This is a genomic window from Rahnella sp. CG8, assembly GCF_023701875.1.
GTDB lineage: Bacteria > Pseudomonadota > Gammaproteobacteria > Enterobacterales > Enterobacteriaceae > Rahnella > Rahnella aceris.
Map to the genome: position 1 here is coordinate 242,812 of NZ_JABAED010000001.1, position 113,779 is coordinate 356,590.

General features: G+C 53.0%; 114 protein-coding genes and 1 tRNA gene (2 of these 115 running past the window's edge). 68 read left to right on the top strand and 47 right to left on the bottom strand.

Features of this window, described 5'->3' with window-relative positions; genetic code table 11:
* Positions 1–597, bottom strand: partial view of a LysR family transcriptional regulator gene (locus HGO41_RS01190; RefSeq protein WP_250980692.1) — the 5' portion only. It extends 291 nt beyond the left edge of the window; the window shows 597 of its 888 coding nt (coding positions 1–597); it begins with the start codon at positions 595–597; its stop codon lies off the left edge, out of view.
* 132 nt (positions 598–729) lie between these two features.
* Between HGO41_RS01190 and HGO41_RS01195 the strand changes: the two genes are divergently transcribed.
* Complete coding sequence (locus HGO41_RS01195) at positions 730–1,203, top strand: multidrug/biocide efflux PACE transporter (protein WP_013574455.1); 474 nt, start codon at positions 730–732, stop codon at positions 1,201–1,203.
* Between the two features lie 102 nt (positions 1,204–1,305).
* Positions 1,306–2,004: an aspartate/glutamate racemase family protein gene (locus tag HGO41_RS01200; protein WP_250980693.1), complete on the top strand. Its 699-nt coding sequence runs from the start codon at positions 1,306–1,308 to the stop codon at positions 2,002–2,004.
* On the opposite strand, the gene HGO41_RS01205 is transcribed toward HGO41_RS01200, so the two are convergent.
* Positions 2,001–3,263 carry an ion channel protein gene (locus tag HGO41_RS01205; RefSeq protein ID WP_013574457.1) on the bottom strand — a complete coding sequence of 421 codons (1,263 nt, stop codon included), beginning with the start codon at positions 3,261–3,263 and terminating at the stop codon, positions 2,001–2,003. The genes HGO41_RS01200 and HGO41_RS01205 overlap by 4 nt on opposite strands.
* Positions 3,264–3,481: 218 nt before the next feature.
* Between HGO41_RS01205 and glk the strand changes: the two genes are divergently transcribed.
* Entirely contained in the window at positions 3,482–4,453 is a 972-nt protein-coding gene (gene glk, locus HGO41_RS01210) for a glucokinase (RefSeq protein WP_013574458.1), read from the top strand.
* A 137-nt stretch (positions 4,454–4,590) separates the two neighbouring features.
* Here glk and HGO41_RS01215 read toward each other — a convergent pair whose 3' ends face one another.
* The gene (locus HGO41_RS01215; protein ID WP_013574459.1) at positions 4,591–5,361 is read right to left on the bottom strand and encodes a LytR/AlgR family response regulator transcription factor; all 771 of its coding nucleotides are present in this window, start codon (positions 5,359–5,361) and stop codon (positions 4,591–4,593) included.
* A 64-nt stretch (positions 5,362–5,425) separates the two neighbouring features.
* Complete coding sequence (locus HGO41_RS01220) at positions 5,426–7,159, bottom strand: sensor histidine kinase (RefSeq protein WP_112151254.1); 1,734 nt, start codon at positions 7,157–7,159, stop codon at positions 5,426–5,428.
* Positions 7,160–7,273: 114 nt separating this feature from the next.
* On the opposite strand from HGO41_RS01220, the gene HGO41_RS01225 reads away from it, so the two are divergent.
* Both HGO41_RS01225 and alaC read left to right on the top strand, forming a co-directional pair.
* Entirely contained in the window at positions 7,274–7,813 is a 540-nt protein-coding gene (locus HGO41_RS01225) for a GNAT family N-acetyltransferase (protein WP_250980694.1), read from the top strand.
* A 116-nt stretch (positions 7,814–7,929) separates the two neighbouring features.
* On the top strand, positions 7,930–9,189 hold the full coding sequence (gene alaC, locus HGO41_RS01230) for an alanine transaminase (protein ID WP_112151252.1): 1,260 nt from the start codon (positions 7,930–7,932) through the stop codon (positions 9,187–9,189).
* Between the two features lie 80 nt (positions 9,190–9,269).
* Here the strand turns inward: alaC and HGO41_RS01235 are convergent, their stop codons facing one another.
* Together HGO41_RS01235 and HGO41_RS01240 are read right to left on the bottom strand one after the other, a co-directional pair.
* A complete protein-coding gene (locus HGO41_RS01235; protein WP_013574463.1) occupies positions 9,270–10,112 on the bottom strand; it encodes a helix-turn-helix transcriptional regulator in 843 nt (280 codons plus the stop codon).
* A gap of 21 nt (positions 10,113–10,133) precedes the next feature.
* A complete protein-coding gene (locus tag HGO41_RS01240) occupies positions 10,134–10,760 on the bottom strand; it encodes a YbhB/YbcL family Raf kinase inhibitor-like protein (protein WP_013574464.1) in 627 nt (208 codons plus the stop codon).
* Positions 10,761–11,001: 241 nt separating this feature from the next.
* On the opposite strand from HGO41_RS01240, the gene HGO41_RS01245 reads away from it, so the two are divergent.
* On the top strand, positions 11,002–11,526 hold the full coding sequence (locus tag HGO41_RS01245; protein ID WP_250980695.1) for a cytochrome b: 525 nt from the start codon (positions 11,002–11,004) through the stop codon (positions 11,524–11,526).
* A 43-nt stretch (positions 11,527–11,569) separates the two neighbouring features.
* On the opposite strand, the gene HGO41_RS01250 is transcribed toward HGO41_RS01245, so the two are convergent.
* Positions 11,570–13,375 (bottom strand): DUF4153 domain-containing protein, encoded by a 1,806-nt coding sequence (locus HGO41_RS01250; RefSeq protein WP_250980696.1) that lies wholly within the window; start codon positions 13,373–13,375, stop codon positions 11,570–11,572.
* Between the two features lie 188 nt (positions 13,376–13,563).
* Between HGO41_RS01250 and HGO41_RS01255 the strand changes: the two genes are divergently transcribed.
* Entirely contained in the window at positions 13,564–14,022 is a 459-nt protein-coding gene (locus tag HGO41_RS01255; RefSeq protein WP_013574467.1) for a nuclear transport factor 2 family protein, read from the top strand.
* A 67-nt stretch (positions 14,023–14,089) separates the two neighbouring features.
* On the opposite strand, the gene csgG is transcribed toward HGO41_RS01255, so the two are convergent.
* The 4 genes from csgG to csgD are packed head-to-tail and all read right to left on the bottom strand — an operon-like array spanning position 14,090 to position 16,457.
* On the bottom strand, positions 14,090–14,923 hold the full coding sequence (csgG, locus tag HGO41_RS01260; RefSeq protein WP_250980697.1) for a curli production assembly/transport protein CsgG: 834 nt from the start codon (positions 14,921–14,923) through the stop codon (positions 14,090–14,092).
* 32 nt (positions 14,924–14,955) lie between these two features.
* A complete protein-coding gene (gene csgF, locus HGO41_RS01265) occupies positions 14,956–15,348 on the bottom strand; it encodes a curli production assembly/transport protein CsgF (protein ID WP_369794818.1) in 393 nt (130 codons plus the stop codon).
* A gap of 58 nt (positions 15,349–15,406) precedes the next feature.
* Entirely contained in the window at positions 15,407–15,826 is a 420-nt protein-coding gene (gene csgE / locus HGO41_RS01270; RefSeq protein ID WP_013574470.1) for a curli production assembly/transport protein CsgE, read from the bottom strand.
* Positions 15,807–16,457: a biofilm master transcriptional regulator CsgD gene (csgD, locus tag HGO41_RS01275; RefSeq protein WP_013574471.1), complete on the bottom strand. Its 651-nt coding sequence runs from the start codon at positions 16,455–16,457 to the stop codon at positions 15,807–15,809. The genes csgE and csgD overlap by 20 nt, the downstream gene beginning before the upstream one ends.
* A gap of 871 nt (positions 16,458–17,328) precedes the next feature.
* On the opposite strand from csgD, the gene HGO41_RS01280 reads away from it, so the two are divergent.
* The 3 genes from HGO41_RS01280 (at position 17,329) to csgC (ending at position 18,753) form a co-directional block, all read left to right on the top strand.
* On the top strand, positions 17,329–17,817 hold the full coding sequence (locus HGO41_RS01280; RefSeq protein WP_112151248.1) for a curlin: 489 nt from the start codon (positions 17,329–17,331) through the stop codon (positions 17,815–17,817).
* Positions 17,818–17,856: 39 nt separating this feature from the next.
* Positions 17,857–18,333 (top strand): curli major subunit CsgA, encoded by a 477-nt coding sequence (gene csgA, locus HGO41_RS01285; RefSeq protein WP_013574473.1) that lies wholly within the window; start codon positions 17,857–17,859, stop codon positions 18,331–18,333.
* A 90-nt stretch (positions 18,334–18,423) separates the two neighbouring features.
* Positions 18,424–18,753, top strand: a complete 330-nt coding sequence (gene csgC / locus HGO41_RS01290; protein WP_013574474.1) for a curli assembly chaperone CsgC — start codon at positions 18,424–18,426, stop codon at positions 18,751–18,753.
* An 11-nt stretch (positions 18,754–18,764) separates the two neighbouring features.
* On the opposite strand, the gene HGO41_RS01295 is transcribed toward csgC, so the two are convergent.
* The 13 genes from HGO41_RS01295 to hycA form a co-directional block, all read right to left on the bottom strand.
* A complete protein-coding gene (locus HGO41_RS01295; RefSeq protein ID WP_112151246.1) occupies positions 18,765–19,790 on the bottom strand; it encodes a HoxN/HupN/NixA family nickel/cobalt transporter in 1,026 nt (341 codons plus the stop codon).
* The gene (gene hypF, locus HGO41_RS01300) at positions 19,783–22,110 is read right to left on the bottom strand and encodes a carbamoyltransferase HypF (protein ID WP_250980698.1); all 2,328 of its coding nucleotides are present in this window, start codon (positions 22,108–22,110) and stop codon (positions 19,783–19,785) included. The genes HGO41_RS01295 and hypF overlap by 8 nt, the downstream gene beginning before the upstream one ends.
* Positions 22,111–22,174: 64 nt before the next feature.
* The gene (gene fdhF, locus HGO41_RS01305; RefSeq protein WP_015689505.1) at positions 22,175–24,346 is read right to left on the bottom strand and encodes a formate dehydrogenase subunit alpha; all 2,172 of its coding nucleotides are present in this window, start codon (positions 24,344–24,346) and stop codon (positions 22,175–22,177) included.
* A 23-nt stretch (positions 24,347–24,369) separates the two neighbouring features.
* A complete protein-coding gene (gene hydN / locus HGO41_RS01310) occupies positions 24,370–24,915 on the bottom strand; it encodes an electron transport protein HydN (RefSeq protein ID WP_013574478.1) in 546 nt (181 codons plus the stop codon).
* Between the two features lie 329 nt (positions 24,916–25,244).
* The gene (gene hycI / locus HGO41_RS01315) at positions 25,245–25,730 is read right to left on the bottom strand and encodes a hydrogenase maturation peptidase HycI (RefSeq protein ID WP_121019561.1); all 486 of its coding nucleotides are present in this window, start codon (positions 25,728–25,730) and stop codon (positions 25,245–25,247) included.
* The gene (hycH, locus tag HGO41_RS01320; RefSeq protein WP_013574480.1) at positions 25,723–26,202 is read right to left on the bottom strand and encodes a formate hydrogenlyase maturation protein HycH; all 480 of its coding nucleotides are present in this window, start codon (positions 26,200–26,202) and stop codon (positions 25,723–25,725) included. Before hycH ends, hycI begins: the two co-directional genes overlap by 8 nt.
* On the bottom strand, positions 26,202–26,999 hold the full coding sequence (locus tag HGO41_RS01325) for an NADH-quinone oxidoreductase subunit B family protein (RefSeq protein WP_013574481.1): 798 nt from the start codon (positions 26,997–26,999) through the stop codon (positions 26,202–26,204). Before HGO41_RS01325 ends, hycH begins: the two co-directional genes overlap by 1 nt.
* Positions 26,996–27,553, bottom strand: coding sequence for a formate hydrogenlyase complex iron-sulfur subunit (locus HGO41_RS01330; protein WP_013574482.1), 558 nt, complete (start codon positions 27,551–27,553; stop codon positions 26,996–26,998). The genes HGO41_RS01325 and HGO41_RS01330 overlap by 4 nt, the downstream gene beginning before the upstream one ends.
* Positions 27,554–27,568: 15 nt before the next feature.
* The gene (locus HGO41_RS01335; protein ID WP_015689510.1) at positions 27,569–29,293 is read right to left on the bottom strand and encodes a hydrogenase large subunit; all 1,725 of its coding nucleotides are present in this window, start codon (positions 29,291–29,293) and stop codon (positions 27,569–27,571) included.
* 44 nt (positions 29,294–29,337) lie between these two features.
* The gene (locus HGO41_RS01340; RefSeq protein WP_112151242.1) at positions 29,338–30,291 is read right to left on the bottom strand and encodes a respiratory chain complex I subunit 1 family protein; all 954 of its coding nucleotides are present in this window, start codon (positions 30,289–30,291) and stop codon (positions 29,338–29,340) included.
* A gap of 10 nt (positions 30,292–30,301) precedes the next feature.
* Positions 30,302–32,206 carry a proton-conducting transporter transmembrane domain-containing protein gene (locus HGO41_RS01345; protein WP_112151241.1) on the bottom strand — a complete coding sequence of 635 codons (1,905 nt, stop codon included), beginning with the start codon at positions 32,204–32,206 and terminating at the stop codon, positions 30,302–30,304.
* Positions 32,203–32,814: a 4Fe-4S dicluster domain-containing protein gene (locus tag HGO41_RS01350; protein WP_183065344.1), complete on the bottom strand. Its 612-nt coding sequence runs from the start codon at positions 32,812–32,814 to the stop codon at positions 32,203–32,205. Before HGO41_RS01350 ends, HGO41_RS01345 begins: the two co-directional genes overlap by 4 nt.
* 165 nt (positions 32,815–32,979) lie before the next feature.
* Positions 32,980–33,447 carry a formate hydrogenlyase regulator HycA gene (hycA, locus tag HGO41_RS01355; RefSeq protein WP_013574487.1) on the bottom strand — a complete coding sequence of 156 codons (468 nt, stop codon included), beginning with the start codon at positions 33,445–33,447 and terminating at the stop codon, positions 32,980–32,982.
* 361 nt (positions 33,448–33,808) lie between these two features.
* Here hycA and hypA point away from each other — a divergent pair, with 361 nt between their 5' ends.
* The 6 genes from hypA (at position 33,809) to flhA (ending at position 39,612) form a co-directional block, all read left to right on the top strand.
* Entirely contained in the window at positions 33,809–34,153 is a 345-nt protein-coding gene (gene hypA / locus HGO41_RS01360) for a hydrogenase maturation nickel metallochaperone HypA (RefSeq protein ID WP_013574488.1), read from the top strand.
* Between the two features lie 30 nt (positions 34,154–34,183).
* Complete coding sequence (gene hypB / locus HGO41_RS01365) at positions 34,184–34,963, top strand: hydrogenase nickel incorporation protein HypB (protein ID WP_015689514.1); 780 nt, start codon at positions 34,184–34,186, stop codon at positions 34,961–34,963.
* A complete protein-coding gene (hypC, locus tag HGO41_RS01370) occupies positions 34,954–35,232 on the top strand; it encodes a HypC/HybG/HupF family hydrogenase formation chaperone (RefSeq protein WP_013574490.1) in 279 nt (92 codons plus the stop codon). The genes hypB and hypC overlap by 10 nt, the downstream gene beginning before the upstream one ends.
* Positions 35,232–36,404: a hydrogenase formation protein HypD gene (hypD, locus tag HGO41_RS01375; RefSeq protein ID WP_013574491.1), complete on the top strand. Its 1,173-nt coding sequence runs from the start codon at positions 35,232–35,234 to the stop codon at positions 36,402–36,404. The genes hypC and hypD overlap by 1 nt, the downstream gene beginning before the upstream one ends.
* Entirely contained in the window at positions 36,397–37,419 is a 1,023-nt protein-coding gene (hypE, locus tag HGO41_RS01380; RefSeq protein ID WP_013574492.1) for a hydrogenase expression/formation protein HypE, read from the top strand. Before hypD ends, hypE begins: the two co-directional genes overlap by 8 nt.
* A 105-nt stretch (positions 37,420–37,524) precedes the next feature.
* Complete coding sequence (gene flhA, locus HGO41_RS01385) at positions 37,525–39,612, top strand: formate hydrogenlyase transcriptional activator FlhA (RefSeq protein ID WP_015689516.1); 2,088 nt, start codon at positions 37,525–37,527, stop codon at positions 39,610–39,612.
* A 5-nt stretch (positions 39,613–39,617) separates the two neighbouring features.
* Here flhA and HGO41_RS01390 read toward each other — a convergent pair whose 3' ends face one another.
* The 3 genes from HGO41_RS01390 to HGO41_RS01400 are packed head-to-tail and all read right to left on the bottom strand — an operon-like array spanning position 39,618 to position 40,917.
* Positions 39,618–40,160: a DUF4865 family protein gene (locus HGO41_RS01390; RefSeq protein ID WP_131638712.1), complete on the bottom strand. Its 543-nt coding sequence runs from the start codon at positions 40,158–40,160 to the stop codon at positions 39,618–39,620.
* Positions 40,157–40,564 carry a tautomerase family protein gene (locus tag HGO41_RS01395; protein WP_250980699.1) on the bottom strand — a complete coding sequence of 136 codons (408 nt, stop codon included), beginning with the start codon at positions 40,562–40,564 and terminating at the stop codon, positions 40,157–40,159. The genes HGO41_RS01390 and HGO41_RS01395 overlap by 4 nt, the downstream gene beginning before the upstream one ends.
* 29 nt (positions 40,565–40,593) lie before the next feature.
* The gene (locus tag HGO41_RS01400) at positions 40,594–40,917 is read right to left on the bottom strand and encodes a carboxymuconolactone decarboxylase family protein (protein WP_013574496.1); all 324 of its coding nucleotides are present in this window, start codon (positions 40,915–40,917) and stop codon (positions 40,594–40,596) included.
* Between the two features lie 105 nt (positions 40,918–41,022).
* On the opposite strand from HGO41_RS01400, the gene HGO41_RS01405 reads away from it, so the two are divergent.
* Positions 41,023–41,904, top strand: coding sequence for a LysR substrate-binding domain-containing protein (locus HGO41_RS01405; RefSeq protein WP_250980700.1), 882 nt, complete (start codon positions 41,023–41,025; stop codon positions 41,902–41,904).
* Between the two features lie 10 nt (positions 41,905–41,914).
* Here the strand turns inward: HGO41_RS01405 and HGO41_RS01410 are convergent, their stop codons facing one another.
* Positions 41,915–42,115: a DNA polymerase III subunit theta gene (locus HGO41_RS01410; RefSeq protein ID WP_013574498.1), complete on the bottom strand. Its 201-nt coding sequence runs from the start codon at positions 42,113–42,115 to the stop codon at positions 41,915–41,917.
* 44 nt (positions 42,116–42,159) lie between these two features.
* Complete coding sequence (locus tag HGO41_RS01415) at positions 42,160–43,164, bottom strand: WaaS/CpsH family glycosyltransferase (RefSeq protein WP_250980701.1); 1,005 nt, start codon at positions 43,162–43,164, stop codon at positions 42,160–42,162.
* A gap of 151 nt (positions 43,165–43,315) precedes the next feature.
* Between HGO41_RS01415 and yghX the strand changes: the two genes are divergently transcribed.
* Positions 43,316–44,221, top strand: a complete 906-nt coding sequence (gene yghX / locus HGO41_RS01420) for a YghX family hydrolase (RefSeq protein WP_250980702.1) — start codon at positions 43,316–43,318, stop codon at positions 44,219–44,221.
* A 54-nt stretch (positions 44,222–44,275) separates the two neighbouring features.
* Here yghX and yghU read toward each other — a convergent pair whose 3' ends face one another.
* From yghU to HGO41_RS01435, 3 genes are all read right to left on the bottom strand, one after another.
* A complete protein-coding gene (gene yghU / locus HGO41_RS01425) occupies positions 44,276–45,121 on the bottom strand; it encodes a glutathione-dependent disulfide-bond oxidoreductase (protein ID WP_013574501.1) in 846 nt (281 codons plus the stop codon).
* Positions 45,122–45,214: 93 nt separating this feature from the next.
* Entirely contained in the window at positions 45,215–46,276 is a 1,062-nt protein-coding gene (locus HGO41_RS01430; RefSeq protein ID WP_013574502.1) for a LacI family DNA-binding transcriptional regulator, read from the bottom strand.
* A 58-nt stretch (positions 46,277–46,334) separates the two neighbouring features.
* On the bottom strand, positions 46,335–46,577 hold the full coding sequence (locus HGO41_RS01435) for a hypothetical protein (RefSeq protein WP_015689520.1): 243 nt from the start codon (positions 46,575–46,577) through the stop codon (positions 46,335–46,337).
* On the opposite strand from HGO41_RS01435, the gene HGO41_RS01440 reads away from it, so the two are divergent.
* The 4 genes from HGO41_RS01440 to HGO41_RS01455 are packed head-to-tail and all read left to right on the top strand — an operon-like array spanning position 46,561 to position 51,422.
* Positions 46,561–47,736 (top strand): Gfo/Idh/MocA family protein, encoded by a 1,176-nt coding sequence (locus tag HGO41_RS01440; protein ID WP_013574503.1) that lies wholly within the window; start codon positions 46,561–46,563, stop codon positions 47,734–47,736. The genes HGO41_RS01435 and HGO41_RS01440 overlap by 17 nt on opposite strands.
* A 2-nt stretch (positions 47,737–47,738) precedes the next feature.
* On the top strand, positions 47,739–48,806 hold the full coding sequence (locus tag HGO41_RS01445) for a Gfo/Idh/MocA family protein (RefSeq protein WP_112151234.1): 1,068 nt from the start codon (positions 47,739–47,741) through the stop codon (positions 48,804–48,806).
* Positions 48,807–48,819: 13 nt separating this feature from the next.
* Positions 48,820–49,842 carry a Gfo/Idh/MocA family protein gene (locus HGO41_RS01450; RefSeq protein ID WP_131638960.1) on the top strand — a complete coding sequence of 341 codons (1,023 nt, stop codon included), beginning with the start codon at positions 48,820–48,822 and terminating at the stop codon, positions 49,840–49,842.
* A 41-nt stretch (positions 49,843–49,883) separates the two neighbouring features.
* A complete protein-coding gene (locus HGO41_RS01455; protein ID WP_013574506.1) occupies positions 49,884–51,422 on the top strand; it encodes an MFS transporter in 1,539 nt (512 codons plus the stop codon).
* A gap of 42 nt (positions 51,423–51,464) precedes the next feature.
* Here the strand turns inward: HGO41_RS01455 and HGO41_RS01460 are convergent, their stop codons facing one another.
* Entirely contained in the window at positions 51,465–51,992 is a 528-nt protein-coding gene (locus HGO41_RS01460) for a GNAT family N-acetyltransferase (protein WP_037036282.1), read from the bottom strand.
* A 250-nt stretch (positions 51,993–52,242) separates the two neighbouring features.
* Here HGO41_RS01460 and HGO41_RS01465 point away from each other — a divergent pair, with 250 nt between their 5' ends.
* On the top strand, positions 52,243–52,575 hold the full coding sequence (locus HGO41_RS01465; RefSeq protein WP_119261376.1) for a hypothetical protein: 333 nt from the start codon (positions 52,243–52,245) through the stop codon (positions 52,573–52,575).
* A 64-nt stretch (positions 52,576–52,639) separates the two neighbouring features.
* Here the strand turns inward: HGO41_RS01465 and HGO41_RS01470 are convergent, their stop codons facing one another.
* Positions 52,640–53,506: a DUF4225 domain-containing protein gene (locus tag HGO41_RS01470; protein WP_112151232.1), complete on the bottom strand. Its 867-nt coding sequence runs from the start codon at positions 53,504–53,506 to the stop codon at positions 52,640–52,642.
* Between the two features lie 262 nt (positions 53,507–53,768).
* Here HGO41_RS01470 and nlpA point away from each other — a divergent pair, with 262 nt between their 5' ends.
* Positions 53,769–54,587, top strand: coding sequence for a lipoprotein NlpA (gene nlpA, locus HGO41_RS01475; RefSeq protein WP_112198155.1), 819 nt, complete (start codon positions 53,769–53,771; stop codon positions 54,585–54,587).
* Positions 54,588–54,652: 65 nt separating this feature from the next.
* Here nlpA and HGO41_RS01480 read toward each other — a convergent pair whose 3' ends face one another.
* From HGO41_RS01480 to HGO41_RS01490, 3 genes are all read right to left on the bottom strand, one after another.
* A complete protein-coding gene (locus HGO41_RS01480; protein WP_250980703.1) occupies positions 54,653–57,439 on the bottom strand; it encodes an HD domain-containing protein in 2,787 nt (928 codons plus the stop codon).
* Between the two features lie 239 nt (positions 57,440–57,678).
* Positions 57,679–57,753 (bottom strand) — tRNA-Arg (locus HGO41_RS01485).
* A gap of 90 nt (positions 57,754–57,843) precedes the next feature.
* Positions 57,844–58,761 (bottom strand): formate/nitrite transporter family protein, encoded by a 918-nt coding sequence (locus HGO41_RS01490; protein WP_250980704.1) that lies wholly within the window; start codon positions 58,759–58,761, stop codon positions 57,844–57,846.
* Positions 58,762–59,009: 248 nt separating this feature from the next.
* Here HGO41_RS01490 and ccmA point away from each other — a divergent pair, with 248 nt between their 5' ends.
* The 10 genes from ccmA (at position 59,010) to mlaA (ending at position 67,048) form a co-directional block, all read left to right on the top strand.
* Positions 59,010–59,651 carry a cytochrome c biogenesis heme-transporting ATPase CcmA gene (gene ccmA, locus HGO41_RS01495; RefSeq protein ID WP_112151228.1) on the top strand — a complete coding sequence of 214 codons (642 nt, stop codon included), beginning with the start codon at positions 59,010–59,012 and terminating at the stop codon, positions 59,649–59,651.
* A 21-nt stretch (positions 59,652–59,672) separates the two neighbouring features.
* Complete coding sequence (gene ccmB, locus HGO41_RS01500; RefSeq protein WP_013574523.1) at positions 59,673–60,332, top strand: heme exporter protein CcmB; 660 nt, start codon at positions 59,673–59,675, stop codon at positions 60,330–60,332.
* Positions 60,333–60,549: 217 nt separating this feature from the next.
* On the top strand, positions 60,550–61,287 hold the full coding sequence (locus HGO41_RS01505; RefSeq protein ID WP_013574524.1) for a heme ABC transporter permease: 738 nt from the start codon (positions 60,550–60,552) through the stop codon (positions 61,285–61,287).
* Positions 61,284–61,544: a heme exporter protein CcmD gene (gene ccmD / locus HGO41_RS01510; protein ID WP_013574525.1), complete on the top strand. Its 261-nt coding sequence runs from the start codon at positions 61,284–61,286 to the stop codon at positions 61,542–61,544. The genes HGO41_RS01505 and ccmD overlap by 4 nt, the downstream gene beginning before the upstream one ends.
* Positions 61,541–62,035: a cytochrome c maturation protein CcmE gene (ccmE, locus tag HGO41_RS01515; protein WP_112151227.1), complete on the top strand. Its 495-nt coding sequence runs from the start codon at positions 61,541–61,543 to the stop codon at positions 62,033–62,035. Before ccmD ends, ccmE begins: the two co-directional genes overlap by 4 nt.
* Positions 62,032–64,005, top strand: a complete 1,974-nt coding sequence (locus tag HGO41_RS01520; RefSeq protein ID WP_126124690.1) for a heme lyase CcmF/NrfE family subunit — start codon at positions 62,032–62,034, stop codon at positions 64,003–64,005. Before ccmE ends, HGO41_RS01520 begins: the two co-directional genes overlap by 4 nt.
* A complete protein-coding gene (locus HGO41_RS01525; protein ID WP_013574528.1) occupies positions 64,002–64,553 on the top strand; it encodes a DsbE family thiol:disulfide interchange protein in 552 nt (183 codons plus the stop codon). Before HGO41_RS01520 ends, HGO41_RS01525 begins: the two co-directional genes overlap by 4 nt.
* Complete coding sequence (locus HGO41_RS01530) at positions 64,550–65,035, top strand: cytochrome c-type biogenesis protein (protein ID WP_013574529.1); 486 nt, start codon at positions 64,550–64,552, stop codon at positions 65,033–65,035. Before HGO41_RS01525 ends, HGO41_RS01530 begins: the two co-directional genes overlap by 4 nt.
* Positions 65,032–66,246, top strand: a complete 1,215-nt coding sequence (gene ccmI, locus HGO41_RS01535) for a c-type cytochrome biogenesis protein CcmI (RefSeq protein WP_112198153.1) — start codon at positions 65,032–65,034, stop codon at positions 66,244–66,246. Before HGO41_RS01530 ends, ccmI begins: the two co-directional genes overlap by 4 nt.
* A gap of 34 nt (positions 66,247–66,280) precedes the next feature.
* On the top strand, positions 66,281–67,048 hold the full coding sequence (mlaA, locus tag HGO41_RS01540) for a phospholipid-binding lipoprotein MlaA (RefSeq protein WP_013574531.1): 768 nt from the start codon (positions 66,281–66,283) through the stop codon (positions 67,046–67,048).
* A 67-nt stretch (positions 67,049–67,115) separates the two neighbouring features.
* On the opposite strand, the gene fadL is transcribed toward mlaA, so the two are convergent.
* Entirely contained in the window at positions 67,116–68,393 is a 1,278-nt protein-coding gene (gene fadL / locus HGO41_RS01545) for a long-chain fatty acid transporter FadL (protein WP_013574532.1), read from the bottom strand.
* 416 nt (positions 68,394–68,809) lie between these two features.
* Here fadL and HGO41_RS01550 point away from each other — a divergent pair, with 416 nt between their 5' ends.
* The 4 genes from HGO41_RS01550 to sixA all read left to right on the top strand — a co-directional run bounded on the left by HGO41_RS01550 (position 68,810) and on the right by sixA (position 73,883).
* Positions 68,810–69,142: a YfcZ/YiiS family protein gene (locus HGO41_RS01550; RefSeq protein ID WP_013574533.1), complete on the top strand. Its 333-nt coding sequence runs from the start codon at positions 68,810–68,812 to the stop codon at positions 69,140–69,142.
* Positions 69,143–69,461: 319 nt separating this feature from the next.
* The gene (gene fadI, locus HGO41_RS01555) at positions 69,462–70,775 is read left to right on the top strand and encodes an acetyl-CoA C-acyltransferase FadI (protein WP_013574534.1); all 1,314 of its coding nucleotides are present in this window, start codon (positions 69,462–69,464) and stop codon (positions 70,773–70,775) included.
* Positions 70,772–72,973, top strand: coding sequence for a fatty acid oxidation complex subunit alpha FadJ (fadJ, locus tag HGO41_RS01560; RefSeq protein WP_250980705.1), 2,202 nt, complete (start codon positions 70,772–70,774; stop codon positions 72,971–72,973). Before fadI ends, fadJ begins: the two co-directional genes overlap by 4 nt.
* A 421-nt stretch (positions 72,974–73,394) precedes the next feature.
* The gene (sixA, locus tag HGO41_RS01565) at positions 73,395–73,883 is read left to right on the top strand and encodes a phosphohistidine phosphatase SixA (RefSeq protein ID WP_013574536.1); all 489 of its coding nucleotides are present in this window, start codon (positions 73,395–73,397) and stop codon (positions 73,881–73,883) included.
* An 85-nt stretch (positions 73,884–73,968) separates the two neighbouring features.
* Here the strand turns inward: sixA and smrB are convergent, their stop codons facing one another.
* A complete protein-coding gene (smrB, locus tag HGO41_RS01570) occupies positions 73,969–74,508 on the bottom strand; it encodes an endonuclease SmrB (protein WP_250980706.1) in 540 nt (179 codons plus the stop codon).
* Between the two features lie 203 nt (positions 74,509–74,711).
* Here smrB and prmB point away from each other — a divergent pair, with 203 nt between their 5' ends.
* The 6 genes from prmB (at position 74,712) to HGO41_RS01600 (ending at position 79,481) form a co-directional block, all read left to right on the top strand.
* Complete coding sequence (gene prmB, locus HGO41_RS01575) at positions 74,712–75,644, top strand: 50S ribosomal protein L3 N(5)-glutamine methyltransferase (RefSeq protein ID WP_013574538.1); 933 nt, start codon at positions 74,712–74,714, stop codon at positions 75,642–75,644.
* Between the two features lie 82 nt (positions 75,645–75,726).
* On the top strand, positions 75,727–76,812 hold the full coding sequence (gene aroC, locus HGO41_RS01580) for a chorismate synthase (protein WP_013574539.1): 1,086 nt from the start codon (positions 75,727–75,729) through the stop codon (positions 76,810–76,812).
* Positions 76,813–76,820: 8 nt separating this feature from the next.
* A complete protein-coding gene (mepA, locus tag HGO41_RS01585; RefSeq protein ID WP_013574540.1) occupies positions 76,821–77,672 on the top strand; it encodes a penicillin-insensitive murein endopeptidase in 852 nt (283 codons plus the stop codon).
* 45 nt (positions 77,673–77,717) lie between these two features.
* Positions 77,718–78,518: a sulfite exporter TauE/SafE family protein gene (locus tag HGO41_RS01590; protein ID WP_013574541.1), complete on the top strand. Its 801-nt coding sequence runs from the start codon at positions 77,718–77,720 to the stop codon at positions 78,516–78,518.
* Between the two features lie 102 nt (positions 78,519–78,620).
* On the top strand, positions 78,621–79,178 hold the full coding sequence (locus HGO41_RS01595; protein WP_013574542.1) for an elongation factor P hydroxylase: 558 nt from the start codon (positions 78,621–78,623) through the stop codon (positions 79,176–79,178).
* Between the two features lie 24 nt (positions 79,179–79,202).
* On the top strand, positions 79,203–79,481 hold the full coding sequence (locus HGO41_RS01600) for a YfcL family protein (protein WP_013574543.1): 279 nt from the start codon (positions 79,203–79,205) through the stop codon (positions 79,479–79,481).
* A gap of 73 nt (positions 79,482–79,554) precedes the next feature.
* Here the strand turns inward: HGO41_RS01600 and mnmC are convergent, their stop codons facing one another.
* Positions 79,555–81,585 (bottom strand): bifunctional tRNA (5-methylaminomethyl-2-thiouridine)(34)-methyltransferase MnmC2/FAD-dependent 5-carboxymethylaminomethyl-2-thiouridine(34) oxidoreductase MnmC1, encoded by a 2,031-nt coding sequence (mnmC, locus tag HGO41_RS01605; protein ID WP_166859994.1) that lies wholly within the window; start codon positions 81,583–81,585, stop codon positions 79,555–79,557.
* A gap of 169 nt (positions 81,586–81,754) precedes the next feature.
* Here mnmC and fabB point away from each other — a divergent pair, with 169 nt between their 5' ends.
* The 4 genes from fabB to HGO41_RS01625 all read left to right on the top strand — a co-directional run bounded on the left by fabB (position 81,755) and on the right by HGO41_RS01625 (position 86,395).
* Entirely contained in the window at positions 81,755–82,975 is a 1,221-nt protein-coding gene (gene fabB, locus HGO41_RS01610) for a beta-ketoacyl-ACP synthase I (protein ID WP_013574545.1), read from the top strand.
* Between the two features lie 231 nt (positions 82,976–83,206).
* Complete coding sequence (locus HGO41_RS01615) at positions 83,207–83,692, top strand: DUF2946 domain-containing protein (RefSeq protein ID WP_112151220.1); 486 nt, start codon at positions 83,207–83,209, stop codon at positions 83,690–83,692.
* Positions 83,693–83,777: 85 nt separating this feature from the next.
* A complete protein-coding gene (locus HGO41_RS01620; RefSeq protein WP_250980707.1) occupies positions 83,778–85,250 on the top strand; it encodes a PepSY-associated TM helix domain-containing protein in 1,473 nt (490 codons plus the stop codon).
* A 17-nt stretch (positions 85,251–85,267) separates the two neighbouring features.
* On the top strand, positions 85,268–86,395 hold the full coding sequence (locus tag HGO41_RS01625) for an SLC13 family permease (RefSeq protein ID WP_217244226.1): 1,128 nt from the start codon (positions 85,268–85,270) through the stop codon (positions 86,393–86,395).
* Here the strand turns inward: HGO41_RS01625 and pdxR are convergent.
* Positions 86,388–87,875 carry a MocR-like pyridoxine biosynthesis transcription factor PdxR gene (gene pdxR, locus HGO41_RS01630; RefSeq protein ID WP_250980708.1) on the bottom strand — a complete coding sequence of 496 codons (1,488 nt, stop codon included), beginning with the start codon at positions 87,873–87,875 and terminating at the stop codon, positions 86,388–86,390. The two genes, HGO41_RS01625 and pdxR, sit on opposite strands and share 8 nt — an antisense overlap.
* Before the next feature lie 100 nt (positions 87,876–87,975).
* Between pdxR and HGO41_RS01635 the strand changes: the two genes are divergently transcribed.
* Positions 87,976–88,428: a rhodanese-like domain-containing protein gene (locus HGO41_RS01635; RefSeq protein WP_013574550.1), complete on the top strand. Its 453-nt coding sequence runs from the start codon at positions 87,976–87,978 to the stop codon at positions 88,426–88,428.
* Positions 88,429–88,446: 18 nt separating this feature from the next.
* Here the strand turns inward: HGO41_RS01635 and flk are convergent, their stop codons facing one another.
* Together flk and HGO41_RS01645 are read right to left on the bottom strand one after the other, a co-directional pair.
* Complete coding sequence (gene flk / locus HGO41_RS01640; protein WP_013574551.1) at positions 88,447–89,496, bottom strand: flagella biosynthesis regulator Flk; 1,050 nt, start codon at positions 89,494–89,496, stop codon at positions 88,447–88,449.
* A gap of 254 nt (positions 89,497–89,750) precedes the next feature.
* Positions 89,751–90,647 carry a DMT family transporter gene (locus HGO41_RS01645; protein WP_013574552.1) on the bottom strand — a complete coding sequence of 299 codons (897 nt, stop codon included), beginning with the start codon at positions 90,645–90,647 and terminating at the stop codon, positions 89,751–89,753.
* A gap of 128 nt (positions 90,648–90,775) precedes the next feature.
* Here HGO41_RS01645 and HGO41_RS01650 point away from each other — a divergent pair, with 128 nt between their 5' ends.
* From HGO41_RS01650 to hisP, 15 genes are all read left to right on the top strand, one after another.
* Positions 90,776–91,567 (top strand): AraC family transcriptional regulator, encoded by a 792-nt coding sequence (locus tag HGO41_RS01650; protein WP_013574553.1) that lies wholly within the window; start codon positions 90,776–90,778, stop codon positions 91,565–91,567.
* A 100-nt stretch (positions 91,568–91,667) separates the two neighbouring features.
* Entirely contained in the window at positions 91,668–92,801 is a 1,134-nt protein-coding gene (gene pdxB, locus HGO41_RS01655; protein WP_112151215.1) for a 4-phosphoerythronate dehydrogenase PdxB, read from the top strand.
* A gap of 111 nt (positions 92,802–92,912) precedes the next feature.
* Positions 92,913–93,923 (top strand): aspartate-semialdehyde dehydrogenase, encoded by a 1,011-nt coding sequence (locus HGO41_RS01660; RefSeq protein ID WP_013574555.1) that lies wholly within the window; start codon positions 92,913–92,915, stop codon positions 93,921–93,923.
* Positions 93,924–93,925: 2 nt separating this feature from the next.
* Positions 93,926–94,756: a tRNA pseudouridine(38-40) synthase TruA gene (gene truA / locus HGO41_RS01665; protein WP_013574556.1), complete on the top strand. Its 831-nt coding sequence runs from the start codon at positions 93,926–93,928 to the stop codon at positions 94,754–94,756.
* Positions 94,757–94,815: 59 nt separating this feature from the next.
* The gene (locus HGO41_RS01670) at positions 94,816–95,484 is read left to right on the top strand and encodes a DedA family protein (RefSeq protein WP_013574557.1); all 669 of its coding nucleotides are present in this window, start codon (positions 94,816–94,818) and stop codon (positions 95,482–95,484) included.
* A 262-nt stretch (positions 95,485–95,746) separates the two neighbouring features.
* Positions 95,747–96,661, top strand: coding sequence for an acetyl-CoA carboxylase, carboxyltransferase subunit beta (gene accD / locus HGO41_RS01675; protein ID WP_250980709.1), 915 nt, complete (start codon positions 95,747–95,749; stop codon positions 96,659–96,661).
* A 188-nt stretch (positions 96,662–96,849) separates the two neighbouring features.
* The gene (gene folC / locus HGO41_RS01680) at positions 96,850–98,136 is read left to right on the top strand and encodes a bifunctional tetrahydrofolate synthase/dihydrofolate synthase (RefSeq protein ID WP_013574559.1); all 1,287 of its coding nucleotides are present in this window, start codon (positions 96,850–96,852) and stop codon (positions 98,134–98,136) included.
* On the top strand, positions 98,126–98,899 hold the full coding sequence (dedD, locus tag HGO41_RS01685) for a cell division protein DedD (protein ID WP_013574560.1): 774 nt from the start codon (positions 98,126–98,128) through the stop codon (positions 98,897–98,899). The genes folC and dedD overlap by 11 nt, the downstream gene beginning before the upstream one ends.
* Positions 98,900–99,246: 347 nt before the next feature.
* A complete protein-coding gene (cvpA, locus tag HGO41_RS01690) occupies positions 99,247–99,738 on the top strand; it encodes a colicin V production protein (RefSeq protein WP_013574561.1) in 492 nt (163 codons plus the stop codon).
* A 30-nt stretch (positions 99,739–99,768) separates the two neighbouring features.
* Complete coding sequence (gene purF / locus HGO41_RS01695; RefSeq protein WP_013574562.1) at positions 99,769–101,286, top strand: amidophosphoribosyltransferase; 1,518 nt, start codon at positions 99,769–99,771, stop codon at positions 101,284–101,286.
* A gap of 130 nt (positions 101,287–101,416) precedes the next feature.
* Positions 101,417–101,989 (top strand): UbiX family flavin prenyltransferase, encoded by a 573-nt coding sequence (locus HGO41_RS01700; protein ID WP_013574563.1) that lies wholly within the window; start codon positions 101,417–101,419, stop codon positions 101,987–101,989.
* Positions 101,990–102,311: 322 nt separating this feature from the next.
* Positions 102,312–103,094, top strand: a complete 783-nt coding sequence (gene argT / locus HGO41_RS01705) for a lysine/arginine/ornithine ABC transporter substrate-binding protein ArgT (RefSeq protein WP_013574564.1) — start codon at positions 102,312–102,314, stop codon at positions 103,092–103,094.
* Between the two features lie 106 nt (positions 103,095–103,200).
* Positions 103,201–103,887 carry a histidine ABC transporter permease HisQ gene (locus HGO41_RS01710; RefSeq protein ID WP_013574565.1) on the top strand — a complete coding sequence of 229 codons (687 nt, stop codon included), beginning with the start codon at positions 103,201–103,203 and terminating at the stop codon, positions 103,885–103,887.
* The gene (locus HGO41_RS01715; protein WP_013574566.1) at positions 103,884–104,597 is read left to right on the top strand and encodes an ABC transporter permease; all 714 of its coding nucleotides are present in this window, start codon (positions 103,884–103,886) and stop codon (positions 104,595–104,597) included. Before HGO41_RS01710 ends, HGO41_RS01715 begins: the two co-directional genes overlap by 4 nt.
* A 27-nt stretch (positions 104,598–104,624) precedes the next feature.
* On the top strand, positions 104,625–105,398 hold the full coding sequence (hisP, locus tag HGO41_RS01720; protein WP_013574567.1) for a histidine ABC transporter ATP-binding protein HisP: 774 nt from the start codon (positions 104,625–104,627) through the stop codon (positions 105,396–105,398).
* A gap of 47 nt (positions 105,399–105,445) precedes the next feature.
* Here the strand turns inward: hisP and pepT are convergent, their stop codons facing one another.
* Positions 105,446–106,678, bottom strand: a complete 1,233-nt coding sequence (gene pepT / locus HGO41_RS01725) for a peptidase T (protein WP_112151213.1) — start codon at positions 106,676–106,678, stop codon at positions 105,446–105,448.
* Positions 106,679–106,837: 159 nt separating this feature from the next.
* On the opposite strand from pepT, the gene HGO41_RS01730 reads away from it, so the two are divergent.
* Positions 106,838–108,433, top strand: a complete 1,596-nt coding sequence (locus tag HGO41_RS01730; protein WP_037036218.1) for an ABC transporter substrate-binding protein — start codon at positions 106,838–106,840, stop codon at positions 108,431–108,433.
* Positions 108,434–109,088: 655 nt separating this feature from the next.
* Here the strand turns inward: HGO41_RS01730 and HGO41_RS01735 are convergent.
* Both HGO41_RS01735 and yfcG read right to left on the bottom strand, forming a co-directional pair.
* Positions 109,089–109,985: a TIGR01777 family oxidoreductase gene (locus tag HGO41_RS01735; protein ID WP_013574570.1), complete on the bottom strand. Its 897-nt coding sequence runs from the start codon at positions 109,983–109,985 to the stop codon at positions 109,089–109,091.
* Positions 109,986–110,127: 142 nt separating this feature from the next.
* Positions 110,128–110,757: a GSH-dependent disulfide bond oxidoreductase gene (gene yfcG, locus HGO41_RS01740; protein ID WP_013574571.1), complete on the bottom strand. Its 630-nt coding sequence runs from the start codon at positions 110,755–110,757 to the stop codon at positions 110,128–110,130.
* 316 nt (positions 110,758–111,073) lie between these two features.
* Between yfcG and yfcD the strand changes: the two genes are divergently transcribed.
* On the top strand, positions 111,074–111,706 hold the full coding sequence (yfcD, locus tag HGO41_RS01745) for an NUDIX hydrolase YfcD (RefSeq protein WP_112151210.1): 633 nt from the start codon (positions 111,074–111,076) through the stop codon (positions 111,704–111,706).
* A gap of 38 nt (positions 111,707–111,744) precedes the next feature.
* Here yfcD and HGO41_RS01750 read toward each other — a convergent pair whose 3' ends face one another.
* Positions 111,745–112,761: a LacI family DNA-binding transcriptional regulator gene (locus tag HGO41_RS01750; RefSeq protein ID WP_013574573.1), complete on the bottom strand. Its 1,017-nt coding sequence runs from the start codon at positions 112,759–112,761 to the stop codon at positions 111,745–111,747.
* Between the two features lie 354 nt (positions 112,762–113,115).
* Here HGO41_RS01750 and HGO41_RS01755 point away from each other — a divergent pair, with 354 nt between their 5' ends.
* Entirely contained in the window at positions 113,116–113,559 is a 444-nt protein-coding gene (locus HGO41_RS01755) for a PTS sugar transporter subunit IIA (protein WP_013574574.1), read from the top strand.
* Positions 113,560–113,696: 137 nt separating this feature from the next.
* Positions 113,697–113,779, top strand: partial view of a PTS sugar transporter subunit IIB gene (locus HGO41_RS01760; protein WP_013574575.1) — the 5' end (the start) only. Its footprint extends 199 nt past the window's final position; the window shows 83 of its 282 coding nt (coding positions 1–83); the start codon lies at positions 113,697–113,699; the stop codon falls past the right edge of the window.

Sequence of the window (113,779 nt, forward strand, 5' to 3'; positions counted from 1 at the left end):
CTGCAGGCAAAGCTGGCGGAAGGTGTGCAACTGCTCCGGTTGCAGATTGGTGATTTTTGCCAGCGGATGTTCACAGCTGCAAAATACCGACATATCCGTTTGTTCCGGTAAACGCGCCACACCAATGTCCGGCGGATAACTCGCCTGTACTTCCACCATGCCGACATGGGCACGGCCAGACTGCAACAGGTCGATCACATCCTGATCTTCGGCGATCTGACATTCAAATTCGATATCCGGATACCGGCGTTCAAACCGGCGCAGCAGCGCCTCGTGGTGAGTCGGCTGGTAAGTGTCAGACAGCACAAACGTCAGGCGGGTTTCCACCTGCGTCGATAAACGCACCGCCAGTTCATCGAGGCGTTCGCTGGCCGCCAGAATCGCCTGAACGTGGCTGAGCACGCGTTGTCCGGCTGGTGTCAGCACCGGCTGGCGACTCTGGCGGTCAAACAGTGTTACGCCCAGATCCACTTCCAGATTGGCGATCGCCGTACTGACACTCGACTGACTCTTGCGCAGTTTACGCGCCGCTGCTGAAAACGATCCGGTATCGGCCGCTTCGACAAAAGCCATCAGGGCTTCCGGTGAATAGCGCATCAGGTACTCCTTCTGGTTCTGATCTATCTATTTTATCGATACTTTCTATCTTTTAACTATCTTATTTAGTGATGATAATGACTGCCTGTGACAGCCGTCACGTAACAATGATCAGGAATCAGGCAGGTTTTTATGTCTAAGCAAACACGGAATATCTCTCAGAAAACGTTCGGCGAACGCATTTTCCACGCGGTGGGTTTTGAAACAATCGCGGTACTGATTTCGGCACCGGCAGCAGCCTGGGCGCTGAACAAACCGGTCTGGGAAATGGGCGCGCTGGCGATCATGCTGTCGACGACAGCGATGGTCTGGAACATCGTTTATAACAGCCTGTTCGACAAATTCTGGCCGGTTTCCCGCGTGGTGCGGACATTTAAAATCCGCGTGGCGCACGCGCTGGGGTTCGAAGGTGGATTTATTATGATTGGTCTGCCGGTTGCCGCACTGTGGCTGGGGATCGGGCTGCTGGACGCCTTTATGCTGGAAGTCGGGTTCTTCCTGTTCTTCCTGCCGTATACCGTGGCCTACAACTGGGTTTACGACACGTTGCGCCAGCGCTGGATGGACCGCCGTCTGGCCGCAGAGGATTGCCCGGCCAAACATTAATCCGCATCGCTGAATGCACAAAAAAGCCCGCCGACATTTTCTTTGTCCGCGGGCTTTTTGTCGGTTATGGTTTTGCCATCCGCATAAACACAGGGTGTGCAAATGAAAACGTTAGGGTTGATTGGTGGCATGAGCTGGGAATCTACCGTGCCGTATTACCGCATGATTAACGAGCATGTGAAGCAGCAACTGGGGGGATTGCATTCTGCCAAACTGTTTCTCTACAGCGTCAATTTTTATGAAATCGAAAAGCTGCAAATGGCCGGTGACTGGCAGCAGGCAGGTGAAATTCTTGGTAACGCCGCGAATTCACTGGCGCGTGCAGGGGCGGAGGTCATCGTTGTGTGTACCAACACCATGCATAAAGTGGCAGACGATATCGAGCGGATCGGCGGCCTGCCGCTGTTGCATATCGCCGATGCGACGGCTGACAAAATCACCGGACAGGGGCTGCATAAAATCGGTCTGCTCGGCACGCGTTTCACCATGGAACAGGATTTCTATCGCGGACGTTTGCAGGAAAAACATCAGATTGACGTGGTGACGCCGGATGAAGCTGACCGCGCGATTGTTCATCGCATTATTTATGAAGAGCTGTGCCTGGGCAGGATTAAGGAGGATTCCCGCGCAGAATACCGGCGGATTATTGGCAAATTAGAACAGCAGGGCGTGGAAGGCATTATTCTCGGATGTACCGAAATCACCCTGCTGGTGGGCGCTGAAGACGCGAGCGTGCCGGTTTTTGACACCACCGCCATTCATGCGCTGGCGGCGGCGGAGTTTGCACTAAAGCAGGATTAATCTTCTTCCGGGACCGGCCGGTTGAGCCGCTGTTTTGCCACCTGCATCAGCGGTTTACCTGCCAGCATCAGCCAGGCTGGCAGCATCACGATGCACAGTAGCGGCAATAATTTCAGCCCCGGCACCACCGCTGCGGCCATAAACAAGCTGAGCCAGCCGTCGCGTGTCACCACCAGCACCATGCCCATGACGGCGCATGAAACGGTCACCGCCGCCGGCACATCCGGTGCGTACTGATGCAACATCAGGCCAAGCGATACCCCGACAAACACCGCCGGGAAAATGCGTCCGCCACGAAAACCGCAGGCTGCCGCCACCACTAACGCCGCCAGTTTGGTCAGGGTGATCGCCAGCAGCGGCCCCATCTCAAACAACGCATTGGAATGTGCCAGTTCCTTCATTTCATCCAGCCCTTTAAACAGGGTAATTTCCCCGCCTGTCAGCGCCAGTAAACCCAGCACAAACCCGCCAATACCCAGGCGCAATACCGGATTCTGAATATTGTTAAACATCCGGTGAACATGCGGGAACAACCAGACGGCAATCATCCCCAGCGCGATGGCAATCAGCACCACGACTGACCCGCTGAAAATATCCATCAGGCTGGCGGCGTCATACGACGGAATGCTGAGCGAAAAATCGGGCTGAAAAAACTGATCGGTGGTGATGGCGCCAGCGCCCGCGGCGAGCAATGGCGCAAAAAGGCGATCCCATAACTGCACATCTTTGCTGGTGCCGAGGGTTTGCGAAAAAATCAGCGCGGCTGCCACCGGCGTGCCGAACAACGCGCCGATAGTCCCGGCCGCCGCCAGGATCACCCAGTCCGTCGTTGGCACTGCGGGCAATAAACGGGATCCTATTGCCGCCACCAGCGCGATATTAATCACTGTAATCGGATGTTCCGGCCCCAGACTGACACCGCCTGCCAGTCCGACCATCAGCGCCAGCGCCAGCCCAGGTAAAGCGCTGACTGCCACCGGGGCGCCAATCAGAGATTCCGTGGCAGGATCCGGCCCGGCGTGGCCTGGCATATACTTAATGATGGCGCCGACGCCAATGCCGGTCAGTGTCAGCATAAACAGCGTCCAGCTGGCGGATTGTGTATTGATATTCAGCACGGCGGGAATGTTCTCCCACAGCAGATTTTGCAGCGCGCCAGAAATCATCATGACGAATACCAGAACCAGGCTGGACATCACGCCAATAATGATCGCGGGCAGGGCAAAAGCTAACATGACTCTGGTGCGGGGATGGAACATGCACGTATTTCCTTATTTATAATTTTGTTTGCTCTGATAGCTTAGATGAATCCCGGCAAAGTCGGTTTGCGGGCTGTCGACATTATTTTGTGTGGCATGCTGCATAAATGTGGGTTGCTTCAAAACTGCGTTGCAGCGTATAGCAATTACCGCTATTTTGCCCACACGAATTTGGCGCAAATGCGCAGCATAATGAATTTACTTTTGCGGAGAATAACATGACCAAATACTCCCTGGTGGGCGATGTCGGGGGCACCAACTGCCGCCTGGCGCTTTGCGCGTTGGACAGCGGCGATATTTCTCAGTCTAAGACTTTCTCCGGGCTGGATTACGACAGCCTCGAAGCCGTGGTGCGTGAGTACCTCGCGCAGCAGCATCAGGATGTTGAGGATGCATGTATTGCCATCGCCTGCCCGATCACTGGCGACTGGGTGGCCATGACCAACCATACGTGGGCCTTTTCCATTGCCGAAATGAAGAAAAACCTTGGCCTGCAACATCTGGAAGTGATCAATGACTTCACCGCCGTTTCGATGGCGATCCCGATGCTGAAAGAAGATGACCTGTTGCAGTTCGGCGGTAAAAAAGCGCAGGACGGCAAACCGGCAGTGATTTACGGTGCTGGCACGGGGCTGGGCGTCGCACACTTAATTCATGCCAATAACCAATGGTTGAGTCTGCCGGGCGAAGGCGGCCATGTTGATTTCGCGCCAAACAGCGAAGAAGAAGACATCATTCTTGAGCAGTTGCGTACCGAAATGGGGCACGTTTCTGCCGAGCGTATTCTCTCCGGTCCGGGGCTGGTGAATCTCTACCGTGCCATTGTTAAATCAGATAACCGCGTGCCGGAAAACTTCAAACCGAAAGACGTGACAGAACTGGCGCTGGCAGACGAAAATCTGGATTGTCGCCGCGCACTGTCGCTGTTCTGCGTCATCATGGGGCGTTTCGGTGGCAACCTGGCGCTGAACATGGGGACCTTCGGCGGCGTGTACATTGCCGGCGGCATTGTTCCGCGCTTCCTGGACTTCTTCAAAGCTTCCGGTTTTCGTGCCGCGTTTGAAGACAAAGGCCGCTTCAAAGATTACCTGATGGATATTCCGGTGTTCCTGATCACGCACGATCAGCCGGGGCTTGTGGGTGCCGGGGCGTACCTGCGTCAGTCTATCGGCCTTCCTCTTCGTCCTTGAAGTTGCAGCGGTGTTGGCTGCGCTCGAAGACCCGAATCACTGACATCAGTCAGCTCATCGGGATCTTCTCACTTGCCGCCTTGCTGCAACTCCAATGACTTAGCGGAAGAATCGGGCTTTCTATTTCAAAAGCCCGATCAAAACCGCATTAACTGCCTGAATTCTTTCACCTTGCTGCGACTTACCGGCACCTCGAAATCTAAATCACTTAACCGCAAAATGTAGGTGTTGTTAAACCACGGCACGATCTCGCGGATTTTCGACAGATTCACGCAGTACGAACGATGACAGCGGAAAAAATGCTCCTCCGGCAGGCGGTTGCATAATTCGGTGATGTTCATCGGCATGGTGAATTCTTCTTTGCGGGTATATACCTGCGTGACCTTTTCCTGCGCGGCGGCGTAATAAATATCGTTGATATCGGTAACGATAATCCGCTCATCTTTGATCAGATTGATGCTGTGACTGACACGCGGGGTGCTGCCCGCGACGGGGGCAACACCTTCCGGTTTATCGCCCGGTTCCTTCACTGTCAGCTCTTTATCCCGGCGAAAATGTGACTCCAGCTTTTGCAGCATGGTGACAATGCGTGACTCGTGATAAGGCTTAAGAATGTAATCAAATGCCTCGATTTCAAAGGCTTCTGCGGCATGCTCCTTATAGGCGGTGATAAACACGATATAAGGTTTATGCGCAAACTTACTGATGTTTTGCGCCAGTAATACGCCGTCAAGGGAAGGGATGCTGATATCGAGAAAAATCGCGTCCACTTCATGTGATTGCAGGTATTTAAGCACGTCCAGCCCGTCATCCAATATTGCTTCAATGCTGATGCTGCTGTGGGTATTAATCAGATAACTCAGCTCTTCCTGAGCCGGTACTTCATCTTCGACGATAATCGCTTTCACTGAATTATCTCCCGGTGCGATGGCCCGAAAGGCGGGCGGGTAAAATGAAAAAGCGTCCCTGTAGTCAGGCTATTTTGCTCTCAAGGGCTTGCGTGACTTTTGCAGGAGCGTGGGTAATAACAAACGAAATATCGGTGCCTGGCTCAAGACGGCGGATGCTCAGGCCCTGACCATACAGCAATGAAACGCGGTGATGCACATTGAGCAGGCCGATTTTGTTGCCGGGCATTTCATTGCGTGCCACACGTTCAATGGTTTCCTGATTAATACCGTGGCCGGTATCTTTTACTGACACCCTGATACCGTCAGCCTGATGCTTCACTGAAATCACCACCACGCCTTTTCCGCTGCATTTCTGGATGCCGTGCACAATGGCGTTTTCGACCAGCGGCTGGATCAGCAGGCTGGGGATTTTCACCGAAATGTCGTCATCAATGTCATAAATCACCGTCAGTTTGCTGCCGAACCGCGCCTGCTCAATGGCGATGTAATCCTGTACCTGATGAAGTTCTTTGCGCAGGTCGATCAGTTCATCGTTCAGTTCCAGGTTATAACGCAGATAACGGGAAAGGTTGATGATGAGCTGGCGCGCCACGTCGGGGCGGGCGCGGATAGACGACGAAATCGCATTCAGCGCGTTAAACAGAAAATGGGGATTTATCTTGCTCTGCAACGCCCGCATTTCGGCTTTATTGGCCATCTCGCGCAACTGTTCGGTGCGTGATACTTCCATCTGCGTCGACATAATTTGCGACAGCCCGATCGCCATCACTTTCAGCGAATAAGTGATGCGGTGCGGGTCGCAATAATAGATTTTCAGCGAGCCGGTGACTTCGCCTTTTTCCCACAGCGGAATAATAATCAGCGAGTGAATTTGCGGCGTACGGTGCATTTCATCGTTGTTTCTGACCGTGATTTCACCGCTTTCCAGCGTCGCTTTGGTCATCTCACTCAGCGTTTCATGGCCGATATTATACTCTTCAGCACCCACGCCGACGTACGCCAGAATGTTTTTGGTATCAGTGATCGCCACCGCATCGGCGTCGATATCATCACGAATAATGCTACAGATACTGGCCAGGGATTCGGCGTTGATATTCCTGCCTTCTATGTTACGGCCATCTATATTGCGAAAGTACGGCAGCGTTTTATTGGCAATATCCAGCGCCAGCCGCGCCTGCCGTGCGGCAATCACCTCTTTTTCATCCTCGACACTTTGCACCAGCAACACAATCAGGCCGATGGAACTGGCTCCGAGGATCAGCGGTGCAGCGATGTTCATGACGATATCCAGCCCGAGCGAAAACGGTCGCGCCATCAGTAAAATCAGGATCATGGTCAGCGTTTCGCACAGCATGCCGCCCAGAATGCCGACTTTCCAGTGCAGTGATTTTTTGACTTTCTTATTGATATAACCGGAAAGGAAACCTGCGGTAATACTGGTGATGAGGCACGGAACAGACGTTGGTCCGTGAATGTCGATCAGGAAACGGTGCGTGCCGGAAATCAGGCCGGTAATGATCCCGACCCACGGCCCGAACAGGATCCCGCCCGACATGATCGCGATCGTACGCACGTTGATCAGTGAGCCTTCGACGTTGATCCCTGAGAGCGTACCGAAAATGGCGAACAGCGAGAAAATGGCGGTGACCGCAGTCAGTTCCAGCGGCGTATGGGTTTCATTTTCTTTGTGCAGCAGTTTGCGGAACAGCGGGGTTCGCGTGAGGAAGAACAGACAGATGAGCATCAGCGCCGCACGGTCGAAGACCGCCAGCAGCATATCGAACATGTGAGGCATGGCAGATTAGGCTCTTTGCACGATTGAAAGATAAGCGTGCCAAATGGATTCAGCGGTTATTATATGTAAAAGGTCAGACTTTCACCATCGCCAGACACAGGAGCACATTCCGACATGATTTTGTTATCCACGCCGCGGCTGATCATGCAGCCCATCCAGGCTGACGACTGGGCATTTTTCTTGCGGCTGTATCAGACCCCGGACGTCATGCGTTTTATCGGCGATATCGAAACCCATGCACAGGTTCATAGCCGTTTTGAACAACGTCTTGGTCACTGGGATCGCTACAGTGATTTCTGGCTGTGCCTGCTGATCCGCGAAAAAGACACCGGCGCGGCGGTGGGACTGACCGGATTTTTCCCGGACTGGCGGCCCTATAAACAGGGCGAAGTCGGATTCATTCTGGCGCCTGAACATCAGCGCAAAGGTTATGCAGCGGAATCCCTGCGCGAAGTGCTGAACTTTGCGTTTGACCAGTGTGGTTTTCACCGTCTGCAGGCCAACGTGCTTGAAGGCAACGACGCTTCGCGCCGTGTGCTGGAAAAATGCGGATTCCTCATGGAAGGCCGTTTACGGGACAGCTACCGGATCGGCGACGAGTGGAAAAACGACTGGCTGCTGGGGCTGCTGGCGAGCGATCCGCGTCCGCAGTAAAAAAATAATGCGCAGTATCTCGACAGCCATTTTCCTCTGCGTTATGTTCGTAGAAGGCCGTTACGCGGCCAGCGTCGCTCGGACGGTCCGGGCGCTTACGTATCCCAGAGGAAATTATGGCTGATTCCAGTTCACCCCGTCGTTTTTCACGTATTGATCGTCTTCCCCCTTATGTTTTCAACATTACCGCTGAACTGAAAATGGCCGCACGCCATCGTGGCGAAGACATTATCGATTTTAGTATGGGTAACCCCGACGGCCCGACACCGCCGCACATTGTGGAAAAACTGGTGCAGGTTGCGCAGCGTGAAGACACGCACGGTTACTCGACCTCACGCGGCATTCCGCGTCTGCGTCGTGCGATTTCCCGCTGGTATGCCGATCGTTATCAGGTAGAGATCGACCCTGAAAGTGAAGCTATCGTCACTATCGGTTCGAAAGAAGGGCTGGCACATCTGATGCTGGCGACGCTCGATCACGGCGACACCGTTCTGGTGCCCAACCCAAGTTATCCGATCCACATTTATGGTGCCGTGATTGCCGGTGCGCAGGTGCGTTCTGTGCCGCTGGCTGAAGGTGTGGATTTCTTTGCCGAGCTGGAAAAAGCCATTCGCGAAACCATTCCGCGGCCGAAAATGATGATCCTCGGCTTCCCGTCCAACCCGACGGCGCAGTGCGTGGAGCTGGATTTCTTCGAGCGCGTGGTGGCACTGGCTAAGCAATACAACGTGCTGGTGATCCACGATCTGGCGTATGCCGACATCGTATACGACGGCTGGAAAGCGCCGTCAATCATGCAGGTGCCGGGTGCAAAAGACATTGCGGTGGAATTCTTCACGCTGTCGAAAAGTTACAACATGGCGGGCTGGCGCATCGGTTTTATGGTCGGTAATCCTGAACTGGTCAGCGCGCTGGCGCGTATCAAAAGTTATCACGATTACGGCACCTTCACGCCGTTGCAGGTGGCGGCCATCGCGGCGCTGGAAGGGGATCAGCAATGCGTGAAAGACATTGCCGAGCAATATCGCCAGCGCCGTAACGTGCTGGTACGCGGGCTGCATGAAGCGGGCTGGATGGTGGAAAATCCGAAAGCGTCGATGTATGTCTGGGCAAAAATTCCGCCTGCATATGCGCATTTAGGGTCACTGGAATTCGCCAAACGTCTGCTGGCCGACGCTAAAGTTTGTGTGTCGCCGGGCATTGGTTTTGGTGATTACGGCGATACCCATGTGCGTTTCGCCCTGATCGAGAATCAGGACAGGATCCGCCAGGCGGTGCGCGGCATCAAAGCGATGTTCCGGGCAGACGGTTTGCTGCCACCGAAAAAAACGGCGGGTGAACCGCCTGTGGAGCCGGAACAGGCCGTTAACGAATAATATTCTGATGCGCTAAAAGCGATAAATGAAAGCCAGTCATTCAGATGACTGGCTTTTTTGTTTTTATGCGGCCGGTTTGTTCAGCGAATATCGGCAGGCGAACAGCCAAAACGCTCTTTGAAGCGCAGGGAAAAACGCGAGCTGGCCCGATAACCGCAGGCATCCGCGATTTGCGAAAGATTCCAGCGCGTGGTTTGCAGCAGGGTGATCGCATGATGCATGCGGATATCCTGCAACAACGTGCGAAAACTGATTTGCTCTTCCACCAGACGCCTTCTCAGCGTGGCTTCGCTCATCGCCAGTTGCTGGCTGGCGCTGGCGGCCGTCCAGGCAAATTCCGGCGCGGCCGCCAGCAGGGCGGTAAGACGTGTACCGAGCGGTTCTGCGGCGCGCGGCATAAACAATATGCGGCGTTCTGCCAGCGCGATAAGTACGGCGGTAAGACGATTTCGCTGCACTGTATGACTGGCCGGATTGCCGATCCCGCGCAGGCAAAAATCGAGCGTATCGCGTAATTCGTCATCCAGCGGGAGAGTTTCAAACCCGTTCAGCGGCGACAGCGCAGTCAGAAGCCGGGCGTTATCGCGATAAAATTCCGCTACCAGCGCAGGTGAAAACCCCAGATACAGCGACGAGAAAAAACCGTTTGCCGCGTCCGGCGTTTTACTGACGTGCGCCAGCGTATGCTGCGACACCACGATCAGATGTTCCGAATTCCCAAGCTGCACCGACGTGCCGTTTTCATGGCGCAGCGCCAGCTGACCAGAATTTACCCGCAGCAGCGAAGGCTCAAAAAAACGAAAATTCGACACCTGATGAGGCTGTTGCAGATAAGGCTCGGCCCGTGAAAAAAGCCGGTCATGACTGACCGGCAATTTATTTGGCAAAAGACTCACGGCGTGACTGTGCTGCTCAGAGGACATGGTTTCTCCTGCCTGCGGACTTTAATCCAGATTGGGATTTAACGTGTAGGTGCCGGTCAGGCTGGCCTGCGCCAGAACGTGACCTTCGATGGCCTGCAACACATCCGGGCCAAAGAATTTATCCTGCAAATCCAGTTTTTCAATGTCCAGCGCATACAGCGTAAATACGTAGTCATGCACCCGTTCATCGTTCCACGGCGGGCACGCGCCGTCGTAACCGTAATAGTCGCCGCCCATGTTTTCATCATCGCCAAACCATGCGGTATAGCCGTTGATGCCATGACGCATTCCGGCACTGGCGGGCAGCGCGGGTTTGCCGTGCGGCGTCACGCTGTTGCTGTGACTGCCTGCGGCGATTTCGCGAGCATCTGCCGGAATATCCACCAGCAGCCAGTGGAATAAATCGATGCGCGGCAGCGAAGCTGGCACCACTTTGCCTTCCTGATTCACGTCGTCCGGGCGGCCTGGTACGTGCGGATCCACACACACCAGCACAAACGAACGGGTATTTTCCGGCACATCACTCCACGCCAGGTGCGGGTTCTTATTATCGGAAAGTGCAATGTGGTTTTGGGTATCTTTCACGGCAAATGAAAACTCACCCGGGATAGGTGCACCGTTCTCAAAACTCTGGCTAATCAATTTCATCGTAAACTCCGCATCAGACAATGCTATTTCAGTGTGCGTTGATTATAAAGAGCGGTGCGGACAGGCAGGGAACATCACCGGTCAAATTATTCACTTTTCCTGTCATTATGAGCGGAAAGGTGAATGTCTGCCGCGTTTAATCCCTGTTGCGGGTATATCCACAAAGTCTGCGCAATTCCTTTCTATACTAAGGGCAATATTCCTGTTTTCCACACGTTATCCTCCGGCGAGGAAATTACTCATGAAAACCCGTTATTCGCTGTCGCAGATCAGCCTGCACTGGGCAACGTTACTGATGATTATTCTGACCTACACGGCGATGCTGACCCGTGATTATTTCCCTGAAGATAATCAGCCGCTGGTGCGTTTGCTGCATTTTAATTTCGGGATTTGTGTCTGGTTGCTGATGTTTGTGCGCATTTTCCTGCGGACCCGCCATGCGACACCGGCGATCACGCCGCCCGTGCCGCGCTGGCAAAAAACCGCGTCCCATGCAGTGCATGGGGTGTTATATCTGCTGTTTCTGTCGTTGCCGGTGCTGGGGATTTTGACGCTGGAGTTTGGCGGGCGGGAGTGGTTTTTATTCGGCTGGCCGGTGCCACAGTTTGTGACGCCGGATCCCGATGTACGCCGCACGGTGAAAACGGCGCATGAATTCCTGGCAAACTGCGGTTATTACCTGATTGGCCTGCACGCGCTGGCAGCGATTTATCATCATTACTTGCGCAAAGATGACACCTTACTGCGCATGATGCCGGGAAAATAAAGCGGGATTCACCGGCAGAAATCTGCCGGTGAAGGGGAGGCGGTTATTCTTCGTCGTGTTTGTAATGAATGACCCGGCGTTTACCGTCAATCTGTACGTCAGCCCATTTACGCGTTACCGGTTTGACCTCGCCGTTGCGCAGGGCAGTGATCAGCGCAGGGTTATCCTTTTCTTCATACAGATAAAGTTCTCCCGTTTGCGCCCATTTCCCGGCCTGTCTGGCGTAAATACGGCAGTTGACGGAAGGCGTATCCAGCGTATTACAGAGGAAAACTTCTTTCTGCCGGTCGTTGTTTAAATCCAGCGTATTGACGATACACGCGCCCTGCAGGCTGTGACAGTCGCGCAGTGTGTTGCGGTATTCATCCAGCTGCGGCAGGTTTTTCCACCAGGTGTCGTCGGGGGATACCGCGCCTTTCGCGAGCTGAATCATCTTCTTAGCATCTTCCACGCGATAATTTTCCGCCAGTGCAGCATGCTCTTTATCATCGTAAGCGCCCCAGCGTGATGTCTGCGCGATCATATTTTTCAGTGTGACCTGCAGGCGCGGATCGGCAGTAAACGCGGGGTGTTGTTGCAGCGCTGTCAGCGCCTCGTTGCCACGGCGACCGGTATCGAAACGCAGCATCTTCAGATCGAAATCCTTCGCCTGCGTTTTGCCGCTGTCGAGTCGCGCAATCTGATTGTTGACGCTGATACGGTAAGGATCGAGCAGCGGGCTGTTGGCCGTCATCACCAGAATGACCACCAGCAGCGACAACGGCTTATTGAATTGGGTAATACGCGGCAGCCAGTCCGGGCGTTTATCGATCACCGAAAAACTGTAGCAAAGGGCGGCGATCAGCGTCACGCTGATCACCAGCACCGCCCACAGACGTTGCGGCGTCCAGCCGTATTGCGAAACGCGCAGGCCGGTGGAATACAGCGCCAGCACGGCATACACCGGCAGCAGTAAAATCGCCGCATTCACCAGCAAACGGATCGCCCGCGGATACGGTTTTTCAGCGTGATCGGTTTCGCGTACCACGTTAACCAGCAGCAGAATGCCGAGCGCCATGGTGGTCAGCAAACTGGCTGCGGACCAGGCTTGCGATAACACCGTCAGGCCGGTGAACGGCAGGGCGAACAGAAAAATCAGCGCAACGAACGCCACCAGCGGCAGCAGGCCTTTGAGAATAAAACGGATGATATTGCGGGTGGTATTCATCAGCGCCGGTTGCGTGCGGCAGGTGACGATACTGATGCCCAGCAGCAGGCCGAACACCAGATGCATAAACAGCGGCGTATCGAAAAACAGCTCATGGAAATATTCAATGCCGATCACCCGGAACAGCCCGGCACATAATGCCATCACGCCAACGGCCAGCAGCATCATCAGCAACGTCAGCATGGCGCACAGCGTATTCTGGCTGTAGCAGGCGGAAAGGTTGGCGTAACGGTAACGGCTTTCTGCCGGGAACGCCTGCACCTGTAGCCACGGCAAAACAAAAAAGACCAGCAGCGTCAGCGACAGGTTAAACGGCACCATCACGCTGTCCCCGGACGTTGCCGCGATATTGCTTTTCGCCCAGGCTGCCATGCCCGCCAGTAACAGGATGAGTAACCCCGTTCCGCCCCAGAACCGGCGATCACCAGGCTGTACTACTGACAGAGAAATCAGCACCGGTAATGTTAATGCCATAGTCTGGCCGTAAATATTATGAGAGAACCCGGCATATCTGATGGCCGCGTGATCTGAAAAGAAGTAATACAGCAGGAACCCCTGCAACAGGCAAATCGCAAGGATTAACCAGCGGGTGGGAACGGGCAGAGGCGGCATCGCGCGACCTGCTCTGTTGAACTGAGACATCCGTGACTCTCCGAAAGTGTAAGAGGACATGTTGTTAAAAACGCATGCCAGTGTAGAGGGTTCCGGCTTCCGGTGCAGAAAACTCTTCACCTGAGCGGCCTCAGCGTTTTGTGAGCGACCCTTCATAACTGGCAAAATCAGCGGCAGTCACTAGGCTTATGGACTGGATGGAGAATTTCGAGGTGAAAATGGCAGAACATGAACTGAAAGAAAAGCGCATTGAAATTGTTAAGAATTTCTACGCCAAACTGGATCAGGCAGATGCCTCTTTACTGGATCTCTTTGCTGAAGATGTGGTGCTGTTTTTTCCGAAATTTGGCACTGCGCAGGGAAAGTCTTCACTGGGGGAACTGGGTAAACGCTTTGCGCTTGAAATCGACAAGATCCAACATATTCAGAACGCTTTCCGCTTTCTGAGTGACGGAGATGCCATTGTGCTGGAAGGGCAGATGCGCGGCGTGATGCAAAACGGTGACCGCTGGCCGACGTCCGAAGTCGGCAGCCATCATTTCTGCACTGTCTTTGTCTTTGAAGATTTGCTGATCAAACGGCTGAGCATTTATCTCGATCCGGACTTTAATCTTGAGGATAAAAAGCGGGTGAATAATTACCGGCAGGTGATGAAAAGCGAGGAAAGCAAAACCTGAGATTGTCGGATAAAAAAAGAAGGGAAACCGTTTCAACCCACGGTTCCCCTTCGCCAACTGCCTCTCATCAGGATTCGGCAGGGACAATGTTGTTCTTATAGCGTTGCAGAATGGGTGAGTTGATCTCCGACGGGTTTTGCAACTGCCACAGGTTACGTTCGATACCGTCATTCACCAGATAAATCACGCCGGATTCAATCGCCGACATCAGGCATAACATCACAGGCTCATTGGTGGTGTAGCCCAGTTCGCCTTCCAGCAACCGCTGATAATCGATAAAGCGGAACACCCCGGCCTGCACTTCATACGACAAAATCGTTTTGCTGGTATTTACGGAAGATAAAACCTCGCCGGTATTAACGTCGACAGCGCGCAGGTTCACGGCTAACTGATCCAGCTGGTATTGCGTACTGGCACCGATACCGAAATACCGCGCCCCCCCGCCCCCAGATTTCACATTACTTTCGTAACCGATTATCGAGCCTTCAATCAGAATATTCGCTGCTACCAGCGAGGAAAGTGGCCGCTGATTATTGATCGCGACACTGCCATTTTCCTGCGCGGCACGGATAATTTTGCGTTCGTTCAGCAGGTTTTGCAGCCCCTGACGTTCCAGCGGGATAAACCATTTTGAATCTTTGAGTGCCGATACCAGCATCGCCGTGGCGCTTTGTGGCACGGCGGTCGAGAAGTTACTGGCCGGATACGGTTTGAACTGCCCCGTTTCATCCTGAATGTTATAGACCGACACAAAAATCCGGCCCTGCGGCGAAGGCAAATGCGTCAGATCGGTATAGCTTGGCGCCCGGGGCAATAATGTCGGTCTTGCGGCTTCTTTCGGTGCTGCTGTGAGGCACCCGCTCAACACAAAAACTGCGATGAGTAATAAATAGCTGCGCATGATGTCGTTCCTGTTTTTATTGGTCGTCGGAATCAGTTGGTGGTGGCGGACAAACCCTGAACCTGAATAGTGGAAATTTTACCGGTCTTGCGGTCAGTGACATTCATCACCAGCTGTCCGTCGGTATTCTGGATATCCACGATAAAGTCCTGTGTTACCAGTCTCCCCGGTTTTCCCTGATTGACGTTGCCCATCAGGCTGCCCAGCAATTGTGACTGAATTGAGGCGGTGAAATTGTCCAGTGCAGACGTCGAGGTGGACCCGAAGTCATACGCATCGGGGTCTTTATAGGAGTTTTGCGCCTGAGCTTCGTTGAGCAGAAACGCGCCATTATTCGGGTTGCCGCCGAAATTCGGGTTGATGAACTGGAAAACCATATTGCCGCCCCAGGAAACCGGGGACGCCGTCAGCAATGCCAGCAGCATGACTGAACGCGAAGCTGAGACTGGAATATTCACGATGCTCTCCTTAAGAGGCTGTGCATTAAAATTCGTCATGGGCGAGATCCCCGGTGCCCAGTAACGCTTTGTCTAATTGCCGCCGTGATAACGCTTCGGTTACACCGGCAATGGCGGTATCGACGTCCTTATTAAAATTGCGCCGGTTGGGAAACAGCAAAGTCTGATACAGGGTGTCCTGACCTATTTTTATGGTGATCCAGCTCCCCCAGCGGGCGCTGGGCCTTTCTGAAATGGTGATGGTTTCCGGGTAGTTCTGTTCCCATTTGCCGGTAAAGCCACGGTAAAAATCGTGGCCGACCGATGTCACGGTTCTGTCGGTGATAAGCCCCGGGTCTTTTATATCCGCAGCCTGAACATGCAGGCAGGTGGCGCATAACAGCGCCAGCCAGAGCCAGAAGCCCTTTATGCAAATAGTCATGATGTCAGCGCTTGAGATTGTCATTCGCCCAGGACGCCGCCTGGGTACGGTTTTTAACCGAGATTTTTCTAAATAAATTATAGAGATGCGTCTTGACGGTGTTCTCGCTGATAAACAGCAAACGCGCGATTTCCGTGTTCGAGGCGCCCACACGTAACTTATTGAGGATCTCTTTTTCACGATGGGTCAGGCCGGTTTCTTCTGAGTGAAGATGACGGAAAGCACCGGACTGATTGATCAGGTAACTGGCGAAGCCCTGAGAGAAGTAACATTCTCCGCGGATCACGCTTCTGATCCCTTCCACCAGATGTTCTTCGTCAGTGGAGAGATAAAAAACGGCGCTGATCCCCGGCCAGGTTTCAATTTCCCGAAAATGATAATTATCAGGTGTGTTTAATAATAATAACTTCACGTTGTCGTGATAGCGGTTAATAGCGGTTTGCCACAGTTCAATTGTCCGGCGATCGGCTTCCATCATATCGAAGAGAATTAATGCCTGTTGAAGCGCCTGATCCTCAAGTGATTTATGGATATTATGCAGCCGGGTATTGACACAAAGTTGCTGTTTTAATTGTTGCAATAAAGCACTGGCTTGTAATGATGGTTTGGTCACTAATAAAAGAATATTATTATTGATTGCTGCTTCATTACTCATAATGAAACCCTGCCCTGATTTTTATAGCCACAGTCTGCCACTGCCTGAATATTGAAAAGGCACGGAATAGACTGAGATTTTATTTTGCTAAATCTATAGCTGTATGTTTGCTGTGCATATCTGAAAGTAGCAAATATTCACAACCTGAGGCACATAATATTTTCAGGTGGTTTATGTGCGGTACTGACTCAATTTAGCTTTTGGTTTACCTTACGCAAGGCTTATTTATGTTTCAAAATGTAACTGAAAATGTATAAAGCTTTCCTTATGTATTCCGGGAAATTAAATTCCGCCCTATTAAAGAGGGCTTAAGTAATAAATTTACACTATCTTAACGTTTGGCCTTGTTAAGACAGCATATTTGTCAGATAGCGCTGCGAATTAAGGGGGCTCAAACACCAGCCGGCTGCGTATTTCGCCTTAAATAACTCAAACTGGTTTATCTTTTCGTATTGATTTTACTTAGGTGAGCACATCTGCAGGCTTCTTTATGCCCTGTTAAACCGCGCCGCAAGGCAGCGGGAAGGCATTTTTAAGCGACTGTTAAGGGGTGGAAATGTGCGGGGGATCTCTTTTAGGGCTGTTTTAGTTTCAGAGAGAATTAAGAATAGTTGCATTTGTGTGATTATTTAAAACGGTTTGCTCTGTAACTTTAGGATTAATGCCATGGGTTGATTAGCCGTGCTGACCTTTTACTGAGACGCGCTGGTCAATCCGTATGATAAATACCGCCTCATGCTTTTTGATGACGTCTGAAATTAAAATACGACGAGCGGGTGAGTTCCTTATTTTGAGCAAACACCATAATCAATTCGTCAGCAGCAATTAGCCGGTAAGCAAAGTGTGGTGCCGGTATATACAGGGTGACGAAATGAAAAAGACTTTATTGACCCTGGCGTTACTTTCAACCTCCTGGGGCATTCATGCACAGCAATTTGATATGGCCTATCCGGAAATGAATTCTGAGGTGCCGGATCAGATTTTTGCTGGCGTAAGGAATTCATCGGGGAATTCGTCAGTGATTTATCAGAACGGTAATAACAATCTGGCCACCACTTATCAGACGGGTTCTGGAAATTCCGGCGTTATCCGTCAGTCCGGGTCAGAGAATACTGCGCTGGTGAATCAGCGAGGTAATGGAAATAACGCGGATATATCCCAAAGCGGCAGTGATAATTTCGCCTACGTATCGCAAACCGGTGGCGGGGATGCATCCATTACGCAACAGAATTTTGGCAATACCGCATACATTCTGCAAAAAGGCCGGAGTGTGACGGAAATTCGCCAGAATGGTACGAACCAGAGCAGCGGCGTCGTGCAAAATTCGTCAGGAATGGCGATTAGAGTGACACAGCATTAACACACCAAACATCCGATATTAAACCAATGGGGTAGCATCATGAAACTTTGGAAAATTGTGGCAGTCTCCGCTTTAGTCGTCAGTGGCAGTGCATTTGCAACCAGTCCTGGTCATGGCGGGGGTGGCTCTGACCACGGTCATAATCCACCTTCATCAACTGTGCCGACATTCACTGCCACTCAGTGGAATTCTGAAATTCAGATTTACCAGCAGGGCACGGCAAACCTGGCGAATGCCACTCAATCTGGCGCACAAAAATCGCTGACCGCAATCAGTCAGGATGGCTACAGAAATAGCGCCGGGACGACTCAGACCGGTGATGGCAGCCTGATCAGTGTGGTACAAAAAGGTGAATACAACGGCGCTAACGTTTCTCAGAGCGCTAACGGCAGCAAAGTGCTCGTGTCCCAGAACGGTTCAGGCAACTATGCCCAGGCTTCACAAGGTGCCAATGGATCTCTGACCAGCATTACTCAGGTCGGTACCGCGAACCTGGCCTACGCGTCACAAAACTGATTAGTGTTCCCTCCCCTGCGAAGGGGAGGAGTAAAGCAGAACAGGGCACTAGCCCTGTTTTTTTTCGACGGAACCCTGAGGATAAACGCTATGCACTTACTGCTGATCGCCGCCGTGATGTCCAACCAGCTTTGGTTTGATACGCACAACGAGGCGCAGAATTATGTTATTACCCCGATGGTCAGTCTCACCAAAGCCTGTTCCTGTCAGGTGGCGGTTTCTGTTTTGCAGGAAAGCACCGCAGGCACCAGCACCAGCCGCCAGAGCCACAATGTGAATCTTTCCGCCAATCAGCCACAGCCTCTGGGACAGATGCGTTTTGCCGTCCAGCCCGGCGGGAAAACACAAATTATGATAACCATTACAGACGGCGACAAACTGCGTCTGGAAAAGCAGCTTACCTTGCCGAATGACGCCTGATACCGGGCGGATCACACCGCCAGATTGTCATAGCCTTTGCGGCGATAATTAAGGACAGAGATGCCCCAGAACACGACGAAAATCGCCACAGCCGCATAGCCGACGCTGCCCATATTCTCATTCAGGCGTTCGACAACCGCCCATATTCCGCCGTGTAAATCCAGTTTATCGGCCATCAGTCCGAGTGCTTCCAGGCCGCCGATAAACAGAGCGATCATCACGCTGGTGGCTGTAATCGTCATGTTGTAATAGAGCTTTCGCACCGGTTTATCGAACGCCCAGCCGTAAGCGCCGACCATGACAAAGTTATCCAGCGAATCGACCAGTGCCATGCCGCTGGCGAACAACGCCGGAAATACCAGAATGCTCCATACGGACATGCCGGAAGAGGCCCCCGCAGCGGAAATCCCCAACAGGCCAATTTCCGTGGCGGTATCAAAACCCAGCCCGAACAAAAATCCCACCAGATACATCTGCCAGCTTTTATTCACCAGATTAAATGCAAAGCTGAATAACCGGCTCATCACACCTCCCTGCATCGCGTGGGTTTCTCCGGCGTCCGGAAAGCTTTTGCCCTGTTTGATCTTCTGAAAACGGCGGTAAACATCGCGCAGGATCAGCGCATTCAGCAGGGCCATCATCAGTAAAAACAGTGCGGAAACCATCGTGCCGATGGTGCTGCCATAATCGTGCAACCAGCCAATTTTGTTGCCAAACATCAGTGACGTTGCGGCGATCGCCACGCAGGCCAGTACCACAATGCTGGAATGTCCGAGGGAGAAAAATGCCCCGACGGCCACCGGACGCTGACCCTGTTGCATCAGCTTGCGGGTAACGTTATCGATAGCTGCAATATGATCGGCATCGACGGCATGACGCAGCCCGTAACCGTAAGCCAGCAAGGCCGCCGCCACCAGCGCCGCATTGTGGCGAAACACCACCAGTGCCCAGCCCCAGGCCAGTAAATTGATTGCCAGCAGCCCGATCAGCAGCCAGAAAGCACGACGGTGCGTGTGAAAAAAATCACGGTTAATCATGGGAGTCCTTGTTGTTAAAACCAGAAGAAAATTGCAGACGGGCGCAGGCGATAACGGCCTGACCCAAAGCCAGCCCGCCGTCTCCGGCGGGCACGTTTTGCGGCATCAGCACGCGAAGGGGGGCTAAATAATGATGTAAAAGCTGGCGCAGCAGGCGGTTGTGCAGCACGCCGCCACCCAGTGCGACCGTGCGGGTGCCGGTTCTCACCGCGTGGTAGCAGGCGAGGGCGGCAAAGCCTTGCGCCAGCGCGTCGTGAAAAGCGAAAGCCCGTGCGGCAGGCGTGGCATTCCAGCCGAGCCATTGCTGCCAGAACGTCGCTAAATCCAGAAAAGTGCCCGACGGCGTATGCCGCAGTGGCATCGTGACCGGATGCGAAATACCCTGTGCACGTTGTGCCAGCGCTTCCAGACGGCATGCCGCTTCGCCTTCCCAGCTCAGTTGCGCAGGCGTACAGCCGAGTGCGGCGGCGACGGCATCAAACAAGCGCCCGCAGGAAGACGCCAGCGGGGCATTAATCCCGGCGGTGATGGCTCTGGAGAGCGGCAACCACGGATATGCCTGCAACACCTTTGCCTCCGGGCGTGTCTGCCAGTCCGGCACAAACGCCTGCCACTGCGCCAGCAAATTTCGCCACGGTTCCCGCGCGGCCCGGTCGCCACCCGGCAGCGCAACGGCAGGCAATCCGCCTAAATGTTCACAGTGCAGATAATCCACCTGTAAACACTCACCGCCCCACAGGGCACCGGTTTTATCGTCAGCAATACCATAACCCAGCCCGTCAAGCGCCAGCCCGATGACCTTGCTGCCATCCAGCGGCCAGTGATGTTCCGCCAGACACGCGGTGATATGGGCGTGATGATGAAGAACATCAATCATGCGTACACCGTGACTTTCCGCCTGCACATGACTGATATACGCCGGATGTGCATCACGGGCCACCGCCAGCGGCATACAGTCATAAAGGTGCTGAAAATGTTCAATCGCCTGCTGCTGCTGTCCGGCAATATCGCTGCGGGTGAGTGACCCGAAATGTGCGCTGAGAATCGCCTGATCACCGCGCACCAGACAGAAGGTATTTTTGAGGTCACCGCCCAGTGCCAGCAGCGACGGCTGGGCATCGAATCCGTCAGGCAACGTAAAAGCATCGGGCACATAGCCGCGTGCGCGGCGCAGCATTTCAGTACCGTGCGGCGTCACACGCAGCAGCGAATCATCGGCGCGCTGGACGATATCGCGGTTATGCAACAGCCACATGTCTGCAATGCCATCGAGTTGCAACAGCGCAGCCGCATTAGTCAGCACGGGGGCACAACCGTTCGCATTTCCGGAGGTCATCACCAGCGGGGTATCCACTGCCTGCATCAGCAAATGATGCAGCGGGGTAAACGGCAGCATCAGTCCGACTTCGTCCAGTTCCGGCGCGATTGCCGCGCACAGCGGCGACATCGCGCTTTTCGTTGCCAGTACGATGGGCGCGGCCGGTGACTCCAGCATTTCGCGCAGTGCAAATGGCGGGCTTTCATCGCTGCATTCTGCCAGCCAGCCGATGTCCGGCAGCATCACCGCCAGCGGTTTTGACGGACGCTGTTTACGTTCGCGCAGCCGCATCACCGCGTTTTGCTGCGTGGCATCGCAGGCCAGATGAAAGCCTCCCAGCCCTTTAATAGCGACGATTTTACCCGCGCGTAATGCTGCAACCGCGTATTCCAGCGCCGCATCTCCTTGCGCCAGCATGTCGCCATTTTGCAACGTCGCGCTGACCTGCGGCCCGCACTGCGGGCAGGCGACCGGCTGCGCGTGAAACCGCCGGTCGGCGGGGTTCTGATATTCCTGCTGACAGTGCGGACACAATGTAAATTCCGCCATGCTGGTGGAAGGGCGGTCATAAGGCATGGCGCGGATCAGTGTAAAACGCGGGCCGCAATGTGTGCAGTTGGTGAAGGCGTAGCCGAAACGACGATCACCCGGGCGGGTGATGTCTTTCAGGCATTCCGGGCAGGTTGCCGCGTCGGGCACCACCTGCGTATCCATCCGGCTGTGACGGCTGTCAGCGATAGTGAAATTTTGCGGAAGCGTCTGCCAGTCGAAAGGATTGAAGCTGATGCTGTCGATGCGCGCCAGCGGCGGGCAGTCGCGCTGTAATTGTTCAATAAAAAGTTCGAGATTGACCGGCTGAAGCAGCCTGATTTCCACACCCGCGCTGTCATTACACACTTCCCCCCGGAGCTGCAGACGGTCGGCCAGTTGCCAGATAAAAGGTCGGAAACCGACGCCCTGGACTTTGCCGCAGACGCGAATGAGCAGACCGGAATCAGACATAAATACCTCTTAAATCTCAGGGGAGTTTTGCTCCTCCCCCTGCGAAGGGGGAGGAGCTTAAAAACTAAACCTCAACCACCGGGATCACATCTTCCACGGCGCTGCGCAGGCGCGCTTTCATGTCGCTGTAAGTCTGATGAGCGTAGTTCTCTGCCCAGCGCTGATCGGCGATCTGCTCGACTTTCACCGCGCAGTATTTGGTTTCCGGCGTTTTGGAAATCGGGTCGAGATTGTCCTGGGTCAGTTCATTACAGGCACCGATCCACCACTGATACGTCATGTACACCGCACCCGGGTTGATACGTTCGTTGTAGTTGGCGCGGGAAATGACTTTGCCACGGCGTGATGCCACCCAGACCAGTTGCTGATCACGGATACCCAGCGCCTGGGCGTCCACCGGGTGCATCTGCACGAAGCCCGGTTCATCAGCCAGCGTTTGCAATGCCGCACAGTTACCGGTCATTGAACGGCAGGAGTAGTGACCGACTTCACGCACGGTACACAACACCAGCGGATAATCGCCGTCCGGCACTTCAGCCGGTGCGCGCCACGGTGCGGCAAACAACTGGCCTTTACCGGTCGGGGTATCGAAGTGATTGTCGGCATACAGATATGGCGTCCCCGGGCTTTCAAGCGTGGTACAAGGCCACTGCACGTGTCCCAGTTCGCCCATTTTTTCGTAGGTGGCGCCGTAAAACAGCGGACACAGGCTGCGCATTTCGTCCCAGATTTCCTGGTTATCGTTGTAATGCATCGGATAACCCATTTCGGTCGCCAGCAGGCTGATAATGTCCCAGTCGCGCTTGACGTTATATTTTGGTTCGATGGCTTTCTCGAAGCGCTGGAAGCCACGGTCTGCGCAGGAGAAGACACCGCCGTGTTCGCCCCAGGAAGTGGCCGGTAAAATCACGTCGGCCTGCTCGGCGGTTTTGGTCATGAAGATGTCCTGAACCACCACGAATTCCAGTGCTTCAAAGCCTTTGCGCACCAGACCTAAATCGGCTTCGGTCTGCAACGGATCTTCACCCATGATGTAATAGGCTTTAACTTTGCCTTCAAGGGCCAGATGCGGGATTTCCGTGATACGGTGACCGACTTCGGTGTCCATCTGATTCACGTCAATGCCCCAGGCATCGGCGAATTTCGCGCGAACTTTCGGATCAGTGACGGACTGATAGCCCGGGAATTCATTCGGCAGCACGCCCATATCACAGGCACCCTGCACATTATTCTGACCGCGTACCGGTCCGACGCCGACGTTGGCGCGGCCAAGATTACCGGTCAGCAAAGCCAGCCCTGCCAGACCTTTTACCACGTCAACCGCCTGACCAAACTGGGTGACGCCCATGCCCCACATGATGGTGGCTGAAGGTGCAGCGGCGTAAGTGCGCATCGCCTGACGGATTTGCTGCGCAGAAACACCGGTCTGTTCTGCCACGGCTTCCGGTGAGTAATCCGCCACATTTTTGCGGTATTCCTCAAAGCCTTCGGTGTATTTCGCGACATAGTCATGGTCATACAGATCTTCTTCGATCAACACGTGGGCAAAGGCATTTACCAGCGCCATGTTGCAGCCGTTTTTGATTTGCAGATGCTGATCGGCAATACGTGCGGTTTCGATGCGGCGGGGGTCGCAGACGATGATCTGCGCGCCTTTTTCTTTCGCTTTGATCACACGGCGCGCGACGATGGGATGGGAATCCGCGCAGTTATAGCCGAACACCAGCAGACATTTTGAGTTTTCGATATCGCCGATGGAATTACTCATCGCGCCGTTACCGAGCGTGGCCTGCAAACCGGCCACCGACGGGCCGTGACACACGCGGGCGCAGCAGTCGACGTTATTGGTGCCGATCACTGCACGGGCAAATTTCTGCATCACATAGTTGGTTTCATTGCCGGTCCCGCGGGAAGAACCGGTGGTCATAATGGAACGCGGGCCGTGTTTTTGTTTAATGTCTTTCAGGCGCTGTGCGGTGTAACGGATGGCTTCATCCCAGCTGACGGCTTCGAATTTTCCGCCTTTCTGGCGGCGGATGAGCGGCTGGGTCAGGCGCGGGGTCAGCAGTTTGGTGTCATTGAGAAAATCCCAGCCGTAATAGCCTTTCAGGCACAGTTCGCCCTGATTGGTGACGCCGTTCGCGGCTTCCGCACGGATGATTTTTCCGTTATCTACAACCAGATTCAATTTACATCCGGCGCCGCAATACGGGCAGACAGTGGTGACTTTTTTCATGGTCTTGCTTCCTTAATCCGGGGTTAAAACAGCAACGGGGAGGTGCTGTCGAGCGCAGCGCGGCGGCGTTTTTCTGCGTTCATTTCCTGTAAGTGGTTACGGTCGATAGCGAAAAGTGCCTTGGTCGGGCAGATTTCCATACAGGCCGGGCCTTCAGCGCGGGTGTGGCACAGGTCGCATTTGTGCGCCTCGGCTTTATCCGAGGTGGTGACCATCGCCGCGCCGTTCTGGCGGAAAACGGGTTTGGTGACGACTTCCATGGCGCCGTACGGGCAGGCGACAACGCAGGTCTTACAGCCGATGCAGCGTTCCTGCATCACCTGTACATGATCTCCGGTGCGAAGAATGGCGCCGTTCGGACAGACGTTGGCACAGGGCGCATCTTCACACTGGCGACACATCACCGGTGTACTGAGATTGACACCTTTAATGACGTGCAGACGCGGTGCGAATGTCGCGGCGTTGAGCAGCGAAATATCCTGCGATTCACTGTGAGCCATCACGCAGGCAATTTCACAGGTACGACAGCCGATGCATTTTTTAGGGTCGGCGATGATAAACCGGTTCATTTTTCTCTCCAAATCCCCGTCGTCCTTGACATCGCAGGTGCGTTGGCTGCGTTCACTCGCCCGAATCACTGACTCATGTCAGCTCATCGGGACTCCTTCGCTTGCCGCCTTCCTGCCATGCCAATGCCTTAGGGGATTTCAGTGTGCTTTTAATTCAGGGGGTTAAAAGTTTTCATCTACTTCTATACATAAAACGTGCCAGTTTCGGATGCTTGTTTTTATCTATGTATTTCAGTTGGTTATATAAAAATGACGTAACGATGACGAAATGTCGGGCTGATGTCATGTCTGTTTCGTCACCGCATCGACAGTTATGTCGACAGCCGCTGTCAGAGGCTTTCGGGCCGGAAAGGGGCGATTCCCAGCCCCTGATCCAGCGCAGGCAATAGCTGATACAGGCGGTTCACGGCCTGTTCAACGGCGGCACTCATCGGGAAGTAAAAAGCCACCACGTCCGGCTGAATGCCGACAAAGGTGATCTGCGGGATGTCTTCACGCAATTGCTGAATAAGGAACGTCAGCGGCAGATTGTGGGTGGTCATCATGAACATCTCAGCGATGTCATCTTCATCGATAATGCGCATTTCACCGGGCGCCAGCCCCATGTCGGTGGCATCGACAATCACCAGATGCGCAGGCCGCAGTTCGCGTAAATAACCGATGTCGTTTTCTGGTGCCGCACCGCCGTCAACCACAGTCCAGCCGGACAGCGGTTTTTCAGCGCACAGTTCGGCCAGCCGCGGGCCGGCACCGTCGTCGCCCATCATGCTGTTGCCCACGCACAGCAATGCGTAGCGGGAGGATAAATCAGGCATCGTATCTCCTGACCATCAGGTACATGGCGGGGTCGTTTTCAATCTGGGCAAGCAGGGTGATCAGCGCATCGCTCCAGCCCTGTTGCGTATCACTCATGTACGGGCGGGCAGCGCTCAGCGCCAGCGCCAGCAGGTGGGTGTGGCTGCTGTCGATAATGATCTCTCCGAAACGCTGCACACCGGCCAGTTTTCGATATGCTTCGCTGTTTTCGGGCAGGCAGTCAATCCAGTGCATATACCCGTCGAGAGGGCATTCGAGACGGGATTTCAGGCAGTCGATCACCCCGAGGTGATGGCCGATCGCCAGGCTGTAATACACCACTTCCTGCACTTTTTGCGAACTGCGTTTCAGGGCGCTTTTCTCATCGACAAACTTGCTGCTCAGCGAATAGAAAATCACTTTGTTCTTGTCCGGCTGATGACCGGCGTAGGGTTGATGTCGCGCGTAGCGCTGGTCGTTGACGGAGGTCATCACAGGTGTACCTCGCCACGCAGAACCTGCTGATAAATGTGCTGCAGGTTGCCGACAATTTCGTTGAGACGCAGATCGCCTTGTTCTTCAAGATATGCAGAAACGCGCTGTTCCACGGGTTGTAAGCCGGGCGCGGCCACGATATCCATAAAGGTGTCGGCAATCTGACGGCCATAACGGTAACCGGCCATCCGGCGCGCTTCGCGGTCCAGCAACACGCGCAGCGGCTGCGGTAAATCCGGGTGCAGCAGCAGAGCCGGTTCGGTGGCCGCCTCATCGTGTTGCTGGCCTTTGATCTTCTGATCCAGCAAACCCAGCGCCATCGCAAAACCATAAATGGTGGCGGCCGGTGTCGGCGGGCAACCCGGAATATACACATCCACCGGCACGATTTTGTCAGTGCCGCCCCACACGCAATACAGATCGTGGAAGATGCCGCCGCTGTTGCCGCAGGCGCCGTAGGAAATGCAGATTTTCGGATCCGGCGCAGAATCCCAGGCGCGCAGCGCCGGAATACGCATGGCGCGGGTCACGGCACCGGTGAACAGCAAAATGTCTGCGTGGCGCGGCGACGGGACCACTTTAATCCCAAAGCGTTCGGCGTCGAACAGCGGGGAAATGGCGGCGAAAATCTCAATTTCACAGCCGTTACAGCCGCCGCAGTCCACGCGGTAAACGTAAGCTGAGCGGCGGATGCTGTGAAGCAGTGTGGATTTCAGTTTGGCAATGCTTTCATCCAGCGTGACGGGTACCGGCAGGCCATTTTCGTCACGCGGAGCAATCAGGTTATGACTCATGAATGAGCCTCCGTGGTCATGTGCCGGCCAATATCAATACGGTCGGAGGAAGAAAGGCTGTGCAGTTTTTTGCATTCGGGGCAGGTTTCATACTGCTCCCGGCGGTCAGCAACTTGCCGGTCGCTCAGGGCGGCGCTTTCCTGCAACAGGCTGAGTGCGAAGTCGATTTCCTTTTGTACCGCGTAAGGTTTGCCGCAGGCACGGCAGTGACAGATGGGGAAATCCGCGGTCTCAAACAGGTCTTCTTTACGCCAGACTGCCAGTTCAAATTCCTGCGACAGTCTGATGGCCGCCGTCGGGCAGACTTCCTCGCAGCGGGCGCAGAAAATGCAGCGGCCTAAGAACAGTTGCCAGCGGAGGGTTTCGCCGTCTTCTGCCGTGGTCATGGTCAGCGCGTTAGACGGGCAGGCGTTGGCACATGCGCCGCAGGCAATACACTGCTGTGCGGTGTATTGCGGTTTGCCGCGAAAATTCGCTGCCAGATCCAGCGGCTTAAACGGATAAGCCACGGTTGCGGTGCCGGTTTTAAGCACTTTTTTAATCAGTTTCAGCATGATGGGAGCAGCTCCTCAAAGCGGCGAATTTTTGCGTTCGATGCCGTAGCGTTCGATCTCTTTGTAAGGCACGACGATGGACGTTTTCTTACGCACATCGACAACCGTCATGCGGTCGGTGCAGGAATAACAAGGATCGAGACTGCCGATAATCAGCGGCGCATCGGAGACCGTATTGCCGCGCAACATGTAACGCAGCGTCGGCCAGTTGGCGTAAGTCGCCGCACGGCAACGCCAGCGGAACAGCTTTTGGTTGTCGCCGGTCATGCTCCAGTGAATGTCGTCACCGCGTGGTGCTTCAGCAAAACCGAGGGCGAAACGGTGAGGAATATAATTAAAGCCTTCCACCGCCAGCGGGCCGCCGGGCAGGCTTTGCAGGCCGAACTCGATCATATTCAGGGCGTTAAACACTTCGTGGATGCGCACTTTCAGGCGGGAATAAACGTCGTTACCGGTTTCGCTGCACAGTTCAAATGGCAGTTTGGCGTAACCGGCATAAGGGTGATCCTGTCGCATATCGCGGCGGTGACCGCTGCCGCGCACCATCGGGCCGACATTACTGAAATCCCGCGCTACCTGCGGATCCAGAATACCGACGCCGATACTGCGCTGCCGGGTATTTGGCGTGCTGAGCAGGATATCCACCAGCTCGTTAAGATCCCGGCGCATGCTGCCCGCCAGCGCAATGGTGGCGATCATGTCGTCTTTGAGGATGTCACGGCGGATGCCGCCGATCAGGTTCATGCCGTAGGTTTTACGCGCGCCGGTCAGGATTTCTGCCATCTTCATCGACTGTTCACGGACGCGGAAAAACTGCATGAAACCGGAATCAAAACCGACAAAATGACAGGCAAGCCCGAGGTTCAGCAGATGGCTGTGCAGACGTTCGACTTCCAGCAGAATAGAACGGATCATCTGGGCGCGTTCCGGCACCACGATACCCATCGCGTTTTCGACCGAAGAGGTGTACGCCACGCTGTGCGTGAAGCCGCAGATGCCGCAAACGCGGTCTGAGAGGAAGGTGACTTCGTTGTAGCCCATGCGGGTTTCGGCCAGTTTCTCCATGCCACGGTGCACGTAAAACAGCCGGTAATCGGCATCGATAATGTCTTCACCGTCAACGAACAGACGAAAGTGTCCCGGTTCGTCAGAAGTGACGTGCAGCGGACCAATCGGCACAATTTTGCTGCCTTCTTTGGCTTCGGAAATAAACGGATAGGTTTCTTCGTCCGTGGTAGGTGCCGGGCGCTGGCGGTAATCCATCGCATCTTTGCGCAGCGGGTATAAATCGTCCGGCCAGTCATCCGGCAGCACCAGACGGCGTTCGTCCGGCAACCCGACCGGGCGCAACCCGTACATATCACGCACTTCACGTTCGCCCCAGACCGCTGCCGGTACGCGCGGTGTCACGGAAGGGAATTCCAGCGACACAGGATCCACTTCGGCGCGCACGGTGATCCAGCACTTCACCCCCTTTTCCATCGACAGCACGTAATACAGCGCGTAATTGCCGCACAGCGTCCGTTCGTCATTGCCGAATAACACGGAGAGCCAGCCGCCCTGCTGGTAATACAACCATTCGACCACTTCCGGCAGCCAGTTCAGCCTGATGGTGACGGTCGCCTGCGTGTCGGTCTGCCATTCACTGCCTAAGATCGCCGACGGAAACTGCTTCGCCAGCGCGGCCAGATACTCTTTACCGACCGGGTTTTGATTTAATGCAGTATTGAACTCACTCATTACAAAGCCTCTTCCCGCCGCAGCGGGACAAGAAAAATGTCAGGTCAGCCTGCGACCAGCCAGGAAACCAGCGCCAGAAACGCCAGCCCGAAACCCGCCCAGGTGGTGCGGGAAGTTTTAAGAAAGCGCAGACGGGCGACGCTGTTCTCGATGAGCGCCACCACAAATACCGCGATCAGCAGTTTCACCAGACACAGCACCACGGCGGTCAGCAACGTCAGCGGCGTGAGTTGCTCCGCCAGTCCGAACGGGAAAAACAGACCAAGGAATAGCTGCAACACCACCAGTTGTTTCAGGCTGATGCCGATTTTCAGCACGCCCAGCGCCGCGCCGGAGTATTCGGTCAGCGGGCCTTCCTGTAATTCCTGCTCGGCTTCCGCCATGTCGAACGGCAGCTTGCCCATTTCAATATAGGTCGCGAATGCACAGGCCAGACCGGCCAGAACGAGGGTTAAGGAAGACGACAGCGGCCAGTGCAGAACACGGGCGGCAATGGCGCCAAGCGAGGTGGAACCGGCGACCAGCGCCGCAATCCACAGCCCGAGCAGCAGAATGGGCTCGACCAGCACGCCAAGCACCGCTTCACGGCTGGCGCCGATGCCGGTGAAGGTGCTGCCGGTATCCAGCCCGGCGATGGCAAACACAAAACGCACCACGGCAAACAGGTAGATGACCGTGATCAGATCGCCCGCCGCGCCCATTGGCGACGCCAGCGTCACCACTGGCAGGGCGGTGGCGATCACCAGTAAGCCGCCGGTCAGCAGGTACGGCATGCTGCGAAACGCCGCACCGGCCGCGGCGGGTGCGACACTCTGGCGGGTCAGCAGTTTGGTGATATCACGGTATTCCTGTAACACGCCCGGTCCCTGACGGTTGTGCATCCGTGCGCGCATTACGCGACTGAATCCGGCAAACAGCGGCGCGAGCGCCAGCAACGCAATCGCCTGAATCAGCGCCAGCGGCCACAACGAACCCGCGAGTAAGAATGAAGTGTTCATAGTCAGTTCCTCAGGCAAAAGCCACGACCAGCAACACGGCCAGTTCGATGAAAGCCAGACGACGGCAGAAGGCACCCAGCCAGCCACGGTGCAGCGCGGCCACCAGCGGAGCCGGTGTCATGTGCTGACGCAGGCGATAAAGCGGGGCAAACATCACGCGCAGCGGTTGGGCAAAACCCGTCGCTGTCACCACCATGTCAGCGGAATGGCCGTAGCCACAGGCCCAGGCATCGCCGCGTGAACGGTTTGGCAGACGGGAACCGCGCAATACCGTGGCGGCAATCCACGGCAGCAGCGGCATGCCCAGCAGCAGAATGGCGACCATCGGCGCGGATACCGCAGACGTGGCGGAGAACGCCGCGCCATGTCCGGCGGCCTGTAAAACAGGCACGTTCAGCACTGAGGCGGCAACGGCGGAGAAGTGCGGAATCAACCACGGCGAGGCGACACCGAAAACCACACACAACAGCGCCAGCAATACGCTGCTGAGTGTCATCAGTCGCGGGGCAGGCGTGGCGTCTGCCGCCGCCGGACTGCGTGGTGTGCCTAAGAAAGTGACGCCGAAAACTTTGGCAATACACATCAGCGCCAGCGCACCGGTCAGGGCCAGACCGACCGCCAGCAGCGGCCCGAGCAGACGTGCGATAAACACGTGACCCGCACTCAGCTGGAACAGCGACTGATACAGCAGCCATTCGCTGGCAAAGCCGTTCAGCGGCGGCAGGGCAGCCATCGACATCAGGGCAATCAGCATCGACACGGCGGTCCACGGCATCAGACGGGCGATCCCGCCGAGTTTTTCCATGTCCTTAATGCCGGTCTGCATTTCGATTTCACCGGCACCGAGGAACAGCGCGGTTTTAAACAACCCGTGATTAAACAGGTGAAACAATCCGGCCAGCAGGGCGAGCGAAGCCAGCAGCGGCAGATTCAGCGCCACGCCCACCATGGCGCCGCCGATGCCGAGCAAAATAATCCCGACGTTTTCCAGCGTGTGATAGGCCAGCAGACGGCGGATATCGTGCTCCATCAGCGCGTACAGGCCGCCGATAAATGCGGTCAGGATTGCCAGAAGCAATACCATCAGGCCCCACCAGAGTGGCGGTGCGCCGAGCAAGTCCAGACCGACTTTTACGATGCCAATAATGCCGATTTTCATCAGCGCCGAAGAGAACAGGGCAGCGGCGTGGGCGGGGGCGCTGGAATGCGACTGCGGCACCCAGGCGTGCAGCGGGATAATCCCGGCGTAGAGTCCGAAACCGGCCAGTGCCAGCAGGAAAGCCAGCGATCTAATGCCTGGCGTAAACGTGGTGTGGCGAAGAACCTCAAAATCCAGACTGCCGCTGGCGTGATGCAGCAGCGCAAACGCCAGGATCAGACACAGCGTGCCGAGGCGGCCGGATAAAAACTGATTCAGACCGGCACGGCGGCTTTTCACATCGTCGGCTTGTACGATCATGAAATACGCACACAGCGCGGCCATTTCCATCATCAGGATCAGTTCAGCCGCATTGGCGGAAATCGCCGCGGCAGTCAGCGCCGCCAGCAGCAGATTGCATAACAACCCGGTACGGGCGCGCTGCCGTGGACGGGCATTCGCCAGCCATGCGCAGGCATACAGGCTGCTGAACAAGGCCGTTACCGACATCGCCAGTAACAACAATGCATTCAGCGGGCTGAAGCTGGCGCGGTAAGGCAGAACCGGCAGTGTAAGGGTCACCGGTGCGCCACTGTTAACCATCTGAATCGCAGCGATAATAACCGCCACGGATGCCACCATGCTGCCAGCGCCTGAAATCAGGCTGCTTAATTTCGCGGCTCCTGCCAGTAACCCGCAGATAATGCCGCTGAAAACCCAGACCAGCAGCGCCAGCGTCAACAGTGACGCCGGATCCAACGCTAATAGTGCCGTCATTGTTTGGCCTCCGTGTCAGGCGCACTAAAGGATGTCAGCCCGGCCGGGAATACATTCATCGCATTCAGGCGTTTTTGCTGGCTGGCATTGTCAGACAGACTGGCCGTGATAAGCCGGATGGCCTGTGTGGGACAGGTCTTGATGCATGCCGGACCCTCAGGGCTGAAGCTGCATAAATCGCATTTCACTGCCACCGCGCGAACCCCCGGCACACAATCCAGGAAAGGGCTGATCGCACGTGGCGGGCGCGGCGCGGGCGGCGCTTTTGAGGTGTTACAGTCGACGGGCATGTCCAGCGGCGTGCTGCCGGAAAAGGTGATGGCACCGAACGGGCAGGCAAGCCCGCACAGTTTGCAACTGACGCAGAGGCTTTCATTGAGATGAATCGCGTCGTTTTCACGGGTGATAGCATTAACCGGACACACCTGCGCGCAGGGGGCATCTTCACACTGGTGACACATCACCGGCGCGGAATCCAGACGGTTTCGCATCACCTGCAAACGGGGGGCAGATTGTAAACCGTGACGCTGGTGTTCCTGCGAACAACTGGCCATACAGGTATTGCAGCCAATACAAAGTTTCGGATCAGCTATCACATATTGATTCATGGCATTTTTAAAGCTCATGAAGTCTCCTTGGTATTTCGTCAAAGGTGACGAAATCGGCACTTAAATTGACATTTCGACATTTATGTCGGAATAGATCCCAGTAAAAAAACGGCAATGAAAAACATTCCTGTTATGCCGGTGTGATAATGTATTTCTGAATGTAAATCAGGCGTGGTCGAGTAATTTATCGAGTTGCGAATGAATGGGCTGATTAGTTTTCAGTGAGTCAAAAATACACTGATAAATAGCCGATATTTTATTGAGATAATGTTCCAGCACGGCGTTCTTATCTTTAATATCCACGGTGCCATCCACCCGGCCTTCTTCACTCAGCGTGGCGTGTGCAAACGCTCTGAAGTCGGGTTCTTCACCGCTGTGCGCCATGTTCAGGCTGTAAACGATATCCTGACTGTAGAAGTCGTCGCTGAGATGAATACTGACGGAAAAATGGTTAAACAGGGTGAAGCGGATATCCTGATCTTCGCCGCAACTGAATTCATGGTTTATCTTTTTATTTGAATGGGTTATGGCCTGTGTCAGGCTGTTCTGATACAGGCGCCATTGTGATTTCAGATGGCTGTTTTTGCTGGCTATATAATCCGCTTTACTGGTCAGTTCGCTGAGAGTGCTCATTGTCATTACCCGTTATTGAGGTGTGCGTAGGTGCCTTTCCGGTCCGTCTTTATGCAGAAAGTGACGACGAAAATACGGCGCATACATCCCTGCTGGCATAAAACGTGCCAGTTTCCGGTTTTGTTTAATAACTGCTTTATTATTAAAAGGTTAAGATATTTAAAACCTGTGTGCCCGGTCGCATGAAAAACATAATGACATGTCGATGACACGGTATTTCGACATATATGACGGACTGCGCCGGGATTATTCCGCTATCCGGTTTTCTTCTCCGTGTCTCCGTGTCGAAAAATTGTGGCATCAATATTGCTACTTACCTTCCCATGCGCTGTTTATTAATCTCCTGACGGAGAGGGAAATAATGCACGAGATTACGTTGTGCCAGAACGCCGTGGAAATAATGCAACAGTTTGGACGGCAAAATAATGCCCGGAGAATTACGGCGGTATGGATGGAAATTGGCGCGTTTTCCTGCGTCGAACCTGAAGCGGTGCAATTTTGCTTCGAACTGGCGTGCCGCGAAACACTCGCTGAAGGCTGTGAATTGCATCTCCACACACCGGCGGCAGAAAGCTGGTGCTACACGTGCCAGCAGGACATCACTTTACTCAGCCCCGGCGTGCTGCTGTGTCCGCACTGTGGCGGACGTGATGTGCGGGTGGTGGCCGATGACGGCATGAAAATTAAACGAATCGAAATCGAATAACGGGCACCCGATGTGCCCGGGGAGAAAGCTATGTGCAGTACCTGCGGTTGTGCCAGCGGCGAACTTCGTATCGAAGGCGTCAGCCCTGAACACACTCATCACCATTCCCATGATCACGATGATTCACATGATCATCGCCACGGTCTGCCGTTTGCACCGCGACGCCTGGTGGACATCGAAATGGACGTGCTGGCGAAGAATAACCATATCGCTGCCCATAACCGCGAGCATTTTGCGGCGGCGGGCATTCTGGCACTGAATCTGGTGTCCAGCCCCGGCTCCGGTAAAACGACCCTGCTGACCAGCACCCTGACCCGGCTGGCACCGTATTTCGACTGCGCGGTGATAGAAGGCGATCAGCAAACCACTCACGATGCCGATCGTATCCGTGCCACCGGCGTCCCGGCGATCCAGGTGAATACCGGTAAAGGCTGCCATCTGGACGCGCAAATGGTTCATGATGCGCTGCATCAGCTGTCGCCAAACAATAACAGCCTGTTGTTTATCGAAAATGTCGGCAATCTGGTGTGTCCGGCCAGTTTTGATCTCGGTGAATTGCACAAAGTGGCAGTGCTGTCCGTCACGGAAGGCGAGGACAAGCCGCTGAAATATCCGCATATGTTTGCCGCATCGCGCCTGATGGTCCTCAATAAAATCGACCTGTTGCCGTATGTCAGTTTTGACGTCGAAGCCTGTATTGCCAATGCGCGCCAGGTCAATCCGCAGATTGAAGTGATCCGGCTTTCTGCCACTACCGGCGAAGGTATGGAGCAGTGGCTGGTCTGGCTGGAGCAGCAACGATGTGCATAGGCATTCCGGGACAAATCGTCGCGCTGCATGACCAGCAGCCTGATCACGCCTGGGCAGAAGTCTGCGGTCTGCGCCGCGAAGTGAATATTGCGCTGGTGTGCGACGGCCAGCCACAAACGCTGATCGGCGGCTGGGTGTTAATCCACGTCGGTTTTGCATTGAGCAAACTTGATGAACAGGAAGCACAAGAAACGCTGGCTGCGCTGCACGCGATGGAAGAAGTAGAAGCCGATGTCGCCCTGTTTCTCGGTGCGGGAGAGGCCCGATAATGCGTTTTGTTGATGAATTCCGTGATCCGAAACTGGCGAAAACGCTGATTGAACGGCTGCATCAGCGGGCGGCATTACTGCCTTACACCGCTGAAAAACCCATGCAGATTATGGAAGTGTGCGGCGGCCATACCCATGCCATTTTCAAATTCGGGCTGGATAAACTGCTGCCCCCGCAACTGGAATTTATCCACGGGCCGGGGTGTCCGGTGTGCGTGTTACCGATGGGGCGTATCGATGCCTGCTGTGAAATTGCCGCACATCCCGACGTGATTTTCTGCACCTTTGGCGACGCGCTGCGCGTGCCCGGCAAGCAAGGCTCGCTGTTGCAGGCGCGCGAACGGGGTGCCGATGTGCGTGTGGTTTATTCCCCGCTGGATACGCTGAAACTGGCCCGTGCAAATCCGGCACGTCAGGTGGTGTTTTTCGCCCTCGGTTTTGAAACCACGCTGCCGGTTACCGCTGTCACGCTGCAACAGGCACGGCGCGAACGTCTGCCCAATTTCAGCGTGTTCTGTCAGCACATCAGCCTGATGCCGACCTTACGCAGCCTGCTCTCACAGGATGATGTGCGGATTGATGCTTTTCTGGCTCCCGGTCACGTCAGCATGGTGACGGGCACCGCACCTTATCATTTCATCAATGAAGAATTCGGCAAGCCACTGGTGATCAGCGGCTTTGAGCCACTCGATATGCTGCAAAGCGTGCTGATGCTGGTGGAACAAGTTTGCGAGGCATCGTGTAAAACGGAAAACCAGTATCGCCGCGTGGTGCCGGAAGAGGGTAACCTGCTGGCACAGGAAGCGATGCGCGAAGTGTTTACGCTTGCCGGTAGCAGCGAGTGGCGCGGTCTGGGGGTGATTGAAGCCTCAGGGATTTCCCTGGCCCCCGCCTATGCCTCATTTGATGCAGAGCGGCGCTTTAACCCGCAGGCACAACCGGTAGCGGACGATCCCCGCTCCCGTTGCGGTGAAGTGCTGACCGGGCGCTGCAAGCCGCATGAGTGCCCGCTGTTTGGCACCGCTTGTACGCCACATAATGCATTTGGTGCGCTGATGGTGTCTTCTGAAGGTGCGTGCGCGGCGTGGTATCAGTACCGGCATCAGGAAACGGCAATGGCGGATAAACCGCAGCAAAAGCATCAACAGCAGAAGGTAAGTCAGGATGAGTGATCGCAAAGAAGTCGTCACAATGGCGCATGGCAGCGGCGGCCGCGCCATGCAACAGATGATCGAACAGATGTTCATCAGCGCATTTGATAATCCCTGGCTTAACGAACGGGAAGATGGCGCACGATTGTCACTTGCCAGCCTGAGTGCACAGGGCGACCGGCTGGCGTTTACCACGGACAGTTACGTGATTGATCCCATCTTTTTCCCCGGCGGCAATATCGGCAAGCTGGCGGTGTGCGGCACGGCAAACGATCTGGCGGTCTGCGGGGCGACACCCGCCTATCTTTCCTGCGGTTTTATTCTGGAAGAAGGGTTAGCGCTGGATGACTTACAAAAAATAGTCAGCGCGATGGCGCAGACCGCACATGCTGCGGGCATTGCCATTGTGACCGGCGACACCAAGGTCGTGCAGCGAGGTGCCGCCGACAAAATCTTTATTAATACCGCCGGGATCGGCGTGATCCCAACGGCCGTTAACTGGGCCGCCGGTACGATAAAAGCAGGCGATAAAGTGATCGTCAGCGGGACGCTCGGCGATCATGGTGCGGCGATCCTCAATCTGCGTGAAAAGCTGGGGATGGATCTGGGCGTGGAAAGTGACTGCGCGGTGCTTGCGCCGATGATTGCACCACTGCGACCGCTGGCTGGCGTGCATGCCTTACGTGATGCCACGCGCGGCGGGGTGAATGCGATTTTGCATGAATTCAGCGCCGCCAGTGGTTTTGGGATATGCATCGACGAAACCGCGTTGCCGGTGAAACCGGCTGTGCGTGGCATCTGTGAATTACTGGGGCTGGAACCGCTGAATTTTGCCAATGAAGGCAAACTGGTGATCGTCGTGTCCGACCGGGCCGAAGAGCAGGTGCTGAACCTGTTACGCAGTCATCCGCTGGGCGCTGATGCGGCGACTATCGGCGAGGTGACGATAAGTCCGCAGGTGTGTCTGCGCGGCGCGCTGGGTGTTTCCCGCCAGTTAATGTTGCCCCATGCGGAGCCATTACCCCGCATTTGTTGATCTCGTCAGGGGAGCGCGCCGCCGCGAAGGCGTAAACTTTCTTAATCGTTTCTTCAAAAACGCTTTACATCAAAAGCCAGAGCCCACGGTATGCAGAGTGCAACAATGAGCACCACAAAACACAAAGGATTACTGGAACTGACGCGCACATTGCTGCTGCAACAGAACATGACATCGCTGCTGGAAACCCTGACGCAAGTGGTGCAGAGCGCCGGTATTGCGGAGGCTGTGACGCTGGTGTTGTTCGACAATAACAGCGAACGCGTCAGTTTTTATGGCATCGATCCGCATCATCAGCCGGTCAGTTATGAAGATGAAACGCTGCTGGCGACCGGGCCGGTACATGCCTTGCTGAGCAATCCTAAAACGCAGGTCTGGCGCAGTGAAGCGTTGCATCTGCGCTATCCGCAACTGGCGGCGCTGAACCTGTATCCGGCGTTTACCGATTATTGTCTGGTGCCTCTGCTGGCCTCTTCCGGCTTGCTGGGGGGCTGTGAGTTTACCCGTCAGCACGCGACCCCGTTCAGTGAGGAAGACAAGAACGGTCTTTATGAGCTTTGTACGCTGGCGGCCATTGCGGTCGAACAAATCCAGTTGCGCGAAAACGCCTCGCTCCAGCAATCCCTGCTGCGCCATGAACGTGACGATTTCCGCATTCTGGTGGATATCACCAACGCCGTCCTGTCCAAGCTGGATCTCGACGAACTGACCGGCGAAATCGCCAAGACTATTCACCATTTCTTTCACATTAATGCCATCAGCATTGTGTTGTGTGATGCCGATAAAGACAGCGAACAGGCCAGTGTTTACGCGACACATTATGTGCAGACGCACGTCGCGGAGCGTGAACAGTCGCGCATGACGCTGGAGGGTTCCCTGGAACAGCAGGTGATGAAAAATGGCGAAATGTTGCTGACTAACGTGCGGTCCGCCGAAGAACCGGATAACGATGAAAGCACGTTGTTCCAGCTGTTATGGCGGGATCAGACCAAAACCCTGTGCATTCTGCCGTTACGTTTTGGTCATAAAACGCTGGGTGTGTTGAAACTGGCACAGTGCCAGCCGGATAACTTTAATTCCGCTAATCTGCGCGTGTTGCAGCAAATCGCCGAACGCATTGCAATTGCCGTGGATAACGCACTGGCCTATCAGGAAATTAAAAGCCTGAAGGAAAAACTGCAACACGAAAACCTGTATCTCACCGAGCAGATAAACAGCAATAACCCGGATTTCAGCGACATTGTCGGCCGCAGTTCCAGCATGTCGGCGGTGCTGAAACAGGTTGAGATCGTGGCGAAAAGCGACTGTTCTGTGCTGATCCTCGGCGAAACCGGCACCGGTAAAGAGCTGATCGCCCGTGCGATCCATAATCTCGGCGATCGTCGTGATCAGCGCATGGTGAAAATGAACTGCGCGGCCATGCCTGCCGGATTAATGGAAAGCGATTTATTCGGCCATGAAAAAGGCTCGTTTACCGGGGCTACCGCTCAGCGGATGGGGCGTTTTGAACTGGCCGATAAAGGCACCTTATTTCTCGATGAAGTGGGTGAAATTCCGATTGAACTGCAACCCAAGTTGCTGCGCATTTTGCAGGAGCAGGAGTTCGAGCGTGTCGGCGGCAATAAACTGATTTCGGTGGATGTGCGGATGATCGCTGCGACCAACCGCGACCTGTGCCAGATGGTTGCCGATAAAGAATTCCGCAGTGATCTGTATTACCGGCTGAATGTGTTCCCGATTGTCATCCCGCCGTTGCGTGAGCGCCCTGAAGACATTCCGCAACTGGTGAAATTCCTGACCTATAAAATCGCCAAGCGCATGAAACGCACCATCGACAGTATTCCCGCCGAGACCTTGCGTTTATTAAGCCGGATGCCCTGGCCGGGCAATGTGCGTGAACTGGAAAATGTTATTGAACGCGCTGTGCTGCTGACCCGCGGAACGGTGCTGGATTTACAACTTCCTGAGCTGAATTATCCGTTGCCGGTGTCTCAGCCGGAGAGGGTGATGCCCGCGCCTGATACTGCGCCCGCCCCGCATTTGAATGAGGAAGACGAACGCGAACGTATTCTTCAGGTACTTAAGGAGACCAACGGCGTGGTCGCCGGTCCGCGTGGTGCGGCACAACGTCTGGGGTTAAAACGTACGACGTTGTTGTCGAGAATGAAAAAACTGGGGATTGCCGCGCATTAACCGGTTCAGACTGCTTTTACCGCACCGGACAATGAAATATGGCCGATGCGGTAATGCTGCCCGTCGCCTGCCAGCGGATTTCTCCCCGCCGTAAAATGGATTTTCTTCCAGTTTGTCGTGTCCCAGGCGGTGACGTCGATAAGTCTGTCGCTCACCGTTTGCTCACTGAATGGCGCAAGGTCACTGAACGGTGCGATATCCGTTATCTCTCTTTTCGCATATACCGCCTCCGCGACGTTTCCGCTGACATGTGCCGTCAGCACCGGATAAACCCGGATCTGCGGCCAGCCGAAGGCGCCGGCGACGCCCTGAAAACCTGCACCTGAAATAAAACGGTTCATATCTGATACGTCCTGCCACAGGTAAAACGGCGCGTAGATATTTTCTGCGCTGCCGGTTTGCAGGCCGTTGCGGCGGGCATAGAGATAGGTTTTGAAAATAAGCCCTGCAAAACCGTCCGTCCGATATCCGTTATCCGCAATGCGCTTTTCAATAATGCCCATGTCGTAGTCCGCAGGCAGGGTAAAACTGTATTGCATGGCAATCATGACCGGGCTCCTTGCGCAATTCTGAACATTTCACCGTGACTGAATGACCAGTCTTCCGGCTGCGTAAAACTCACCACCACCATCACATCAGCCTGAGAAATTCCCAGTGTGAGGTGTAATTTTTCGGCCAGATGGTGGAACAGTTGCTGTTTCTGATAACCGTTACGCGGTTTGCCTGCGGTGATGTGAAACAGCAGAAAATCGTCTGAACGCCGGTCATTTTCACCGGCTAAATAGGTCGGGTTGATCACCCGCTGGTGGCGGCTGACCGGTTCGAATAACTGAAAATAATCATCTTTGGGCACGGAAAAGTGATCAACCAGCGCTTCCTGTAATATGGCTGAAATGGCATCCTGCCAGGCATCCGTGCGGTGGGCTGGTAAAGAAATTCGGCTAAAAGGCATCGGTTGTTCCTCCGGTTACGGGGCGCGGGTTACTGGTCATTGAGAGCGGCGAAGCGGCTCAGGGCGGATGCCGCTGCGGGCCAGCCGGCATAAAATGCCAGATGGGTGATCACTTCTGAAAGTTCGGCCTGTGAGACCCCGTTTTTTACCGCCAGGCTCAGATGAAAAGGCAGTTGTTCAACGCGATTGAGGGCAATCAGTGCGGCAACGGTGATCAGGCTGCGATCACGCGCAGACAATTCATTTCTTTTCCACAGATCGCCGAACAGCACCTGTTCCGTCAGTTCTGCAAATTTGGGCGTCAGACGCGCCATGGTATCCAGCGTCTGTGTTTGGGACGAGGTCGTGCTCATATCAGGCTCCTTTTTGTCGGTGTGAAAAGGAGCATAAGGCGTTATGATTATCCTGAATATCGAAAATAACAGCAGCATTAGTCCATAAAAACGGGATGATTAAGCATGGCGAAAAGACCGGTCACTTTTGATTCAGAAGCCTTGCGCAGTTTTGTTACCGGCATTGAGCTGGGGAGTTTTGTGCTGGCCGCCGACCGGCTGGGACGCTCCACATCTGCCGTCAGCGCGCAGCTGAAAAAGCTGGAGCAACAGGCGGGCACGGAGCTGGTACAGAAATCCGGACGACACCTGATCCTGACCGGACGCGGCGAAGTGATGCTGAGTTATGCGCGGCGGATCCTCAGCCTGAATGATGAGGCCAGCGCTGTGCTGCTCGCCAGTACGCTGAGTGGCAGCCTGAATCTGGGCATGCAGGAGGATTTCGGCGAAACCCTGTTACCGGCCATTCTCGGCACATTCACCCGCGCACATCCGCAGGTGCAGGTTTCCGCCAGTATTACCCGTAATCAGCAATTGCTGGACGGGATCCGGCATAACGAGTTTGATCTGGCGGTGTGCTGGCAGGCTGATGAAACGCCACTTTTCCCGTCAAGCCGCTCGCTCGGACGGATACCGCTGCGCTGGATTGGCCCTGAAAGTTTCGACCTGAAGCACTATCAGGAAACCGGCGAACCGTTGCCCTTGCTGGTGTTCGAAGCGCCATGCCTGATGCGGAATGCCGCAACGACGGCGCTGGATAACGCCGGTATTGCGTGGCGGATAGCCTTCACCAGCCGCAGCCTGAGCGGGATTTGGGCGGCGATGTCGGCGGGTCTGGGGGTGACTGTTCGTACGGATTTCGGTATGCCATCAACCGTACGGATTTTGCAGGAATTGCCCGCGCCGGGTGAGGTGGGGATCAGCCTTCATCAGAGCCTGACGCCCCCGGGCGAGGCGGCCGCCAGCCTGAGAGAGTCGATTGTCGGCTTCTTTACGCAGCAGCACTGAGCCGCTGTGACTATTTTTTAGCCGGTTGCTGACGATAATGTTCCAGACGTTCGCGAAAATAAGCGCGCAGATGTTCCGGCTGCTCCATCTCCACTTCTTCTGCGTTGACCGGCAGATGGTTGCGCTCACGCACCACGACAGTCCCGGCTGCCAGCCCGGCGCTCACTTTATCCATTTCCTCTTTACTCAGTCCTGCGAGTGCTTTGTTCATGGTTTCTCCTTTTGATTGTTCTGTTACGTTGTCGGGCAAAGCCTCTATTCTACTGCGGTTCCGGCCAGTGTCTTTAACATGCCGTCAGCGAAATATGTCTCCAGCAATGCCGGGTCGGTTTTCTGATGTTCCGATGAAAGAAATTTGGCAATAGCATTGCGATCATCTTCTCCCCAAATAAAGATTTTATCGGGATGATAAAAAGCATGTTTTTTTATTGAGGCATTATTGGTGATCAGTTTCTTATTAAAAGCCATGGCTTCGAGAGCACGCAGCGTTAATCCGCATTGATCCGGCTTGTTGATCTCAAGAACGACAGAAGCTCGCTTCAGCTTTTCAATATTTTGCTGATAACTGATTTTCTGATTGATACAACAGTCCGGGTAATCCGGGGTTCCGTTGCAATCGCCCACCAGATAAAAGTCGGTCTGGCAGTGATTCTGGCGCAATACCGGTGTCAGGTCGTTAATGAGTTTTGCCCGATAATCATCAAACCCGCCGACATAAAAGCATGAGCAGGATGACGGCGTATTTGCCGGTTCCGATTGCCACGCAGCCATGTTATGGCGGGTGAACGGCAAAAACTGGTCAACATAAGAAAGTCCGTATTTCCGGCAATCTTCGGGATCAAAACTGTAAATAACATCAAAAACAGCGGTGACCCGGTCGAGATAATTTTCGTCATGGGAAAGTAATTTCAGCCGACGTCTTTTAGACGTAAGCGCGGCCACTGAGTCGCGCAATACCAATATTTTTTTGCATTTGGGCAGGGAAAGTAAATCCAGCATCAGAAATGCGCTGTAGCCGTTACAAATGATGATGTCGGTTTCACGCACGCGGCGGAACTTGATAGCAATCTGAAATTTCCGGTGCCAGTGTTTGAGCCGCTTTCCCGGCAGCAAAGAGTGGACAGATTTAAAGTGTTTTTTGACGTGATAAATCGTATGCACATTAAATTCTTTTTTCAGTGCAGAGGTCATCATCCGTTCGTACTCTGAGTTCCATTCGATGAAATGTATTTTCGGTGGTTGCGAAAGATGGTTTTTCATTGTTTCTCCCTTTATGACCAAAGTTTAGCATTTTCAGTGCATAAAAGTGTTGATGCGGCCTGGAAAGCCATCCCATCTCACAACGGGTTTACAAAATCGCCAAAAACAGGCCATTATTTATCCTTCCCCTGACCGGAACGGAGCCTGAAAAATGACCCGAATGACAGCGAAAGATTTCCCGCCTGAACTCCTCGAATATTTTGATTTTTACGTGCACGGCAAAATGACCAAACGTGAGTTTCTTGATCTCTCGGCGAAGTTTGTGGCAGGCGGATTGTCGCTGGCTGCGCTGACAACGCTGATGACGCCGAACTATGCCTACGCCGAACAGGTGCAATTCACCGATCCGGATATTGTGGCGGAATACATTCAGTATCCGTCGCCGCAGGGACACGGCAGCGTGAAAGGCTATCTGGTGCGTCCGGCCAAAGTGACCGGTAAAGTGCCTGGTGTGGTGGTGGTGCATGAAAATCGCGGGCTGAATCCGTATATCGAAGATGTCGCGCGGCGGGTGGCGAAAGCCGGATTTGTCGCGCTGGCGCCGGACGGGCTGAGTTCGGTCGGCGGTTATCCGGGCAATGATGAGAAAGGGCGCGAACTGCAAAAACACATTGATCCGGCCAAACTGATGAACGACTTTTTTGCGGCGGTAGAATTTCTGATGCACCACGAGACTGGCACCGGCAAAGTCGGCATCTCCGGTTTCTGTTACGGCGGTGGCGTGGCGAATGCGGCGGCGGTGGCTTACGCTGAACTGGCGGCCGCCGTGCCGTTCTACGGGCGTCAGCCGAAAGCGGAAGATGTGCCGCGTATCAAAGCGCCGTTATTGCTGCATTATGCTGAACTGGATAAACCCATTACCGAAGGCTGGCCGGCGTATGAAGCGGCGCTGAAGGCCAATAACAAAGTTTATGAAGCGCATATTTATCCCGGCGTGAACCACGGTTTCCACAATGATTCGACGCCGCGTTATGACAAAGCGGCGGCGGATTTAGCGTGGGAAAGAACCATTGCCTGGTTTAAAAAGTACCTCGAACCGCAGACAGAAAGCGCATAAAAGAAAAGGGCGGGATCGCAAAATCCCGCCCTTTTTTTACGTTTCAGACGCCCGTTATGATTTCAGGATGCCATCGAAATCCGAGGCATCATGGCGCTCTTCCAGTTGTTCATCACCCCAGGTGCGGTTCACAATGCGTCCGCGTTTCACCGCCGGACGGCCCGCCACTTCAGCCGCCCAGCGCTGGAAGTGCTTATAAGATTCGATGTCGAGGAATTTAGCCGATTCATACAGACCGCCCTGCGCCAGGCTGCCATACCAGGTGAAAATGGCGATATCAGCAATCGTGTATTCTTCCCCGGCAATAAAACGGTGTTCAGCAAGCTGACGGTCTAATACGTCGAGCTGGCGTTTGGCTTCCATCGTAAAGCGGTTAATGGCGTATTCGATTTTGACCGGCGCGTAATGGTAGAAGTGACCGAAACCGCCGCCAAGATACGGCGCGGAACCTTGCAGCCAGAACAACCAGTTCAGGGTTTCAGTGCGACCGGCGAGATCTTTTGGCAGGAATTGGCCAAATTTTTCCGCCAGATACAGCAGGATGTTGCCGGATTCAAACACGCGGATTGGCGGTGTGGTTGAGTTATCCAGCAGCGCCGGAATTTTTGAGTTCGGGTTAACGTCAACAAAGCCGCTGGAGAACTGATCGCCTTCATTGATGCGGATAATAAACGCATCGTATTCCGCACCGCTGATGCCCAGCGCCAGTAACTCTTCCAGCAGGATCGTCACTTTCTGGCCGTTCGGCGTGCCAAGGGAATAGAGCTGAAGCGGGTGCTTACCCACCGGCAGCGTTTTTTCGTGCGTCGGGCCCGCTATCGGGCGGTTGATGTTCGAGAACTTGCTGACTTCATCTTTATTCCAGGTCCAGACTTCAGGGGGCTGATACTGTTCTGACATTGCATTCTCCGCATCTTTTTTTGAGGTTAAGACTCAAAAGTCTAGCAGGAGATAATCAATGGCGACGCTGAGAATGTGCCTTCGGGGGCGCGGCTAACTGGCGGCAGGATACAACCCCTTGCGCTTCCATTTCACATCGGCCACTGACTGGCCGTTGTGAATTCTCCCCTGTAACAGCAAATTGAATTTCGCGCCGGTAGCGCGCATCAGGCGGCTTTGCAGAATATACACTGCCTCGGTGCCCAGCTCGCGGCACGGCAAATGCACGGCAGTGAAACTTTGTGCCGCTGATGTTTTCATGTCGTGCGCAAAATCGATACTCATCACCGAAATATCTTCCGGGACTTTAAAACCGTATTCGTTCAGGGCATCAATGGTGGCCTGTGCAATCTGATCGCCTCCGCATAAGATGGCTGATGGCATGGTTTCCCGTTTATGCCCCCGGAGATACTTCTCAATATTTTCTCTCGCCTGTTCCCCTCCGCTGCCATGATTGACCAGCAAATGCAGGGCTTCGTCGAATACCACATGGTGTTCAAGGCAGGCGCGTTTAAAGCCATCGAGGCGCTGCATCATGGTTTCACGACGCAGGTCGGTGAACAATAAAACGGGGCGGTGACCTCTGGTAAACAGATAGTTGGCGGCACTGTAACCGATGGAATAATGATCGGCAGAAACACAGTCCAGACGCATCTCGCTGTCCTTGGCGTTGATCATTACCACCGGTTTGTTAGATTCTGCTGCCAGCCGATACAGCATCACGTCATCAATACCGATAATGACAATGCCGTCGACATCCGGCTGATGAAGTGCCTGCATAAAAACAGCGATATCCGGTTCATTGACTGCCAGCGCGCATTTACGTATGTGAATATCAAAACGCGCAACTTCCGCCGTTATTTCCTGAATCACTTCATAATAATAACGATCTTCATGGGGAGAGAAGGCGGCGGGTGGCGCACAGAGCAACAGGCAATTCATTAACAAACGGCTGGCCGGAATGTCACGCAAAATACCCATTGTTCTGGCATGGGCAAATACTTTCTCTTTTGCCTGGAGACTGACATTGGCTTTCCCTGCCAGCACACGGGAAACGGTACTCGGAGAAAGCCCGGTTAACTCCGCTATTTGCCTGATTTTTAATTTTCCCGTCATTTTGTGATCAATGCCTCAAATGGAGATGGACTTATTGCCATGGTTAACTGGTTGTAATTCATGGGCTATTCAGCATGATAGCAAATTCCGCAAACGGCACTGCAATTCCTGTCACAAATAACAGTTGTTGGAAAAAAAAACCATTATTACTCTCCAGAATATAAACCTCAGAAACAAAAAATAAGGTATTTATCTGTGCTGAATCTATAAAGAATTCAACACGGTGACGCCCTTTATGCGGCTTAAATCCGCCAGCTGTTCGGTTAAATATAAGGAGTAAGAGAATGCTGAAAATAGCCATTATTGGTACGGGTAATATTTCACATAACCATATTCAGGGATATTTAGAGTTTGCTGATCGTTGCCAGATTGTTGCGCTGGTAGATATTTATCCTGAAAAAGCGGAAGAGAAAAAACGGCATTATGGCCTGACGAACGCCAGGGTCTATGCCAGCCATGAGGAAATCCTTAATGATGCAGATATCGACATTTTTGACGTCTGCACGCCGCCGTATGTCCACGCCGAAATCTCGATTAATGCGCTGAACGCAGGCAAACACGTGTTGTGTGAAAAGCCGATGGCGGCGTCATTACAGGAATGCGACGCGATGATCAGCGCGGCGCAGGCGAGCGGGAAAACGCTGTCAATCATCGCGCAAAACCGTTTTACCGACGCGTTCTGGCGGCTGAAAAAAGTGCTCGATTCCGGTGAGACCGGCAAAGTGTGTCATGCACAGGTGGATTCTTTCTGGTGGCGCGGTCATTCCTATTACGATTTGTGGTGGCGCGGCACCTGGGAAAAAGAAGCGGGCGGTTGCACGCTCAATCACGCCGTTCACCATATTGACGCGATTCAGTGGATGCTCGGTTTTCCTTCTGAAGTGGTCTCGATGATTACCAACGCTGCGCATGATAATGCCGAAGTGGAAGATCTCTCGGCGGCCATTTTCAAATATGACTCCGGCGCACTGACCCAACTGACGGCTTCCGTGGTGCATCACGGCGAAGATCAGAAGATTGTTATTCAGGGCGAGAAAGCGCGAATTTCAGCCCCGTGGGACAAATACGCCAGCATTTCTGCGCCGAACGGTTTCCCGATTGATGCGCGTGACACGGATCGTGAAAACCAGCTTGAAGACATTTACCAGTCGATTCCCAAACTCACTTATACCCTGCACACCGGCCAGATCGACAATTTCCTGACCGCACTGGAAACCGGTACCGCGCCGCTGATTGACGGCATTCAGGGCAAGCGTTCACTGGAACTGATTGCCGCGATTTATAAATCCGCCATTACCCGCAGCATTGTGTCACTGCCGTTGTCGCCGGAAGATCCGTTTTATCAGACCGGCGGGCTGGTTTCGCTGGCACCGCACTTTTACGAAAAATCAGCATCGGTGGAAAACTTCGCCAATGAAGATGCGATCCCTCTCGGCAAAAATATGGATAAAGGAGCCTGAACATGAGCAATAAAGACGGTATGAATTATGCGCCGGTAGGGAAACCGCAACCTGTGGTAAAGCCCGGTGAATTCGTGATTGCTGCTGCGGCCCTGGATCACGGGCATATCTACGGTATGTGTAACGGGTTGATCGAGGCGGGCGCCAGCCTGAAATGGGTTTACGATCCGGATCCGGTAAAAGTGGAGAAGTTTGTCGCCCAGTATCCGCAGGTTAAGGTCGCGGAGTCATTGCAGATACTCCTTGATGACCGTGAAGTGCAGATGATCGCGGGGGCGGGCATTCCGTCCGAACGCTGCGCGCTGGGGCTGAAAGTCATGGCAGCCGGGAAAGACTATTTCAGCGACAAAGCGCCGCTGACCACGCTGGAACAACTGGCGCAAGCGAAGGCCAAAGTGGCCGAGACCGGGCGCAAATATGCCGTGTATTACAGCGAACGCCTGCACGTAGAAAGTGCAGTCTTCGCGGGCCAGCTGGTGCATGAAGGGGCGATCGGACGCGTGATCCAGACGCTGGGTACCGGCCCGCATCGCGAGGGCGAAGGGCGTCCCGACTGGTTCTACGAGAGAGAGCGTTTTGGCGGCATCCTGTGTGATATCGGCAGCCATCAGATTGAACAATTTCTGTTTTATACCGGCAACAGTGACGCGCAGGTTGTGGCAGCCCAGGCCCTTAATTTCAATCACCCGCAGTATCCGCGTTTCGAAGACTTTGGCGACACGATGCTGAAAGGCGATAACGGCGCACGGGGTTATTTCCGCTGCGACTGGTTCACACCAGAAGGGCTGAGCACCTGGGGCGACGGCCGTCTGACGCTGCTCGGCACCGAAGGTTATATCGAGATCCGCAAATATGTTGATCTCACGCTCGGCGAGCAGGACGTGGTGTATCTGGTGAATCAACAAGGCGAGTTCCGTTACCCGGTTTCCGGCAACGTCGGCTTCCCGTTCTTTGGTCAGTTGATCCTCGATTGCCTGAACCGCACCGAGCACGCCATGACCCAGGAGCATGCGTTTAAAGCTGCCGAGCTGTGCATCCGGGCACAGATGCTGGCAAACGGAACCCACTAAACGGGAGCAGATGATGAAAACTCTCCAGGCTGCGGTGATCGGTTGCGGGTCTATCCATACCTGCCATGTGGCAGCGATCCGGCACGAACCGGATTGCCAGTTAAGGGCGATTGCGGAGTGCGATATTGGCAAAGGCCGGGCGCTGGCGCAGGAATATGGTTGTGATTTTTACACGGATTATCACGAAATGTTGTGCGATCCGCAGATTGACGTGGTGCATATCTGCCTGCCGCATCATCTGCACAAGGAGGCTATTCTCGCCGCGCTGGCGGCGGGAAAGCATGTTTTTACCGAGAAACCGGTGGCGCTGAATATCGGAGAAGTCAGCGCCATTAAACTCGCGGCGTCACAGGCTGCGGGGCTGACAGGCGTGTGTTACCAGAACCGTCTGAATCCTTCCAGTCAGAAAATTAAAACGCTGCTGGAAAGCGGGCAACTGGGCAACATGCTGAGCATCAAAGCTATTCTGACCTGGTCGCGCAGTGGTGCTTATTACAGCGAAAGCCTGTGGCGCGGGCGTTTTGCCACTGAAGGCGGCAGCCTGCTGATCAATCAGGCGATACATACGCTGGATTTAATGCAGTGGTTTGGCGGCGGTGTTCTCGCGCTGAAAGGCGTGGTGGAAAGAACCTTTCTCAGTGAACTGACTGAAAATGAAGACACAGCGATGGTCAGCCTGAAAATGGGCAACGGTGCGCATGGATTGTTTTACGCAACGAACTGCCACAGCACCGATTCACCGTTGCTGCTGGAAATTCATTGTGAAAAAGGACTGTTGCAGTTGTATCACAACGTGTTGTGGCTGATTGAAGGAGAAAATAAAACGCTGCTGATAAGTGATGACAGCCCGTCAGGAACAGCCAAAAGCTACTGGGGCGACAGTCATCGTCAGGCAGTCTCGAATTTCTATCATTCTGTACGTCATCCTGAAGAACAAAATTATATCTCTGTTTCACAAGCCGCAGTTTCCCTGAATATTGTCGGTGCGATTTACCGCTCCTCACAATCAGGGAAATGGATCACGCTGGCTGATTAAATCTCTATTAATAATAACCCTACATTCACAGGATAATAATAATGAAACCTACTGAACGCAGAGTAGGTTACGGCACGGCTATAGGCTATGGCGTAACTGATTTATTTGGCGGTGGTGCATTCGCCGTTATCGGTACCTGGCTTTTATTCTTCTATACCATGTATTGCGGATTAACCGTTTTAGAAGCGGGATCTATTTTTGCTATTGCCCGTGTCATTGATGCCGTATTAAGTCCGATCATGGGTTATATCACCGATCACTTCGGAAATACCTGGCTCGGAAAACGGTTTGGTCGCCGCCGGTTTTTCCTGCTGATCAGTTCGCCACTGATGTTCCTGTATGCGCTGGTCTGGGTAAAGGACATGGGCTACTGGTATTATCTTGGCACATATCTGTCGATTGAATTACTTTCAGCGATGGTGCTGGTGCCGTGGGAAACGCTGGCCGCCGAGATGACCAACCGCTTCGGCGAACGTACCCGTCTCGCCGGTGTGCGTATGATTTGCTCGCAGCTCGGCGGTTTCCTGGCTGTGTCTGTGCCGGGCGTCATCATGATGTTTACCGGTAAAGATAATCCGATGACGTATACCTATACCGGCATATTCTTCGCCACGGTATTTTGTATCGCGGTATTCACCACATGGCTGTGTACCTGGGAAGCCAAAGACGTGCGGGATCCGAATGAGCCGGAACCGGAAATGGAAACAGGCGGCAGTCTCTGGCATCATCTGAAGAGTCTGGTTTTAGATTTTATCTCATCCTTTAATATCCGCATGTTCCGCCAGCATATTATTATTTATATTGCTTCCTTTACCGCCATGGACGTATTCGGTGCTGTCTTTACCTACTATGTGGTTTATGGTCTGAATCAGGATGTGGGATCGGTTTCCGGATATTTAAGTGTGGCGGCCTTTGTTTCTGTGCCATCGACGATTGTTTATATGATGGTGATGGAACGAATGAATCTTTCGCCTTCTGCCGCGCTGCGAATCGCCTATGGTTGTATATTCTTCGTGCTGGCTGCTCTGTTTTATATTTATATCACCAACGCAACGGTGCCGTTAATTCTCTTTACTTCCATCTTCGTTATTTTAGGCTTTGGACGTTCAGGGCTTTATTATATTCCGTGGAATATTTACAGCTTTATCCCGGACGTCGATGAAATAGTCACCAAAAAACGTCGTGAAGGAATTTTTGCCGGTGTGATGGTGTTTACCCGTAAAAGTACCGTTGCGATTGCCATCATGGTGATTGGCCTGGTGCTGGAAGAAAGTGGATTTGTGAAAGGGCAGGGTGCTCAGCCGCTCAGCGCGTTACACGCGATCATCGGCCTGATGATCTTCGCCACCGGTGCGTTGCTGGCGATCAGCTTCTACATGACCTTCAAATTCAAGCTGACGCGGGACACACATAAAATCCTGATCAAGGAAACCGCCCGTCTGAAACTGGGTGGCGCGCAGGAAGACTGCGATGAGGTGTCACGTAAGGTGATTAAAGATCTGACCGGTTACGAATATAACGAAGTCTGGGGCGGGAGCGCGACACGTAAAACCGCGAGGGAAAAGTTAGCGATTGAGTAACCCGTAACCTGCGGGCCGCAACCGGCCCGCAGGTATTTTCTGTCAGTGATCCTGCGCGGGCAGGGTCTGGTTTCCGTCACCCAGCGCGAGCTGCATAAACACGGTGTCCAGCCAGCGGCCATGCTTAAATCCAACGCTATGCAGGGTGCCTTTCATCTGAAAACCGGCGGCGAGATGTAAGCCAATTGAGGCTTTATTTTCGCTGTCACCGACGTTACCGATCAACTGACGATAGCCGTGAGTTTCCGCCCAGTCTATCGCCCGTCGCAGCAGCGCTTTACCCGCACCGCGTTTCTGAAAAGCAGGATCAATATAGATAGAATCCTCCAGCGTGTGGCGATACGCATAGCGTTCGCGATAATGACCCAGATAGCAATATCCCTTCACTTCATCCTCATGCAAAACCACCAGCCAGAGCAAACCTGCCTCTTTAATCTTCTTCAGCCGGCCCGCCATCTCGCGTTCATCCGGGGGCTGTGTCTCGAACGAGGCGGTTCCATGGAGAACGTGCCAGGCATAAATTTTCTGTATCGCGGGAATATGCTGCTCTCCGGCTTCAATAATTTCCATTCTTGCAGGCTCTCATCAGTGTTTTCTCTTCCGTCTACTCTTTCCCAAATGCGTCAGGGAGGGCAAACTTTTTATGACTGATATAAGGAAAAGATCTGGATATAGTACGGAATTTGAACAACGAAGGTCGTCTTTTTAGCAAACAATTTTGGGACAAACGTAGCAGATTTATAGAGTTAAGCATTTTCTCAAAATTGATTATGTTATGCTTTTACTCTTTCTGTGGTTGTTATTTTTAAGGATGAAAATAATGAAAAACAAAGCGTTGTTGGTATCAATGAAAACATCCGGGTTTCGCAATAGTGAAATCGAGTGGGTAAGCAACCGGGCGAAGAAATTAAGCATAACACCCTCAGCACTTCTGTCGGAGTTATCAGCAGTTTTTCTTAAATTGATACTGTCTCATAGTCTGGTTGTTATTATTTTTGTGCTCACAATCGTGTTGAATTATCAGGATATGGAAGAGCCAGAGTTGATCTCTCTGATATTCACCTATGCTGTCGCTTGTTTAATCATTACAATGTTTGGTCCTTTAATTATATCTTTTAAATCGTTTAGAATGTTAAGAAAAGAAAAACTTTGAAATCATAAAATTCGTGGCCTGTAATTATTATTAGTAGGGATTTTTAATGATCGAATTATTTATTTCATTCCGTTGGGAATGGGAATGGGAATGGGAAGGGTATAATTGTAGTGACAGGTTGCAGCGAATCACTCATCGATTTGATTGTTAATCCGTCTATCCCTATTTCTATTTTCAATGCTCTGTTTGTCATGTTTCTGAATCCAAATACGGTATCATCATACATATAATAATAGAGCCTGTTTTTTTCCGGTTTAAGAACGGATCGTGAGAGGGTATATGTCGATAATAGTAAGTCAACGCCGCCATAGATGATATCCCCTTGTGCGCTTGTTAGGCCAACGTGTTGCGCTGCGCTTTCATAACCTTTCCTTAAATATCCTTTATAGGTTCTATTTCCAGTAATAATGGCGGTAAAGTTTTCCTGAATCGCTCCAAGTCCATGGATGACTAATGTAATGCCCGCAATATTACCAATGACCGCGCCTGGCCCGGTAACATAACCGCCTCCAATTAATCCAATACCAGTATGTATCTGAAGAGCGCCTGAAACAATGCCGATGCCTTTTACGAAATAATAAAGTGGTGTTTCCAGAGCACGGTCAATGATATCAAGTGACAGTAAAATCATGAGTCTGACTTGTTTATATTTTAGCTTAAAAACCTGATCGGAAAGATATCTTCTTTCCTGTTTTAAAACCCGTATAGCTTGAAGTTTTTTGTCAGGTGTTGATTCATCGTTGATTATTTCTTTCTGGTGCTCAATGAAAAGGGAGAGGTTATTGATGAAATCTTGTTTAACTTTGACATTTTTTAAGTAATTCGATGCTATTAGTGTTTCTTGTAATAATGCTCTGATTTCAAGATTACCCATTATTTGATAGTAATCATTTGCCCGAGCATTATCTCTATGTAGTATATATTCATCCATTTTATATTTCCACTTCCTATGAAGTTGATATTAAAATACAGTTTATCCCCATCTTTTTGCAAATGAATGAAACATCTTTGAGTCACAAATTTCATAAATAAAGCAAAGGACGTGCGCGCCACATGAGTTATGAGGAAATCGATGGTATTGTCTATATAATTTTATCTTATAAGCGATGCTTTATTGGTTTTTTAAACAGCGACCATCTTCCTGTTATAGTCATTTTCATTACGCATTAGCGGTTATTTTTTAAGGAAAAAAAGTGAAACTGACGTTATCTCATTTACGCACGGGTGTTGTGTTTTTGCTGGCAGGATTACTGCTGGCGGGTTGTGATCAAAAAAGTGGTGATGCAAAACATATCAAAGTCGGCGTGATTAATGGCGCAGAGCAGGATGTGGCGGAAGTGGCGAAAAAGGTCGCGAAGGATAAATACGGTCTGGACGTCGAACTGGTTGGTTTCAGCGGCTCATTATTACCGAATGACGCGACCGAACATGGCGATCTGGATGCGAATGTTTTCCAGCACCGTCCGTTCCTTGAGCAGGATAACAAAGCCCACGGCTACCATCTGGTGGTGGTCGGCAACACCTTTGTGTTCCCGATGGCGGGCTACTCGAAAAAAATCAAAACCGTGGATCAACTGAAAGACGGCGCAACCGTGGCGATCCCTAACGATCCGACCAACTTAGGCCGCGCACTTTTGCTGCTGCAAAAAGAGAAACTGATCACGCTGAAAGAAGGCAAAGGCCTGCTGCCAACGGCGCTGGATATCACTGCAAACCCCCATCATCTGAATATTATGCAACTGGAAGGCGCGCAGTTACCGCGTGTGCTGGATGACCCGAAAGTCGATGTGGCGATCATCAGCACAACCTATATCCAGCAAACCGGATTATCACCGGTGCATGACAGCGTGTTTATCGAAGATAAAAATTCGCCGTACGTGAATATTCTGGTTTCGCGCCCGGACAATAAAGATGCGGAAAATGTGCAAGAGTTTCTGAAATCCTATCAGTCGCCGGAAGTGGCGAAAGCGGCAGAAAAAATCTTTAACGGCGGGGCGGTGCCGGGCTGGTGATTTAAGTCTCTTAAAATTTGTTCTTGGGCATTCGACAATAGATACCCAAGAACAATTTATGATTACTAAATGATTTCATCAGGTAAATTTACAATACCAATCTCTTCCCACATGCAGAGGTACATATCAGAAAATGTATTTTCATCAAGAGTAGTTAATTTGTTTTTGATGTAATAATTATAAATTACATTAATGTCGCTAATGAGGCTTTTGCTTGTTTTAAAAGGCAGGGCTAGATATTTATTAAAATGCCATTCATTACTGCATGAAAACATCCATTTAGGAAAATCATTACGCTTAAGGGATATTGAGTCATATTTTTCATCGAAACATGGTACAGCCAATCTGTATGATGTATCTTTGTTTTTCATCCAATGCTTTATTTGACTGATATCAATTTTCTGAGTTTTATTTGAATCGTTTTTTATTTTAAATTTGCTTATGTAATATTCACCGCTATGATGAGAAGAGACATTACTCTTAGATTCAATTGGTAGTATCTCAAGCGAACAATCTAATTTAATAACTATTTTTGAAATGCACTCTGTAATTAGTCCAAATTTTAATGTAATTTCTTCCTTAGGTATATGTATTATATCGCCGCTAAAAATAAATAATTCTTCTGAAGTGTCTAAATAATCCCCTAAGCTAAGTTCGGAAATTTTAAAATCACGCCATTTATCATTATTGGTTAAGTCATAATACGAATAGTAAAATAGATCAGCACTACTAATATCAGATGTGTTAGATATTATTTTTTCCCTGTTTTTAATGGTTATTTTTGTTACTAATTCTCTTAACTCTGGAAATTTATCGCTTCTTAATTTTTTTCTATCAATTGTCACCCAATTGATAGCATCACCTGTGTAAATATTCAGAGTGCCGCTCAATCCTGGTAAAACCCCAAACCCGATAAAGCGCTTATCTATATCAATGAATGAGTTTTTATAATAAAGTTTGCTTTGATAAAATAAATCCAAATCGATAAATAAATTGAAATCAGCACCCAACGTATAGTCGGTATCCCATTCAGATTTTGATTCAAAAATTTTTTCTTGGACAGCAGAATTTATTTCCATATTATTTAAATATAGTTTTACAGGGGACTTTAAAAAAGTCTCCGTAATTATGTCATATATTACTAACCGAGTAACTTCCAGCCTTTCATTAGTAAGAGGATCAAATTTATTAAAAGCCTCGATAGCCGAATATGGAACAGAGTCTGGTATTGTCATTTGATGAATTTCCGTTTTTATTTCTGTCCCAATAAAATAATCATTTTCTATCTCCTTTATTGTGATTTCTGGGATTTTACCGGTAGACAAAACGTCAACTACATAACAACATTTTCCATTTACACGTGTTGTAATTTTGACTTTTTCACATATCCTGAATGCGCTGTGAAGACCAAGCCCAAAAAAACCAGAGGGTTTAGCCCAGTCCGGCATAGTGTTCTTGATTTTTTTTCGTGTTGGCGTATTTTCTGACCCGCAGTTAAATATTTTTTTTAGATCTTCAAATGAGATGCCAGTAGCACTATCTTTTATAGTAAGTGTGTAATTAATTTCTTCATCTTTTTCATTTTCGATTTCAACAATATTTATATCTATACGTTCATTATTAAGTAATTTTTCGTACTCACATCTGACTATATGATCACTTTTATTGCTGATATTTTTGGTATGCGTCATTATGTCCCATACCTTATACATTGTTGCATCAATTGCATTCTGTATTAGTTCGCGAATATATGGGTATTTTTCACTATAAATTAATGTTCCCGTTAAATAGTCATAAATTCTTTGAGTATCTAAGTTTATCTTTGGTGCAGCACCATCAATGTTAAGATATCCTGATAAGACACAGTTTAGCTTTGAAATAGTTGGCAAAGCTCTATAAGTGTTATTTGGAGCGATACTATTCCATACGCTTTTTTGATAATCAAATTCGTTTTTAATATAATCAAACCAGGAGCGTTGGACGCTATAGCTAGCATAGTCATGACAAATGGCTTCGATTTCTATTGAATCACTGTCTATATGTAGGCTCTCAATGGATGCATGCTTTCTTTGATGATTCAGTGAAGAAATTGGCACATCTCCAATATTTGAAAGCAATGTTTGACAAAACCGGCCATCATCAATATCCAAAAGATCACCGATCCTTAGCAAGGAGGCAATATATCTTGGGTGCGCATAATCATCGGAATCCATGCCATCATTTCTTCTCGCTAGGTTAATTATTTCTTCTCTGTTTTTTCCATGGCATGCAATGATTAAAGCTACAAGACCAAATAGCCGTTTTGGTATCAGGCTGGTTCTGGGGGAGGCTATTTTTGCGGATTGTGGATCTTGAACTAACACCCCTGAACGCTCTGCATGAATTTTTCTATAGTAATCTGATAAAACAAAAGTTAGCGCGTCTGATGCAGCTAATAGTCCAGTGACATCATTTCCTTTTATTTCTCGCAAAACTTTTTCAGCGAAACTGGATAGTTCAGAATTATTCGTCACAAGTTCATTTAAAAAATCACTAAATGCTATACTGCTGACAAGAATTTGCTTTTCCTCTTTTGAAATTATCATTCCCGCATCATGCCAGTAACATGCTTCTAGTAATAGCCAGCAATCCGTAGCTGATAACTTATCAATATCAGGGGAAATTATCTTTTCAATCTGCGTTATTATTGTCGATGAATGCGATGAATCATGCAAACTGTAATGAGGGAAATCTCTTGATATTGTATTAAGGGCTCTATGTAACAATTTCTTATCAAATTCCCACTGTGCCCATAATAACGAGTAATTACTATTAGAGTTTGCTAGCTGCTTAAGCCTATGTTCAATTTTCATTAATGAAAGCACCTGACTGTAATTTATTGGTAAACCAATATTAATACCAGCAACTATAGTTATCCATAAAAAATAATATTCATTTTTTATTTCTATTTTGATAAATAAGTGTATACGGGAAGTTAAGCAAACATAAATTCTTAAATTTTTGAATCTATTTTTTGAATTGCTTCATTGGTTCAGGTTGAACGTAGGAATCCATGGCTGTTGTAATTTTCTGAAATTTCAATGTGTTAGAGTGGTGTCCCCTACAGGAATCGAACCTGTAACTAGCCCTTAGGAGGGGCTTGTTATATCCGTTTAACTAAGGAGACACGGGCGCCTGTGGAAAGCGCCCGCGTAGTATACCCATTTTTCTCGTAATAATAAGGCATCAGGCTGCCGTTTGGTCGTTTCCTCGCCACTCAGGGCTTCGCGGCCTCTTTTTTCGCTGCTTCCTGCTCCTCTTTTTTCGCTTCAGCTTTCTTCTGATTACTCATATCGTTGCGGATCTGCGCGTGGCTTATCAGCGCGAAGATAAAGGTGCCGCCGAAGATGTTGCCGGCCAGTGTCGGCAGGGCGAACGGCCAGATAAATTCGTACCAGGGAATGGCGCCCGAGAACACCAGATACAGCACTTCTACCGATCCGACCACGACGTGCGTCAGGTCGCCAATCGCCACCATATACGTCATCAGCATGATCACCCACAGTTTGGCGGTCCCGGCAGAAGGGATCATCCAGACCATGGTGGCAATCAGCCAGCCGGAAACCATACCGCCGACAAACATACCTTCGGGGTCTTTTTTCATGATATCCATGCTGATGGTGCGAAACGCCTCGTCGGTTGCGGTATCGAAAAAGGGCACCAGATGAAACACCAGCGCCGCCAGTCCGCCGCCGATGACGTTACCCGCCAGCACGATGCCCCATAAACGCAGCAACAACAGAATGTTTCTGCCGGTCGGTTTTTGCATGATGGGTAACACGGCAGTAACGGTGTTTTCGGTAAATAACTGCTGGCGCGCCATGATCACAATAATGAACCCGACGGTATAACCGATATTTTCAATGAAGAAACGTTCCGGTGTATCGGGCAGGCGGGCGTGAAGAATGCCTTTTGCCATCAGCGAGGCGCTGATCGACAATCCGGCGGCAATTGCCGACCACAGCAACGCCTGTCCGTCGCGCTCAAGCTCTTTTTCACCTTCCATGCGGATAACTTCGTGAACGGCGGCTGCTTTCGACGGCAAGTTCTCTTCACCGGTCTCGATTTCCTTTCCCTGTGTATGTTCGTCACTGTCAACATCCTTGTCATTGTGATGCTGTTTTTCTCCGGCCATCGTTGTTCCCCAAAAGTAAAGCAAAGTGATTGCAGATATGTTCATGAGTAAGCATAGGCGAGGCAGGTGAATTATGAGCAGGTATACAAAAAAGTTACAAACCGTTAACCCATGAACCTGATGGAACATTTCAGAAGATGTTTGCCGGATTTCAGGCTTTTCAGCCGGGTAAACTGTGCCTCCCTGAGCTGCGTCGCGCCTGACGCCTGTGATATGATGCACACTTGTGAAAAATAAGAGACATCACCATGTTTGAAGCCCTTGATCTGAGCTGTGTTCGTGATGAACGAACCCTGTTTAGCGGCTTAAGTTTCACTATCGAACCGGGCGAAATGGTGCAGATCGAAGGCCGTAACGGTGCCGGTAAAACCAGTTTACTGCGTATTCTTGCCGGGCTGTCCTCTCCGGACGCCGGTGAAGTCCGCTGGCAGGGTGTGAGTACCCGCCGTCAGCGCGATATTTTCCATCAGCAGCTTCTGTACCTCGGCCATCAGCCCGGCGTAAAGTCAGTGCTTACTGCGTTTGAAAACCTTGCCTTTTATCTGTCTGTGAATGGCCCGATGGTCAGAGGTAATGCCAGCGCGGAAGCGATTTATCAGGCGCTGGAAAACGTCGGATTGCTGGGTTATGAAGATGTGACGGTGGGGCAGATGTCCGCCGGGCAGCAACGCCGCGTCGCACTGGCGCGTCTGTGGCTGAGCGATGCGCCGCTATGGATCCTCGATGAACCGCTGACCGCCATTGATAAACAAGGCGTTGCCACACTGATTGCGCTGTTCGAACAGCATGCGCAGCGGGGTGGAATGGTGTTGCTGACAACGCATCAGGATTTGCAGGGTGTTAACCGCGACGTGCGAAAACTTCGTCTGACCAGCGCAGAGCCGGTGTGACGCGAAGGGGATATAAAAGGAATGTTTACGAAAGTCCTGCGCCGCGAGCTGAAAATTGCCTTTCGCAAAAGCGCTGAAATTATCAATCCGCTGTGGTTTTTCCTGATTGTGATTACGCTGTTCCCGTTAGGGATCGGCCCTGAGCCTGAACTGCTGGCGCGCATTGCGCCCGGCATTGTCTGGGTCGCCGCGCTGTTATCTTCCCTGCTGGCGCTGGAAAGATTGTTCCGTGATGACTATCTCGATGGCACGCTCGAGCAACTTCTGTTATTGCCTTCGCCGCTGGCACTCACGGTTCTGGGGAAAGTATGTGCTCACTGGGTGGTGACGGGGTTGCCGTTACTGATCCTTTCACCGCTGATTGCGCTGCTGCTTTCGCTGGATTTTGAGACCTGGAAAGCCGTCGCACTGACGATTTTACTGGGCACGCCGACGCTGAGTTTTATCGGTGCGATTGGTGTGGCGCTGACCGTCGGGCTGCGCAAAGGTGGCGTTCTGCTCAGTCTGCTGGTATTGCCGCTGTATATTCCGGTGCTGATTTTTGCCACCGGCGCGATTGATGCCGCCTCGATGTCGATGCCGATCGGCGGTTATCTCGCCATTCTTGGCGCGATGCTGGCAGGCAGCGCAACGTTAGCGCCTTTTGCCACCGCCGCCGCTTTGAGAGTGAGTATCCACTGACACTTTTTGCCGGTAAAAGGCGATAGCACAGAATTATTTTACGTGTCGTTACAATAGAGAAGAAAAAACGCAACCTTTGACTAACATCACACTTCTCTATAGTGAACAATAGAGCTGCCAATAATAAGTGCGGGTGATTTAACACTGACCGCGCAAGAACCCACCGAGGTTTCACGGCATATCACACAGTGACATTTTAGAGTGAGCAACGATAACAATGTGGAAATGGTTACATCAACTCGCCAGGCCTGAACGGCTTTACCACGTCTGTGGCCGGTTCATTCCCTGGCTCGGGATTGTGGGGCTTGCCTGCCTGCTGATTGGCTGGGTATGGGGTTTTGGCTATGCGCCGCCGGATTACCAGCAAGGTAACAGTTACCGGATTATGTATATTCATGTCCCGGCGGCCATCTGGTCGATGGGGATTTACAGCGGGATGGCGATCGCCGCGTTTATCGGCCTGGTGTGGCAGATGAAAATGTCCGATCTGGCGGTAGCGGCAATGGCACCGGTTGGCGCTGTTTTCACCTTTATCGCGCTGGTCACCGGCTCGGCATGGGGCAAACCGATGTGGGGCACCTGGTGGGTGTGGGATGCGCGTCTGACCTCCGAACTGGTGTTACTGTTTCTGTATCTCGGTGTGATAGCGCTGTATAACGCCTTTGATGACCGCCGTCTGGCCGGGCGTGCCGCCGGTATTCTGGTGCTGGTCGGCGTGGTGAATATTCCTATCATCCATTACTCCGTGCAGTGGTGGAATACGCTGCATCAGGGTTCCACCAATATGCAGCAGACCATCGACCCGAGCATGCGTTATCCGCTGCGCTGGGCGATTTTCGGTTACCTGTTCTTCTTTATTACCCTGACGCTGATGCGGTTACGAAACCTGATTTTGGTGCAGGAACGTCTGCGTCCGTGGGTGGCCGGTCTTGTGAATAAGGAGCGTCGCGGATGAGTCCTGCATTCTCAAGCTGGCATGATTTCTTTGCGATGGGCGGCTACGCCTTTTATGTCTGGCTGTCGGTCGCTGCCACGCTGCTCTCGCTGGTTGTGCTGGTGGCGCATACCCTGATTCAGCACCGGCAAATCCTCGGCGACGTCCGTCGTCGTCAGGCACGCGAAAAACGCATCAGTCAGTCTCAGTCTAAAAAACAGCCAGGCGCACAGACGTCACCGCTGGAACCGGACACTTCCCCGGAGAAGTTATTGTGAATCCACGTCGTAAAAAGCGGCTGTCGCTGGCGCTGGTGGTGCTGATCGGTCTTGGTCTGAGCATTTCACTGGTGATGTACGCGCTGCGCTCCAACATTGATTTGTTTTATACACCCGGTGAAATCCTGCAGGGCAAAGGCGAGGACCACGAAATGCCGACGGTGGGCCAGCGCCTGCGTATCGGCGGCATGGTGATGCCCGGCTCCGTGAAACGTGACCCGAAAAGTTTGCAGGTGAGCTTTAAAATTTATGATGCGCGTGGCGCGATTGCCGTGACCTACAACGGCATCCTTCCCGACCTGTTCCGTGAAGGACAGGGCGTGGTGGCGCAGGGTGTGATGGAACCGGGAAATGTGGTGAATGCCATTCAGGTTCTGGCAAAACACGACGAAAAATATGTGCCGCCGGAAGTTGCCGACGCCATGAAAGAAAACCACACAGGACCGGCTTCGGCCTACGTGGGTAACGATAAAGGAAACGACCGCTCATGATGCCGGAACTGGGAACATTTGCACTCTGTCTGGCATTAGGGCTGGCGGTATTGCTGAGTATTTATCCGCAGTGGGGCGCCGCACGTCAGGATGGCCGGATGATGGCGATGGCGCGCCCGTTGTCTTACGGCATGTTTGTCTGCATCGCGCTGGCGTTCATTATTCTGGTGCATGCGTTTGTGGTGAATGATTTCACCGTCGCCTATGTTGCTAATAATTCCAACACCCACCTGCCGGTGTATTACCGCGTGGCGGCGACGTGGGGAGCGCACGAAGGTTCGCTGCTGCTGTGGGTGTTATTACTCAGTTGCTGGACGCTTGCCGTGGCGCTGTTTAGCCGCCGTATGCCGCAGGATGCGGTGTCGCGCGTGCTGGCGGTGATGGGCATGATCACCGGCGGTTTCCTGCTGTTTATTCTGCTGACATCCAACCCGTTCATCCGCTCGTTGCCGAATTTCCCGGTGGACGGCAGCGACCTGAATCCGGTGTTACAGGACATCGGCCTGATATTCCATCCGCCATTGCTGTACATGGGGTATGTCGGTTTCTCTGTGGCCTTTGCTTTCGCGATTGCTTCGCTGATGGCAGGGCGTCTGGATACCGCGTGGGCGCGCTGGTCGCGTCCGTGGACACAAGCCGCCTGGGTGTTTCTGACCATCGGTATCGTGCTCGGATCGGCGTGGGCGTATTACGAATTAGGCTGGGGCGGCTGGTGGTTCTGGGATCCGGTTGAAAACGCCTCCTTTATGCCGTGGCTGGCGGGTACGGCGCTGATCCACTCGCTCGCCGTCACCGAAAAACGCGGGACGTTCAAAGCCTGGACGGTGCTGCTGGCCATCACTGCGTTCTCGCTGTGTCTGCTCGGGACTTTCCTGGTGCGCTCCGGCGTGCTGGTTTCGGTTCACTCGTTTGCCTCAGATCCGGCACGCGGCATGTTTATTCTCGCGTATCTGGTCATTGTGATCGGCGGTTCGCTGCTGCTGTACGCCTTTAAAGGTAACTCGGTGCGTGCTCCGAGCCGTCACGAACTGCATTCCCGCGAAAGTTATTTGCTGGGCAATAACGTATTGCTGGTAGCGGCGATGCTGGTGGTGCTGCTCGGTACGCTGCTGCCGCTTATCCACAAACAGCTCGGGCTGGGCAGTATTTCTATCGGTGAACCCTTCTTTAATACGATGTTTACCTGGCTGATGGCGCCGCTGGCGCTGTTGTTAGGCATCGGACCACTGGTGCGCTGGCGTCGTGATGAGCCCAGCAAACTGTGGCGTCGTCTGGGCGTGGCGCTGGTCGTCACGCTGGTCTTGTCGATTCTTCTGCCGTGGTTGTTGCAGGATAAAATCGTCGGTATGACCGTGGTGGGGATGCTGATGTCGGTGTGGGTGATTGTACTGACGCTGATGGAACTGCACGAACGCGCCACCCATCGTCACTCATTCTGGCGCGGTCTGACCAAACTTTCCCGCAGTCACTGGGGCATGGTGCTCGGCCATCTCGGCGTGGCGGTGACGGTGATCGGCATCGCGTTTAGCCAGAATTATAGCGTTGAACGTGATGTGCGCATGAAGTCCGGCGATACCGTGGATATTCATGATTATCACTTTATCTTCCGCGACGTTCGCGACATCACCGGCCCGAACTATACCGGCGGTGAGGCGAATATTGATGTGACGCAGAACGGCAAGCAAGTCACCACGCTGCACGCCGAAAAACGCTTCTACAGCGTGGCGCGCAGCATGATGACCGAAGCGGCTATCGACGGCAATCTGGCGCGTGACCTGTATGCGGCGCTCGGCGAAGAGATGGACGATGGCTCGTGGGCGGTGCGTTTGTACTACAAACCTTTTGTCCGCTGGATCTGGCTCGGTGGCCTGTTTATGGCGGCCGGTGGCGTGCTGTGTATTCTCGACCCGCGTTATCGCATGAGTAAAAAGCTTAAGAAGCAAGGTCTGACGGAGGCTGAAGAAGCATGAACCGTAAACTTCTCTTTATTCCGCTGATTTTGTTCCTGGCGCTGGCCGCGGCTTTTCTGGTGCAACTGACCCGCAATGCCAACGGCGATGATCCGACGCTGCTGGAATCAGCCCTGATTGGCAAACCGGTGCCGGTGTTCAAACTGGAATCGCTGGCGCAGGCGGGCAAAACCTACGATCAGTCGGTGCTGCGCGATGGCAAACCGATGCTGCTCAACGTCTGGGCGACGTGGTGTCCGACCTGCCGCGCCGAACATGATTATCTCAATACGCTGGCGGCGAAAGGTGTCCGTGTGGTCGGCCTGAACTACAAAGACGACCGGCAGAAAGCGGTCAACTGGCTGAACACGCTGGGCAATCCTTACATGCTGAGTCTTTACGACGGCGACGGCATGCTGGGGTTAGATCTGGGGGTTTATGGCGCGCCGGAAACCTTCCTGATCGACGGACAGGGCATTATCCGCTATCGCCATGCCGGTGACTTAAATGAAAAAGTCTGGCAGACCGAAGTTCTGCCGCTGTACAAAAAATACGGAGGCAATGTATGAGACTGATTTCATCGCTGCCTGCGTTGTTGCTGGGCATGCTGCTGAGTGTCAGCGCGTTCGCCTCCATCGACACGTATCAGTTCAAATCGCCGGAACAGGAACAGGCTTACCGGGACATCACGGCGCAGTTGCGTTGCCCGAAATGTCAGAACACCAATATTGCCGCGTCGGATTCGATTATCGCCGCCGATATGCGTACCAAGGTGTTTCAGTTGCTTAATGAAGGGCAGGACAGACAGCAAATCGTCGCGTATATGGTGGCGCGTTATGGCAATTTCGTGACTTACGAACCGCCGGTCACGCCCTCTACCTTTATTTTGTGGCTCGGGCCGGTGCTGGTCATTGTTATCGGCGCAGGCATGATTTTTATGCGTTCCCGCCGGGGTGCTGCGCGCACTGAAAACACGGCCACATCAATGTCAGAACAAGAGAGACAGCGCCTGGCGCAGTTACTTAAAGACAGCGACAGGAAAGGATCATGAGCATTTTTTGGCTGTGCATTGTAGTGATGCTGGTTATTGCACTGGCGCTGTTTATCGTGCCGGTTATCCGTGGCGACCGCGCGGAACACACTTCCCGCGATGCGCTGAATAAAGCGTTTTATCATCACCGTTTGACTGAGCTGGAAGAAGACGAAGCGCAGGGCGTGGTGGACGAACGTCCGGCGCATATTCAGGAATTGCAGGAAAACTTACTGACTGATATTCCGGCGGGTCAGGTGTCCGCCGCCATTCAGCCGATTGGTCGCTGGACGCTGGTGCCCGGTGCTATTTTGCTGGTGATGATCACGCTCGGTTTGTATCTCTACGCCGGTGGTCTGGGGCAGGTGAGTGCGTGGAATCAGGTCATGCAGCGTATGCCCGATTTACGCCATCGCATTGCTGATGACCACGGCGCGCCGCTGACCGCCACCGACGTGCAGGATTTAGGGCTCGGATTGCGTACCGATTTGCAGGCAAATCCGCATAATATCCAGGACTGGGTGATGCTTGGCCGTGTAGGGATGGCGCTCAATAATGCCGCCACCGCCACGCAGGCTTATGCCCACGCTTATCAGCTCGCGCCGGATGATATGTCAGTCAAACTCGGTTATGCCGAAGTGTTAACCCGTTCGTCCGATCCGCAGGATAACCTTACCGGCGGCAACCTTTTGCGCAGTATGCTGGAAAAATCTCAGGGTGATCTGCGTGTATTAAGTCTGCTGGCCTATAATGAATATGAACAGGGACACTACCCGCAAGCCATTGGCGCGTGGGAAGTTATGCAGAAAATCCTGCCAGCCGGTGACAAACGCCTGGAAATGGTCAACGCCAGCATTGCGCAGGCAAAACAAAAAGCGGGGCTGGATCAGGTTAAACTGGCGGTCAATGTCACGCTTTCTGCTGAGGCTCAGGTGAAACTTCCGCAGAATGGCACGGTCTTTATTTCGGTGACAGATGGCAGCAGTCCGGTGCCGGTTGCGGTGAAAAAGCTGCCGCTGAGTCGCTTCCCGCTGGCGATCACTGTCGATGACAGCAACGCAATGATGCCGGAACGCTTGCTTTCTTCGCTGCATCAATTAAAAGTACGCGTTCGTATTTCACAAAATGGTCTGGCAACGCCAGCCTCAGGTGACTGGTACGGCGACAGTCCGCTGACTGATTTTTCCGGCAACGGTCAGGTCAGCATTGAGATTAATCAGCAGGTTCCTTAATCAGGAACCGACGATCAAAAACAGGGAGATATCCATGAACTTACGCCTGACTGGGCTGGCGTTTGCGACAGTTTTACTGGTCGGTTGTGCCGGCACATCCGGATCATCGGACAGCGAACAGCAGGGACGTTCTGATCCGCTCGAAGGTTTCAACCGGGTGATGTTCGACTTCAACTATAACTATATGGATCCGTATCTTGTGCGCCCTGTCGCGGTGGCGTGGCGTGATTACGTGCCGCAACCGGCGCGTAACGGTACCAGCAACTTCCTGAGCAACCTGGATGAACCGGCCAGCATGGTTAACTCCTTGCTGAAAGGCGATCCGTACCGTGCAGCGATCCACTTTAACCGCTTCTTCCTGAACACCATTTTAGGGATGGGGGGACTGATCGACGTCGCCGGGATGGCGAACCCGAAACTGGCGCGTGAAGAGGCGCAGGGCTTTGGCAGCACGCTTGGCCATTACGGCGTGGGTTACGGCCCGTATGTGGTTCTGCCAGGTTACGGCAGCGCGACAATTCGTGATGAAGGTGGTGATCTGGTTGATGATTTGTATCCGATGCTCAGCTATCTGACATTCTGGATGTCAGCCGGTAAATGGGTACTGGAAGGGGTGGAAACCCGTGCAGAACTGCTCGATTCTGATGGCCTGATCCGTAACTCTTCTGATCCGTATCTGTTTATACGTGAGGCTTACTTCCAGCGTCATGATTTTCTGGCAAGAGGCGGTCAGCTGATGCCGCAGGAAAACCCGAACGCCGCACTGATTCAGGGCGACCTGAAAGATATCGACTCGGAATAACCGTTCCGGACACACAAAAAAAGCGCCTTCTGGCGCTTTTTTTATATCAGGCGTATCACTCAGTTCATCAGAAGCTGTAGTTAAAGTTCGCGCCGTACAGCATGGCGGTCCCTTTGGCCTGGTATTCGTAATTCGGTACACCATCAGCGACTTTCTCACTGATGTTCACCGTCTGGCCATGCATATAGGAGACACCGACGTCCACAGATGCGTCTTTATTGAAGGCGTAAGTGGTACCGGCTGAAATCCAGAAGCGATCCTGATCCGGGATAGAAATGGTGCGGTTATCTGCCGGAACCGGGCTGTCATCAAAGGCGATACCGGTACGGAACGTCCAGTTATCGTCGTAGTAGTAGGTGGTACCCAACGCGATGCGGTAAGCATCATGAAAGCCTTCATCTTTCTGGAACAGCGTCTGGCCGTTAGAACCGGTGGCTTTCAGCTCCTGGAACTGGCTCCAGCTGGTGTAAGCCAGGCTATAGTGAATCGCCCATTTTGGTGCCACACGGTTATAACCGGACACTTCCCACATTTCTGGCAGGTTCAGGGTCAGGGAACCCGGAACAGTTTGACCGCCAGTCCCGCCTAAGGCTTTTGGAATGCCGTTGCGGTATTCGCCATCGAAGTCAATTTTGACTTCAGAACGGTAGGTGAAGCCGTAGCGGTTATTATCATCCACTTCATACAGGATACCGGCGTTCCAGCCGTAGCCCCACTCATTGCCTTTCAGCTTGGCGGCTTCCGTATCCGCAGGCAGCCGGCCACCGGTTTGAATTGGCACCAGTTCACCGGCGGTACGACGGAATTTAGCTTTCGCGTAAACGGCATCAAAGCCCAGGCCGAAGCTGAAATGCTGGTTCAAACGGTAAGCAACGCTTAAGTTAGTGTTGACGGTAGTGAGGTCAGTTTCGCCGCCGATCGGGCCTGCCGGATAATTATCGCTGAATTCTGTCGCCAGACCGTAGTTTGACGTAGCCGATGCACCGACGGCCCATTGATCATTGAGCGGCATAATAAAGTGCAGGTTCGGTACCCACTGATTCGGTGCAATGTTATCCGCATCAGTGCTCTGACCTGTAACCGGCGAGTTGCCCGTCACTTTGACATCCGGGTCGATATAAATCGCGCCCGCGGAGAAGGAAGGACGATCAAACATGGTCATGGTTGCCGGGTTACGGCTCCCGGATGCCGCGGTGTCAGCGATGGCACCTTCACCCGAGAAAGAGCGACCTAAACCCGCAGCGGTATATTCATTTAACTGAAAACCTGCTGCATATACGTTGGAGGAAACAATTGCCACTGCAGCTGCCAGAGCTGATCTTTTAAACAGGTTTTTCTGGTTCATGACCAAAACCTCAATTTTATGTTTTTTATCAAACAATGTTACATGGAGTAACAATGAGCGCGGGATTGTAGGGTCCGTTATCAGTCTGACAAATCAGACCAGTGAGCGAAGTATAGGTCTGACCTGTGGTGAAGTTGCAATAATGTTTCGTTGATATTTCTTATTTGATGCAAGAAATTGGATCTGCTTAACAAAAAACAAACAATAAAAGTTCAATTAAGAAACGTTAAAGTGAGAACAATAACGCTGTAATCATCGATTACTTACATATACGTGATCTGGATCACCTGAAAGGCACATAATAAGTAAGTGCTAGTGTGTTGTCAGAGAGGTGGCGTAAAATACAGGCTGGAAATAAAACTTTATTCGCAAACAGGCCAGACGGTGGATGTTGCCGTTGGTGCCGGGGAGAAATTATGTCTGACGTAACCATGTCCTCTAAATCCACTCAACCTCTGCATTCCATCAACAAATGTGGTGCGGAAGAAACCGCAGCCTGCTGTTGTGTAGATGTGGGTACCATCATGGACAACACTGATTGCACTGCTTCTTACAGCCGCGTTTTCGAAACCGAAGCCCAGGCGAAAGAAACCCTGCAAGCCCTGACCGAACGTGCCCGCGGCGTAGAATCTGAGCCGTGCGAAATCACCAGCCGTATCGAAAAAGTGGCAGGCGGTGTTGAACTGAATATCGATTTTACTTTCAGCTGTCAGGCTGAAACGATGATCTTCCAGCTCGGGCTGCGTTAATCCCCGTCATACTTTGAGCCGCAGATGCGTTGGCTGCACTCAGTAACCCGAATCACTGACTTATGTCAGCTCATCGGGATTACTTCGATTGCCGCCTTCCTGCGACTCAAATTATTTAGGGGAAGTTGTAATACCGCTTAAATAAGCGGTATTTTTTTGTCTGCTATTTCTGCCTGCCGCCTTTCTTCTCATTCTTATTTCAGAAAAATTTGCTGTTGCTCGCACTTCATTGCCTTTCACTTTGCCAAATGTAAATACATAGTTAAAACTGAGTTATCAGGTCTGACCTCTTAGGACCCTATTTTTCTCAGGAGCTCGTATGAATAACGTTATTCCACTGGTGACGCGTGAGGGTGATCGCATTGCGATTGTCGACGGCTTGCGCACGCCGTTTGCCAAACAGGCCACCGCTTATCACGGCATTCCTGCTGTCGATCTCGGCAAAATTGTGGTCAGTGAGCTGCTGGCAAAAAGTGGGATAGACCCGAAGCACATCGACCAGCTGGTTTTCGGCCAGGTAGTCCAGATGCCGGAAGCGCCGAATATCGCCCGCGAAATTGTGCTCGGCACCGGCATGAATGTGTCGACCGATGCGTACAGCGTTTCACGTGCCTGCGCCACCAGTTTTCAGGCGGTCGCCAACGTGGCCGAAAGCATTATGAGCGGCATGGTGCAGGTCGGGATCGCAGGCGGAGCGGATTCTTCTTCAGTACTGCCGATTGGCGTCAGCAAACGTCTCGCCCGCGCCCTGGTGGATGTTAATAAAGCGCGCACTCTGTCGCAGCGCCTTTCCATTTTCAGCAAACTGAAACTGCGTGATTTATTGCCGGTGCCGCCGGCAGTAGCCGAATATTCTACCGGTCTGCGCATGGGGGATACCGCTGAGCAGATGGCGAAAAGCCACAATATCAGCCGTGCGCAGCAGGATGAGCTGGCGCACCGTTCCCATACGCTGGCTGCACAGGCGTGGGAGCAGGGTTATTTAAGCTCGCAGGTGATGGCAGCGCAGATTCCGCCTTACCGCGAAGTGCTGCAAAAAGACAACAACATCCGCCTGAATTCTGAAATCAGCCAGTACGCCAAATTACGTCCGGCGTTTGACCGCAAACACGGCACTGTTACCGCTGCCACCAGCACGCCGCTGACTGACGGTGCGGCGGCGGTATTAATGATGAGCGAATCCCGTGCGCGTGAACTGGGCCTTGAACCTCTCGGCTACCTGAAAAGTTTCGCATTTGCTGCCATCGACGTCTGGGAAGATATGCTTCTCGGGCCTGCTTATGCCACGCCGCTGGCGCTGGACCGCGCAGGGCTGACGCTGGGTGATTTGGATCTTATCGATATGCACGAAGCGTTTGCCGCGCAGACGCTGGCGAATATCAAAATGTTAGCCAGTGATGAATTCGCCCGCGAAAAACTCGGGCGCAGTCAGGCAGTTGGCGAAATAGACTGGGATAAATTCAATGTTCTGGGCGGTTCACTGGCCTACGGACATCCTTTTGCGGCCACCGGCGCACGCATGATTACGCAAACGCTGCACGAATTACGCCGTCGGGGAGGCCGTTACGGGCTGACGACGGCTTGCGCAGCGGGCGGCCTGGGTGCGGCAATGATTCTGGAGGCCGCGCAATGAGAGATAATATGGAAAATCTGAATCCGGCAGATACGGAAGCTGCCGAACCGGCTTCTGCTTTTTCGCTGATGTTTACTGCTGAACACGTGGGGATTATCACCATCGATGTTCCCGGTGAAAAAGTGAATACCTTAAGGGCTGAATTTGCTCAGCAAATCTGTGCCATTTTGCAAAAAGCGCAGCAGTATCCCAATCTGAAAGGTCTGGTGCTGATTTCCGGCAAACCGGACTCGTTCATTGCCGGTGCGGATATCACGATGATTTCCGGTTGCCGGACCGCTGCCGAAGCCAGTGAACTGGCGCAAAAGGGCCAGACGGTGATGTCGCAGATTGCGTCCTTTTCCGTGCCGGTGGTGGCGGCCATTCATGGTAGCTGTCTCGGAGGTGGTCTGGAACTGGCGCTGGCGTGCCATGCCCGCGTGTGTTCGCTGGATGAAAAAACGCAACTCGGCCTGCCGGAAGTACAACTGGGTTTACTGCCGGGTTCCGGGGGTACGCAGCGGCTTCCGCGGCTTATCGGCGCGCCTAAAGCGCTGGAGTTGATGTTAACCGGTCGCAGTGTTCGCGCGAAGCAGGCGCTGAGAATGGGGCTGGTGGATGACGCAGTACCGTATTCTATTTTGCTGCAAACGGCGCTGGAACGTGTGGCAAAAGGACGTAAATCACGTCCGCCATTGCCGTGGCAGGCGCGTCTGGCCGGTGGCCCGTTGGGCAAAAGTTTGCTGTTCCATTTTGTGCGCAAACAGACGCGGGCAAAAACGCACGGCAATTATCCTGCCACCGAAAAAATCATAAATGTGGTGAAAACCGGGCTGGATCAGGGCAGTGGTAGCGGCTATCAGGCGGAAGCTAAAGCTTTTGGCGAGCTGGTGATGACCCCGGAATCTGCGGCATTGCGCGGCCTGTTTTTCGCCTCCACCGCGCTGAAAAAAGAAAAGGGCGGCGATGCCGAACCCTTGCCGGTTCGCCGTGCAGGTATTCTCGGTGGTGGCCTGATGGGCGGCGGTATCGCGAATGTGACTGCCACCAAAGCCGGTCTGCCGGTGCGTATTAAAGACATTAATCACGAAGGCATCCGTCATGCCCTGAAATACAGCTGGGATTTGCTGGAGAAAAAGGTGCGAGGCCGCAGGTTGACCCGCAACGAACAGCAACGGCAGATGATGCTGATTTCCGGCACCACGGATTACAGCGGTTTTGCGCAGATTGATATCGTGGTGGAAGCGGTGTTTGAGGATTTATTGCTCAAGCAAGCCATGGTGGCAGAAATCGAGCAAAATGCTGCCCCCCATACGATTTTTGCCTCAAACACCTCTTCTCTGCCCATTCATAAGATTGCAGAGCAGGCTGACAGGCCGGAACAGGTGATCGGACTGCACTATTTCAGCCCGGTGGATAAAATGCCGCTGGTGGAAGTGATCCCGCATGCGGGCACCAGTGCGCAGACGATTTCGACAACGGTCTCGCTGGCCAGGAAACAGGGGAAAACGGCGATTGTGGTGGGCGACAGTGCCGGATTCTACGTAAACCGCATTCTTGCGCCTTACATCAATGAAGCGGCGCGTTGCTTACTGGCTGGTGAACCGGTCGATCACATCGACAAAGCGCTGGTGAATTTTGGTTTCCCGGTCGGGCCCATCCAGTTGCTGGATGAAGTGGGCATTGATGTCGGCACAAAAATTGGTCCGATTCTGGTGGATGCTTTTGGTGAGCGTTTTGCCGCACCCTCCGGTTTTGATGCAGTGCTGAAAGACGACCGAAAAGGGCGTAAGAACGGTAAAGGTTTCTACCTTTACGGGCAGAAAGGGCGGGCGGTGAAGAAGAAACAGGTCGATCCGGCGATTTACCGTCTGCTGAATGTTACGCCAAAAGTGCAGCAATCAGAAGATGAGATCGCCCACCGTTGTGTGATGCTGATGCTCAACGAAGCCGTACGTTGTCTGGATGAAAACGTGATCCGCAGTGCGCGGGATGGCGATCTTGGTGCCGTGTTCGGAATTGGCTTCCCGCCATTCCTTGGGGGACCGTTCCGTTACATGGACCAGTTGGGCATCGCCAGTGTGGTGAAGACACTGGAGCGACTGGCGCATCAGTATGGTGAGCGCTTCACCCCATGCGAAGGGCTATTACGTCGGGCGCATCAGGGAGAACGGTTCTGTTCAGATAGCGGGACAGGCGATAAGGTCAGTAAAGTGTGATTGTGGTCACTGCTTATTGCTGAGTTTCGCGAGAATCTGGAACGGATCATGCTTCATGCTTGCAGTCAGACAAATGCCCGCGGGATCTTTTTTATGGTGGGAATGACTTTGTACAGAAACAATCCCAAGCGATTGATCTACAACCTGAGTGGTTAAAAAATCGCCTGAATAGTTTACAAGCGGTAAGGGTTGGTGTAAAAAACAGCGTTTTCTTTACGTGAAGTTTCAGGCAAAATGCCCGACCGCTGATGCTTACCATGCAAAGCATGTGGGCACAGCGCGTTAAGTGGATGTACTGCCTGACAGCTATCTTGTAATGAGAGACATCAATCAGACAGTGATTGAAATGCTGGGCAATGGGTAATACAGCACGCAAGGCGTTTCTGTATGGCGCTATTTTTGTTAACAAAAGCGGTGCAATATGCAAGTTGTAATCATGCGTCACGGTGATGCAGTTCTCGAAGCTGCAAGCGATTCAGTTCGCCCCTTAAGCGAATGCGGATGTGACGAATCAGTACATATGGCTGCCTGGCTGAATGGCCGTGGCGTCAAAATTGACCGCGTTCTGGTCAGTCCGTACCTGCGTGCGCAGCAGACGCTTGAAAAAGTGCGCCAGTGTCTGGCGCTGCCTGAAAACGTTGAGATTGATATTCTGAAAGAACTGACACCGGGCGGAGATCCTGCTGTGGTCGCCAGTGAACTGCAGCATCTGGCGCTGACCGGCGTCAGCGCGGTACTGGTGGTATCTCACCTGCCGCTGGTCGGTTATCTGGTGGCAGAGCTGTGTCCGGGTGTTTGCCCCCCGATGTTCGCCACTTCCGCGATGGCAAGTGTTGAACTGAACGGTGAAACCGGGCAGGGGACTTTCGACTGGCAGTTCAGCCCATGCCAGGTGATGGCTAAGGTTTAGTTTTCCGGGACGGAAAACTAAACAAAGAAAGGCACAGCTTCTGCTGTGCCTTTCTCGTTTCTGGATATCGGTGTTGAGTTCGCGGTTAGCTGATTTTGTCGTCCAGCTCCACCAGCACCAGCAAAGCAGCGTTGCCGCCGAACTCTTTTGGGGCCTGATGGAAGGCTTCGACATCAGGATGCTGTGCCAGCCACAGCGGAGTTTGCTGCTTGAGAATATGTTTGCCGTGACCGTGCATTACGCAGGCGCAATGCACATGCTCGCGGCGGCAGGCGGCGATCAGCGCGCCCAGTTCCTGCTTAGCTTCTTTCTGTGTTAAACCATGTAAATCCAGAAACAGTTCGGGCGAATAATCCCCGCGGCGCAATTTTTTCAATTCGAAATGACTGACGTCAGGCCTGATATGGCGAACCGGACCTTCTTCCTGCAACATCGGCTGGAATTCATCGGAAAAATAATAACTCGCGTCCACCTGTTCATGAATCAGCTTTTTAGGCGACAGTTCTGATACCTTTTTCCGTAGCGGGCGGTGAGTAATCGTATCGTTTTTCAGGCGCTTGATGCCCGGAACAGCCTCGCGGAATAACGCCGCTTCCTCGGGGCTGAGCAGGTGTTTTTTCTTCATTTTTTTATCGTCATTTTCGTTCAATACAGACAGTGTACCTTCCGTCCCCCTGCGGTTTAAAGAAAACTCAGGGTTAAATTCTTCGAGACATCGCGCAAGTGCGTTGACTAGCTGCTGATTTGTGGCAGGCTTCGTGGCAAACTATGCGGCAAATAATGGGTTAAACGTCTGTTAAAAACCCGTGCACTGCCTGGAGAATAAAATTGGACAAAATTTTCGTCGACGAAGCTGTCAGTGAACTGCATACCATTCAGGATATGCTGCGCTGGACCGTCAGCCGCCTGAACGCGGCCAATGTCTATTACGGTCACGGCACCGATAATCCGTGGGACGAAGCAGTGCAACTGGTCTTGCCAAGCGTGTTTTTGCCGCTGGATATTCCTGAAGATATGCACACCGCGCGCCTGACATCCAGTGAGCGCCACCGCATTGTTGAACGAGTCATCCGCCGCGTTAATGAGCGTGTTCCGGTTGCCTATCTGACTAACAAAGCCTGGTTCTGTGACATGGAATTCTATGTCGATGAACGCGTACTGGTACCCCGTTCGCCAATTGGTGAGCTGATCAGCAACCGGTTTTCCGGCATTCTGAGCGAACAGCCTCAACACATTCTGGATATGTGTACCGGCAGCGGCTGCATTGCCATTGCCTGCGCTTACGCGTTCCCTGAAACCGAAGTCGATGCCGTCGACATTTCTGCCGACGCGCTGGCCGTGGCGGAGCGCAATATCGACACGCACGGTATCGAGAACTGGGTCACGCCAATCCGCTCTGACCTGTTCCGCGAATTGCCGCCGCTGCAATACGACCTGATTGTCACCAATCCGCCGTATGTGGACGAAGAAGACATGTCAGATTTGCCGCAGGAATACCGCCACGAGCCGGTTCTGGGTCTGGCTTCCGGCAGCGACGGTCTGAAACTGACCCGCCGCATTCTGGCCTGCGCGCCGGATTACCTGACCGATAACGGCGTACTGATTTGCGAAGTGGGTAACAGCATGGTGCATCTGATGGAACAGTATCCTCAGATCCCGTTCACCTGGCTGGAATTTGAAAACGGCGGCGACGGTGTCTTTATGCTGACTAAACAGCAGCTCGTCGATTGTGCCGAAGAGTTCCGCGCATACCGCGACTGATATACCCGTCATCGATGACAATCATGACCGGTGTTGTGCCGGTCATTCAGAAAACAATCAACATAATGGTTAAGGAGCCGTGATGGCAGGGAACAGTATTGGGCAGTTTTTCCGCGTCACTACTTTTGGCGAATCCCACGGTGTGGCACTGGGCTGTATTATTGACGGCGTGCCGCCGGGCATTTCGCTGACCGAAGCAGACCTGCAACACGATCTCGACCGTCGTCGTCCGGGCACCTCGCGTTACACCACGCAGCGCCGCGAAGCCGACGAAGTGAAAATTCTTTCTGGCGTGTTTGAAGGCGTGACCACCGGCACCAGCATCGGTCTGATTATCCAGAATACCGATCAGCGTTCGCAGGATTACAGCGCGATCAAAGACGTGTTCCGTCCGGGACATGCCGATTACACCTACGAGCAAAAATACGGCGTGCGCGATTACCGTGGCGGCGGTCGTTCGTCTGCCCGTGAAACCGCGATGCGCGTGGCCGCAGGTGCGGTTGCCAAGAAATATCTGCTGGAAAAATTCGGTGTTAAAGTGCGCGGATATATGTCGCAAATGGGCGATATCACCTGCGAACTGAAAGACTGGGATCTGGTGGAAACCAACCCGTTCTTCTGCCCGGATGAAAGCAAGCTGGAAGCGCTGGATGAACTGATGCGCGCGCTGAAAAAAGAAGGCGATTCGATTGGTGCCAAAATCACCGTCGTGGCGGATCACGTGCCGGTCGGTCTTGGTGAACCGGTGTTTGACCGTCTGGATGCCGATCTGGCGCACGCGCTGATGAGCATTAATGCGGTGAAAGGCGTTGAAATTGGTGACGGTTTTGCGGTTGTCGCAAAACGCGGCAGCGAAAATCGTGACGAAATCACACCGAAGGGTTTCGAAAGCAACCACGCTGGCGGCATTCTTGGCGGGATCAGCAGCGGCCAGCCGGTCGTAGCGCATCTGGCGCTGAAACCGACTTCCAGCATTACCGTTCCCGGCCGTACGATTAACCGCGAAGGCGAGCAGGTCGAGATGATTACCAAAGGTCGCCATGACCCGTGTGTCGGTATCCGCGCTGTGCCGATTGCCGAAGCAATGATGGCGATTGTGCTGATGGATCATTTACTGCGTCAGCGTGCTCAGAACGGCGACGTCCACTCCACCGTGCCACGCTGGTAATTTATCTGATGAATCCTTTACGCACGCTACCTGCGTTTCGTGCTGTTTGCGTCAGTTTTCTGGCGCTTGCACTTTGCGCACCTGCCATAGCCGTAACGCCCTGGCAGAAAATCACCCAGCCCATTTCCGGCACGCCGCAAGCGATTGGCAGTTATGCCAATGGTTGTCAGGTTGGCGCACAGCCGCTGCCGCTGAACTCTCCGGCCTATCAGGTAATGCGTACCGATCAGCGTCGCTATTTCGGCCAGCCGGATTTACTGGCGTTCATCACCCGTCTGGGCACACAGGCTCAGCAAAAAGGGCTGGGCACCATGCTGGTCGGGGATATGGCGATGCCGGCTGGCGGGCGCTTTAGCAGTGGTCACGCCAGTCATCAGTCCGGGCTGGATGTGGACATCTGGCTGCAACTGCCGCGTCAGCGCTGGAGCGAACAGATGTTGCTCAAGCCGCAGCCTATCGATCTGGTCAGCGCCAACGGTAAATCCATTGTGCCAGCTCAGTGGCAGCCACGGATCGAAACGCTGATAAAAATGGCAGCGCAAGATAAAGACGTGGTACGGATCTTCGTCAATCCGGCCATCAAACAACAGCTTTGTCTGGATGCCGGAACGGATCGTGAATGGCTGCATAAGGTGCGTCCGTGGTTTGGTCATCGCGCGCACATGCACGTTCGTCTGCGTTGTCCGGTCGGTAACCTCGAATGTGAAAATCAGGCACCGCCGCCTCCGGGTGATGGCTGTGGCGCTGAGCTGCAAAGCTGGTTCCTGCCACCCAAGCCGGGCAGCGGAATCCCTGTGAAAAAAGAGCCGCCTCCGTTGCCGCCTTCGTGTCAGGCGCTGCTGGATAAACACGTTCTTTAATACGTTTTACTCACCCTTCGCCACGCATAGCGAGCTGACAGAAAAATGGACTGGTTGATTGTTGCCCCGTGGGTTTTGGTTGTTTTATTTTTCGTTGCACTGTTTGCCGGTTTCATTGATTCCATTGCAGGTGGCGGCGGGCTGATCAGCCTGCCAGCGCTGCTGGCGGCAGGTGTGTCACCGGCGCAGGCCATTGCCACCAATAAGCTGTCATCGATCGGCGGATCTTTCTCTGCCAGTCTTTACTTTGTGCGGCGTGGCGTGGTGGATCTCAACGATCAGAAGCTGAACATTGCCTGTACCTTTACCGGTTCGGTGATCGGCGCGATCCTTATCCAGCATCTGCGCGCCGACATATTGCGTCAGGTTTTACCGCTGCTGATCATCTGCATCGGTTTGTATTTTTTACTGACGCCACGGCTGGGTGAAAGTGACCGGGCAAGGCGCTTAAATGCTCTGCCGTATGCACTGGTAGGCGGCGGTTGCGTGGGTTTCTACGACGGCTTTTTCGGCCCCGGCGCAGGGTCTTTCTACGCACTGGCTTTTGTGACGTTATGCGGGTTTAATCTGGCAAAAGCCACGGCACATGCAAAAGTCCTGAATTTCACCTCAAACCTGGGCGGGCTGATCTTCTTTATACTGGGCGGCAAAGTGATCTGGGTGCTGGGATTTGTCATGGCCGCCGGACAGTTTATCGGCGCACGACTGGGCGCACGTATGGTGCTCAGTAAGGGGCAGAAGATGATCCGCCCGATGGTGGTTATCGTTTCCGTGGTGATGAGCTGCAAGCTGATTTACGACAATCATGGTGCCGAAATTCATCAGTGGTTAAGCCTGCATTTATAATGTCCGGAGCAGCAGAATGCTTGCCTGAAGTCATGAAAACACGGGTTTAAACAGGGGTATATTGTCGCCCCTGATCTTACTTTAACGAGTTTCACTGCAATTATGTCTGATTCGACTGCAACACATAACTATCATCAACTGATCGACATTTTTGATTCCTGCTTTTTTGAGGAATTCAACGTTCGCTTAGTGAAAGGCGACGACGAACCGATCTATCTGCCTGCTGATGAACAAGAACCGTTTAACCGTATTGTGTTCGCACACGGTTATTACGCCAGCGGCATGCATGAAATTTCCCACTGGTGCGTGGCCGGTGCTGAGCGCCGTAAACGGGTTGATTTCGGCTACTGGTATTGCCCGGATGGCCGCGATGCGCAAACACAAAGTGAATTCGAGAAAGTGGAAGTCAAACCACAATCTTACGAATGGTTGTTCTGTGCGGCGGCAGGTTTTCGTTTCAACGTTAGCTGTGACAATCTCAGCGGCGATTGCGAGCCGGACCGCGTGGGTTTCCAGAACAAAGTACGCGAAGAAGTGCTGCGTATGCTGGAGCAGGGTATCCCTGAAAGACCGGCGCGCTTTATTAAAGCGTTACAATCGTTTTACAATACGGCCCCGTTGACGCCTGCAGATTTCCCTGCATTGCAGCCGATCGAATAAGAACTGAACACGAGAGGAAGAGTAATGATCGCAGAATTTGAAACGCGAATTTTAACGCTAATCGACGATATGGTCGAAAGCGCCAGCGACGATGAGTTATTTGCCAGTGGCTATCTGCGAGGCCACCTGACCGTCGCGGTGGCGGAAGCGGAAGAGAACGGTGAACACACCGCCGAAGCGTTGAAACTCCGTGTTCAGGACGGTCTGGACAAGGCCATCAAAGCCGGTGAACTGTCGCCGCGCGATCAGCTTCTGGTGCAGGGGATGTGGGAAAATCTGTATCAGGCATCTCTCCCTCAGTAATCTCTTTTCAGTAAAAAAAAGCGCAGCGACGGATTAACCGGCTGCGCTTTTTTATTGCCTGAGAAGGGGCTGGTTAATGCGATTCGACCGGGCGGCCTTTCAGCAGTTTTCTGACCCACATCCGGTTCGGGTTCAGTGCTGCCAGCGTGTCACTGTCGAGCGGCAGCGGTTCACCGGCAATCTGCGCCGCCAGAATTTCCGCACCCAGCGGCGCGGAACTCAGACCGCGTGAGCCGAGCGCGCCAAACAGAAACAGATTTTCATACACCGGCGCTTCTGCAACCGGGCGATGACGCTGAATATCCAGATCCAGTTTTTTATAGCTTTCCAGCAATGCGTCGTAATCTGACACCGAGCCGATCATCGGCAGATGATCCCGTGTCGCGCAACGCACGCCGTTTCGCGCTTCGCCTTCACTCACATCCACGTCATGCGGCCATTGCTGATCCGGCAAACAGCTGAGTAAACGCTGGCGGTTTTCCTGCTGATCGTCTTCACGGTAATCCGTGCATTTGTCGGCGCGGTGATAGCTTGCGCCAATACAATGATGCTGATTCTGCGGGCTGACCGGCGTCATATAGCCGTCGTAACACAGCACCTGTTTAAGCTTGCTCAGCGCCGGTGTGGTCGGAATATGCGAAACCTGACCGCTGACCGCGTAAACCGGCAGTTTTTCGGTCTGGCTGAAATCTGTAATGTCCGCACCGTTCGCCAGGACTACCGCCTGATGACGGGCAACATGGCCATCGGCAAAGGTCAGCGCCCACTGCGAATCTGCGTCAAAATTTAATGCGGTCGCGCGCTGGCGATAATGCACCGTTAAGCCCTGCGTTTCGGCCAGCGCAATCAGCGAAGCCGTCAGTTCTGCCGGACACAGCCACGCGCCGAGCGGATACGTCACGCCGCCGCTGCCGCATGGCAATCCGCACAACGCTTCCACATCTTCTTCACTCAGCCCTTTCGCCAGTGCTTCCGGCCAGCCGCCTGTGAGAATGCCGTCAATTTTGCCCTGACTTTTTTCGTCATAACCCAGTTGCGTGACGCCACTCCAGCCGTGATCGAAAGGCACATCCCGCTTTTCAAGCTGCGCATACTGGCGGCGGGCGAAGGTGAAGGCATGCGCAAAGAAGTTTTCCAGTGTGTCGCCGCGGCCATTGAGCAACGGATAAACCGCGCCCTGGCGGTTACCTGAAGCGCCGAGCGCCGGTTTTTCATCGGCGCAATACAGCGTGACCGCAAAGCCACGGCGAAGTAACGCCAGCGACAATACGGCGCTGGCGACGCCGCCGCCGAGAAGGGCGAATTCAGTGGCATTTTTCGCCGCCGGGCGCACATACCACGGTGCGGGATGAGGTACATCAATTTTTGCCGGCAGCACACCGGCTAACATATGCCGCTTTTCGCCGAATCCCGGCACCTTGCTGATGTCAAAACCTGCGTCCTGCAATCCGCGGCGGACAAAACCGGCCACGGTGAAAGTGGCGAATGTACCCTGCGGGCGGGTCATTTTCGCCATAGAACGGAATAACGCCTCCGTCCACATGTCCGGGTTTTTGGAAGGTGCAAATCCGTCGAGAAACCAGGCGTCGACCTGCTGATTCATACTGGTGTCACATGCCGGAAGCAGGGTAGTCACATCGCCGAACCACAGATCAAGCGTGATGCGCCCGTCCGCCAGCAGCAGCCGGTGACAGCCGGAAAAGGGCATCGGCCATTGTTCGCAAAGCTGCGCGGAATACGCGGCGAGTTCGGGCCATTGTGTGTGCGCTGTCGCCAGATCATGGGCAGACAGCGGGAATTTCTCGTAGCTGATGAAATGCAGGCGTTGCAGCACAGCGTCGGCGTGCGCCTCGCGGAACGCATCGAAGGCTTGCCACAGCGACAGAAAGTTCAGTCCGGTGCCAAAACCGGTCTCGGCGATGATGCACAACTGGCGGGGGTGAGCGGCAAAACGCGCCGGAAAATGATTGCCATTGAGAAAAACATGACGCGTTTCCAGCAGGCCGTTCTGATTGGAAAAATAGACGTCATCAAAATGTCGGGAAACAGGTGTACCCTGTTCGTTCCAGCTTAATTCAGCGGGCGTGATCGGGTTATGGCTCACGTGAAACTCTCTCAGTTCAAGGCGATGCCGGAGTTTAACGCTGCGTTTGCACCCGCGCAAATTTACCACGATTTACACAAGGAATTGCTGATCGGACTTGTTCGGCGTACAACTGTACGCTAGAGTGCGTGACGAAATCCCAAATGGTGAATAGTACAAGAGGTATTAAATGAAACGTGCAGTGATTACTGGCCTGGGTATCATCTCGAGCATCGGTAACAACAAGCAGGAAGTTCTTGCATCTCTGCAGGAAGGTCGCTCTGGGATCACCTTCTCGCAAGAGCTGAAAGATGCCGGGATGCGTAGTCACGTCTGGGGTGATGTCAAATTAGACACCGCAGGCCTCATCGATCGTAAGATTGTGCGTTTCATGAGTGATGCCTCGATCTACGCTTACCTTTCCATGCAACAGGCGATTGAAGACTCCGGTCTGACCCCTGAAATGGTTTCCAACGAACGTACCGGCCTGATTGCAGGTTCCGGCGGCGGTTCTCCGCGCAATCAGGTTGCGGGCTCCGACGGTATGCGTGCCAAAGGCCTGCGCGGCGTTGGCCCTTACATGGTGACCAAAGCGATGGCTTCCGGCGTGTCAGCCTGCCTTGCGACCCCATTCAAAATTCGTGGTGTTAACTATTCCATCAGTTCTGCCTGTGCCACCTCTGCACACTGCATCGGTAACGCGGTAGAAATGATTCAGCTGGGCAAACAGGACGTGGTGTTTGCCGGTGGCGGTGAAGAGCTGTGCTGGGAAATGGCGTGCGAATTCGACGCGATGGGCGCACTGTCCACCAGCTACAACGAAACACCAGACAAAGCTTCCCGTACCTACGACAAAGCGCGTGACGGTTTCGTTATCGCAGGCGGCGGCGGTATGGTTGTTGTCGAAGAGCTGGAACACGCTCTGGCACGTGGCGCACACATTTACGCAGAAATCGTTGGCTACGGCGCAACGTCTGACGGCGCAGACATGGTGGCTCCATCTGGTGAAGGCGCAGTGCGTTGCATGAAAATGGCAATGAACGGCGTGGATACCCCAATCGACTACGTGAACGTGCACGGGACTTCTACCCCGGTCGGCGACGTGAAAGAACTGGGCGCTATCCGTGAAGTGTTCGGCGATAAAACCCCGGCACTGTCTTCTACCAAAGCCATGACCGGTCACTCGCTGGGTGCCGCAGGCGTTCAGGAAGCGATCTATACCTTGCTGATGGCTGAATACGGCTTCATCGCGCCAAGCATCAACATCGAGAACCTCGATGAGCAGGCAGAAGGCATGGACATCATCACTAAACCCACTCAGCGCGAGCTGACGACTGTGATGTCCAACAGCTTCGGCTTCGGTGGCACCAATGCCACGCTGGTCATGCGTAAGCTGAAAAACGACAAATAATCTGTCGCTAAGTCAGTCAATAAAAGCCTGCTTCCGAGCGGGCTTTTTTACATCCATCATCCTTCGGGCCGCCTCTGCGTTGGCTTCGTTCATTCACCTCAGTCACTTACTTTTGTAAGCTCCTGAGGATTCATTCTCTCGCCGCCTTGATGCAACTCGAATGATTTTGGATATGTTTATCAACAATTCAGGTACAATTTCGCCGCTTCTTATTTTCACCTTGTTGACATAATGCTCTCACTCAGACACATCCATCATCGACATCTGCATGTTCCGGCCTGGCTCGGGATAGTGGCGATCCTGATGTTGTTTATTGCGCCGGTGATTTCTAAATCGCTGGTGGCTGAGGGTGCGCAGCATATGATGATGTCCGGCATGGTGATGTCCGATATGGACATGGATATGCCGGATGCAGATATGGCTGACATGAATATGTCAGGCCATCACGCCTCATCGATGGAACATTGTCAGAAGCAAGCCTGTAAATCAGCGCCGCAGGATGCGGTGAAAGCGATGCTTTCCGGTGAAATGAGCGATGCTGCCTGCGGTTATTGCGTGCTGCTGGTGCATTTACCGATGCTCGATTTACAGGCCATGCCGATGCTGTGGTCGCTGGATTTTTCCAGCCGTGCCCCTCCGCGCGCTGTTATACAACGTCTTATCCCTTCTCTGTTTTTCACGGATTCCCAACCCCGCGCACCGCCTGTTTTTCTGTAACTGCCTCTGAATCAATTTTTTCAAGTTAACTGCGATTGTTATCGCTGTTGACGGCGTGCTATTTGAAATTCAGGAAATCAGATTTATGAATCAACCTGCAAACCTGCCTGCCAGCGCGGGTAAAAAAATGCCTGCACGAGTGGCCTTTCTGGCGTTGCTGCGCCGCGTGCATTTTTACATTGGCCTGTTCGTCGGACCGTTTATTTTTGTCGCGGCACTCACCGGTACGTTGTATGTGCTGACCCCTCAGTTCGAAAATCATCTCTATTCTGATGCGCTCTTCACCTCCTCACACGGTGAACCGCAGCCGCTTTCCCGACAGATTGATGCGGCGCTAAACGTAACCGGCCAGGATAGACAGATTTATGCGGTCAGACCGGCTCCGTCTGCCGGTGAGACCACCCGGGTCATGTTTTCTGATCCGCAACTGGGCGCCTCCAAAAGCCGGGCGATTTTCATCGATCCGGTGACGCTGGCGGTGAAAGGGGACATGACGGTGTACGGCACCAGCGGCATTTTGCCGTTCCGCACCTGGCTGGATGATTTACATCGCGGCTTACTACTCGGTGATGCGGGGCGTATTTACAGCGAACTTGCCGCCTCCTGGTTGTGGGTAGCGGCATTGGGCGGCGTCGTGCTCTGGTTCACTGGCCGCCGTCAACCCCGCCAGTTGCGTAAGGTCAGCGGGAAAGCGGAAAAACAGCAGCACAGCCGCCGCTGGCACAGCTCGCTCGGCCTGTGTTTACTGGCTGGCTTACTGTTCTTCTCCGCTACCGGCCTGACGTGGTCGCAATGGGCGGGTGACAATATCGGTGTGCTGCGCGCGTATATGGGCTGGATGACGCCTGCCGTGAAAACCAGTCTGGATCCGCAGGCGGTCGCTGCACCTGCGGATGAACATGCGGAACATCATGCGCAGATGGCAGACATGCCTGATATGCCGGGAATGGATATGTCTGCGCATAAAATGCCTGCTGTGCCGCAAGCCGTCGCTGTTTCTGCACAGACTTTTGATGCAGTGGTACAGGCGGCGCGTGAGTCTGGCATTGCGGCGAACAAGATTGAAATCCGTCCAACGTATAGTGCGGAGAAAGCCTGGACGGTGACGGAAGTTGATCGCCGCTGGCCGACGCAGGTGGATGCGGTGTCCGTCGATCCCCGTTCAATGCAGATTGTCGATCACGTGCGTTTTGCTGATTTCCCGTTGCTCGCCAAACTCACCCGCTGGGGCGTGGATGCACATATGGGGATTCTGTTCGGCGTCTGGAATCAGGCCATCCTGGTGATTTTTGGTGTCGGACTTTGCGTGATGATTGCCTGGGGATATCGCCTGTGGTGGCTGCGAAGAACTGTCAGCAATGACGGTAGTCATCCGGTTGTTACTCTGCTGCAAACCTGGAAGTCGGTGCCGTTCAGCCTGCAATGCCCGATTTTGGTGATCACGCTCGGTCTGGCAATTTCATTACCCGTGATGGGCGCGAGTTTACTTATTTTTATGCTGATCGATGTTATCCGCTGGCAGCGGCGAAATTCTTCGGGTAACGTCAGCGCATTCTGATCAGAGAAGAAAAAAACATGTTGATGGCGGCATCTGGCTCTGTATTGAAGCCTTTTTTACGTGACAGATTTTTGCATCTGTTAATCCTGCTTGGCGTCATTCTGACCCTGTTCCAGCCGGAGAAAATCAGCCGGTTCCCGCAGTTTGTGGACTGGGACACGATCGTCACTTTGCTGGGTTTGCTGATGCTGACCAAGGGCGTTGAGGTCAGCGGTTATTTTGATTTTGTTGGCCGTAAGATGATTAACGCCATCGACAATGAGCGGCGGCTGGCGCTGTTTCTGGTCACTGCGGCGGCGCTGCTGTCCACGTTTATGACCAATGACGTCGCACTGTTCATCGTGATTCCGCTGACGATCACGCTGAAGAAACTGACGTCGTTGCCGGTGACGCGGCTGATTATATTTGAAGCGCTGGCGGTGAATGCCGGTTCGCTGCTTACGCCGATCGGTAATCCGCAAAATATCCTGCTATGGAATAAATCCGGTCAGTCGTTCCTGCATTTTATCGGGCAGATGGCACCGCTGGCGCTGATAACCCTGGTTGCATTATTGCTGGTGACCTGGTTTTGTTTTCCGTCGCATAGCCTGAAAAAGATTGAAAACAATCAGGGATACCCTTTCCGCAAGCGTCTGCTGGTAAGCTGCGTCGTCCTTTACGTGGTGTTTATTGCCTGTGTCGATCTGGGGCTGGCGTTGTATGGGTTGCTGGCGGTGATCCTGTGCTTTTTATTGCTGGCGCGGAATGTTCTGCTGCGTATCGACTGGCCGCTGATCCTGGTGTTTATCGTGATGTTTATCGATGTGCGTTTACTGGTCGGGTTGAATGCCCTGCAGCCTGCGTTTACCCACATTCATAGCTTGCCAGATTACGGACATTATCTGCTGAGCATCGGGCTTTCTCAGGTGATCAGCAATGTGCCTGCGACGATCCTGATGATCAACTATTTACCTTCCGGGCCGCTGCTGGCTTATGCCGTCAATGCCGGCGGTTTCGGGCTGGCGATAGGCTCACTGGCCAATCTCATCGCGTTACGCATGGCGAATGATAAAAAGATCTGGCTGCAGTTTCACTATTACTCTTTCCCGTTCCTGCTGTTCAGCGGCATCACGGGCTGGCTATTGCTGACGCTGTTTGTTAAATGACAGGCACCTGCAGCGAAGCCAGACGGTTCACGGCGGCGGTGATTTCAGCGGGGGTTAATGCTGAAAACCCCAGCAGCCAGCCGTCCTGATGTTGTGTCACTACACCGGCGCTGGCGGTAAACAAAGGTGAAAGCCGTGGCGTCTCAACGCCAGCCTGTGCGGCAAGGGCGCTGAAATGCGGTTCCTGCCCGGCAGGCAGGCGGGCAGCGAGCTGTAGCCCTCCGGCTGCCACCTGAGGTGTCAGCCATTCAATCTTTTGCTTAATTTGCGCCAGCAGATGATCACGGCGGCTATGGTAAAGCTGACGTGACAAGCGCAGATGTGAAGCGAAATGCCCGGCCTGCATAAATTCCGCCGTGATGGCCTGCATCAGTTGCGAAGAATGGCCGTCATTCACGGTGCGCATCATCACCATTTGCGCCACCAGCGCAGGCGGTAATACGGCATAGGCCAGCCGCAAAGACGGAAATAAAACTTTCGAGAACGTCCCCACATAAATAACCCGCTGATGTTTATCCAGCCCCTGCATGGCCGGAAGCGGCCGCCCGTCGTAATGCAGTTCGCTGTCATAATCATCTTCGATGATCCAGCTGTTGTGACGTTTCGCGTATTCGAGCAGGTGTAAACGGCGTGACAAACTCAGGCTGACACCGGTCGGGTAATGGTGTGATGGTGTCAGGTACATAAGGCGTGGCACGGGTGAATCAGCTTCCGGTGCCATTCCCTGTTCATCCACCGCAATGGCGCAAATGTCGGCTCCGGCACTGGCAAACGCGTTGCGGGCGCCCGGATATCCCGGCTGCTCAACCCAAACCCTATCCGCCGGATCAATCAGCAGCATCGCCAGCAGTTGTAATGCCTGCTGAGAACTGGTGGTGATCATGATGTGTTCAGCGCTGCAAATGACCCCGCGTGACTGCTGAAGATAGCTGGCCAGCACCTCGCGCAACGGCAAATACCCTTGCGGGTCGCCATATCCCAGCAGACGTTCGCCCTGGGTCCGCAGTTGTCTGGCGGTGATTTGCTTCCAGATTTTCAGCGGGAAGGCGCGCAGATCAGGCGAACCGGCTGCAAAGGCGACGGGCGATTGCGGATCACGACAACCGCCAGTGGCGACAATTTTCTCTCCGCGCGCTGACAATCCCGCCAATCCCGGTGGGATGACTTTACTGTTTCGGGAGGACGGAGCGCGGGGCAGTGACTGGCTGACAAAGGTGCCTTTGCCGGTATGGCGCTGAAGATAACCCTCCGCTTCTGCCTGCGCGTAGGCGGCTTCCACGGTCACCCGTGAGAGTTTCAGATCACAGGCCAGAATGCGGGAAGAGGGCAAGCGTTCTCCGCCAGCCAGCGCGCCGGAATTGATGGCCTGCCGCAACGCAGCACACAGCCGGTCACGCAAACCTGCCGCAGCGCCTGAACCGTTGGTCGCTGTGTTTTCGAAAAGCGTAATCAGTGCAGAGGGCTGAGACAGTGCTGGCATAATGGGTCTTATCATCGGCTTGAAATTGGCATTAATCATAAGACCAAAAACAGCGATGATGGAACTGTTTTCAGCCATATCACTTAATGAGGAAGCGTTTATGCAACAAGAGTCTTATGTTTTGGGATTCGCACCACCGTCACCTGAAATCAGTGCTGCGTATTTGTTGTCGAAACTGAGTTTTTATACTGATGCCGCCGATGTCGCGGCGGATTTACAAAACGGTGTGAGCGCAATTGTGGTTATTGATACCCGTTCTGCTGAACATTATGCACGCGGCCATGTGCCGGGCGCGGTCAGTTTTCCGCATAAACTGATGACAGCAGAAAGCACCCGCGAACTTAGCAAAGACGTGGTGTACGTGACGTATTGCGACGGAATCGGCTGCAACGGTTCAACGCAGGGCGCGTATAAACTGGCGAAACTTGGATTCAGGGTAAAGGAAATGATTGGCGGGCTGGATTTCTGGATCCGCGATCAGCACCCGGTTACGCCAGGTGAAGAACGCGGACAGTACTCACGGGAACAAATGCCGCCAGATTGCGGTTGTTGATAGGGCGTTATTGCAGGATTAAAACAGCAACCACAACAGCAGTACGACCACCACGAACGCGATAAACAACAGCGGCTTGCCGCCCATCGCCTGCATGGACGGCGGCAACATCGCGATAAACGGATTCATGATCGGTTGAGGATCGGTCCGTGTCACGGTGGTGAATGTATCGTCTGTATCATCGGCGCGTGGAGAACGGTCAACCCGCTGGCTGAACAGCACACCAATCAGATCACTGACCTGAACCTGCGTCAGCGGCGTGGAAAGCGTCGCACTGAAACGGTTTTCGGCGTATTCCGTTAGCTGATGAATTTCATGGGTGCTGGCCGGTTGCTTGAGCACGCTCAGCAATGTGGTCAGCGTCGGTGCGGTGGTCTGCTGGCTCAGTGACGCTTTCACCTGCATAAACTGGCTGAGCACCTGAAAATGCTTCGCCGGTATAGGTTCGCCCACTTTCACGCCAACCAGCGTAAACAGTTCCTGCCAGACTTTCACCGGGGCTTCGCCAGTGGCTGCACTGAGGCGGGTGACAAGCTGTTGCAGGCTGTTGTGTTCGGCAGGCAGCAACGGACGATCGGTGACCGGCGTCTGCTGGGGCTGCGGGATATTCATCTGACGGGTCTGGATCAGATCCAGCACCTGTTGCAACTGCGGATGCGTCAGTTGACTCAGTACGGTATGACCGAAATTCTGGCGGATAAAATCGCTCACCGCCTGCCGGTTATTACCCTGCGGCAGCAGCTCAGTTAGTTGCAGCATCAGCTGGCGCGAGGCATGGCTGTCCTGCGCCTGCGAGAGTTTTCCCTGCAACAGCGCTTCGGCCTGCGGGAACTGCTGCGAGGTGATTTCTGCACCGTGAGGCAACGCAAGATCGTGGCGCAAATTGGCCCAGATCTCAGCAGATTTGATTGGCGTCAGTGCCATCAGTTTGACGATCAGTTTTTCCAGCGTGGTGCGCTGTACCGGCGTTAATGGCAGCTCAGTACCTGCTTTAGCCGGAACGGTCTGACCCTGGGGTTGTGTTCTGTTGTCGCCAACCGGCATGCCCGGGCCGCTCAAAGGTTGCATATCACCGTCCTTCGCTGGAAATTTAAAACGTCGCTTAAACTCAATGATAAGTAAAAAGCACGGCGCAGAGCGCGGAAGCGCCTCATCATACCTGCAAAGTGTTTTAATCGACACAGTGAATAGCAGGCTGAGAAAGATTCTTCAGGATATTGTTTCCTAAAACAGCCGCTAAAAACGTCTGGCGGGGCGCGAAAGCAGAAAGTGGAGGGAAGGCGCCACCCTCTTCAGTGAGGATGGCATACGATTGAGAGAATTTATTTTTGTTTCGCGGACGCGCTACGGGTGAACAGCGGCTTGCGCAAACGCTGTGCCAGAATGACCCCGGCAAGCGTGATACCTCCGCCAATCAGATGGTAGCTGTGCAACTGTTCGTGCAGAAACAGTACGGCGATGACCGCAGTGAAAATCGGCGACAGATTCATGAAAATCGACGCTTTATTGGCACCCAAACGGATGACACCCTGGATCCACAAAAACGGCGCAATGATTGACGCCGGGATCCCCGCGAAAAGCACCAGCGGAATATTATGTGCCGTCAGGCTGACATCCTTCGCGAGCAGGAAGTTGGGCAGCAGCAATAAAACGCCGAAAATGATCTGCACATACAACGACTGCCAGTTCGGCAGCGGGATCGCCCAGCGTTTGGTGAGCACGCCATACAGCGCGTAGGAGGCCGAAGCCGCAAACATCATCAGTTCGCCCGTGCCGATGCCGTGTTGCAGCAACTGCGCCGGATCCCCGGCACTGACCAGCCAGACTAAACCGCCGAGGGAAATAATACTGCCCAGCGCCACACCCACTGTCGGGACCACACTGAGCACAAACAGGCCAATCAGCACGGTCAGCAGCGGGATGAGTGAATTCAGGATACCCATAAACAGTGCGCTGACGCTGTGTGCGGCGTAGTAAGCCAGACTCTGATACAGCACCATGCCCAACAGGCCGAGGATCAGCAGTTTCCACCCGTATTGTTTCACCACCTGAAGGTTGCGCAGCATGCCGGGCAGAACGAAAGGCGTCAGCGTCAGCAATGCCAGAAGCCAGCGGTAGAACGAAATGGCGGCAGGATCAATCGCGCTGGCCGAGGCTTTGCTGACAACAGCATTCAGCGACCAGATCAGGACGGCGAGCAGGGGAAAGAGCACATTCATTGAATATTATTCCTGAGTAAATCGTCACGTCAGTGTACGGTTGTCTTATTTGTTATATATAACGATAATCAGACAACTGATCGCGTAATTCAGACAATCCTCGTGTTGCTCACAGACAAAAGGTATTTATGCCCGCGCCGCGTACTTCTTTGCCCCGATATTACCCGCCGTTACCGGAGAAGATGCCGGTGACCCTGCTTTTTCGCGGGGAAATTGTGGAGGGGAATTCTGAGTATGTTGAGCATTCACATCCGTGGAGCCAGATTATCTGCGTGAAATCCGGCGTTCTTGCCATGCGCGTGGCGGGACAGCGTTATCTGGCCCCGCGTGAATTCGCTATCTGGGTGCCCGCAGGGGTTGAGCATTCAAGCTATAACCGTAAAACCACGCGTTTTTGCGTCATTGATATCGCGCCTGAGCTGGATACCCATCTGCCCGCCGGGCCTTGCCTGCTGACGCCGACGGCCATTTTTAACGCCATTGCTGATGACTGTTTCTCACGGAATATGACCGAGCCGCAGAGTGAAACGGATCTGCGTATGTGCCGCGTTTTATTGGATCAAATCAGTCTGGCACCCCGTCAGAACACTTATTTACCCACATCGGAAAATAAATTACTGGCCCCCGTTCTGAGCGCACTGGAGAAAAACCCGGCGGATAATACGTCGCTGGCGCAATGGGCGAAGCAGGTGTATACCACCGAACGAACATTGTCGCGGCGTTGCCAGCAGGAACTGGGGATGAGTTTTGCCCAATGGCGTCAGCGGTTGCGTTTCCTGCATTCGGTCTCATTGCTGGAGCAGGGGAAAACGGTGCAGGAAGTCGCGCTTGATCTGGGCTACAGCTCGTCTTCGGCATTTATCGCCATGTTCCAGCAGGTTTCCGGCACCACGCCGCAGCGTTTTCGTAACGACAGGTAAACCTGTGCCCTGAAAGTTGGGATCTGGCCCGGTATCGTGGCAAAATCAATGCCCTCTTTATTTTCTATTCTTTCTTTAGGCCATGCTGCCGGAGACAAACGTGAAAATCCTGGTTGATGAAAATATGCCGTATGCCGTCGAGCTTTTTAGCCGGTTGGGGAACGTGCAGGCCGTACCTGGCCGTCCTATCCCGCAAGATGCCCTGAATGATGCCGATGCGTTGATGGTGCGGTCTGTGACCAAAGTGAACGAAAGTTTGCTGGCGGGAAAACCGGTGAAATTTGTGGGTACCGCCACGGCGGGCACCGATCACGTTGATGATGCATGGCTTGCCAGCGCAGGGATTGGTTTCTCGGCCGCGCCCGGCTGTAATGCCATTGCCGTGGTGGAATATGTTTTCTCATCCTTGCTGATCCTTGCTCAGCGCGACGGTTTCCATCTGCGCGATAAAACGGTCGGGATCATTGGTGTCGGTAACGTCGGTTCACGTCTGAATACCCGCCTTGAAGCGCTGGGTGTACGCACGTTATTGTGCGATCCGCCGCGAGCCGATCGGGGTGATGCCGGTGAATTCTGGCCGCTTGAGAAGCTGGTCGCTGAAGCCGATATCCTGACGTTCCATACGCCGCTGAATATGTCCGGCCCTTATGCCACACATCATCTGGTGGATGCGGATTTACTGGCGCGTCTGCCCGCTGACCGGATCCTCATTAACGCCTGTCGTGGTGAGGTGGTGGATAACGCCGCGCTGCTCGACGCACTGAATGGCAGCAAAAAACTGACGGCTGTGCTGGATGTCTGGGAACCGGAACCTGATTTGTCGTTAGCGTTGCTGGATAAAGTTGCTATCGGCACGGCACATATCGCCGGTTACAGCCTGGAAGGGAAAGCACGCGGCACCACACAGGTGTTCGAAGCATTCAGTCAGTTTATCGGTCAGCCACAAACGGTGCCGCCGGAATCATTACTCCCTGCGCCTGAATTTGCCGAAGTGACGCTGAGTGGCGCGCTGAGCGAAGCCAAACTGCTGCGTCTTATTCACTTAGTGTATGATGTGCGCCGCGATGACCGGCCTTTGCGCCGTGTCGCCGGAAAACCGGGCGAATTCGACAAGCTGCGTAAGTTCTATGAAGAACGTCGTGAGTGGTCATCTTTACGGGTGATTTGCGACGATGCGGCGACCGCCGGTGTGTTGAAAAAACTGGGCTTTAACAGCCAGTTAGCCACTGCTTAAAACGGCCTTAAGTTTTTTCGCCGCGAGTGGTGCGATAACACGTTTGCAAACAGGGCGGTGATCATCATCGCCCCTTGTATTTTGTACTTTTATTTTCTGGAGAATACCAACATGTCTGATGGCTGGAATATTGCGCTGCTTGGCGCAACGGGCGCAGTCGGTGATGCGTTACTGGAATTATTGGCTGATCGTCAGTTCCCGGTTGGTGAGCTCTTCCCGCTGGCAAGTGAACGCAGCGCCGGTAAGACCGTGCGTTTTAACGGCAAAAGTCTGCGCGTACAACAGGCATCTGAGTTCGACTGGTCGCAGGTCCAACTGGCGTTCTTTGTTGCGGGTTCTGAGGCTTCTGCCTTGTATGCCGAAGAAGCGGCAAATCAGGGCTGTCTGGTCATCGACAGCAGCGGCCTGTTCTCTCTTGAACACGATATTCCTCTGGTGGTGCCGGGCGTGAACCCTGACGCACTGTCTCATTACCGCAACCGCAATATCGTGGCCGTGGCCGACAGCCTGACCAGCCAACTGCTGACCGCTATCAAACCACTGACCGAACAGGCCGGTTTGTCGCGTCTGCATGTCACTTCTTTGCTTTCCGTTTCTGCGCTGGGCAAAGCCGCGGTTGACGATCTGGCCGGGCAAAGCGCCCGTCTGCTGAACGGCATTCCGGCAGAAGAAGGCATTTTCAGCAAACAACTGGCGTTTAACCTGTTACCGCTGGTCAGTGATGAAGAGGGCAGTGTGCGTCAGGAACGCCGTCTGGTGGATCAGGTTCGCAAAGTGTTGCAGGACGATGGGCTGCCGATTTCTGTCAGTTGCGTACAGTCGCCGGTGTTTTACGGTCACGCGCAGGTGGTTCATATGGAAGGTTTGCGTCCGCTGTCAGCGGAAGAAGCGCGCGCCGAACTCGAACGCATTGATGATATTAATCTGAGCGATGAAGATGATTTCCCGACGCAGGTCAGTGATGCGTCCGGTAATGCCAATCTGAGCATCGGTTGTATCCGTAATGACTACGGCATTCCTGAGTTACTGCAATTCTGGTCAGTGGCTGACAACGTCCGTTTTGGCGGCGCACTGATGGCGGTGGAAACTGCCGAGAAGCTGATTAACGAGTACTGGTACTGATTATGTCCGATGAAGTGATCGCTGACGTCAGCACCGCACCGGTTGCCGGACGTGTGGCGTTAGGCATTGAATATGACGGCAGTGCCTATTTTGGCTGGCAGCGTCAGCAGGGCGTCGCCAGCGTGCAGGAGTGTCTGGAAAAAGCACTGAGCCGTGTGGCCAATGCACCGATCGTCGTGTTTTGCGCCGGGCGTACAGACGCAGGCGTCAGCGCAACGGGGCAGGTGGTGCATTTCGACACGCCGGTGCTGCGCAAAGACGCGGCGTGGACGATGGGGGTGAATACCCATTTGCCCAAAGATATCGCTGTGCGCTGGTGTGCGAATGTGGGCGAGGATTTTCATGCCCGTTTCAGCGCCACCGCCCGCCGGTATCGATACGTTATTTATAACAACCGTTACCGTTCAGCGATTTTGCATGCCGGCGTGACCCATGTTCACATGCCGCTCGACGTCGAAAAAATGCAGCTTGCCGGTCAGGCGTTGCTGGGTGAGAACGATTTCACGTCTTTTCGTGCATCACAGTGCCAGTCGCGTACGCCGTGGCGTTATGTGATGCATGTGAATGTGAGCCGTCACGGCAGCTATGTGGTGGTCGATATCAAGGCTAATGCGTTTGTTCATCACATGGTGCGCAACATCGTGGGTAGCCTGGTGGAAATCGGTGCCGGTAATCAGCCTGTTGGCTGGATGGGGGAGCTACTGGCAGCGAAAGATCGCAATCTTGCGGCAGCTACGGGCAAGCCTGAAGGGTTATATCTGGTCTGCGTGGATTACCCTGAGAAATTTGCGCTGCCTCAGGTGAATATGGGACCCCTGTTCCTCGAAGATTAAGGAACGGATCAAGCGATTGTTTAAATGGGCTGTTAAACCGGAAAGAGGTGGAAAATCAAATGGGTTTTATTCACTTTGTCATTGATTTTATTTTGCATATTGATGTGCATTTAGCGGAGCTGGTTGCGCAGTATGGCATCTGGGTTTACGGCATTTTATTCCTGATTTTGTTCTGCGAAACCGGTCTGGTGGTGACACCTTTCCTGCCGGGTGACTCATTATTGTTCGTAGCAGGTGCGCTGGCGGCGTTGCCGGGCAACGACATGAACGTTCATCTGATGGCGTTCCTGATGGCGATTGCGGCGATACTCGGCGATGCGGTGAACTACACTATCGGACGGGTCTTTGGTGAACGTCTGTTCAGTAATCCTGATTCAAAGATTTTCCGTCGCAGTTATTTGGACAAGACGCATAAGTTTTACGAGAAACATGGCGGCAAAACGATTATTCTTGCGCGCTTCGTGCCGATCGTCCGCACGTTTGCACCGTTTGTGGCCGGTATGGGGCATATGTCTTACCGCCATTTCGCTGCGTATAACGTGATTGGTGCACTGGTTTGGGTGCTGTTATTTACCTATGCTGGCTACCTTTTCGGCGATCTGCCGATTGTTCAGGAAAATCTGAAATTACTGATCGTGGCAATCATTGTGGTTTCCATCCTGCCGGGTGTGATTGAAATCTGGCGGCACAAACGCGCAGCGGCCAAAGAAAAGCGTCAACAGGATTAATTCCGTACGTTTTTTACGCAAGCGCTTTAAAATTTAAGGCATTAAACCTGAGGGTAGGACCAGTTTTTTATCCACAGTGTCTGGCCGTTATGGTTTAATGAGCGACAATTTATGGTCTGTTCCTGCGAACAACCCTTCTGTGGCGCGGTGTGTGAGGTTTTTTATCACCCCGTACACAGGCGATTTTGGGTAGGTTTCAGGGGACTTGTTACAGCATGAACAGCGGACTGGCTTCGGCCGGGTTCAAACAGAAAGGTTATCGATGAGCTGGATTGAACGAATTCTTAGTAAGAGCACTGACTCGCAAACCCGTAAGGCAAGTATTCCTGAGGGCGTCTGGACTAAATGTGACAGCTGCGGGCAGGTCCTTTACCGCGCCGAGCTTGAGCGCAATCTCATGGTGTGCCCTAAGTGCGACCACCATACGCGCCTTACCGCGCGTATGCGTCTGTCCACTTTCATGGACGAGGGCAGTGAGATTGAGTTAGGCAGTGAGCTTGAGCCTAAAGATGTTCTGAAGTTTAAAGATTCCAAGAAATACAAAGATCGTCTGGTTGCAGCACAAAAAGAAACCAACGAAAAAGACGCCATGGTCGTCATGAAAGGTACGCTGTTTGGCATGCCAATCGTGGTCGCATCGTTTGAATTTGCTTTCATGGGCGGTTCAATGGCGTCCGTCGTGGGGGCACGTTTTGTGCGTGCCGTTGAGCAGGCACTGGAAGATAACTGCCCGCTGGTCTGTTTCTCTGCCAGTGGCGGCGCCCGTATGCAGGAAGCGCTGATGTCGCTGATGCAGATGGCGAAAACCAGTGCAGCACTGGCGAAGTTACAGGAACGTGGCCTGCCATACATTTCTGTACTGACTGACCCTACGATGGGCGGTGTTTCTGCCAGTCTGGCAATGCTGGGTGACATTAACGTCGCGGAGCCGAAGGCGCTGATCGGTTTTGCCGGTCCACGTGTTATCGAGCAAACCGTTCGTGAAAAACTGCCGCCGGGCTTCCAGCGCAGTGAATTCCTGATCGAAAAAGGTGCGATTGATATGATCGTACGTCGTCCGGAAATGCGCGCCAAACTGGGCAGCGTTCTGGCGAAACTGACCGGGCAACCGGAGCCGAAAGTGGCTGACGTCCATGTTGCTGTCAACGGTTCTGCCGCTGACAACCAGGATGCCTGATCGAACAGGGTAAACGCCGGTCAGTTATTCGGGCGGCCACCGCGTGTTGTGCCGCCCACACTGTTTTTCTGCAAAACAGACAGCCGTGCTTTTACTCTGTTGGTGTGATCTGACAAAGAGGGCATTGCCTGCTGTCACAGTCTGGTGATGTAGTGTCGAAGTGAACCTGACAAGGTTGAACGGGACTCATGCAAAATCAACTTATTCCCCAAGCCACGTCGCCTTTGGCCACGTGGCTTTATTATCTTGAACATCTCCACTCTCAGGCTATTGAGCTTGGCCTTGACCGGGTCAAAGCGGTTGCCGCCAAACTCGACTTACTGACGCCAGCGCCGCTGGTTTTCACCGTGGCCGGAACCAATGGTAAAGGCACCACCTGCGCGACGCTGGAATCCATCCTGATGGCGGCGGGTTACCGTGTGGGCGTTTACAGCTCCCCGCATCTGGTGCGCTACACTGAACGTGTCCGTATTCAGGGGGAAGAATTAGCGGAATCTGCGCATTGCGAATCTTTTGCGGGGCTGGAGGCTGGCCGTGGCGATATCTCGCTGACCTACTTTGAATACGGCACATTGTCGGCGTTGCAGCTGTTTAAACAGGCTAAGCTGGATGTGGTGATACTTGAAGTCGGGCTGGGCGGTCGTCTGGATGCGACTAATATTGTCGATGCCAGCGTGGCTGTCGTCACCAGTATTGCGCTGGATCATACCGACTGGCTGGGATCTGACCGCGAAAGTATTGGCCGCGAAAAAGCCGGTATTTTCCGCGCCGGTAAACCGGCCGTGGTGGGTGAGCCGGATATGCCACAATCCATTGCTGCGGTTGCGCAGGAAAAACATGCGGATTTACACCGCCGCGATGTGAACTGGCATTTTTCTGCGGATGCCGGACAGTGGCGCTGGGCAGCGCGGGAAGAAGGTAATGAGGTTAACGTGCTGGAAGGTTTACCGTTGCCGAATGTACCGCTGGCTAACGCCGCGACCGCGCTGGCTGCACTGCATTATTCAACACTGGATATCCCTGAAGCCGCGTTGCGCAGCGGTTTACAGCGCGCTGCTTTGCCGGGACGTTTCCAGACGGTGAGTGAATCGCCAAGGCTGATCCTGGATGTCGCGCACAATCCGCATGCGGCAGCGTATCTGGCCGGACGTCTGGCGGAACAGCCGCGAAAGGGTGGCAAAGTGCGTGCCGTCGTCGGAATGTTGAAAGACAAAGATATTGCCGGTACGCTGGCTTGCCTGTCGCCGCAGGTGGATGAATGGTATTGCGCGCCGCTGGAAGGCCCGCGCGGGGCCAGTGTCGAAGAACTGACCGTCCATCTGCCGCAGGCGCGCCAGTTTGATGATGTGGAGTCTGCCTGGAAACAGGCTATGCAGGAGGCGGCTCCTCAGGATATTGTGATTGTCTGCGGCTCGTTCCATACCGTAGCTCACGTAATGGATGCTATAGACACGGGGAAAACCAGTGGCAAGTAAGTTTCAAAATCGTCTGGTCGGGACGGTCATTCTGGTGGCACTGGGTGTCATCATTTTGCCTGGTTTACTCGACGGCAAGAAAAAGCATTACGAAGACGAATTTGCGTCTATTCCATTGGTGCCAAAACCGGGTGATGTTGAGGAACAGGACTCGGTGCCACCGGTCACGCAATCTTTGCCTGCTCAGCCGCCGGAAGGTGCCGATCAGATGATGAATGGTGAACAGGACGATACAAGTCCTGCCAATAACACCAACGCCGCCAATCATGGCAATGTGGCGCCGGGTAATACCACGATAGAAGCGCCGCCGGTCACCACACTGCCTGAGCAGAAAAAACCGGTGCAGCCTGCTCCTCAAAAACCCAAAGTGATCGAACCGAAACCGATGGTGGAAGCGAAGCCAACGGTGAAACCGAAGCCGGTCGAACAGCCAAAACCGGTTGAACAACCGAAGGCCGTTGCTGAACAGCCAAAACCGGTTGAACAGCCGAAGGCTGCGCCGGCAGAAAAAGCGCCGACAGGGCAGTCTTATGTGGTGCAGCTTGGCGCATTGAAAAATGCCGCCAAAGCCAATGAGATTGTGGCGAATCTGCGGTTGTCTGGTTTCCGTGCTTACACAGTGCCTGCAACACCGGTACAGGGGCAGATCACGCGCCTGTACGTCGGCCCGGATGCCTCGAAGCAAAAACTCGAAGCGTCACTTCCGCAACTGCAACAGCTGAGCGGATTGGGTGGGCAGGTTCGCGCTTACTCCGCACACTGACTTTGCTCCTCCCCCTGCGAAGGGGGAGGCGGGGAGGGGGTTTAGCGGGCAACGCCAGATTCAACGTTGCCATTAATACCCCACCCCAACCCTCCCCTTCGCAGGGGAGGGAGTCGTTAAAACATAAAAAATACCACGGAGGGCACAAGCGATTTGTGCCCTTTTTCTATAAGATCCTCTGGTTGGATTTTTATAGGTTTATGCTGCGATTGAGGTTTTTTTAATCGCTATTATTAATTTGTCTGACCGGCTGATTTCCCCTACGCAAACGTTTTCTTTTTCTGTTAGAATTCGCCGCGAACTGGATGCCGGGGCAGATGTGACTGGATTAGACACTGGAATAGTTAATGGTCTGGATTGATTACGTCATTATTGCGGTTATCGGATTTTCTGCTTTAGTCAGTTTGATCCGTGGCTTTGTTCGTGAGGCTTTATCGCTGGTAACCTGGGCTTGCGCCTTTTTTGTTGCCAGCCATTATTACCCTTACCTCGCCATCTACTTCACACGTTTCGAAGATGAGTTAGTTCGAAACGGGATCGCAATTGCCATCTTGTTCATCGCGACGTTGATCGTAGGTGCAATTGTCAACTATGTGATTGGTTCACTGGTTGAAAGAACCGGGTTGTCCGGCACTGACAGGGTGTTAGGTGTGTGCTTCGGCGCACTGCGCGGGGTGTTAATTGTCTCCGCGATGCTGTTCTTCCTCGATACTTTTACCGGTTTTTCGCAAAGTGAAGACTGGAAACAATCCCAGTTGATCCCACAGTTCAGTTATATCATCAGGTGGTTCTTTGACTACCTGCAGAGCACGTCGAGTTTCTTGCCAAAACATATTTAGTTTTGGCAGCGCTGAAGAGGAAAAGACAACATGTGCGGTATTGTCGGTATCGCCGGTTTCATGCCGGTAAACCAGTCGATTTATGACGCGTTAACGGTGTTACAACACCGTGGTCAGGATGCCGCAGGCATCACCACCATCGACGCGAATAATAACTTCCGTTTACGTAAAGCGAATGGCCTGGTGAAGGATGTTTTCGAAGCCCGCCATATGCAACGCTTACAGGGCAACATGGGTATCGGCCATGTGCGCTACCCAACGGCTGGCAGTTCCAGCGCTTCAGAAGCTCAACCCTTTTACGTCAACTCTCCGTTCGGCATTACCCTTGCCCATAACGGCAACCTGACCAATGCTCACGAATTGCGCAGCAACCTGTTCGAAGGCCAGCGCCGTCATGTGAACACCACGTCCGATTCTGAGATCCTGCTCAATATCCTGGCGAGTGAACTGGATCGTTTCCAGCATTACCCGCTGGAAGCTGACAACATTTTTGCTGCGGTTGCCGCAGTGAATCTGAAAATCCGTGGTGCCTACGCGTGTGTGGCGATGATTATCGGTCATGGCATGCTGGCGTTCCGTGACCCGCACGGTATCCGTCCGCTGGTTATCGGTAAACGTACGCTGGAAGATGGCCGTAATGAGTACATGGTGGCTTCTGAGAGTGTGGCACTCGATACGCTGGGCTTTGAGTTCCTGCGCGATGTTGCGCCGGGTGAAGCGGTGTATATCACCGAAAAAGGTCAGTTGTTCACCCGTATGTGTGCCGAGAACCCGCAGTACAATCCGTGCCTGTTCGAATACGTGTATTTCGCGCGTCCGGATTCCTTCATCGATAAAATTTCCGTCTACAGCGCCCGTGTTCGTATGGGTGAAAAGCTGGGCGCGAAAATTGCCCGTGAATGGGAAGACCTGGATATTGACGTGGTGATCCCGATCCCGGAAACCTCCTGCGATATCGCGCTGGAAATCGCCCGCATCCTGGATAAACCGTACCGTCAGGGATTTGTGAAAAACCGCTATGTCGGCCGTACCTTTATCATGCCGGGCCAGCAGGAACGCCGTAAATCTGTACGCCGTAAACTGAACGCTAACCGCGCTGAATTCCGTGATAAAAACGTGTTGCTGGTGGATGACTCCATCGTGCGTGGCACCACCTCTCAACAGATTGTTGAGATGGCGCGTGAAGCCGGAGCGCGACGTGTTTATCTGGCGTCTGCGGCACCGGAAATCCGTTTCCCGAACGTGTACGGTATCGATATGCCAAGCGCGAACGAGCTGATTGCCCATGGCCGTGAAGTCAGTGAAATCAACCAGATAATTGGTGCTGATGCCTTGATCTTCCAGGATCTGAGCGACCTGATCGCCGCAGTGAAAGAAGACAATATGGATATCGAGAAATTCGAATGTTCAGTTTTCGACGGTGTTTACGTCACCAAAGACGTTGACCAGAACTATCTGGAATACCTCGAAGCCCTGCGCAATGACGACGCTCAGGCGTTGCGTGGCCAGCAGGAAGCTGAAAACCTTGAGATGCACAACGAAGGCTGAGCGGCCCGTTGCTGACATTCTCTCAGGCGCGCCCCTCCGGTGAACACCGGGCGGGCGCGTTTTTTTATGCCTGAATTTATGTCAGTATTGGCACCATCGGGTCCGGGTTCATTTTTCTAAGGCAGTGTTCATGAAACGACTTATCGTCGGTATTTCCGGCGCCAGCGGCGCAATCTATGGTGTCAGGCTCTTGCAGGTATTGCAGAGCGTACCTGATATCGAAACACATCTGGTGATGAGCAATGCGGCCCGCCAGACGATGACACTGGAAACCGATCTCACACTACGCGACGTTCAGGCGCTGGCCGATGTGGTGCATGATTCCCGCGATATCGCGGCCAGCATTTCTTCCGGTTCTTTTAAAACTGCCGGAATGGTGATTTTGCCCTGCTCGATCAAAACGCTTTCCGGCATCGTAAACAGTTACACCGACGGTCTGCTGACCCGTGCAGCCGACGTGGTGTTGAAAGAGCGCCGCCGTCTGGTGTTGTGTGTGCGTGAAACGCCGCTGCATCTCGGCCATTTACGGCTGATGACCCAGGCCGCTGAACTGGGTGCTGTCATTATGCCGCCGGTTCCGGCGTTTTATCATCGCCCGGCCTCGGTGGAAGATATCATCGATCAGACGGTAAACCGGGTGATTGATCAGTTTGATATCGAACTGCCGGAAGACTTATTTGTTCGATGGCAGGGCAGTCGTTAAACTTTCACGTCCCAATACGCACTCATTTCGCGCACTTCAGTTACATTGCACCAACAATGATCACAATTTGATTCATTGGGGTGCAGTGTTAAACCTCCCTTCAGCTATCCTTCCCTCAGACCTTTGAAAACTTTCATTATCCCGATGCTTTTTTGACCGGTTTTCACTCTCTCGCTGCGGAAAGTCGCGATGCGGAGAAACGGCACGAAAAGTGCATGAGAAAATCTGGCAAAAAGCCATTTGCATCGTTCAGCAAACTATAAAAAGACGTTCATTCACGCACACACAACCACAACAGATGAATAATCACTGAGGCTAATGTATGAAAAAGTTGTTCAAGGTTCTCCCGCTGGTTCTGGTCTTAGCCAGTGCAGGTAGTGCATTTGCTGCCGTGCCTAAAGCAATTAATATCGGTACTGATCCGACTTACGCCCCATTTGAATCAAAAGACTCCAGCGGCAAGCTGGTTGGTTTTGATATCGACCTGGCCAACGAGATGTGCAAACGTGCAGCCATTAAATGCACTTACGTTGAAAGTGATTTTGATGCGCTGATCCCGTCCCTGAAAGCGAAAAAGATTGATGCGATTATTTCCTCATTATCCATCACTGAAAAACGCCAGCAGGAAATTGATTTCACAGAGAAACTTTACGCCGCTAACGCCCGTCTGATCGCGCCTAAAGGTTCTAAAGTTCTGCCTACTCTGGATGCGCTGAAAGGTAAAAATGTCGGTGTTCTGCAGGGTTCCACTCAGGAAGCTTATGCCAACGCGATGTGGCAGCCAAAAGGCATCAACGTAGTCGCTTACCAGAACCAGGATCTGATTTATGCGGATCTGGCTTCCGGTCGTCTTGACGCGGCATTCCAGGATGAAGTGGCAGGCAGCGAAGGCTTCCTGAAACAGGCTGCAGGTAAAGATTACGCGTTTGCTGGCCCGTCAGTTAAAGACGATAAATTCTTCGGCGTGGGCACCGGCATGGGTCTGCGTAAGACGGATACTGACCTGAAAGACGCACTGAATAAGGCATTTGACAGCATGCGTAAAGACGGGACTTACGACAAACTGGCGAAAAAATACTTCGACTTTGATGTTTACGGCGGCTGATACGCGTCGTGAGATGTGCCAAAGGGGGCGGTGTGCCGCTCCCTGCGGTTCTGACGCTGGCCGTCTTTTTGTCTGCGCAGGGATCCACTAAAGACAGGAAAAAACCATGCTGTATGGGTATTCCCAGGTAATTATCCAGGGCACGTTAGTGACACTGGAGCTGGCGATTTCGTCAGTCATTCTGGCGCTGGTGATAGGGTTAATCGGCGCGGGCGGGAAACTGTCAAAGAACCGGATCGTGTCTGGTTTTTTTGGTTGCTACACCACGCTTATTCGCGGCGTACCTGATCTGGTATTAATGTTATTGATTTTCTACGGGTTGCAGATTGCGCTTAACAGCGTCACCGAATCACTGGGATTGACGCAAATTGATATCGATCCGATGAGCGCCGGTATTATCACGCTGGGCTTTATCTACGGGGCTTATTTCACTGAGACGTTCCGTGGTGCGTTTATGGCGGTCCCGCGTGGACAAATCGAAGCTGCGACGGCTTTCGGGTTCAGCGGTTCACAGATTTTCCGACGAATTTTATTTCCGGCCATGATGCGCTTTGCACTGCCGGGTATTGCCAACAACTGGCAGGTTATTCTCAAAGCCACCGCGCTGGTGTCCTTGCTGGGTCTGAATGATGTGGTCAAAGCCACGCAACTGGCCGGGAAAGGCACTTATCAGCCGTTCTATTTTGCGATTGTGGCGGGAGTGGTTTATCTGATTTTCACCACGCTGTCGAACGGCGTGCTGGTATGGCTTGATCGCCGTTATTCGCTGGGTGTGAAGAGGGCTGATCTATGATCGAAATTTTACAACAGTACGGTATGTCTTTGCTCTACAGCGATGGCTACCGTTTTACCGGTCTGGCGATCACCCTGTGGTTACTGATCAGCTCCGTGGTGATAGGCGGATTACTGGCGGTACCGATGGCGGTGGGGCGCGTGTCTTCTAACAAATTCCTGCGTTATCCGATCTGGCTGTACACCTATATTTTCCGCGGAACGCCGCTGTATGTTCAGTTGCTGGTGTTTTATTCGGGGATGTACAGCCTGGAAATCGTGCGTGGTACCGACTTCCTCAATGCCTTCTTCCGCAGCGGGCTTAACTGTACGATTCTGGCGCTGACGCTCAACACCTGTGCCTACACCACCGAGATTTTTGCCGGTGCTATCCGCGCAGTACCGCACGGCGAAATCGAAGCGGCCAATGCCTACGGTTTCTCACGCTTTAAACTGTACACCTGCATTATTTTGCCGTCGGCATTACGTACGGCGCTGCCTGCTTACAGTAATGAAGTCATTCTGATGTTGCACTCCACCGCGCTGGCATTTACCGCCACGGTACCGGACGTGCTGAAAATAGCCCGCGACATCAACTCGGCGACGTATCAGCCGTTTTATGCTTTCGGGATTGCAGCAGTGATTTATCTTTGTGTTTCTTTTGTCCTGATCGGGCTGTTCCGCAAGGCGGAAAAACGCTGGCTGGCTCACGTAAAGCCCCAAGCTCATTAATAAGAATTATTTTTGCGGAATAACTTTATGCCAGAAAACAAATTAGCGGTTCTCGATCTCCACAAGCGCTATGGCGACCACGAAGTGCTGAAAGGTGTTTCGTTGTCGGCCAATGCGGGTGATGTGATCAGTATTATCGGTTCATCAGGTTCCGGGAAAAGTACCTTCCTGCGCTGCATTAACTTTCTCGAGAAACCAAGCGAAGGCTCGATCAGCGTTAATAATCAGGATATCCGCATGGTGCGCGACACCGACGGTCAGCTGAAAGTGTTTGATAAGAAGCAACTGCAACTGCTGCGTACCAAACTGACGATGGTGTTCCAGCATTTCAACCTGTGGAGCCACATGACGGTGCTGGAAAACGTCATGGAAGCGCCGGTGCAGGTGCTGGGGCTGAGCAAAGCCGAAGCGCGTGAACGTGCGGTGAAATACCTCGATAAAGTGGGCATCGACGCCCGTGCACAAGGTAAATATCCGGTGAACTTGTCAGGCGGTCAGCAACAGCGTGTGTCTATTGCCCGCGCGCTGGCGATGGAACCCGAAGTGCTGCTGTTTGATGAGCCGACTTCCGCGCTGGATCCTGAACTGGTCGGCGAGGTGCTGCGTATCATGCAAAAGCTGGCGGAAGAGGGAAAAACCATGGTGGTGGTAACGCATGAGATGGAGTTTGCCCGTCATGTCTCCAGCCATGTCATCTTCCTGCATCAGGGTGTGATTGAAGAACAGGGCGATCCTGCTGAAGTCTTTGGCAATCCGAAAAGCGCCCGTCTGCAACAGTTCCTTTCCGGTGCGCTGAAGTAACATCTGTACGCGCCTTCCCCTCACATGAGGGGAAGGTTTAAAGCAAATCAACCTTTCGCGGCCAGCAGGCACAACTGAAGGGTCAGTTCATAGGATTTCACAAACGAATTCACCGGCAGGAACTCAAACTTCGAGTGGAAATTGTGCGCGCCGGTAAAGTAGTTCGGCGTCAGTAATCCTTTGGCTGATAATGCTGCGCCGTCGGTGCCGCCACGCATCGGGATCACTTTCGGCTCCACGCCAATCTCTTTCAATCCGGCAAAGATCAGGTCAATCGCCCGGCGATCTTCGCCGATGGCGCTGCTGATATTGCTGTAGGTATCGCTGATCTCAACTGAGACTTTTGCGGTCGGATACTGCGCGGCTATCTCTTTCGCCACATCCTGAATTTTCTGCTTACGGGCGGCAAAACTGGCGCTGTCGAAATCGCGAATAGAAGCTTTCAGTTCCGCGCCTTGCTGCGAAGCGCTCATGCCGTTGAACCAGATATAACCTTCCCGGCCTTCAGTGTTTTCAGGGGTTTCAGCGCGGTCAAAATGACTGATGAAATCCTGCGCCATCAGCAGCGGATTCACCAGCACGCCTTTGGCCGACATCGGATGCGCTGTCACGCCGGTGAAGGTAATTTCTGCCGCTGCCGCATTGAAGTTTTCATACACCACTTCGCCGAGTTCGCAGCAGTCGATGGTGTAAGCAAAATCGACATCAAAGCGGGCGAGATCCAACGCCTTGGCACCGCGCAGACCAATTTCTTCGTCAGGCACAAACGCCACCACGATATCGCCGTATTCCTGCTCAGCCGTCAGGTTTTCCAGCAATGTCATCACCACCGTCACTGCCGCTTTATTATCCGCACCCAGCACACTGGTGCCGTCGCTGAAAATAATATCCTCACCTTTGTAAGGCAAGATTTCCGGGCGTTCCGCAGGGCGCAGCCAGATATCCAGCGCCTTGTTCAGACACACATCCTCACCGGTAAAACGCAATGTCTGCGGATGAATATCCGGGCGCAGGCCGACATCCACGGTATCGATATGCGTGATAAAACCGATACGCGGCCCCCCTTTTTTGGTGCCGGATTTGACTGCCGTCACGGTGGCATGTTCATCGATCTGAATATTTTCCAGACCCAGCTGATGCAGTTCTTCAGCCAGCAACCGCGCCATGTCGTGCTGGCCCGGCGTGCTGGGTAAGGTCGTCGCGCTGGCATCACTTTGTGATGTCACGGAGAGATAGCGGTAGAAGCGTTCGGTAAGCTGTGTTGCGATTGTTGTCGACATCTTAACCTCTGAATGTGCGCAAATATTGTTCCCTGTTATAAGATTTTCATATATAACAAAGTATTACTACGTGTTATCCAGATGTTAATCTGTTTTTGCTTTAGGTTCCACGATGAAGAAGATCTAAACACTCTCCGGACAGGGAAAATAGGGAAAAGAATGAAACACAACATCTTAAAAATAAGCACAGGTTTACTGGCGTTAACCATCACCAGCGGCGTTTGTGCTAAAACGCTGGTTTACTGCTCCGAAGGCTCGCCTGAGCAATTCAACCCGCAACTTTATACATCGGGCACTTCCGTGGATGCCAGCGCTGCGCCAATTTATAACCGTCTGGTGGATTTCAAAATCGGTACTACAGAACTGGTGCCGAGTCTGGCGGAAAGCTGGGAGGTCAGCGCAGACGGTAAAACCTATACCTTCCACCTGCGTAAAGGCGTGAAATTCCAGAGCAGCAAGTTGTTCAAACCCACCCGCGACTTCAACGCTGACGACGTGATCTTCTCGTTCATGCGCCAGAAAGACGAGAATAACCCTTATCATAAAATTTCCGGCGGCACTTACCTTAACTTCGACAGCCTGAAAATGGGCGATCTTATCGGCAGCATTGATAAGGTGGATGATTACACGGTGCGCTTTAACCTGACACGTCCCGAAGCACCGTTCGTGGCCGATCTGGCGTGGTATTTTGCTTCCATCCTCTCGGCGGAATATGCCGATCAGATGCTTAAAGCCGGTACGCCGGAAAAATTGGATCAGGATCCGATTGGGACCGGGCCGTTTGAGCTGGTGCAGTACCAGAAAGATACGCGTCTGCTGTACAAAGCGTTCCCGGATTACTGGCAGGGCAAATCCAAAATTGACCGTCTGGTGTATACCATTACGCCTGACGCCTCAATGCGCCTCGCCAAACTCGAGAAAAACGAATGCCAGGTGATGCCGTTCCCGAATCCGGCTGATCTGGATCGTATGCGCGCCAATAAAGACATCAACCTGATGAGCAAGGCTGGCCTGAACACGGGTTTCCTGTCGTTCAATACGCAGAAAGCGCCGCTGGATAATGTGAAAGTGCGTCAGGCGCTGACCATGGCTATTAACAAACCACAGATCATTGAAGCGGTGTTCCACGGTACGGGAACCGTCGCGAAAACGCTGCTGCCGACGGGTGTCTGGAGTTACAACGACAAACTGGTGGATTACGATTACTCACCGGAGAAAGCCAAAGCTCTTCTGGCCGAAGCCGGGATGCCGAACGGTTTTGATATCGATTTATGGGCGATGCCGGTACAGCGTCCGTATAACCCGAACGCCCGGCGTATGGCGGAAATGATCCAGGCGGACTGGGCAAAAATTGGCGTGAAAGCGCATATCGTCAGTTACGAATGGGGTGAATACCAGACCCGTATCCGTAACGGCGAACATATGGCAGCGCTGATGGGCTGGACAACGGCGAACGGTGACCCGGATAACTTCTTTGGTCCGCTGTTTACCTGTAATGCCGCGAAGGGCGGTTCGAACTCAGCGAAATGGTGTTACGCGCCGTTTGACCAGTTGATCACCGAAGCGAAAGAAACCACCGATCATGCGAAACGTGTGGCGCTTTACGAGCAGGCCCAGCAGATGATGCACGATCAGGCACCGGCGGTGATGATCGCCCACTCGACCATTTTCGAACCGGTACGCAAAGAAGTGACCGGTTATGAAGTGGACCCGTTTGGGAAACATGTGTTTTATCAGGTGGATGTGAAGGAGTAGAACCTGAGGGGGGGAAATTGAATTGTGAAAGTTTCGGTTTCTCAATAACAGTTCTCACACGAGATATTTCGCCGAAACCGAGCAGAGGGGAAAGGCTTTTCCCCTCTGCACTCCCCTCGCTTTTTCACTGCGCGCTGTCGCTGGAACGAAGGACATGTTCTGATCGTTCTGAGTGTGGCGCAAAATGTCATCGCTCCGCGATTCCCTCATTTCAGGCTTCGAGCCATAGGTCTCGAACCGTTCATTCGGTGCCATTTTTGAGCACGCCAATCAACATTTCTAAAAGATAAAACCTCTCTGTTTTTGAATTTAAGAACGTGCGGGCGATTCAGAAATCTTGCTGAACGGAGCGGCCTGAAGACCAAGGCTTCAGGACCGAGAGAAGGCACCGCGCAGCGGCAAGATTTCCAGCCTGTCGCAGTGATAGCTGAAACATAGCCAGCGAGCGAAGCGCTTGTTGAAAAAGCGAGGAGGAATCCAAAAGGAGGAAAAGCACTTTCCTCCTTTGGGCGGTTTCGGTGCAGAAAGTTAAGTAATCTCAGTTATTGAGAAACCGAAACATCCCCCCGATCAGTTTTTAAAAAGCGCCAGTACCGCGCCATTGTACCTATGAGACCCCAATCTGGTTGAGCAGGGTGAAGGGCTGCCAAACCCTTCATCCCAGCAAATCCTCCAGCGTTTCCTTTAACTCCTGATGCTTAAAAATAAACCCTGCTGCTTCCAGCCGGCGCGGCACTGCCCGCTGACCACCCAGCACTAATACAGCTGATTCGCCCATCAGCAAGCGCACCACAGGCGCGGGTGCCCGCATAAACGCCGGGCGGTGCAATACTTCGCCGAGCAGGGCACTGAATTGCTCGTTGCGCGCCGGATACGGCGACACCATATTGAACGGGCCGGAAAGTGTTTCGTGTTCCAGCAAGAACAGAATCCCGTCAATCATGTCGTTGATGTGGATCCATGGCATGTATTGCTGACCATCACCGAGCGGGCCACCGAGACCGGCGCGGTAGGGCAGAACTATTTTGGCCAGCGCACCGCCTTTTTCAGCCAGTACGATGCCGGTGCGCAGCAAACAAACACGCGTCGCCGCGCTTTGTGCTGACATCGCCAGTGCTTCCCAGCGGGCACACAATTGCCAGGTAAACTGCTTGTTAGGCGGCTCATCTTCAGGCACCAGAGCCTGGCCCTGATCGCCGTAATAGCCGACCGCCGAACCGGAGATAAACACGGCAGGGGGCTTTTCACTGGCGTTAATCAGCGTTGCCAGCTTTTCTGTCAGCTTCCAGCGGCTCTCGCATAACAACGCTTTGTGTTCTTTGGTCCAGCGTTTGTCGGCAATGGGTTCACCGGCAAGGTTAATTACGGCATCGAAACCGTCGAGCGAGGTTTTTCCTTCCAGCGTTTCCCAGACGGAAACCTGCGACCCGAGTATTTTCGCCGCGCGTTCAGGGGCACGGCTCAGGGCGGTGATCTGATGAGATTGCTCAAGAAGCCGTTCGGTCAATTTTCTTCCGATGAGGCCGGTGGCGCCGGTAATCAAGATCTTCATATCGGGATCCTTAACTGTCTGAATACGCGGATGAACTGTCTTTAATCATAGATGAGTCATCGCAATTAACTCGCGATATGGAGCACAGTTAAGGGTTTTTTATTCTGAGATATTCAGAACGCCTCCGGCAGGCTGAAGGGGCTTACTGAACCTGCGCCAGCGCGTAGGCTTTTTGTGTCGCCGGGCGGCTTTTAACCCGTTCGAACCAGTTGCGTACGGCAGGGTATCCAGCCAGATCAATACGCTGGCGTTCATGAGCCGCGACCCACGGATAAGTGGCCATGTCGGCGATACTGTAATTCTCCCCGGCGATATAGGCATTTTTCTCTAACTGGCGGTTCAGCACGCCATACAGACGCTGAGTTTCCTGTAAATAACGCTCAATGGCGTAAGGCACCGGCTGCGGCGCATAATGCGTAAAATGGTGGTTCTGACCCAGCATCGGGCCAAATCCGGCAACCTGCCAGGTCAGCCATTCCAGTGTCACCGTGCGCTCACGCAACTCTTTGCTGAGAAATTTTCCGGTTTTTTCTGCCAGATATTGCAAAATTGCGCCAGACTCAAAAATACTGACCGGTGTGCCGCCGTCAACGGGCTGACTGTCGACAATGGCCGGGATTTTGTTGTTGGGTGAAATGGCGAGGAATTCAGGTTTGAATTGCTCCCCTGCGCTGATATCAATACGGTGGAGCCGGTATTGCAGGCCACTCTCTTCAAGAAAAAGAGAAACTTTATGGCCATTCGGTGTTGGTGCGTAATAAAGATCGATCATATTGCCTCCTGCGTTGTTTTAATCACTCTCCGCGAATGGCGGGGCGGGATGCGCTAATGTGGAACGGGTAATCACAAGCTTCTTATCCGATTGAGTAGGGTATCATAATGCAGATGTTTAGAAGTCTATGTCGGACTTGTCTGATGGCGAACTTTGCGGGGTAACATAGCTTTTAGGTTGCATCAACGCATCCATAGCTATTGAAGCCACCCAGCAGACCCAGATAGAATCTCCGGACATTATCGACGTGTTGCAAAATCACAGCGCACAGACTTATTGCGCACAGACCAGCGCTTAAAAGAGAAGGTTCCAGCGGATGTCAGAACAAGAGCAAAACATCAGTACGGATGAGTGGGTTGATATCGTCAACGAAGACAACGAGGTCATTGCCCAGGCCAGCCGACAACAAATGCGTGCTCAGGTCCTGCGTCATCGTGCCAGCTATATTGTGGTTCATGATGGAATGGGGAATATTTTGGTTCAGCGTCGGACTGAAACCAAAGATTTCTATCCGGGCTGGCTCGATGCAACGGCCGGTGGTGTGGTGCAAAGCGGTGAAAATATACTTGATTCAGCTCGCCGTGAAGCCGAGGAAGAGCTGGGTATTGCCGGTGTGCCGTTTGCAGAGCACGGTCAGTTCTACTTTGAAGAAGAGAACAAATGTCGCGTATGGGGGGCTTTGTTTAGCTGTGTATCCCATGGCCCGTTTGCCCTGCAGGAAGAAGAAATTGATGCCGTCCGCTGGATGACACCGGAAGAAATCACTGCGCGTTGTGATGAATTTACGCCGGACTCCCTGAAAGCACTTTCTCTGTGGATGACGCGAAACAATGAGAAAGAACACGGTAAGCCGCTGACCCGTGAAGCCGTAGCCCCTGTGGCGGATGCGTCTGTCCCGGGTAATAAAGAAAACGATGAAGAAGAATCGTCAGCGAAAGATGATATCTGAATCACATCACGGGCGAACGCATATCGCCCGTTCTCTTTTTAGCAACTCTCCCGCTTGCACAACGACGAAGCGATCGTCACTTCTTCCCATTCCTCGTCATTAATCCTCGCCAGCAATGCCTGGGCGGCGCGCACCCCGATTTCTTTATGCGGAATAGCAATAGTGGTCAGCGGCGGCTGGCATACTTTACTGACATCGGCATTGCCGAAACCGACCACGGCAAGTTCATCTGGCACTTTGATGCGTCTGCGCTGGCATTCATACAGTGCGCCACAGGCGAGATCGTCGGAAACACACACCAGCGCGTCAATTTCCGGCCAGGCAAGCAGGAACTCCGGCAGTTGCTGAGCGCCGGTGGAAAAGCTGGCGGGCTCGGCGGCGTTTATCACCCGGTGCGGGGACATATGCGCTTTCAACATGGCCTTACGCCAACCCTGAAGGTGCTGCTGGAAAATCCACTGTTCCTGATTGGCACACAGCATGCCAATATTCTGATATCCCTTCGCCACCACCGTCTGGGTCAACTGAAACATCGCCTCGACATAATCAATGCCGATATTCATGTCGATTGGCGAATTGGTCAGCGCACCGATTTCCAGCACCGGGATGGTCAGGTTATCCAGCCATTGACGTACATTGGCGGAGTGTTCAACGGACAGTAAAATCGCCGCCGCCAGATTGTAGGAAAGCAGCGTTTCCAGCAGTTTTTCTTCCCGCTCAATACGATGTTGAGATTCCGCCAGCATGATCTGATAACCGGCCGGTTGCAGCACTTTCTGTAGCCCGGCAAACATCTCGGCGCAGCCCGCTTCGGAAAGGCTCGGCACAATCATCGCAATGGTATTTGAGGAGGCGGAAGCCAGGGAACTGGCGGCCTGGTTGGGCAGATATCCCAGCTGACTGACCGCTTCTTCGATCTTCTCCCGTAGCTTGTCGGAGACCTGTTCGGGTGTGCGCAGCGCACGGGAAACAGTCATGCTGCCCACGCCCGCCAGTTGCGCGACATCAGCCAGCGTCACTCTTCCGGTACTGCGTCTTTTCTTGTTAATGGACATTCACGATCCTGACCTTAACTGCGCATCTTGCGCAAAATGTATACCCACAGGTATAGCGAAAAAAGCGGGCCGCAGCAGGACCGGTAAATCGGGAACCACGGCAGAATTCGGTAAATTATCGGCAATTTCCCGACAAAGTATACCGTTATTTATGCGATCCACGGGACGGCGATACCGCTGTGTGATTATTTTTGATAGCGCTATCACAGATCTCAATGATAGAAGTTTGGTAGCGCTATCTTTGAGATCTGTATCACAGATGTTAACGCTACCGCTGAAGTAGAGTCTGGATCGTTGGTGCGGTCTGGGGGAAATTTGACCGGCCATCTTTAAAAATAAAAACGGAGCATCACTATGCTGAATGATTGGCTGACATCTGAACGAATTCAGATCAGAACGGATATCACGGACTGGCGGCAGGCAGTGGAAGTGAGCGCTGAGCCACTGCTGAAAGAAGGGACAATTACCCCGGATTACCTGACGGCTATTTTTGCTCAACGGGAAAAACTGGGGCCGTATTTTGTTCTGGCGCCGGGCATTGCGATGCCACACGCCAGACCAGAAGAAGGGGCGAACGGGTTGGGACTCTCGTTGCTGACGCTGCCGCACGGCGTGGCGTTTAATTCAGAGGATAACGATCCGGTGTATACCGTGGTGATGTTATCGGCAGCAGATAAGCACAGCCATATTGAACTGATTTCTGAACTGGCAGAATTATTTTCCAGTGAAGAAGATATGCAGAAAATACATCAGGCAAAAACCATCAGAGAAATTCAGGACGTTATATCCCGCTATTAATTTGACTTAATATTGTAAAGGGAGTGCAACTTAAATCTAAGGGTATTCTGACCATTCATATGCATTAATATGTGCAGATGGAGTACGGTTCTACATATTTTAATCGTTTAAAAACAGATAAAGGACAAGTGAATAATATGAAAATCATGGCGATTTGTGGTTCCGGTTTAGGCAGCAGCTTTATGGTTGAAATGAACATCAAGAAAGTCCTGAAGAAACT

Bases quoted from the DNA above. Each gene is read 5' to 3' on its own strand.
- HGO41_RS01195 (WP_013574455.1), top strand. From the start codon at position 730: ATGTCTAAGCAAACACGGAATATCTCTCAGAAAACGTTCGGCGAACGC.
- HGO41_RS01200 (WP_250980693.1), top strand. From the start codon at position 1,306: ATGAAAACGTTAGGGTTGATTGGTGGCATGAGCTGGGAATCTACCGTG.
- HGO41_RS01205 (WP_013574457.1), bottom strand. From the start codon at position 3,263: ATGTTCCATCCCCGCACCAGAGTCATGTTAGCTTTTGCCCTGCCCGCG.
- glk (WP_013574458.1), top strand. From the start codon at position 3,482: ATGACCAAATACTCCCTGGTGGGCGATGTCGGGGGCACCAACTGCCGC.
- HGO41_RS01220 (WP_112151254.1), bottom strand. From the start codon at position 7,159: ATGCCTCACATGTTCGATATGCTGCTGGCGGTCTTCGACCGTGCGGCG.
- HGO41_RS01225 (WP_250980694.1), top strand. From the start codon at position 7,274: ATGATTTTGTTATCCACGCCGCGGCTGATCATGCAGCCCATCCAGGCT.
- alaC (WP_112151252.1), top strand. From the start codon at position 7,930: ATGGCTGATTCCAGTTCACCCCGTCGTTTTTCACGTATTGATCGTCTT.
- HGO41_RS01235 (WP_013574463.1), bottom strand. From the start codon at position 10,112: ATGTCCTCTGAGCAGCACAGTCACGCCGTGAGTCTTTTGCCAAATAAA.
- HGO41_RS01240 (WP_013574464.1), bottom strand. From the start codon at position 10,760: ATGAAATTGATTAGCCAGAGTTTTGAGAACGGTGCACCTATCCCGGGT.
- HGO41_RS01245 (WP_250980695.1), top strand. From the start codon at position 11,002: ATGAAAACCCGTTATTCGCTGTCGCAGATCAGCCTGCACTGGGCAACG.
- HGO41_RS01250 (WP_250980696.1), bottom strand. From the start codon at position 13,375: ATGTCTCAGTTCAACAGAGCAGGTCGCGCGATGCCGCCTCTGCCCGTT.
- HGO41_RS01255 (WP_013574467.1), top strand. From the start codon at position 13,564: ATGGCAGAACATGAACTGAAAGAAAAGCGCATTGAAATTGTTAAGAAT.
- csgG (WP_250980697.1), bottom strand. From the start codon at position 14,923: ATGCGCAGCTATTTATTACTCATCGCAGTTTTTGTGTTGAGCGGGTGC.
- csgF (WP_369794818.1), bottom strand. From the start codon at position 15,348: ATGCTGCTGGCATTGCTGACGGCGTCCCCGGTTTCCTGGGGCGGCAAT.
- csgE (WP_013574470.1), bottom strand. From the start codon at position 15,826: ATGACAATCTCAAGCGCTGACATCATGACTATTTGCATAAAGGGCTTC.
- csgD (WP_013574471.1), bottom strand. From the start codon at position 16,457: ATGAGTAATGAAGCAGCAATCAATAATAATATTCTTTTATTAGTGACC.
- HGO41_RS01280 (WP_112151248.1), top strand. From the start codon at position 17,329: ATGAAAAAGACTTTATTGACCCTGGCGTTACTTTCAACCTCCTGGGGC.
- csgA (WP_013574473.1), top strand. From the start codon at position 17,857: ATGAAACTTTGGAAAATTGTGGCAGTCTCCGCTTTAGTCGTCAGTGGC.
- csgC (WP_013574474.1), top strand. From the start codon at position 18,424: ATGCACTTACTGCTGATCGCCGCCGTGATGTCCAACCAGCTTTGGTTT.
- HGO41_RS01295 (WP_112151246.1), bottom strand. From the start codon at position 19,790: ATGATTAACCGTGATTTTTTTCACACGCACCGTCGTGCTTTCTGGCTG.
- hypF (WP_250980698.1), bottom strand. From the start codon at position 22,110: ATGTCTGATTCCGGTCTGCTCATTCGCGTCTGCGGCAAAGTCCAGGGC.
- fdhF (WP_015689505.1), bottom strand. From the start codon at position 24,346: ATGAAAAAAGTCACCACTGTCTGCCCGTATTGCGGCGCCGGATGTAAA.
- hydN (WP_013574478.1), bottom strand. From the start codon at position 24,915: ATGAACCGGTTTATCATCGCCGACCCTAAAAAATGCATCGGCTGTCGT.
- hycI (WP_121019561.1), bottom strand. From the start codon at position 25,730: ATGCCTGATTTATCCTCCCGCTACGCATTGCTGTGCGTGGGCAACAGC.
- hycH (WP_013574480.1), bottom strand. From the start codon at position 26,202: ATGACCTCCGTCAACGACCAGCGCTACGCGCGACATCAACCCTACGCC.
- HGO41_RS01325 (WP_013574481.1), bottom strand. From the start codon at position 26,999: ATGAGTCATAACCTGATTGCTCCGCGTGACGAAAATGGCCTGCCGGTA.
- HGO41_RS01330 (WP_013574482.1), bottom strand. From the start codon at position 27,553: ATGCTGAAACTGATTAAAAAAGTGCTTAAAACCGGCACCGCAACCGTG.
- HGO41_RS01335 (WP_015689510.1), bottom strand. From the start codon at position 29,293: ATGAGTGAGTTCAATACTGCATTAAATCAAAACCCGGTCGGTAAAGAG.
- HGO41_RS01340 (WP_112151242.1), bottom strand. From the start codon at position 30,291: ATGAACACTTCATTCTTACTCGCGGGTTCGTTGTGGCCGCTGGCGCTG.
- HGO41_RS01345 (WP_112151241.1), bottom strand. From the start codon at position 32,206: ATGACGGCACTATTAGCGTTGGATCCGGCGTCACTGTTGACGCTGGCG.
- HGO41_RS01350 (WP_183065344.1), bottom strand. From the start codon at position 32,814: ATGAATCAATATGTGATAGCTGATCCGAAACTTTGTATTGGCTGCAAT.
- hycA (WP_013574487.1), bottom strand. From the start codon at position 33,447: ATGAGCACTCTCAGCGAACTGACCAGTAAAGCGGATTATATAGCCAGC.
- hypA (WP_013574488.1), top strand. From the start codon at position 33,809: ATGCACGAGATTACGTTGTGCCAGAACGCCGTGGAAATAATGCAACAG.
- hypB (WP_015689514.1), top strand. From the start codon at position 34,184: ATGTGCAGTACCTGCGGTTGTGCCAGCGGCGAACTTCGTATCGAAGGC.
- hypC (WP_013574490.1), top strand. From the start codon at position 34,954: ATGTGCATAGGCATTCCGGGACAAATCGTCGCGCTGCATGACCAGCAG.
- hypD (WP_013574491.1), top strand. From the start codon at position 35,232: ATGCGTTTTGTTGATGAATTCCGTGATCCGAAACTGGCGAAAACGCTG.
- hypE (WP_013574492.1), top strand. From the start codon at position 36,397: ATGAGTGATCGCAAAGAAGTCGTCACAATGGCGCATGGCAGCGGCGGC.
- flhA (WP_015689516.1), top strand. From the start codon at position 37,525: ATGAGCACCACAAAACACAAAGGATTACTGGAACTGACGCGCACATTG.
- HGO41_RS01390 (WP_131638712.1), bottom strand. From the start codon at position 40,160: ATGATTGCCATGCAATACAGTTTTACCCTGCCTGCGGACTACGACATG.
- HGO41_RS01395 (WP_250980699.1), bottom strand. From the start codon at position 40,564: ATGCCTTTTAGCCGAATTTCTTTACCAGCCCACCGCACGGATGCCTGG.
- HGO41_RS01400 (WP_013574496.1), bottom strand. From the start codon at position 40,917: ATGAGCACGACCTCGTCCCAAACACAGACGCTGGATACCATGGCGCGT.
- HGO41_RS01405 (WP_250980700.1), top strand. From the start codon at position 41,023: ATGGCGAAAAGACCGGTCACTTTTGATTCAGAAGCCTTGCGCAGTTTT.
- HGO41_RS01410 (WP_013574498.1), bottom strand. From the start codon at position 42,115: ATGAACAAAGCACTCGCAGGACTGAGTAAAGAGGAAATGGATAAAGTG.
- HGO41_RS01415 (WP_250980701.1), bottom strand. From the start codon at position 43,164: ATGAAAAACCATCTTTCGCAACCACCGAAAATACATTTCATCGAATGG.
- yghX (WP_250980702.1), top strand. From the start codon at position 43,316: ATGACCCGAATGACAGCGAAAGATTTCCCGCCTGAACTCCTCGAATAT.
- yghU (WP_013574501.1), bottom strand. From the start codon at position 45,121: ATGTCAGAACAGTATCAGCCCCCTGAAGTCTGGACCTGGAATAAAGAT.
- HGO41_RS01430 (WP_013574502.1), bottom strand. From the start codon at position 46,276: ATGACGGGAAAATTAAAAATCAGGCAAATAGCGGAGTTAACCGGGCTT.
- HGO41_RS01440 (WP_013574503.1), top strand. From the start codon at position 46,561: ATGCTGAAAATAGCCATTATTGGTACGGGTAATATTTCACATAACCAT.
- HGO41_RS01435 (WP_015689520.1), bottom strand. From the start codon at position 46,577: ATGGCTATTTTCAGCATTCTCTTACTCCTTATATTTAACCGAACAGCT.
- HGO41_RS01445 (WP_112151234.1), top strand. From the start codon at position 47,739: ATGAGCAATAAAGACGGTATGAATTATGCGCCGGTAGGGAAACCGCAA.
- HGO41_RS01450 (WP_131638960.1), top strand. From the start codon at position 48,820: ATGAAAACTCTCCAGGCTGCGGTGATCGGTTGCGGGTCTATCCATACC.
- HGO41_RS01455 (WP_013574506.1), top strand. From the start codon at position 49,884: ATGAAACCTACTGAACGCAGAGTAGGTTACGGCACGGCTATAGGCTAT.
- HGO41_RS01460 (WP_037036282.1), bottom strand. From the start codon at position 51,992: ATGGAAATTATTGAAGCCGGAGAGCAGCATATTCCCGCGATACAGAAA.
- HGO41_RS01465 (WP_119261376.1), top strand. From the start codon at position 52,243: ATGAAAAACAAAGCGTTGTTGGTATCAATGAAAACATCCGGGTTTCGC.
- HGO41_RS01470 (WP_112151232.1), bottom strand. From the start codon at position 53,506: ATGGATGAATATATACTACATAGAGATAATGCTCGGGCAAATGATTAC.
- HGO41_RS01480 (WP_250980703.1), bottom strand. From the start codon at position 57,439: ATGAAAATTGAACATAGGCTTAAGCAGCTAGCAAACTCTAATAGTAAT.
- HGO41_RS01490 (WP_250980704.1), bottom strand. From the start codon at position 58,761: ATGGCCGGAGAAAAACAGCATCACAATGACAAGGATGTTGACAGTGAC.
- ccmA (WP_112151228.1), top strand. From the start codon at position 59,010: ATGTTTGAAGCCCTTGATCTGAGCTGTGTTCGTGATGAACGAACCCTG.
- ccmB (WP_013574523.1), top strand. From the start codon at position 59,673: ATGTTTACGAAAGTCCTGCGCCGCGAGCTGAAAATTGCCTTTCGCAAA.
- HGO41_RS01505 (WP_013574524.1), top strand. From the start codon at position 60,550: ATGTGGAAATGGTTACATCAACTCGCCAGGCCTGAACGGCTTTACCAC.
- ccmD (WP_013574525.1), top strand. From the start codon at position 61,284: ATGAGTCCTGCATTCTCAAGCTGGCATGATTTCTTTGCGATGGGCGGC.
- HGO41_RS01520 (WP_126124690.1), top strand. From the start codon at position 62,032: ATGATGCCGGAACTGGGAACATTTGCACTCTGTCTGGCATTAGGGCTG.
- HGO41_RS01525 (WP_013574528.1), top strand. From the start codon at position 64,002: ATGAACCGTAAACTTCTCTTTATTCCGCTGATTTTGTTCCTGGCGCTG.
- HGO41_RS01530 (WP_013574529.1), top strand. From the start codon at position 64,550: ATGAGACTGATTTCATCGCTGCCTGCGTTGTTGCTGGGCATGCTGCTG.
- ccmI (WP_112198153.1), top strand. From the start codon at position 65,032: ATGAGCATTTTTTGGCTGTGCATTGTAGTGATGCTGGTTATTGCACTG.
- mlaA (WP_013574531.1), top strand. From the start codon at position 66,281: ATGAACTTACGCCTGACTGGGCTGGCGTTTGCGACAGTTTTACTGGTC.
- fadL (WP_013574532.1), bottom strand. From the start codon at position 68,393: ATGAACCAGAAAAACCTGTTTAAAAGATCAGCTCTGGCAGCTGCAGTG.
- HGO41_RS01550 (WP_013574533.1), top strand. From the start codon at position 68,810: ATGTCTGACGTAACCATGTCCTCTAAATCCACTCAACCTCTGCATTCC.
- fadI (WP_013574534.1), top strand. From the start codon at position 69,462: ATGAATAACGTTATTCCACTGGTGACGCGTGAGGGTGATCGCATTGCG.
- fadJ (WP_250980705.1), top strand. From the start codon at position 70,772: ATGAGAGATAATATGGAAAATCTGAATCCGGCAGATACGGAAGCTGCC.
- sixA (WP_013574536.1), top strand. From the start codon at position 73,395: ATGCAAGTTGTAATCATGCGTCACGGTGATGCAGTTCTCGAAGCTGCA.
- smrB (WP_250980706.1), bottom strand. From the start codon at position 74,508: ATGAAGAAAAAACACCTGCTCAGCCCCGAGGAAGCGGCGTTATTCCGC.
- aroC (WP_013574539.1), top strand. From the start codon at position 75,727: ATGGCAGGGAACAGTATTGGGCAGTTTTTCCGCGTCACTACTTTTGGC.
- mepA (WP_013574540.1), top strand. From the start codon at position 76,821: ATGAATCCTTTACGCACGCTACCTGCGTTTCGTGCTGTTTGCGTCAGT.
- HGO41_RS01590 (WP_013574541.1), top strand. From the start codon at position 77,718: ATGGACTGGTTGATTGTTGCCCCGTGGGTTTTGGTTGTTTTATTTTTC.
- HGO41_RS01595 (WP_013574542.1), top strand. From the start codon at position 78,621: ATGTCTGATTCGACTGCAACACATAACTATCATCAACTGATCGACATT.
- HGO41_RS01600 (WP_013574543.1), top strand. From the start codon at position 79,203: ATGATCGCAGAATTTGAAACGCGAATTTTAACGCTAATCGACGATATG.
- fabB (WP_013574545.1), top strand. From the start codon at position 81,755: ATGAAACGTGCAGTGATTACTGGCCTGGGTATCATCTCGAGCATCGGT.
- HGO41_RS01615 (WP_112151220.1), top strand. From the start codon at position 83,207: ATGCTCTCACTCAGACACATCCATCATCGACATCTGCATGTTCCGGCC.
- HGO41_RS01620 (WP_250980707.1), top strand. From the start codon at position 83,778: ATGAATCAACCTGCAAACCTGCCTGCCAGCGCGGGTAAAAAAATGCCT.
- HGO41_RS01625 (WP_217244226.1), top strand. From the start codon at position 85,268: ATGTTGATGGCGGCATCTGGCTCTGTATTGAAGCCTTTTTTACGTGAC.
- pdxR (WP_250980708.1), bottom strand. From the start codon at position 87,875: ATGCCAGCACTGTCTCAGCCCTCTGCACTGATTACGCTTTTCGAAAAC.
- HGO41_RS01635 (WP_013574550.1), top strand. From the start codon at position 87,976: ATGCAACAAGAGTCTTATGTTTTGGGATTCGCACCACCGTCACCTGAA.
- flk (WP_013574551.1), bottom strand. From the start codon at position 89,496: ATGCAACCTTTGAGCGGCCCGGGCATGCCGGTTGGCGACAACAGAACA.
- HGO41_RS01645 (WP_013574552.1), bottom strand. From the start codon at position 90,647: ATGAATGTGCTCTTTCCCCTGCTCGCCGTCCTGATCTGGTCGCTGAAT.
- HGO41_RS01650 (WP_013574553.1), top strand. From the start codon at position 90,776: ATGCCCGCGCCGCGTACTTCTTTGCCCCGATATTACCCGCCGTTACCG.
- HGO41_RS01660 (WP_013574555.1), top strand. From the start codon at position 92,913: ATGTCTGATGGCTGGAATATTGCGCTGCTTGGCGCAACGGGCGCAGTC.
- truA (WP_013574556.1), top strand. From the start codon at position 93,926: ATGTCCGATGAAGTGATCGCTGACGTCAGCACCGCACCGGTTGCCGGA.
- HGO41_RS01670 (WP_013574557.1), top strand. From the start codon at position 94,816: ATGGGTTTTATTCACTTTGTCATTGATTTTATTTTGCATATTGATGTG.
- accD (WP_250980709.1), top strand. From the start codon at position 95,747: ATGAGCTGGATTGAACGAATTCTTAGTAAGAGCACTGACTCGCAAACC.
- folC (WP_013574559.1), top strand. From the start codon at position 96,850: ATGCAAAATCAACTTATTCCCCAAGCCACGTCGCCTTTGGCCACGTGG.
- cvpA (WP_013574561.1), top strand. From the start codon at position 99,247: ATGGTCTGGATTGATTACGTCATTATTGCGGTTATCGGATTTTCTGCT.
- purF (WP_013574562.1), top strand. From the start codon at position 99,769: ATGTGCGGTATTGTCGGTATCGCCGGTTTCATGCCGGTAAACCAGTCG.
- HGO41_RS01700 (WP_013574563.1), top strand. From the start codon at position 101,417: ATGAAACGACTTATCGTCGGTATTTCCGGCGCCAGCGGCGCAATCTAT.
- argT (WP_013574564.1), top strand. From the start codon at position 102,312: ATGAAAAAGTTGTTCAAGGTTCTCCCGCTGGTTCTGGTCTTAGCCAGT.
- HGO41_RS01710 (WP_013574565.1), top strand. From the start codon at position 103,201: ATGCTGTATGGGTATTCCCAGGTAATTATCCAGGGCACGTTAGTGACA.
- HGO41_RS01715 (WP_013574566.1), top strand. From the start codon at position 103,884: ATGATCGAAATTTTACAACAGTACGGTATGTCTTTGCTCTACAGCGAT.
- hisP (WP_013574567.1), top strand. From the start codon at position 104,625: ATGCCAGAAAACAAATTAGCGGTTCTCGATCTCCACAAGCGCTATGGC.
- pepT (WP_112151213.1), bottom strand. From the start codon at position 106,678: ATGTCGACAACAATCGCAACACAGCTTACCGAACGCTTCTACCGCTAT.
- HGO41_RS01730 (WP_037036218.1), top strand. From the start codon at position 106,838: ATGAAACACAACATCTTAAAAATAAGCACAGGTTTACTGGCGTTAACC.
- HGO41_RS01735 (WP_013574570.1), bottom strand. From the start codon at position 109,985: ATGAAGATCTTGATTACCGGCGCCACCGGCCTCATCGGAAGAAAATTG.
- yfcG (WP_013574571.1), bottom strand. From the start codon at position 110,757: ATGATCGATCTTTATTACGCACCAACACCGAATGGCCATAAAGTTTCT.
- yfcD (WP_112151210.1), top strand. From the start codon at position 111,074: ATGTCAGAACAAGAGCAAAACATCAGTACGGATGAGTGGGTTGATATC.
- HGO41_RS01750 (WP_013574573.1), bottom strand. From the start codon at position 112,761: ATGTCCATTAACAAGAAAAGACGCAGTACCGGAAGAGTGACGCTGGCT.
- HGO41_RS01755 (WP_013574574.1), top strand. From the start codon at position 113,116: ATGCTGAATGATTGGCTGACATCTGAACGAATTCAGATCAGAACGGAT.